The sequence below is a fragment of the Sphingosinicella sp. CPCC 101087 genome, from assembly GCF_004151485.1.
In the GTDB taxonomy this organism is placed as follows: Bacteria; Pseudomonadota; Alphaproteobacteria; order Sphingomonadales; family Sphingomonadaceae; genus Allosphingosinicella.
Map to the genome: position 1 here is coordinate 1 of NZ_SBFF01000007.1, position 112833 is coordinate 112833.

Here is a 112833-nt window from a genome sequence, read left to right on the forward strand (position 1 = left end):
GACGACGGGCCGTCGCCGCAGCCGGTCTCCACCCGCACCGCCCCACCAGACGCAAACAGCCCCGTGACAGAGCTCCAACGATCGGCGATAAGGCCCTCAGACTGAGGGACATTCGTCGTCCCCTCGGCAGCACAGACAGGTGAGGCCCTCCGCATGGGGGAAATTCAGCAAGACCCTTCGATGGAAGAGATACTCGCTTCCATCAAACGCGTGATCGCGGAGGACGGCCGCGCCGGAACGGCGGCAGGGTCGCCGCGCGCCCGCCGCGCGGCACCGAACGAATCGCCGCAAGCGTCCGAGGACGACGTGCTCGAGCTCGACGATCCGGTCACCGAGGAAGCGGGCCTGTTGTCGAGCGGCGCCGCCGCGGCCAGCCGCGAACGGCTCGCCGCATTGTCTGCCCTTCGCCAGCGCACGGAGATTCCGACCGATACCGGGGCGCTCGAGGCGGTGGTGCGCGACATGCTCCGGCCTATGCTGAAGGACTGGCTCGACGAGCATCTCCCGGCGATCGTCGAGCAGTTGGTCACGCGAGAGATTGCCCGCATCACCGGGCGCAACCTTTAGCGACGTTCGAGCCGGCGCGCGTCGCGTCCGTGCAGGACCTGCGCGTCTTCGTGGGCCAGGGAACGGCCCGCTCCACTGCAGGGCGTGACGGGCCGAACAAAGCCGGTTAAGCGCAGCCGCCATGACCGAGCTGCCCAAGACGTTCGACCCCGCCGAAATCGAAGCGCGCTGGTACAGGCGCTGGGAGGAGGAAGGCCTCTTTCGCCCCAGCCGCCGAGAGGCGGAGCCATGGACGATCGTCATGCCGCCGCCCAACGTGACCGGATCGCTCCACATCGGCCATGCACTCGACGTCACCCTGCAGGACGTGCTGACCCGTCACGCCCGCCTTCAGGGCAAAGACGCGCTCTGGGTCGTGGGCACCGATCATGCCGGCATCGCCACCCAGATGGTGGTCGAGCGCAATCTTGCCAGCCAAGGCGTGAAGCGTACCGACATGAGCCGCGAATCCTTCGTCGATCATGTCTGGGAGTGGAAAGCGCAGTCGGGCGGCGCGATTACCCGCCAGCTCCGCCGCCTCGGCGCGTCGTGCGACTGGACCAATGAGCGCTTCACCATGGATCCCGGCTTCTCGGCTGCCGTGATCAAGGTGTTCGTTCAGCTCTACCGCGAGGGGCTGCTCTATCGCGACAAGAGGCTCGTCAACTGGGATCCGAAGTTCGGCACCGCCATCTCCGACCTCGAGGTCGAGACTCGCGAAGTCCAGGGCAAGTTCTGGCACCTCAAATATCCGCTCGAGGACGGCTCAGGGTTCATCCAGGTTGCGACGACGCGGCCGGAAACCATGCTGGCCGACATGGCGGTGGCGGTTCATCCCGACGACGATCGCTATCGCGACCTGGTCGGCCGCAAAGTGCGTCTTCCGATCACCGGCCGACTCGTGCGTATCATCGCCGACGAGCATGCCGATCCCGAGCTGGGCTCCGGCGCGGTCAAGATCACGCCGGGACACGATTTCAACGACTTCGAAGTGGGACGCCGGGCCGGGATGAAGCCAGTCGACATGCTCAACATGCTCGACGCCGAGGCGCGGGTGGTCCAGACGCAAGATGGGCTCGTTCCGGCCGATCTGGTCGGGCTCGACCGGTTCGCCGCGCGCGAGCGCGTCGTCGAGCGCCTCGATGCGGGCGGCTTCCTGGAGCGGGTCGAGGACCGTTCGATCCAACTCCCTTATGGCGACCGCTCGGGCGTCGTCATCGAGCCCTGGCTGACCGATCAATGGTATGTCGACGCGGCCACGCTGGCGAAGCCGGCGATCGAGGCGGTGCGCAGCGGCGACATCAGGATCGTCCCGAAGAGCTGGGAAAAGACCTGGTTCAACTGGCTCGAGAATATCCAGCCCTGGTGCGTCTCGCGCCAGCTCTGGTGGGGGCACCAGATCCCGGCCTGGTACGACGACCAGGGCAATGTCTTCGTCGCCGAGACCGAGGCGGAAGCGCAGGCCAATGCCGGAGGCCGCCCGCTCAGGCGCGACCCCGACGTTCTCGATACCTGGTTCTCCTCCGCCTTGTGGCCCTTCGCCACGCTGGGCTGGCCCGAGCAGACCGAGACGCTACGGCGCCATTATCCGAACGACGTGCTGATCTCCGGCTTCGACATCATCTTCTTCTGGGATGCCCGCATGGCGATGCAGGGGTTCCACTTCCTTGGCGAAAGGCCATGGAAGACACTCTATCTTCACGGCCTGGTGCGCGACGCCAAGGGCCAGAAGATGTCCAAGTCGAAGGGCAATACGGTCGATCCACTCGGGCTGATCGACCGCTACGGCGCGGACGCGCTGCGCTTCACCCTCGCCGCGATGGAGAGCCAAGGGCGCGACATCAAGCTCGATGAGAAGAGGGTCGAAGGCTATCGCAACTTCGGCACCAAGCTTTGGAACGCAGCCCGCTTCTGCCAGGCGAACGGCATCGGCGCCTCGAACACCATCGAACCGCCGCGCGCGAGCCTGGCGATCAACCGCTGGATCGTCGGCGAGACGATGAGGACCATCCAGGCGCTCGACCTCGCCATGGCCGAACTGCGCTATGACGAGAGCGCCAACACCATCTACCATTTCGTCTGGGACCGGTTCTGCGACTGGTATCTCGAACTGATCAAGCCCCTCCTGAGCGGCGCCGAAGGGCTGGCGGCGGGCGGGCAAGGGGAGGACGCCGGAGCGGAGACCCGCCAGGTCGCCGGCTGGGTGCTCGACCAGATCCTGGTGATGCTTCATCCGTTCATGCCCTTCGTCACCGAGGAGCTGTGGAACGCCCTCGGCGATCGGACCAACCCCCTCATCCTGGCGAAATGGCCGGTGCCGGATGCGCGCGCGCTCGATGCCGAGGCCGGGCCGGAGATCGATTGGCTGATCCGCCTGATCGGCGCGATCCGCGGCGCGCGAGCCGAGCTCAACATTCCCCCCGGTGCGCGCATCGCGCTGCACGTCCGCGATGCGGCACTCGCGACGACCGATCGGCTCGCACGTCATGCCGGAGCCATCCAGCGACTGGCGCGGATCGGCGGGATCAGTGACGCGCCGGCGATCGGCGGTGCAGCGCAGGTGGTGGTGGACGAGGCGACCTTCGTCCTGCCTCTCGAAGGCGTCATCGACGTCGCGGCCGAGCGTGCCCGCCTAGCCAAGGTGGCGGAAGCCGCGGAAAGGGAGCGTGATTCGCTCGCTGCCCGGCTCGCCAATCCGAATTTCGTCGAGCGTGCGAAGCCCGAAGCGGTAGAGAAAGCGCGAGCGGATCATGAGGAGAAAGCCGCGGAGGCCGAGAAGTATCGCGCCGCCCTCGATCGGCTGGGATGACGCGCGCGGCCGCCCGTTCGATGATGATTGCCGCAGCGGGGCCGGATCCGCTATGATCATCGAAGCTTCCGACTTGCGCGAAGGATATGGGATGATGCGCCTCGTTCGCCTCGCGTCTCTGTTCCTCCTGGTTCCCGTACCGGCCGCGCTGGCGCAGCCCGCGCCCGAGGCACCTGGCCGGGCCGCCGATCTCGCCGATTTTGCCGCCGGCAACTATGTCGGAGACGTCATCTCGGATGCGCGCGGCTCGTCCCGGTCGGACGTCGCCATCACGGTACAACGCGTCGGGCCGAACCTGGTCGAGGTCAGCTCGAACTATTCGCGCATCCCGACGGTCCGCATCCAGCTGACCCAGGCGATGAGCGCGGTCGTTGCCGAAGGCAGCGATCATGTCTTTCTCATTCAACGCGACAGCGACCCGGACCAGCTCAGTCTGACGATAGACGATGCATCGCTGAGCGTCCGCCGCCGGCGGGATTAGGCCGGCACGACCACCTCGATCGCGCGCTCGGCGACCGCCGCCACGGCCGGCGTTCTCGCCAGCACCTCGCCGTCGATCGAGATGCGCTGCCGGGGACGGGCGTCGACGAGGAGCCGACGGCCGTGAAACTCCTCGACCATGGCGTGGCGAGCGGGCAGCTTCCAATATTTGGCAGACCAATCCCAAATCAGCCGCAGGGAGCTGCGGCCGGTCACCGCCTGGACGACGATCTCGCCACTGTCGACGTCGGCTTTCTCGACCAGCTCCACGCCGCCATGGTGACTGCCGTTGGCGATCCGCACCTCGGTCGCCCAGATCGTCTTCTTCTCGTGACCGTCGTCGACGGTCAGCCGGAACGGGCGGAAGCGGATCAGGCAGTAGAGCGCCCAGGCCAGATAGCCGACCCGCCCGAAATAGCGCTTGAGCTTCGGGGGAATGCCTTCGCCGATCATCGGCGACAGGCCCATCGCGGCGCAATTGGCGAAATAGTCGTCGTCGATCATCCCGAGGTCGATCCGGCGGCGGCGGCCGTTGCGAATCGCGTCGATCGCGCCATCGAGGTCGAGCGGGATGCCGAGCGTGCGCGCAAAGCTGTTGGCGGTGCCGAGCGGCAGCAACGCGAAGACGCAGTCGCGATCGACCACCTCGTCGACCGTACAGGACAAGGAGCCGTCGCCGCCGCCGACGATCACCATCGGCGCGCCGTTCCGCACCGCTTCCTTCATCGTCGGAATCAGAAGATCCGGATTGCGGATCGCATGAGCGGCGATCAACTCGATTCCCGCCGCCCTCAGTTTCTCGACGGCTTGTCGGAACAGCGCTCGCCCTCTGCGGGATTGGGCGTTGACGACCAGGACGGCCTGCCGGGGCACGGGCTTCTCGACGATCATGGTGCGCAAACTCGTGAGGCCTTCCGGGTGTCCCGGGCGTAGCAGCGAAATACAGCGAGCGCTTCCGATTTCCGGGCAAGCGCTCTAAGCGGTTCCGCGAAATGACGTCAGCCGCCTTTCCAGCCCTTCGCCTTCGCCGGACGCGGACCCATGCCTGGAGCCGCGCCCTCGTGGCCGAGACCAGCCTCGGCCCGGCCGACCTGATCTGGCCGCTCTTCGTCACCGAAGGCGAAGGAGTCGAGGAGCCGATCGCCACTCTGCCGGGCGTTTCGCGCTGGTCGGTGGACCGGATCGCGGAACGGGCGCGGGAGGCGCGCGATCTCGGCATACCCTGCATCGCCTTGTTCCCGAACACGCCGGCAGCCCTGCGCAGCGATGATGCCGCCGAAGCGTTCAATCCCGACAATCTCATTTGTCGGGCGGTGGCGGCCGCAAAGGCCGCGGCGCCGGAGGTGGGCGTGCTCACCGACGTCGCTCTCGATCCCTATACGGCGCACGGTCATGACGGTCTGGTCGACGCGTCGGGATATGTCCTCAACGACGCGACGGTGCAGAAGCTCGCCGCACAGGCTCTGGTTCAGGCTGCGGCGGGTGCCGACATCGTCGCTCCGTCGGACATGATGGACGGACGGGTCGGCGCAATCCGTTCAGCCCTTGAACAGGCAGGGCATGCGAACGTCCAGATCATGGCTTATGCCGCCAAATATGCGAGCGCCTTCTATGGCCCGTTCCGCGACGCGGTCGGATCACGCGGTCTGCTCAAGGGGGACAAGAAAGGCTATCAGATGGATCCTGCCAACGCGCTCGAAGCGTTGCGCGAAGTGGCGCTCGATCTCGCCGAGGGCGCCGACCATGTGATGGTAAAGCCGGGTCTGCCCTACCTGGACATCGTTCGCCGTGTGAAGGAACGCTTCGAAGTCCCTGTCTTCGCTTATCAAGTGTCGGGCGAGTATGCGATGATCGAGGCTGCGGCGGCGGCCGGCGCGGGGGATCGGGACGCGCTGATGATCGAGACGCTCATGGCGTTCAAGCGTGCCGGCTGCGCTGGAATCCTCACCTATCACGCGCCCGCGGCGGCGCGATTGCTCAGCTGACGGCGGCGGGGAACCGAGCGTGGCGATCGAGGTGACCGCGAGGCGGGTGAACGAACGCTACGTCCGTCCGCTCTTTCTCGCGACGATCATCACCGGCTCCTTCCTGCTGTTCCTGACGCAGCCGATGGTGGCCCGAATGGCGCTGCCCCAGGTCGGCGGTGCTCCGGCAGTGTGGAACAGCGCAATGCTGGTCTACCAGCTGCTGCTGCTCGGCGGCTATGCTTATGCCCATTGGGTGGCGCGGCTGCGGCCACGCAAGCAGGTCGGGATCCACGTCGTCCTGTTCGGACTGGCCTCGCTCTGGCTGCCGATCGGGCTGGCCGAAATGGCATTGTCCGCGGATGCCACCCCGGCCTTGTGGGTGCCCTGGTTCCTGCTGAGCTCGATCGGGCCACTCTTCTTCATCGTGTCGGCGCAGGCGCCGTTGATGCAGCGCTGGTACGCGCTCGAGACGAGCCGCGGCGATCCCTATCCGCTTTACGCCGCCTCCAATCTCGGCAGTTTTGCGGGGCTGATCTCCTATCCCCTGGTCGTCGAGCCGCTGATGACCCTGCAGCAGCAGAGTTGGCTGTGGAGCGGCCTTTATGCGCTCCTGGTCCTGCTGGTCGCCATATGCGCGCTTACCGTTCCGGCCGAGGCGGTGAGCGTCGCCCCCGAGGAGACGGCGCCTCCGCCTACGTCGCGCCAGGTGCTTCACTGGATCGTGCTCGCCGCCATTCCCTCGGGGCTGATGCTCTCGACGACCACGCATCTCACCACCGACATCGTCGCCATGCCCCTGCTCTGGGCGTTGCCGCTCGGCCTGTACCTGCTGAGCTTCGTCATCGCCTTCGCCCGCAAACGCAAGGCAGCGGACTTCGTCACCATACTCGCACCCTTGGTGATCCTGGTGGCCGGCGGGCTCGCCTTCAGCAGCGGGACCCAGAATCCCTTCTTCTCGGCGACACTCGGCCTGTTCCTTCTGTTCGTCGTCGCGACGGCATTGCACGCCGAGATGTTCAGGCTCCGGCCCGCCGTTGGACATCTCACCAGCTTCTATCTCGCCATGTCGTTCGGCGGCATGCTCGGTGGCCTGTTCTGCGCGATCGTCGCACCCTTGCTGTTCGACTGGACCTATGAGCATCCGCTGCTGGTGCTCGCCGCGGCTCTGCTCGTCCCGCAATATGCGCTGATGCCTTGGCCGCGACGTTTCACCTGGCTGCTGTCGATTGCCGTGCCGGTGCTCGCCCTTATCCTGTCCTTCGCTGCGGATCAGGGACTGCTCGGCCGGTCACAAGGCGTGGTGATGGCGGGAAGCGTCATCGTCTCGCTGCTCGCTTTGGCCTGCCTCGGCCGGCGATGGGCATTTGCGGTGGCATTGGCGGCGCTGATGCTGAGCTACGGCGGATGGTCGATTCTTGGCCGCTCCGCGGGCGACGACCGGACTCGCTCCTATTTCGGCGTTTACGAGGTGAGCGAGCGCCCCGACGAATCGGCAAGGGTGCTGACCCATGGGACCACCTTGCACGGCATCCAGAATCTCCAGCCGGGGCTCGAGACGATGCCGACCAGCTATTATGCTCGCAGATCCGGCGTCGGCCTTGCGCTGGCTAATGCCGGAGCGCTGTTCGGCGCCGACGCGCGCATCGGCATCGTTGGCCTCGGCAGCGGCACGCTCTCCTGCTACGCCCGGGACCGAGGCCGCAGATGGACGTTCTTCGAGATCGACCCGGCAATGGTCGAAGTCGCACGGACCCGCTTCACCTTCCTTGCCCAGTGCGCGCCGGAAGCGCGCATCGTGCTCGGCGACGCACGCATCAGGCTGAGGGGCGAGCCGGGCGATTCGATCGACATATTGGCGATCGACGCCTTCTCGTCCGATTCGGTGCCGATGCACCTGCTCACTCGGGAAGCACTGGCAGTCTATGGACGCGCCGTGCAGCGTGACGGCATCGTCCTGTTCCACGTCTCCAACCGCTATCTGGACCTGAAGCCGGTCATCGCCGACATCGCGCTGGAGGGAGGCTGGACCAGCGCGATGCTCGAATATGTGCCGACCGAGGCTGAAGAGGCGACCAATGCCACGATCTCCGTGTGGATCGCCCTTTCGCGCACTCCGGAGACGATCGACCGGCTCGTGCAGCTGAGCGGCGAGGACAGTATCAATTGGACCATGCTCGAGACCCAGCCCGGATTTTCGGGTTGGACCGACGACCATGCCTCGATCCTGCCGATCATCAGCTATCGGAGCCTCCTGCCTTCGGCGCTGCGATGATCGAGACGGTTCGTCTTCGGCTTCGCGACTGGGGTGACGAGGATATCGCCCCCTTCATCCGGCACACCAACACGCCGGCGGTGATGCGCTGGCTCGGCGGTGTTCAGACACAGGCCGAGCTGCGCAAGTCGATCGAAGAGCGGATGATCCGGTGGCAGCGCGAGCGCGGCTTCACCTTCTGGGTCGTCGAGCGCAAGGTCGACGGGGAACTGCTCGGCTTTTGCGGGCTCAAGATAGCCGACGCGGTGGGCAGCCCGGTCGAGGGCATGCACGAAATCGGCTGGCGGCTGCGCGAGGATGCCTGGGGGCAGGGCTATGCCCGGGAAGCGGCGATGGCCTCGCTCGATTTCGCGTTCGACCGCCTCGACGCCGAGCGGGTGGTTGCGATCACCTATCCGCAGAATGTGGCGAGCTGGGGCCTGATGGAGCGTCTCGGCATGCGCCGGCGGCTGGAATTCGGCTATGACGATCCCCGCTTTCCCGAGCTGAACCCGACCATCGTCTATTGCCTCGAATCCGCGGAATGGCGCGCATGACCCGTATTTCCTTCGCCGGCCGGTCGCCGCGAATCGATCCCTCCGCCTTCGTCGCACCCGGCGCGGTGCTGATCGGCGACGTCGAGATCGGCCCGGAGGCGAGCATCTGGTACAATGTCGTGCTTCGCGGCGACATGAACGTGATCCGCATCGGCGCCCGCTCCAACATCCAGGACGGTAGCGTGATCCATGTCGATCCGCCGCGTCCGGGCGGGCCGGACGCGGGCTTTCCCGCGTTGATCGGCGACGACGTGCTGATCGGCCACATGGCGATGGTCCACGGCTGCACCTTGCACGACCGGGCCTTTGTCGGGCTCGGCGCGATCGTCATGGACGGCTGCGAGATCGGCAGCGACGCGATGCTGGCCGCGGGCGCGATGCTCACGCCGGGCAAGAAGATTCCGTCGGGACAGCTCTGGGCGGGTCGTCCGGCGAAATTTGTTCGCGAGCTGCGCTCCGACGACCTCGCTCGGATGCGCGAAGGCGTTGCGCACTATGCCGCGCTCGCGAAACGCCACGCGGAAGCGGTCCGCGGGCAGGGGTGAGGTCGGTTTAGTCCCTGAGACGGGCCCGCAGCGCCTCGATCCGCGCCTGCTGACCCTCCGCCAGCTGCTGGGCTGCGGCGATCGCGGCTTGGATGGCGGCGAAGTCCGAATTGCTGGTCGGCATATCCGCCCGGTCGATGGCGAGCCGATCGAGTTCGATCAGCGCCCGCATCGTCTCCGTCCGCGCGGCCTCGAGCCTGGAGATCGCCTGCTGCGCCTCCACCCAGCTTTCGGATTCGGCAGACCCCGCCGATCGCACGGCCGCCTCGGCTCGCGCATATGCGCCGTCGAAATCGCTCTGCCCGCGCGCCGCCTGCCGCTCGAGCTCGGAGAGGCGAAGCCGCAACGCCGGATCGGAGGGCGCGACGGCAGCCTCCCGGACCGGTGGCTCCATCGAGCGGTCGCGTTCCGCGGGACGCGGCTCCAGCGACGGAAACTCGCCCTGGGGAACGCAGCCCGGGAGCGCCATTGCGGCGGCGACAAGGGCCGCGAAGGGGAGGGACGTGGGAGCGTTCACCCACTCTCCCTATTCGTCCCCCGGCACCGCGGCAACTCCGCCTCCGCGCGCGGCGCTATCGCTTCTCAGCGCGCGGATGCGCTCTTGCGTGGGATGAAGCCGGGGCTTGCGCGGGCTGGGGGCAGCCCCTATGTCGACGCCTCCCGCGCGCCCGTAGCTCAGCTGGATAGAGCACCAGACTACGAATCTGGGGGTCAGAGGTTCGAATCCTTTCGGGCGCGCCATTCTCCTTTCGCTCCGCAATCCGCCGCGCGCCGCTTCGACGGCCGAGCCGAGTCGGTGCTTCGTCTCGAGTAACGGTCCAGCCCGATGCCGGTCTCGGCCGAAGGACGGCCTGGATGGGATTCGGCGCGGATCGCGAGCCAATATTCCTCGCGCCACCGCAGTTTGGCTTCCTGCGGGCATCCCCTTTCTGGGGCGCTGGCATGGGGCGCTGGAAGGCTGCTAGGTGGTGGTGCAGACCCGGCCATCGGAAGGAGGACGAGGTGACGACGACCCTCAAGATCGACTTCGTCTCCGACGTGTCCTGCCCCTGGTGCATCATCGGTCTTCGCGGGCTCGAGGAAGGCCTCGACCGGGCGAGCGACGTCGTGCGCGGCGAGATCGTCTTTCAGCCGTTCGAGCTCAATCCAGGCATGCCGCCGGAAGGGCAGAATATCGTCGAGCATGTTGCGCAGAAATATGGGTCTTCGCAGGCGCAAGCGGCCGAAAGCCGAAAGATGATTGGCGAAAAGGCGGCCGGCGTCGGCTTCACCATCGCCCTGTCCGAGGACAGCCGCATCTACAACACGTTCGACGCGCACCGCCTGCTCCACTGGGCGCGCGAATCGGGTCATCAGAAGGCGCTGAAGGTCGCCCTGTTCGAGGCTTATTTCACCCACGGGCTCGATCCGTCCGATGCCGAGGTGCTCGCCGCGGCCGCGGAAAAAGCGGGGCTCGAGCCCGCTGCGGCGCGAGAGGTGCTCGCTTCCGGAAGATATGCGCAAGCGGTGCGAGATGCCGAGCGGCTCTGGCAGTCACGCGGAATCAGTGCCGTTCCGGCCGTGGTGATCGAGGACAAATATCTCATTTCGGGAGGACAGCCCCCTGAAGCCTTCGAGAAGGCGCTGCGCAGCATAGCGGCCGACCTGGCCGAGCCGTGACCCAGACCGCGGCGCAGTATCTTCACCCTGCGCCGTCACGCCGCAATGTCAGTCTCCGATGTGCTCGGGTTTGCCCTTGCGCTTGGTGGAAGCCATCTTCTCGAGCTCCTTTTCGGACATCGATTCGGCCATCGACTTGGACGCCCCCTTGAGCTTGCTCTTGGAGGTTTCGCCGCGCTTCGCCGAAAGGGCGGCGCCGGCAGCCTTCTGCTGGGCAGCGGATTTGGCAGGCATTTCGCTTCTCCTTCCCGGACAGGAACGGGTCCCGCTGCGATGCGGTTCCGGCGAGCCTAGATGAGTTCGGGAAGCTCGAGCGTGCGGCAGAGCGCCGCGCGGGCCTTCTCGACCGCCTGCGTCAGCGCCGGATCGGCAAGATCGGGCGGGGCGATCTGCTCCGGCCAGTGCGCCTCGATGCAGGCCGATATCCGGTCCAGCCGGATCTCGTCGACGAGGAAGCGCGGATCGATGGTGGCTGGATCGGCCGCGACACGCAGGCGCAGGCATGCGGGACCGCCGCCATTGGCCATCGACTGGCGAACGTCCACGACGATCAGCCGCCGGATCGGACCATTGCCTTCGACCATTTGCTCGAGCCAGTTCCAGACCGCCGGAGTCTCACGCGCTTCCTCGGGAACGACCAGGGCCATGACGCCCTCGGGCAGGGTCACGAGCTGCGCATTGAACAGATAGGATCGAATGGCGTCTTCGAGGCTGATGGCGCTGGCGGGCACCTCGACGATCTCGAGCTCGGGCAGGCGCCGCTTCAAGGCGGCGTAGAAGTCGGGACGGTCCTCGAAGGCCTGTTCGTGCGCGAAAAGCACATTCTCGTTCGCGACCGCGACGACGTCGTTGTGAAAGGCGCCGGCCGCGATTGCCGCCTCCGACTGCGCGACGAACAAGGTCCGATCGGGATCGAGACCGTGGAGCCGGGCGATCGCCCGGCACGCCTCGACATGCTGGCGCGCCGGAAACGGGCCGCCGCGAACGCCGTGCACGAACACCTCGACGCCGGGGGATTCGTGACGGGCGCCCAGCCGCATGTGATTGGCCGCGCCTTCGTCGCCGAAGGTGGGCGGGATCGGCGGATGGACAGCGAAATGCCGCTCGTCGGCGAACGCGATCTCGAGCTGGGCCAGCGTGCCTGGCCATTCATGGCTGCGATGCGCCATGGTTCGGAGGTTGGCGACGGTGAGGTGGCAGCGCCCGTCGGCCGTGTCGGGCGCGGGCGACACGGTCGCCGCATTGGCCGCCCACATCGCCGAGGCGGAGAAGGCCGTCTGGCGTAGCGAATCCGGGACTGTGTCGGGATCGGTGCCGAGCGCGGCAAGCCATTCGCGATTGGGGCGGGGGTGGGGGAGGAAGACGCCCTGGTTCAGGCCGAGCGCAAGGTTGCGGCGCATTTTCTCCACTCCCTGCAACGCGGCCGCGCGCGGAAACGCGATCGCGCCTTTGTTGGTGGTGGAGGCGATGTTGCCCAGGCTGAGGCCGGAATAATTGTGGCTCGGACCCACGATTCCGTCGAAATTGATCTCGACGATCGCCACGGCCTAGCGGCCCATGGCGAGGAAGCTGGCCCCCGGAGCGATGCCGAGCAAGGCAGCACTGTCGGGATCGAGCGCGGCGTTGCCGGACTTGCCAGGATGTAGCCTACCATAGCAGGCGACGAAATCCTGGAGCCGGCCGGATGCGAGCAGCGCTTTCTGCCCCTCTTTCTCGTTTTCGGTCCCGGCCAATGTGAAGGCGCGGGATTCGCGGATGGTGCGGATCCGATCCGTCGCCACCGACATGGTCGGTCCTCCGTCGAAAATGTCGACATAGCCGTCGGCGGTGAAACCCTCATGTTCCAGCATCTTCATCGCGGCGCGGCCGGACGGGTGGGGAACGCCGAGCACCATTCGTGCCGATTCCGGCAGCATCGCCGTGTAGATCGGCGTCTTCGGCATCAGGTCGGCGATGAACTGGGTGCCGTGGGCGGCGTTGAACTCGTCCGCTTCCTGGAAACTCATCCCGAAGAATCGGCCGGCTATGGCGTCCCAGAAAGGCGAGCCGCCGCCTTCGTCGATGACGCCGCGCAATTCGGCGATCACCTTCTTGGCGAAGCGCTCGCGGTGGAGCTTGATGAACAGATAGCGGCTGCGTGCCAGCAACAGGCCCAGGCCGCCGGCCCGCTCGCCCGGGTGGAGAAACAGGCCGCCGACCTCCGAGCAGCCCTCGAAATCGGTGCACAGGGTCAGCATCTCGGCCTTGAAGGTGCGGCCGAGCTCGGGCGAGGTCTGGGTGAGCGTGCTGATCCGATAGCTATAGAAGGGCTGCTCCGTTCCGACGCGGCTGAAGATCTGGCACGTCCCGCGAATCTGGCCCGTCTCGACATTCTCGAGCACGAACAGGAACAAGTTGCCCAGTTCCAGGTCCGGCTCGCGGCTGAAGGCGTCGGCCGATTGCGCCAGCTTGTCGACCAGGGCGCCCCGGTCCGGCGGCAGGTTGGTGAATCCGCCTCCGGTCAGCTTCGCCATCTCGTAGATCGCCTCGAAATCGTCGTTCCGGGCGGGCCGCACCCTGAAGCTCATGGCATGTCCCCCTCGGCCAGTCGCAGGATGGTCAGCGCCGAAAGGCGGGCGCGCTCGACCAGGCTTTCGACGATCAAAAATTCGTCCTCGCTATGGATGGCGCCGCCGCGCACGCCCATCGTGTCGACCACCGGCACGCCGCACGCCGCGATATTGTTGCCGTCGCACACGCCGCCGGTGTCGCGCCAGCCAATCTCCTGGCAGAGATCCGCGCCGCAGCGGCGGACCAAGCCGAACAATGCCTCGGCTCGGGGGTCGATCGGCTTGGGCGGGCGGCCAAAGCCGCCATGGATCCGGATCTTCACGTCGTGCTCCGCCGCGATCGCCGCGACCGCCTCGTCCAGGAGCGTCCGGGCGCGAATCTCGTCCTCGGGCTTCGACGGCCGGAAGTTGACCCTCAGCACCGCCTTGTCCGGCACGACATTGTTCGGCCCGCCGCCGTCGATGCGCGCGGGATTGACCTTGAGCCCCGGTCGACTCGCCTGGGCGAGGCGCAGCGCCAGGTCGGCGGCAGCGAGAAGGGCGTTGCGTCCCTCCTCCGGGTTGCGCCCGGCATGGGCGCTCCGGCCCTGCACGAAGAGGCTGAAATTGCCGCTTCCCGGCCGCGCTCCGGCCAGTGTGCCGTCAGGAAGCGCCGCGGGTTCGTAGGTGAGGGCGGCCCGCTTCCCTAGCGATGCCTCGGCGATCAGGGCCGCCGATCCGGCCGATCCGGTCTCCTCGTCGCTGTTGATCACCACTTCATATCCGATCCGGGCCGCGATGGGAGTCGCCTCGACCGCCCGCAGGGCGGCGAGCATGACTGCCAGCCCTCCTTTCATGTCGGCGACGCCTGGGCCGCCGAGCACTTCCTTCTCCGTGCGCCAGAACACGTCCTGGAACGCGTGCTCGGAGCCGAACACCGTGTCCATATGGCCGGTGAAGAGCAGCTGGAGCGGCGCTTCGGGCCGGACCCTCAGATGGAGGTTCGCGCCGTGGCCGACAGGGCTCAGCGATCCATCGGATGCCATCGCGTCGACCGGAGCGGGATCACGAAGGTCCAGCACGCCGGGGAGCAGCGAGAAGGCGTCGGCGAGAAGCCGCGCCATCCGGTCGAGCCCCGCCAGATTGCGCGTTCCGCTGTTGATCCCCGACCAGGCGATCACCTGATCGATCATCGGTGCGCCGCCGCAATGCTCCATCGCGGCGGCCTCGATACGGGTGAGGTTCTGCATGCGGGGCGTGTAGACCGGACCGCCGGCGAAAGGAAAGGTGGGTCGGCACCCAAAGCGGACGGGCCCGCGCTGGCCGTCGCGCCTTGTGGGTGCGAGCCGACCAGGGGGCGCTGCCGTCAGCGGCAGTCGGGCCTTCGATCAGTGACCCCGGTCAGCGCGACGTCGCCATAATCGTGGGTCAGGCAGCCCTTCGTCCAGTCGACGAGCAGCGGGAAATAGCCCGGCGCGTGCCGGGTTCCGGTGCGGGTCCCATCCGGATTCTCGATATATTCGAGGATGCCGTGGTCGGTCCGCGGAAACATGGCTATCTGGATCGGACGACCCTCGCGGCGGAGCGCGCCAAGCCGCTCCAGCGTCACTTCCGGAGGCGCGGCGCGGTCGTTTCCCGCCCCGATCCAGAGCACGGGCGCCAACACTGCCCGAAGGACCGGTATCGGGTCGTAATCCCAGTCGATGTCCAGCCGATCGAATCGCTCCCGCCCCTCGCGGCGCAAAGTCGCTTCGTCGAGGGCGAGGATGCCGCCGGTGAATTCGCCCTCGATCGCACCGAACCACGGTTCGTCGCCATAAGCGCGGCGGAGTCGGTCGAGTGCGTCGAACCCCTCGGTGAATCCCGACGCGATCAGCGCGCCCGTAACGCCGGTTACCTCGCGCGCCTTGGCGAGCACGTCCGGGCCGTAGCCGAGCGCCTTCAGTTCGGTCTCCACCTCCTCCGCATCTTCTTCCTGCGGCGACAGGACCAGCCCGTAATTGACGACGATGAAATCGGGCTGGACCCTCTCGGCGGCGAGCGGAGCGACCCAGCCGCCCTGGCTGAAGCCGTGAAGGCCGAGCGGTCCATGCCTGCCTCGAGCGCGGGTGCGCGCGTGCGCGGCGGCGGCAGAGAGATCCTGTGCCAGCCGGCGGAAGTTCATGTGGAACTCGCCTTGCGAGGAGCCGGTGCCCCTCTTGTCGAAAATGAAGGCGCTGATGCCGTTTGCGGCAAGGATGTAGGGCACGGCGACGCGGCCGCCGATCCAACCCGTATTCTCCGACCCATGCGCCATCACGACCAGCGGTGTCGTCGCGCCGGCATCGGCCGGCTCGATCAGTTCGCCGGCCAGCCGGACTCCCTCGCTTTCAAAATCGGTTCGGGTGATCTTCAGCGGCACCTTCGCCCATGCGGACGAATCGCCGCCGCCGGCGCCGACGATCCGCTCGCCGTCGCACCGGATCGGGGCATCCGCACTCCCCATGGGGCCGCGCCGTCCATCGAAGAAGGTGTAGCGCATGCCCCCGGCCGCCGGCGTGGTGAGCACGGCAAGGTCGCCGGAGGGCGATCGATAGGCGCCGGCCTCGCACGCCAAGCCGGGCGCGGCCAGGCAGAACGCCATGAGGATGAAGGCGGCGAATTTCATCTCGTTCTCCACGTTTCGAGCGGTGAGGCCGTGATAGCCCGCTCCCGCCGGCGCGGATTGAACGTTATTGCTCCCGATAGCGTCCAGGCGAGACGCCGACGATTCGCTGGAAATGGCGCGTGAGGTGACTCTGGTCGGCGAAGCCGACCTCCAGCGCGATCTCGGCGATCGGCCTGGTTCCCTTCAGCAGTCTACGCGCCTCCGCAACCCGGCGCTGGTTGCGATAGGCGAGGGGGGTCAGGCCGACCTCGCTTCGAAACGAGCGGAGCAGGTGGAATGGACTGAGCCTGGCGATTTCGGCCAGTTCGGAAAGGCGGAACGGCTCCGCATGTCGACTGTCGAGATAGTCCTTGGCCCGCGCGATCGCTTCGCGAAATCGGGGCCTTTTTAGTTCCGTGCCGGCTATCTCGGCGGATGCAAGGGCGGCGGCGATCTCCGCCAGCGTCTCCTCCTGCTCGAGCGCGTCGCCGCCCAGGCGGAGCCGCCGATGGGCGTTGGTCAGCAAACGATGAAGGCCGGGCGAATGGCTGGCGGGGCTGACGAAGCCGGGCAGTCCCGCTTCGTCCGGAAGCCATCGCGCCATCGACTCGGCCGGAATGTAGAAGCCCCGGTAACGGAGGGGCTCGGCGCCGATGGTGGAGTTGGAATGCGGCTCGTCCGGCTGCAAGAAGAGCGTGCTGCCGACGCCGAGGCTGTGGCTTCCGCCCCTGACGCAGAGCCGCTCGGCACCTCCGACAACGGCACCTATGACATATTCGGGATGGGCGTGGAACGGAAAGTCGCGCCGGAAATAGGAGAAGGAAATCAGCTCCACCCCGGGCAGGTGCGCCGGGCGACTGAAGGTCGCGACGTCCTGTGACTGATCGATCTTGCTCAATGCCCGCTCACGATCTTCTCGGCCTCCGCCGTCACTCCGAAAGATAGGTTTCGTACGGATCCTCGTTGATCAGCAGGATCACGCATTCGCTCTCGGACATACAAGCGTCGCCGTGCGGCTGATCGGCTTTTTGCGTCCAATAGGCGCCCGGCCGCAGCTCGAGTCCCATTCCTTCGCCGGTCTCCGGGACCCAATGGGTCCATGTTCCGGAAATCACGACCGCCCTGTAATCGGCAGTATGGGCGTGGATCGGCGCCCGAAAGCCGCCGGGCACCTTCAGCAAGGTTCCCGCCGGACCTTCAGCCCGGTTGCCCCACAAGGGTCCGAGCTGCTGAGGCTGTCCGGGAGCTTCATCGGCAAAGGGGATCTGCTCGGCCGGCACATACGCGTTCTCGATCTGCGCCGGAGCCGCCTGGCCGGCACCCGGCGCCGGCGAGGCGATCAGCGCGACGGAGAGGCAAAGGGCGAGGCGCAATCCTCTGACGCATAAAATCACGGCGCGGCTCCTTCATGCGGATGTGCATTACCAACGCGTATCTAGAGCCATTCGGAGAAAGCCTCGACGATGTCCTCGTAGAGCTTCTTCTTGAACGGCACGATCATCGCCGGAAGCTCGGCCGGTTCTGCCCATTTCCAGGCGCGGAACTCGGGATGCGGCGTGGCGATGTCTATGTCCTCGTCCTGACCGAGGAAGCGGGCGAGGAACCAGGTCTGGCGCTGCCCGCGCCAGGGCTTCTTCCATATCTTGCCCACCAGATCCTCGGGCAGATCGTAGGTGAGCTCCTCCCTGGCGCGGGTGATGATCTCGACCAAGTCCGGACGTATCCCGGTCTCTTCCTCCAGCTCGCGCAGCGCGCCGGCGAGCGGCTCCTCGCCGGGGTCGAGCCCGCCCTGGGGCATCTGCCAGGCCTCCAGCGTGCTGTCGAGCCGCTGGCCGACCCAGACCTTGCCGGCATGACTGATCAGCATGACGCCGACGGCGGGGCGGTAGAGATCGCCTTCGTCCATCATCGCGGCACCTCCGAAAGCATCAGCCTGAGGGCCGCGACGCAGCCCCTGATGTCGTCCGCGGACGAGGGAACCGCCTTTCTCAGGTTGATGAAGCCGTGGATATTGCCCCGAGCCTCGCGGAAGATGGTGGGCACGCCGGCCTGGATGCACGCGGCCGCATAAGCCCGGCCCTGGTCCCGTATCGGATCCAGGCTGGCGGTGACGACGAGGGTGGGCGGCATGCCGTGCTGGCTCTTCACCATCGGCGCGTAGCGCCAGTCGTCGATATCGGCGGCATAGCATTGGTCGTACCAGTCCATGCTCTTGCCGCTGAGCAGATAGCCTTCGCCGAAGTCGGTTCGACTCGGATAGCCCCTGCTGGGATCGGCGGCCGGATAGATCGGCCATTGTGCCAGCACCGGCACCGCTGCCGGATCGTCGCGCAGCGCGAGCGAGACGACGATGGCGAAATTTCCTCCCGCGCTGTCGCCGGCGACGACGAGGCCCGTCACCTGGCGGCCGAGCGCCTCGGGGCTCATGGCGGCCCAGCGCGCCGCGGCGATCGCGTCCTCCACGCCCGCAGGCCATGGATGCTCGGGCGCCAGGCGGTAATCGACGGCGAGCACCGGCATGTCCATCTCGCGCGCCATTTCGGCGCAGAAGGGCTCGTGCGTGTCGAGGTCGCCGAGGACGAATCCGCCGCCGTGGAAGAAGAGGAAGAGCGGTCCGGGCTCGCGCGCGTCGCGTGCATCGAAGAGCCGCAGCCTGATCTCTCCGCCCGGCCCCGGCATGGCGAGGTCGCGGATCACGGCCAGCTCTCCGGTCGGCGCGTCCGCGACATGGCGGGATCTCGCCATCATGATACGGGCCTCGGCCGGCCCCATCTCATAGCTCTTGGGCCCAGGCAGATTGTTCAGATAGTCGAGAAACAGCCGGACATCGGGGCGCACGAAAGGCTCGGCCATGGAAACTCCGGTTTAACTCGTGATTCGAAGCGCCTATTTAAGGACCGATCGCTGCAGGTCGAGCCATGTCGCCGGCCCGCGGGGTGAAACAGGCTGCCGGCCGCGAGGCGGCAAGCGAGTTTTCGCCCGTCGAACCGTGGCGGTTTGAAACGATCTTGTCTTGCGGGTCCGCCGCGCCGTGGTGAGTTGTGAGGGGCGCCCCGCGTCGCTACGTTCGCCCGCGCGGCGGCTGGAACCGCCTAGTTGAAGGAAGCGCCCTTGGCCACGGCCACTCATTACGTTCCCGCCGACGAACCCCGTTCCGCCGAAGCCCCCGAAGCGGTGGTCGTCCGCTTCGCCGGCGATTCCGGCGACGGCATGCAGCTGACCGGCGGCCAGTTCACCTTGTCGACCGCGCTGGCCGGCAACGATCTCGCCACCTTCCCGGACTTTCCGGCTGAAATACGCGCCCCCCAGGGGACGACCTTCGGCGTCTCCGCTTTCCAGATCAATTTCGGATCCGCGGCGATCGAGACCGCGGGCGACGCGCCCGACGTGCTGATCGCGATGAACCCGGCGGCGCTGAAGACCAATGTCGCGGACCTCAAGCCGGGCGGGCTGATCATCGCCGACGAGGGCGAGTTCGGCGCACGCAACCTCGCCAAGGCGGGCTACGAGGGCAATCCCCTCGAGGACGGATCGCTCGCCCGCTGGCAGCTGGTGCGGTTCAATATAAGCCAGCTCACGCTCGATGCCGTGAAGCCGTTCGGGCTGGGCAACAAGGAAGCCTTGCGCTGCAAGAACATGTGGACGCTGGGGCTGGCACTGTGGATGTTCGACCGGGACCGCAAGCCGATCGAGGCGTGGCTCAGGACCAAATTCGCGAAGGCGCCTGAGCTCGCCGAAGCGAATATCGCGGCGCTGAACGCCGGCCATGCCTTCGGCGAGACCGCGGAGATCGGCAGCCCGCTCAAGCAGCATCACGTCGATCCGGCGCCCGCCGAGCCGGGCCTCTACCGCACGGTGACCGGCGCCGAGGCGATCTCGCTGGGACTCGTGGCCGGGGCGAAGCTCGCCGGTCTGCCGATGTTCTTCGGCGGCTATCCGATCACGCCGGCGAGCGCGATTCTCCACCATCTTTCGCGGCTCAAGGAATATGGGGTCACCACCTTCCAGGCGGAAGACGAGATCGCCGCCGTCGCCGCCGCCATCGGCGCCAGCTTCGCCGGTCAGCTCGGCATCACGTCTTCCTCGGGCCCCGGCATTGCGCTGAAGACGGAGGCGATCGGCCTCGCGATCATGACCGAGCTCCCGCTCGTCATCATCAACTCGCAGCGCGGCGGACCGTCGACCGGCCTGCCGACCAAGACCGAGCAGTCCGACCTCTACCAGGCCGTCTACGGCCGCAACGCGGACTCGCCGCTGCCGGTGATCGCCGCCCGCTCTCCCGCCGACGCGTTCGACTGCGCGATCGAGGCGTGCCGGATCGCGGTCCAGTACATGACCCCGGTGATGCTGCTCACCGACGGCTATATCGCCAATGCGGCCGAGCCCTGGCGAGTGCCCGAAATGGCGGGCTACGAGCCCTTCGCCGTGGCGTTTCACGACCGAGCGCTCGGCGAAGGGGAGGCGGTCAATCCCTATGCCCGCGACGGCAAGCTCGCGCGCGTCTGGATCAAGCCCGGCACGCCTGGCCTGATGCACCGGATCGGCGGAATCGAGAAGAATGTCGGCACCGGGCACATCGACTATTCGCCCGAGAACCATCAGGCGATGACTGACATCCGCGCCGACAAGGTGCAGGGCGTCGCCGATTCGATTCCGGACCAGGACGTGTGCCTCGGCAGTCCGGGCGGAAAGCTCGCCGTCGTGGGCTGGGGTTCGACCTTCGGGCCGATTCACCAGGCGGTGCGCCGCGCACGGGGCCGCGGGCTCGACGTCAGCCATATCCACATCCGCCACGTCTGGCCGCTGCCGAAGAATATGGGTGAACTGCTGCGCGCCTACGACAAGGTGATCGTGCCCGAGATGAACCGCGGGCAGTTGAAGACGCTGCTGCGCGACCAGTATCTCGTCGACGCGCGACCGGTGAACAAGGTTTCCGGACAGCCGTTCAAGATCGCCGAGATAGAGGCGGCGATCGCGGAGGCGCTGGGATGAGGAACGGCTTTCGACGTCGCCTCGGCGCAGGCTGGGGCCCACGCCGTCCTGGAGACGAGTGCGGCCCTGGCGAATCAGCTCGGACCGCAACTCGCGCCGGGGTGACGAAAGTGGACGAGCCAAGGCCGTGAATCCCCCGCGCCTCATCCCGCTGGTGCTGATGCTGGCCGTGGTGATCGCGCTTATCTATTATCTCTACTGAGCCCTGCTCCGGCGAGGACCGAAATGAACGAGTTGACCAAGCTGACCGCCAAGGACTTCGCCACCGACCAGGAGGTGCGCTGGTGCCCCGGCTGTGGGGACTATGCGGTGCTGAAGGCGGTGCAGCGGACGATGCCGGAGCTCGGCGTGGATCCTTCGAAAACGGTGTTCGTGTCCGGAATCGGCTGCTCGTCGCGCTTTCCTTATTATATGGAGACGTACGGCTTCCACACGATCCACGGCCGAGCGCCGGCGATTGCAACCGGCGTGAAGCTCGCCAACCCCGAACTCGACGTGTGGATCGTCACCGGCGACGGCGACGCCCTGTCGATCGGCGGCAACCACACGATGCACATCCTGCGGCGCAATCTCGATTGTCAGATTCTGCTGTTCAACAACGAGATTTATGGCCTCACGAAGGGCCAATATTCGCCGACGTCGCGGATCGGCACGCGCAGTCCTTCCACTCCGTTCGGATCCGTCGATCGGCCGGTCAACCCTTGTGCGTTCGCGCTTGGCTCCGGGGCGCGCTTCATCGCCCGCGGCATCGACGTGCATAAGAAACTGCCGGAAGTGCTCAAGGCCGCCCACGCCCATAAAGGCGCGGCATTCGTCGAAATCTTCCAGAACTGCATCGTCTACAATGACGACGTGTTCGCGCCGTTCACCGCCAAGGACAATTCCGGCAAGCAGCTCTGGCTGAAGTCCGGAGAGCCGATGCTTTTCGACAACGGCACCAAGGGGCTGACGCTCGACCGCGAGGCGCTCAACCTCCGCGTGGTCGACGTCGTGGACGGAGATTGGCAGGGGGCCGATGTGATCGTTCATGACGCGACCAACCGGGCGGTGGCGCACATGCTTATCGACATGCCGTTCGGCGCCTTTCCGATGGCTCTGGGCGTGATCTACGACGATCCGCGTCCCACCTTCGAAAGCGCGATCATTCGCCAGAACGAGGAAGCTGCGGCGGGAAAGCAGCCCGATCTGCAGGCGCTCGTCTCGCGCGGTCCGAACTGGCAGGTGACCAAGGAGCCGCGGGAAATCTAACCCCCGCGGCCCGACCCGCAGAAGGTGGCTTCGGGACGACGAGAGACGGCGCTTGCCTCCGTGGCCGATCCGCACCATTTCCCGACCGTGACCGCTCAACGGGGGAAACATCTGGTCGCAGCCGATCGTGGCTTTGCCACCGGCGGCGATTTGGTCGCGCGGTTGTTCGCGCGCGGGTTCGCGCGCCTGCTCGATCGGATCGATGTCGGGCTTGCCGAAGGCCGCATCGAGGCGACCCTGCCGGACGGGACCTTCCGGATCCTAGGCGGTCATGCCGACGGGCCGGTAGCGATCGTCCATCTCGTGAGCTGGCGTGCGCTGGTCCGCCTGGCTTCTTCGGGATCGGTCGGGTGGTACAAGGCCTGGACCCTCGGCGAATGGTCGAGCCCCGATCCCGTACCCCTGTTCGACCTGTTCACCCGCAATGCGACAGGGCTTGGCGAGACCGGCCGCGCCAAGGGACCGTGGAAGTGGGTGAATCATCTCGCCCACGCCCTGCGAGCCAACGATCGGGCGCGCGCGCGCCGCAACATCGAGCATCATTACGATCTCGGCAACGACTTCTACGGCGCCTGGCTGGACCCGGGAATGACCTATTCGAGCGCGATCTTCGCCGACCCGAGCGATCCTGCCGAGCCGCTCTACGCGGCACAGGAGCGCAAGATCAGGCTTCTCCTCGATCGTCTCCATCTGCGGCCCGGCGCGCGGCTGCTCGAGATCGGCTGCGGTTGGGGCAGTCTCGCCGAGGTCGCCGCACGTGACTATGGCGCCCACGTCACCGGCCTGACGTTGTCGGCCGAACAGAAGGCGTTCGCCGAGGCGCGGCTCGCCCGCGCCGGCCTGTCGGAGCGGGCCGAGATCAGGCTGGCGGATTATCGAGAGATAGACGGCGGATTCGACGCTGTGGCGAGCGTCGAGATGGTCGAGGCGGTCGGCCAGGAATATTGGCCCGCCTATCTGGGCAGCGTTGCCCGGGTCCTGCCGCCCGGCGGCCGCGCCGGCATCCAGCTCATCTCGATGCATGAGGCGCTCTTCGACCGCTATGCCGCCAATGCGGACTTCATCCAGACCTACATCTTCCCGGGCGGGCTGCTCATCCACGAGCCGCGCTTCAGGCGCCTTGCCGAGGAAGCCGGTCTCGAGTGGCGCGATCGCGAGGGCTACGGCCTCCATTATGCCGAGACGTTGCGGCGCTGGCGTCAGCGCTACGACGAAGCGGTCGAGCAGGCTCGTCTCCCGCACGGCTTCGACGAGGCGTTCCACCGACTGTGGCGCTACTATCTGATGTATTGCGAAGGCGGCTTCCGCGGCGGCGCACTCGGCGTGGCTCAGGTGACGTTGGTGAAGAGGTGAGAGGGGCGGGCTCGCGCACGCCGATCCACCCACATCGGTGGGGCTGAGTTCGCCCTTCCGACTTGCGGCTCCTACAGGCTCGGCCGCTTCTCGGAATGGACGGTTCCGACGCTGGCGCGCCAGCGTCGGAAGGATCTATATCCCAGCTTCCAGCCGATAGCCTGTCTCGAAATCACGCCGCAGCAGTTCCACCAGCGCTTCGGCCACGGCGGCAGGCGGCTTGAGCGTTGCCGGATCCTCGCCCGGATAGGCGCGGGCGCGCATTTCGGTGGCGGTGGCGCCGGGATCGACGATCGCCGCGCGGATCGGCGTCACCTGACCGACCTCTTCGGCATAAGCGAGCACGAGGGTCTCGATCGCCGCCTTTGATGCGCCATAGGCGCCCCAATAAGCGCGCGGCCGCCGTCCGACGCTGGAGGTCAGCGCCAGGAGCCGGCCGGATTCGCTTCGCCGAAGCAGCGGATCGAAGGCGGCGATCAGCGCCTGCTGGGCCAGCAGGTTGAGCGTCAGCAGGCGATTGAACTCCTTGCCGTCGATCTGCGTGACGGGGGTGAGGGTGCCGAGCATGGCGGCGTTGAGGACGACGAGGTCGATCTTCTCCCAGCGTCCGGCGACTGCCGCGGCGAGCCGGGCAATGCTGTCGCTTTCGGTGAGATCGAGCGGCGCGATCGTCGACGAGCCGGCGGCGGCATGGATCCGTTCCTCGACGGCCTCGAGGTCGGCAGCCGTCCGGGCGGTGAGGATCACGTGCGCACCCTCGCGCGCCAGCGCCTCGGCGGTGGCCGCGCCGATCCCGCGGCTTGCCCCGGTCACCAGCGCAAGCCTCCCTTGCAGAAAACCGGTCATTACCCCTCCGTCATCCCAGCGAAGGCTGGGAATCCAGCGGGCCTTCGCGTCTCAAAGCTGATGGGGCGCCATTGGACCGCCGCGGTCCATCCCGCAAGCCGCCGTGTCTCGGCGTTGCGACCACCGGATCCCACGGCGCCGGCACGACGAGCGCTGGAAGCTCAGGCGTAAAGTTCCGCCGGCAGTAGCTGGTCGCGCTGCTCGATATCCTCGCGGTCGGTCAGCCGAGTCGGATAGGCGCCCGAGAAGCAGGCGTCGCAATATTGCGGCTCGGCTTCGTCGCGCATCTCCTCGCCCAGTGCGCGGTACAATCCGTCGATCGAGAGGAAGGCAAGGCTGTCGGCCTTGATGTAATTGTTCATCTCGGCGACGTTCATCTGGGCGGCGAGCAATTTCTTCCGCTCCGGCGTGTCGACACCGTAGAAACAGCTGTGCCGGGTCGGGGGGCTTGCAATCCGCATGTGCACCTCGCGCGCGCCTGCCTCGCGCAGCATCTGCACGATCTTCAGGCTGGTCGTGCCGCGGACGATCGAATCGTCGATCAGCACCAGTTTCTTGCCCTGGATGAGCGCGCTATTGGCATTGTGCTTCAGCTTGACGCCGAGATGGCGGACCTGGTCGCTCGGCTGGATGAAGGTTCGACCAACATAATGCGAGCGGATGATGCCCAGTTCGAACGGGATACCGCTCTCCTGGGCGTAGCCGATCGCCGCCGGCACGCCGCTGTCGGGTACCGGCACGACATAATCGGCATCCACCGTATTCTCGCGCGCCAGCTCGGCGCCGATCGCCTTGCGCACGGAATAGACCGAGGCGCCGTCGAGCACGCTGTCGGGGCGGGAGAAATAGACATGCTCGAAAATGCAGGGGCGGGAGCGCTGCGGTGCGAACGGCTTGTGGCTCTGAACGCCCTTCTCCGAGACGACGATCAACTCGCCCGGCTCGACGGTGCGGATGTAGGTCGCGCCGACGATGTCGAGCGCCACCGTCTCAGAGGCGAAGATATAGGCCTCGCCGAGCCGGCCCATGACGAGCGGCCGGATGCCGAGCGGATCGCGGCAGGCGATCAGCCCCTCGTCGGTGAGGCAGACCAGGCTGTACGCGCCTTCGACCTGCTTCAGCGCGTCGATGAACCGGTCGAGCAAAGTGGGGTAGGTCGAGGTGGCGACGAGGTGAATGATGACCTCGGTGTCGGACGTCGACTGGAAGATCGAGCCGCGACGGTTGAGATCGCGGCGCACCCGCGTGGCATTCGAGATGTTGCCGTTGTGCGCGACCGCAAAGCCGCCGCTCGACAGTTCGGCGAACAGGGGCTGCACGTTGCGAAGCGCGGTCTCGCCTGTGGTCGAATAGCGCACATGCCCGATCGCGGCGCGGCCGGCCAAAGCGCGGATGACGCCGTCCTTGTCGAAATTGCCCGCGACGTGGCCCATCGCGCGGTGGCTGTGGAACGCGCGGCCGTCATAGCTGGTGATTCCGGCCGCCTCCTGGCCGCGGTGCTGCAGCGCGTGCAGGCCCAGAGTCACCACCGCGGCTGCGGTGTCCGCGCCCCAGATGCCGAACACGCCGCACTCCTCGCGCAGCTTGTCGTCGTCGAATGGATTGGTCGTCAGCATCCCCATCGCCCGTCATACCCGTCGGCCCGCTTATATAGGTTCGATCGACGATTTGTCGCCCCCTTGACCGTAAAGAATCTGCAACCTGACCCCGTCCCGGACGGTTCAGGCCGTGTGATGCGCCGTCTCTGCTTTGCCCTGTTCCTACTTGTCGCCGGCTGCGGCCGTACCGGCGAGCGCGGCCCCGGCGAGGCGGTCGACGCCCCTGAAGAAGGCCGGGTTCCGGTCGAGCGGGTGCAGACCGAGACCCCCATCGGACTCTATGAAGCGGGATCCGGCGCGGCCGCGAGCCAACTCTGCATCGTCGAGGCCGATTCGGGCGAATTGCGCTTCGGGCTCGTCGTTCGGACCGCTTCCGGGACCTGCAGCGGCGCCGGCCAGGTATCTCGACGTTCCGAGACGCTCAGCCTGCTCATGGCCGGCAATTCGGCCTGCCCGATCCAGGCACGCGCCGAAGGCGTCCACGTCAGCTTCCCGCCGACACTGCCGGCCGGCTGCTCTTATTATTGCGCCCCCGGCGCGAGCCTTGCCGGCGCCCGGCTCGACAAGACCGGCGGAACCGAGGCGGATGCGATGCGCGCACGCGACCTGGTCGGGGATGCGCTGTGCGAAGGGCTCGGCGGCATGTGATGGAGCATGTGCGCTGACTGCCAGCGTTCGCTTGACGCTAACGTCAACGGAAAGTAGGCGTGGATCCATGCCCCCGACCGCGCTTCACTCGGACTATCGACAGTCGGACCGTAACGCGCGAGCCTATACGATCACGCAGCTGTGCGACGAGTTCGGCGTCACCGCTCGAGCGCTTCGCTTCTACGAGGATGAGGGGCTGATATCGCCCGAGCGTCAGGGGATGGCCCGCATCTACAGCTGGCGCGACCGCGCCCGGCTCGCCTGGATCCTGCGCGGCAAGAGGGTCGGGTTCAGCCTCGCCGACATTCGCGAGATGATCGACCTCTACGACGTCGGCGACGGCCGCCATGAGCAGCGCCGGGTCACGCTCGAAAAATGCCGTGGCCGGGTCGACCTGCTGAAGAAGCAGAAGCTCGACATCGACGCGACGATCGACGAACTCGAACGCTTCATCGCCATGGTCGAGGCGGCCGAGGCGACCGAATCCATCCCCATCGAATAGCAGACCAGAGGCGCTTCATGCCGAGCTACACTGCCCCCGTCCGCGACACGCTCTACGTGCTCGACCAGGTGCTCGGCATCGAGCGCTACTCGAACCTGCCCGGATTCGAGAATGCGACGCCGGACCTGGTCGAAGCAATCCTGACCGAGGGCGGCCGTTTCGCCTCCGAGGTGCTCGCACCCTTGAACCGGATAGGCGACACCGAGGGCTGCGTCCGACATGAGGACGGCTCAGTGACCACCCCGCCCGGCTTCAAAGACGCCTATCGGCAGTTCTGCGAGGGTGGCTGGACCACACTCTCGGCGCCTGAGGAATATGGCGGGCAAAACCTTCCGTCGGTGCTCTCCACCGCCGTGACCGAGTATCTGCTGGCCGCCAACCAGGCGTTCGAGATGTATAACGGGCTGACCCAGGGCGCGATCGCCTCGATTCTGGTCAAGGGCTCGGACGCGCAGAAGCGCACCTACTTGCCCAATATGGTGGCCGGCAAATGGACCGGCACGATGAACCTCACCGAGCCGCATTGCGGCACCGACCTCGGCCTGCTCAAGACCCGCGCCGACCCCCAGCCGGACGGCAGCTACAAGCTCACCGGCACGAAGATATTCATCTCGTCGGGCGAGCACGACCTTTCCGAGAACATCATCCATCTGGTGCTGGCGAAGATCGCCGGCGCTCCGGACAATGTGAAAGGCATCTCCCTCTTCATCGTCCCCAAATATCTGGTGAACCCGGATGGCACGCTCGGCGAGCGCAACGGCGTCGTCTGCGGCTCGATCGAGGAGAAGATGGGCATTCACGGCAATTCGACCTGCCTCCTGAACTATGACGACGCGACAGGCTATCTGGTCGGCGAGCCGGAGAAAGGTCTCGCCGCGATGTTCATCATGATGAACGCGGCCCGGCTGGGCGTCGGCCTGCAGGGCCTTGCCCAGGGCGATGTCGCCTATCAGAACGCGGTCGCTTATGCGCGCGAACGGCGGCAGGGAAGGGCGCTGGTTCCCGACCAGCGCGACACCGAGGCGAAGGCCGACCCGATCATCGTACACCCCGACGTCCGGCGGATGCTGATGGAGGCCAAGGCCTATAATGAAGGTGCTCGCGCGCTGGTTCTGTTCGGCGCGCTCCAGGTCGACATCAGCCGCAAGGCCCAGACCGAGGAGGAGCGCCAGACCGCAGAGGACCTGCTCGGCCTGCTCACCCCGGTGATCAAGGGCTTTCTCACCGACAAGGGGTTCGAGGCGGCCGTCGCCGCCCAGCAGGTCTATGGCGGCCACGGCTATATCCGCGAATGGGGGATGGAGCAGTTCGTCCGCGACGCCCGCATCGCCCAGATCTACGAAGGCACGAACGGAATCCAGGCGCTCGACCTGGTCGGACGCAAGCTGCCCAAGGATGGGGGGCGCGCCGTCCAGTCCTTCTTCCGGATTGTCGGCGAGGAGGCGGCGGCAGCGAAAGCCGACGAGAAAGCGGGTCCCGTCGCCGCCGCGCTCGAGCGCGCCAATGGCGACCTTCAGACCGCGACGATGTGGCTCATGCAGAATGCCATGTCCAATCCGAACAACGCCGGCGCCGCGGCCTACCCCTACATGACGATGATGGGCATCGTGTCTGTGGGGCTGATGTGGCTGCGCATGGCCAGGGCCAGCGCCGAGGCGCTCGCCGGGGGCCGCGGGGACGCGGCGTTCCACGAGGCCAAGCTGGTCACCGCCCGCTTCTTCGCCGACAAGGTCATGCCCGAAACCGATGCGCTCAGGCGCAAGATCGAAGCCGGTTCCGAGAGCCTGATGGCGCTGCCGCCGGAAGCCTTCTAGCGCGGCCTGGCCGGGTCACGCCCGGCGGCGACGGACACTCTTCACCTCGATCGGCGCGGCCGGTGCGAGCACAACGCCGTCGAAATGGCCGATCGGGTTCGGTCGGCTGATCAGATAGCCCTGCACCTGGTCGCAGCCTTCGGCTCGCAGCGCCTCCAGCTGCTCGACCGTTTCCACGCCTTCGGCGACCACGGGCATTCCGAGGCCGCGGCCGAGCCCGATGACCGACCGGATGATCGCCCGCGCCTGCGGATTGGCCGTGATCTCCTGGACGAAGCTGCGGTCGATCTTGACCTTGTCGAAAGGGAACATCCGGAAATAGCTGAGGGAGGAATAGCCGGTGCCGAAATCGTCCATCGAGATCTGAACGCCGAGCGCCTTGAGGCGCTTGAGGACAGCGAGCGCGCCTTCGGCGTCCTTGATGAGGAGACCCTCGGTAACTTCGAGGTCGAGCCGGCGCGGATCGAGGCCGGTGTCGGAAAGCACCTGCTCGATCGAGCCGACCAGATCGTCCTGGAGGAACTGGAGAGGGGAGAGGTTCACCGAGAGCTTCAGCGGCGGATTCCACTTCGCGGCCTCGGAACATGCCTCCCGAAGGACCCAGTCGCCGAGCCTCACGATGAGACCGGCCTCCTCGGCCAGCGGGACGAAGACTTCCGGGCTGATCGGCCCGATCTGGGGATGGTTCCAGCGCAGCAAGGCTTCGAACCCGACGATCCGACCGCTCTCCAGGTCTGCGAGCGGCTGGAAATGGATATTGAGCTCGTTGCGATCCATTGCGAGCCGAAGGTCCGCCTCCAGCTGGCGGCGCTGGCGCAGCGCCTCGTCCATAGCCGCCTCGTAGAAGCGTGTGAGCCCTCGGCCCTCGGCCTTGGCGCGGTATAGCGCCATGTCGGCATTCTTGATTAGATCGCTTGGCGTGGCGGCGTCTTCGGGGAAGACGGCGACGCCGATGCTGGCGCTGACTCTGGCGCTCTGACCGTCCAGGGTGAAGGGCGCGCCAAGCGCGGAAATGATCCGGTCCGACAGAAGGCCCGCAAAAGCCGGCTGGCTGCCGCCGATCTGCACGACCGCAAATTCGTCGCCGCCGAGCCGTGCGACCAGTTCGTCGTCGCGCGCGATCGAGCTCAGGCGCTGCGCCACGCCCACGAGCAGGGCGTCGCCGCCGGGATGGCCGTGAATGTCGTTGACCGCCTTGAACCCGTCCAAGTCGATGCACAGCACGGCGACCGGCTCGCCGGCTGCCGCGGCACGCTCCGTTGCGCGGGCGAGATGGTCCGTGAAGACCGTGCGATTGGGAAGCCCGGTGAGCGCGTCGTGATAGGCCAGATGAGCGATGCGTGCGGCCGCTTCCTTGCGTTCGGTCATGTCGCGTATGGCGAGTATCCGGCGCTCCTCACCGTCCCAGTCCAGGGTCCGAGGCAGCACCTCCACGTCGCACGGCTCGCCGTCCGCCCGCAGAAGCCGGCATTCGATGGCCTTGCCGTCAGGCGCGGACGCGCCGGCATGGATTTCGATGCCGGGAAGAATCTCCGGAAGCCGTTCGGGCAGCAGCGAGCGGCTGAAATAGCCGGAGAGCTTGAGGAAGCTGCGATTCGCATCGACGATCCGCTCACCGTCGATCACGACGAGTCCTTCGATCGCGGCATCGGCGAATGCCCTGATCCGTTGAGCCTCGCCGGCGGTCTGCCGCGCCAGCCGGCGATCGAACAAGACCATCGCGAAGCTGATCGACAGGATGATCGCTGCGACGGACACGACGAGCACGGTCAGCATTCCGCCGCCGATCGCTTCCGTCGGCACTTCAAATCGGGGATCGGGCAGTATCGCCGCCGCGGACATGGCGGTGAAGTGAAGGCCGCAAATCGCGGTGGTGAACAGAAGCGCAGGCCGCCACGGCATGAGGGTCTGGCTCCGCCGATGACCGGCCGTGGCGAGCGCGCTGAGCAGGACGCCGATCAGCACCGATGCCGCGACCAGACCTTCGTCCCAGATCAGACGTCCGGCAACCTTCATCGCCGACATGCCGATATAATGCATCGTCGCGATGCCCGCCCCGACGACGGCCCCGCCCAGAAGGGCGAAGCCGCGCTGGTCGCGCAACGTCAAGCCCCAGCCGCTGCCTGTGATGAGGACCGCTGCGGCGATCGACAGCGAGGTGAGCCCCAGATCGTAGCCGATCGGAATATCCGGCTGATAGGCCAGCATTGCGAGGAAGTGGGTGGCCCAAATTCCGATCCCGGATACGAAGGCGGTGAGGCCGAGCCAGGCAGCGCGCCGGTTCTCGCTGACCCGGGCGCGATCCAATGTCGTGAAGGCGGTCAGCGCCGCGAGCAGGCAGACGATCCCCGCGAGGATGACGAGCCGGATGTCGTGCTCGTACGCAATGCAGTTATAGACCCGCAGCACCCGATGGCCCTCCGCTTGTCGGGCGCCCTTACGGCCTGCTCGGTGAAGATGCGGTAAACCGTTGCGGCCCCGCCGCACTTGTCCGGGCGATCGGCCGCAGGCATGTCGCTTCGCTGCCGGGGTCGCCTGCCTGCTTCCTGGACATTGACGTCTCGGCGCCTACAGCCCGCATATCGAGAACGGGAATTCATGGCTCGCGCGCGCAGACATACCTCCTTGCCGCCGCCCTATTTGAAGCGGATCTGGCTGGATCCGGCGGTCGAGGCCGATTCCAGCCGCTATCCCTTCTGCCTGCCGCTCTTCAAGGATCCCGAGTTCGAGCTCCGGTTCGAACGGCCGGTCACGATCATCGTCGGCGAGAACGGCACCGGGAAATCCACCCTGCTCGAGGGCATCGCCGTCATGGCCGGCTTTCCGGAGGCGGGCGGCGGGCAAGGCTATCGCACCGATTCTTCCCAGCGAGCCGTAGCCAAGGATGGTGGCCAGCTCGTGCCGGCGCTGAGGGGCAGCTGGCTGCCCAAGATCGGCCATGGCTGGTTCTTTCGTGCCGAAAGCTTCTTCTCCGTCGCCCGGTATCTCGACGAGGCCGCTCTCGACGGCGGCTTCGCTCCACCCGATTATCTTTCCCACAGTCATGGTGAAGGATTTCTGCGCTTCTTCGGCGAACGATGCTCGGTGCCGGGCCTCTTCCTGTTCGACGAGCCCGAATCGGCGCTATCGCCCAACCGGCAGTTCGATTTCCTGAAGCTTCTTCACCGGCTCGACGCGGAGGGCATGACCCAGATCGTCGTCGCTACGCACTCGCCGATCATCATGGCGCTTCCGGGCGCGCAGCTGCTTCGCCTGCGCGGCGGTGCATTGGAGCCGGTGTCGCTGGAAGAAACGGATCATTTCCGGCTCCTGAGCGCCTTCACATCCGACTGGCGAGGCACGGTCGAAGCCATGCTGCAGGACTGATCCGTCGGTCCGGCTCGTCCGGGCGTGGCCGGGGCGTTCGCGCGCCCGATCCGTCGCTAGCGGGAAGGCCCGAAGGCGTCGGCGACGGCCGGGTCGATCTCGAGGCGCACAGCGTTGGCCGGCCCTGGCTGCTCGTGCACCGTCTGGTGCAGGCGGGGAAAGGCCCGCATCGCCAGTTGCTGCAGCCGCGCCCGTCTCTCCTGGCGCGACATGGCCAAAGCCCACTTCCAGGCCGCGTCATAGTCGCCCGGGCCGGGAATTCGCCGCTCGATGCGCACCATCGTGTCGGCGAAGTCCGGCCCATACAGGTCGGTCCACACGTCGTAGAGGAACAGATAGAGCAAGCGGTGATCGTCAAGCCCGGCGGTGTCGCGCACCTCCATGGCGAGCCGGTGGCCAATTTCGTGGACCAATGTCGCCTTCTTGTAGGCCGGCGAATAGGCCGCCCGCAGCCGGATCGTGCGGCCGTCATAGGCGGTCATCGGCGGCCCGTTGCCGACGATCGCCTCGATCGGCGCGGAAGGGAAGGGGAGGCCGGTCGCCGCCTCCATCGCGGCCACGATCCGAGGGCCCTCTTGCTCCCACAAGGCGCGATACTCGTCTGCAGCCGGTGCGAAGCGCAGCCCCACCGGAACGAATGTGAGCGGCGGTGCCGCCGCGGTGAGCAGGCCCCATAGCAGGGCCGCGGCGACGATCCTGCCGGTCATCGCCTCAGACGTTCCCGCAGAAACGTTCCTCGAGCCGGTCGAGCAACGGCCCCTGGCTCGCCAATATCTTCGCCCGAGCCGTTTCCAGGTCCATCCATTCCGCCCGATCCACCTCCGCATAGCTGCGATACTGCCCGCTTCGCGGCGGCCATTCCATGGTGAAGTGATTGCTGACGATCTGGTGCGGGTCGAAATCGCCCTGAAGGGCGAAAGCTTCGACGAGCTTGCCGCCTTTCTGGCGGATCCGGCCGAGCGACACCAGCTCTCCTTGCGCGCGCACGCCGAGCTCCTCCTCGAACTCGCGCCGGGCGCAGGCGGCGAGGTCCTCGCCGGGCTCGACCAGTCCCTTGGGAATACCCCAGGCGCCGGCATCACGCCCCTGCCACATGGGTCCGCCGAAATGGGCGAGCAGAACTTCCACGACCTCGCCGCGCCGCCTCCACATCAGAATGCCGGCGCTGGTCTGCGGCACGGGTCAGCCGATCTCCAGCTCGGTGAAGCGGACCGGCATGATCGCGCGCGTCCCGATCGCCCCCTTTTCCCCCTTCTGGACCACGCTGAGCTGCTGCACCTCGCGGCCGCCCAACGGGATCACCATCCGGCCCCCAGGCGCGAGCTGCTCGACCAAGGCAGGGGGCGGCTCAGCGGCGGCGGCGGTGACGAGGATACGGTCGAACGGGGCATGCTCGGCCCAGCCGCGCGAGCCGTCGCCGACTCTGATCTCGACGTCATGGTCGAGCGCGGCAAGCCTCAGCCGCGCCGCCTGCGCGAACTCCTCGACGATCTCGACGCTGAACAGGCGCGCGCCGAGGGCGGACAGCACCGCGGCCTGCCAACCGAGGCCGGTACCGACCTCGAGCACCTTCTGACCGCTGTCGATGCCAAGCAGGTCGAGCATGAGCGCTCCGATGAAGGGCTGGGACAAGGTCTTGTCGAACCCGATCGGCAATGGCGTATCCTGATAGGATACCACCATCAGCTGCGCCGGCACGAACAGGTGCCGCGGCACCTCCAGCAGCGCCCGGCGCAGCGTCGGACTAAGCTCGGACCGGCCGATCTCCTCCTCCGCCAGGTCGAAATGCATGTCGATAACTTCGACCATATGCCGACGCAGAATTGCTAGATGCGCTTCGGTCATCGGCTTCATCGGCCGCTCCTTCCATTCGCCAGTCGCATAGACGGTGAACGGTCGGGAACGAAGCCGGTTCGATCCGGATGCGCGGAAGATCTGCAGCTACCTTCCCGCTGTCGTCGACTGGCCGGCGCAGGCGCTGCGCCGCCCGAGCCCGCATGAACGCAATTGATCGTGCCCGCCAGCGGGTAGTGCATGCCGCGGTTGCCGCTGGCGTCGCACCGCACTAGATAGCGTCCCCCAGAGCCCCTGTGGCGGAATTGGTAGACGCGCTCGACTCAAAATCGAGTTCCGCAAGGAGTGCCCGTTCGACTCGGGCCAGGGGCACCATCTTTTCTCGCGACGCCCGCCGGGATGCGGCGAGCAAGCGCGGCTGCACGGCGACCTCGGTCGGCCGATCGGCAGGCGCGGGGCCGGAAATGACCCAGAATATCTATGACGATCCCGAATTCTTCGCCGGCTACAGCCGGCTTCCGCGTTCGCTGCACGGACTCGCGGGCGCGCCGGAATGGCCCGCCCTGCGAGCGCTTCTGCCTCGGCCGAGCGGGCTCAGGATCGTCGATCTCGGCTGCGGCTTCGGTTGGTTCTGCCGATGGGCTCGTGCCGAGGGCGCTGCCCAGGTGCTCGGGATCGACATTTCCGAGCGAATGCTGGAGCGTGCCGGGGCCGAGCCCAAGGATGAAGCGATCGTCTATGAACGCGCGGACCTGAACAGGCTCGAATTGCCGGAGGGCGGCTTCGATCTCGCCTACAGTTCGCTGGCACTGCACTATGTCGAGGATCTCGAGCGCCTGTTCGCAACCGTTCGCCGTTCCCTCGTACCGGGAGCCCGGTTCGTCTTCTCGATCGAGCATCCGATCTACATGGCGCCGCGCCGGCCGGGCTGGATCGCCGACCGGCGAGGTGGCAAGTCATGGCCCGTCGACAGCTATCAGATGGAGGGCGCTCGGCGTTCCGACTGGATCGGCGCAGGCGTCGTCAAATATCACCGTACGTTGGGAACGACGCTCAACCGCCTCATCCGGCAAGGCTTCGTCATCCGCCATGTCGAGGAATTCGGTCCCAGCGACGAGCAGGTCGCGCAGCAGGCGGAACTCGCCGAGGAGCGCGAGAGGCCGATGTTCCTGCTCGTCGCCGCGGATCGCGCCGGACCCTAGCGGCGGCTTTCATGTCGCCTGGGCGGAAGCCATCCAGCAGGCGGCTGTGAATCGGACTTCCTGACCGTCCACATAAGGATCGAATGCGGCGCGCGCGGTCTCGACGACACTCGTTCGCGTCGCCTGGTCCATCTCCTGCAGCACCAGCCCTAGGGGCCCCAACCGGGTGATGTAGGGGACGAGGGCGCTTTCCGGCAGAATGCAGGGGATGTCGATCGGACGTATCTCGATCCCGGCCCAGCCGCCTTCTTCCAGTATCGCGTGGACGCGGCGATCGTCGGCAAAGGCGAACTGGCCCGGCCCGTCGGGTCGCCGGGCCGGAAGGTTCGACAGGAGCGGCGCGACCGCGCCCTCGGCCGTGGTCATGAACGGATTTTCGTCGGCGCCGCGCCAGGCGATGAAGGCGAGCCTGGCACCGTCGCGCGCGCCGCGCCGAAGGTTGAGGAAAGCGGCGACGGGATCGGAAAAGAACATCACGCCGAAGCGGGAGACGATCAAGTCGAAGCTCGCCGGATCGAAGGCATGGGTCTGGGCGTCGGCGCCGATGAAGATGGCCGATGCGCCCTCCGCTTCGGCGCGAGCGCGGGCCAGGTCGAGCATCGGTTCGGAGATGTCGATGCCGACGCAATGGCCGCTGCGACCGACCCGTCGGGCCAGAGCGAGCGTGGTGCTTCCGGTGCCGCAGCCGACATCGAGCACGCTTGTCGCGCGAGCATCGACCGCCGCCTGCGCGAGCATGGCCTCCATTGGCCGGAAGAGCGCGTCGAGCAGCGCCTGCTGATCGACCCAGGCGCGGCCGGCGAGACCATTCCAGAGCGCCGACTGGTCGTCGAATATTCCGCTCGATGGCTGCATGTTCATCTCCTTTCGATTGATTTGGCGAATCGGATGAAGCATTGTGCCTCTTCAAGTCGACTTGAGGTCAAGAGGTGAGGGTCCTGGACATAGCGGAGGTGGCGCAGCGCACCGGCCTGCCCGCTTCGACGCTGCGCTATTATGAGGAAAAGGGACTGATCGCCTCCATCGGGCGGCGCGGGCTCAAGCGTCTCTTCGACCCTGGAGTCTTCGAGCGGCTGGCACTGGTCGCGATCGGACGTGCGGCCGGATTCTCGCTCGACGAAATCAAGCTCATGTTCGCGCCGGACGGACGGCCGAACATCGATCGGCGAATGCTGTCGGACAAGGCCGACGCGCTGGACAGGCGCATAAGCGAGCTGAGCGCCATGCGCGACGGCCTGCGCCATGCCGCCGCTTGTCCGGCGCCGAGCCATATGGAATGTCCGACATTCCGGCGGTTGCTGCGTGCGGCGACTTCGGGCTCCATCGCGCCGCCGGAACGGACCACGCCAAAACGGATGCCCTAGAGCCTCTGCACGTCGGGCGGTTTCGCCTACGATCGGATCGGGCACCGGGCCGCCAAGGCTGGCCCTCCACATGTTCGGCCCCCGCCGTCGGACTCACATTCCTCCTCTTCTCAGCAGGTTCGGTTGCAGGCATGGTCTTCCGGATGAGGATGGTCAGCGAATGAAGTCGGTCGAGGAAAACGAGATCCCGCCGCACGTGCCGCCGCCGCACGGGATCGAGGAGGATGTCGAGGACTCCGCCTATCGGCGCGACCGGCTGCTCGCCTCGCTTGCCTTGATGTTCGGAATAGGCCTCGCCCTCGCTTTTCCGTTCGCGCTACGCGCCGGGGCGGAGTTCTTCCTGCCGGTCACGGCCGCCCTGGTGATCGCGGTCGCCCTGGTGCCGCTGCTCGAATGGCTGGAGCGGCGGCGCGTCCCCTCGGCCCTCGCCGCCTTGCTGTGCGTCGTCCTGTTCCTTGCGGTCGCCAACATCGCCGTCGCGGCGATCGTCCTGCCGGCGACCGAATGGATACGCCTTCTGCCGGAGCGGATCGGCCAGCTGCGCGAGTCGCTCGCGCCCCTGTTCGAAATCTACGCCAACCTCGAGCAGTTCATCGAGAGCATCATCAGCGAGTTCGGCCGCACGCCGGATTCGTCGCCACAGCGGGTTCAGGTCGAGACTCCGAGCTCCCTCCTGCAGATCATCGCCGCCTCGGCGCCGTTCGCGGCGATCCAGATGTTCTTCGCGGTGCTGGTGATCTTCTTCTTCCTCGCCGGATGGACCCGGATGCGCAAGCGCGCCATCACCGCCCGAGTCAGCTTCGGCGGCGCGATGACCACGGCTCGCGTGATCCAGCAGGTGGTGGACGCGACCTCCGCCTATCTCGGCACGATCACCGTCGTGAATATCGGCATGGGGCTGGTCGTCGCCCTGGTCGTCCATCTGATCGGCATGGACACGCCGCTCATGTGGGGCGGAATCGCCACCGTGCTCAATTACATCCCCTATCTTGGCCCGATCGCCTCGACCCTGCTGCTCGGACTTGGCGGGCTGATGAGCTTCGAGGATCCCTGGTACGCGCTGCTTCCGGCGATCAGCTTCGTCGTCATCCACCTGATCGAAGCCAATCTGGTGACGCCGACGGTCGTCGGACGAAGGCTCACGATCAATCCGTTGCTGATCCTTCTGTCGCTGAGCTTCTGGGCCTGGGTGTGGGGAACCACAGGCGCGCTGCTCGCCGTGCCGCTGCTCATCATCATCCGGACGATCCTCGATGCGGCGGGCAAGCCCGACATCGCCGGATTCCTCTTCGAGGAAGGCACGCTGATTCACGAGCATCACGAGGAGCCCCGCACCGGCGGAGGCTAGTGGCCAGAGCGTCGTCGGATGAATCCGCGAGGCGCGAAAATGTCCCTGCCGGCTCGCTTGACAGCCCGGGGAGCCTCCCCTAACTCGCCCGCCTGCCTCACGCGGGTGTAGCTCAGTTGGTTAGAGCGCCGGCCTGTCACGCCGGAGGTCGCGGGTTCGAGCCCCGTCACTCGCGCCATTCTCCTGGCGCCGATCCGATCCGTGCGACCCGCTTCTCGCGCCCTCCTCGGCGCGCCAATATGCGGGTCCCTATCGGCGTCGCGAAAGGCAGCGAGCGGTGGACGCCTATCGGGTTCCTCCGCTATTGCCCCGCTGCATCCAGCGGACGAGGGGCTTGAGCGGGAAGATCCAGGCGATTCCGGCGACGACATAGAAGAGCAGTTCCACCGGCCATGGCCATCCCGCGATGCGGCCGGCAAGGGTAGCGACCATCACGCTCCAGCCGGCGATCAGCAGCAGGATCAGGAACATGCCCGCAAGGCTTCGCCAGCTGGGCTTCATCGGCAGCTCACGAATTCGCGGGGCGTGGCGACCGCGTCCAGCGGCACGTCCCAGGGATCGGGGTTCAGCCGTTCGTCGACGAGCTGGCTTTCCCAGCCGATTCCGACCGTGAAGACGCGGCCATGTTCGCGCAGATGCGAGAGCGCCCGGTCATAATGGCCCTTGCCGTGGCCGATCCGGGTGCCGTGACGGTCGGCCAGGACGAAGGGAACCACCACCACGTCGGGCGCAAAAGCGGGGGAATCGGCCGCCGGCTGGAGGACGCCCCAGGGACTCGGCTCGACCGCCGGGGCGGCACGCCACAGCATGCGCTCGTCGCGGCCGCCGAACCAGGGAAGGACGGCCTGCTGGCCCGGGCCGAGCTGATCGAGCAGCGGGTACGGGCTGATCTCGTCCTTGAGCGGATGATAGGCCGCGATCACGCGTGCCTCGATCAGGTGCGGAAGCAGGAGGCGCGCCAGCTTGTTTTCGAGGTCGCTGCGAAGTTCCGGCGTGAGGCTGCGTGCAAAATTGCGCCGGCGCTCGAGGCCGGCGGCGCGCAGCTCGGATTTCTCCGAGATTGGGGGTGACGGGACCGCCATGGCCGTTTGCTGGAATATCCTCTGACGCCAGAACGTCAGGTGGGGACCATGTGCTTCGGGCCAGGACCCGGGCAGGGACAGCCCCCTAGGATGTCTTATCGCCTCAGGGATGTTCTCAAAAGCTCGTACCGGGCAGTACCCGTCCTCCCCTATTTAGGGCGGGGGAGGCTCGCGCTCAAGCCTGTCGGCGAGATTCTCGATGCGAGTCGCGAGCTGCTCGAGCGCCTCGGCCACCGCGGGGTCGGGGGGAGGCGGAGCTTCTGGAGGGGCAGGCTCGGAAGAGCCTGTGCCGGCACGCATTTCCTTGAGGTCGTCGGCGATGAGCAACGCGGCGAACAGGAGCTGGCGCGCCTCGGTCAACGATCCGAGGGCCGCGGCGGCGTCGTTGGCGCGCCGGTCGACGACGGCCGCCAGCGAGCGCAGATGCTCTTCCTCCCCGTCGCGGCAGGCGACATTGTAGCGGCGGCCCGCAATCTCCACGTCGACGCTCGCCATCAGGCCCCGTTCCCGGCGGCGAGCAGCTCGTCGATCTGTTCCACCGCGCCCGACACCCGCTGGCGAAGCCTCTCATGCGCCTCGCGCAGCCGCTCGAGCTCGGCCAATGGGGCGGACGCCGGCCTGGGCCGGGCGGTCGCGGCCTCGATCCGCGCGCAGGCTCGCTCGATCCGGCGAAGGGCTTGCAGGGCACGCGGGTCGGCCATGGCGGTGGGTTCGGCCATCCGCGGGGAATAGCATGTCATATGTTCGCAGCAAACCGCCACGGTTGACGCAAGCGCCGCCGCCGATAAAGGAACCCGAGCTTCCCGACGCTTCCGCGCCGGATTCCTCAAAGGGAAACGCATGCCCGTCGAAACGCGACTGCTCGCCAACGCCATCCGCGCCCTGGCGATGGACGCCGTCCAGGCCGCAAATAGCGGCCATCCGGGCATGCCGATGGGCATGGCCGATGCGGCGACCGTCCTGTGGACCGAATATCTGAAGCACGATCCCGCCGATCCGGCCTGGCCGGACCGCGACCGCTTCGTCCTGTCCGCCGGTCACGGCTCGATGCTGCTCTACGCCTTGCTCCATCTGACCGGCTATGCGCGTCCGACGATGGAGGACATCAAGGGCTTCCGCCAGCTCGGCAGCCCCTGCGCCGGCCACCCGGAGAATTTCCTCCTCGACGGCGTCGAGGCGACCACCGGTCCGCTCGGCCAGGGGGTCGCCATGGCGGTCGGCATGGCGATCGCCGAGCGCCATCTGAATGCCGAATATGGCGACGAGCTGGTCGACCATCGGACTTGGGTGATCGCCGGCGACGGCGACCTGATGGAAGGGGTGAACCACGAGGCCGCGGGCCTTGCCGGTCACCTCCATCTCGGCCGGCTGAACGTGCTGTGGGACGACAACCGAATCACCATCGACGGTTCGACCGCCTTGTCGACGTCGGAGGACGTCGTCGCCCGATACCAGGCTTATGGCTGGCATACCGTTTCCTGCGACGGCCATGACGTGGATGAAGTCCGGCGGGCGCTCGATGCCGCGATCGCCGATCCTCGCCCTTCGCTGATCGCCTGCCGGACTATCATCGGCTACGGCGCGCCCAACAAGCAGGGCACGTCCGCCACCCATGGCGCCGCCCTTGGCCCGGACGAGGTCGCCGCGGCGCGCGAGCATCTCGTCTGGACGCATGAACCGTTCGAGCTGCCTGACGAGGTGGTCGATTCCTGGCGCCGGGCCGGCGCTCGCGGCGGGCCGCTGCACGAGGCTTGGCAGCGCCGGCTCGAAGGAAGCGGGCGCGCCGACGATTTCACCCGCCGAATGTCCGGCGCGCTGCCGCAGGATTTCTCGCTTTCCGATCATGTCGCGGGGCTGATCGCCAAGCCGCAGAAGGTCGCGACGCGAAAGGCCTCCGAGCTCGCGCTCGAGGCGATCAACGCCGCCTTGCCGGAGACGGTTGGCGGCTCGGCCGACCTCACCGGTTCGAACAACACCAGGACGAAGGCACACAAGCCTTTGACGCGGGAGGATTATTCGGGCCGGTATCTCTATTACGGCATTCGTGAGTTCGGCATGGCCGCGTCGATGAACGGCATGGCGCTGCACGGCGGGATCATTCCCTATGGCGGGACCTTCCTGGTCTTCACCGATTATTGCCGGCCCGCGATCCGCCTGTCCGCGCTGCAGCAGGTCCGCGTCGTCTATGTGATGACCCACGACTCGATCGGGCTCGGCGAAGATGGGCCGACCCACCAGCCGATCGAACATTTGATGGGCCTTCGCACGATTCCCAATCTCGATATCTACCGTCCCGCCGATGCGGTCGAGACGGCGGAATGCTGGGAGCTGGCGCTTGCCAAGGCGGACGGACCGTCGGTCCTCGCGCTCACCCGGCAGAATCTGCCGCAGCTTCGCACCGAAGCCGTGCAGGGCAACCGCTGCGCGCGAGGCGCCTATCGCCTTCGCGCCGCTGCCGCGACACGCCGCGTCGTCCTGATCGCGACCGGCTCGGAGGTAGCGGTCGCGCTCGATGTCGCGGCGTCCCTGGAGGAGCAGGGCATCGGCGCCGACGTTGTTTCCATGCCCTGCTGGAGCCTGTTCGACGCTCAGGACGAAGCCTATCGCCGCGACCTCTTGCCGGACGAGGCGCTGCTGGTCTCGATCGAGGCCGGTACGACGATGGGTTGGGAACGTTATACCGGGCGCGGCGGCGTCAATATCGGCATCGACCAGTTCGGCGCATCGGCGCCGGCCGACGATCTGTTCGAACGCTTCGGCTTCACCGCCGAGGCGATCGTGCCGCGCATAAGCGAGAGACTGGAAGCAAGCCGTTCGGGCTGAAGCCGAACGGATCGTGGTAACGGGAGATTTCGATGACCAGAGTTGCGATCAACGGATTCGGGCGGATCGGCCGCCTGGTGGCGCGGGCGGTGCTCGAGAAGAGCGATAGCGGGCTCGAGCTGGTTTCGGTCAACGACCTCGCCGATGCCGAATCCAACGCGCTCCTGTTCAAGCGCGATTCGGTACACGGCGCCTATGCCGGCGAGGTCCGCGCCGACGGCAACGACCTCATCATCGACGGCCGCCGCGTGAAGGTCACCGCCGAGAAGGATCCGGCGAAGCTGCCGCATGGCGAGAACGATGTCGACATCGTCCTCGAATGCACCGGCTTCTTCACCGATCGTGACAAGGCCGGCGCGCATCTTGCTGCGGGCGCGAAGAAAGTTCTCGTTTCCGCCCCCGGCAAGGGCGTCGACCTCACCGTCGTCTACGGCGTCAATCATGACCGGCTTGCCGCCGACCACAATATCGTCTCCAATGCATCCTGCACGACCAACTGCCTGGCGCCCGTGGCCAAGGTGCTGAACGACGCGATCGGCATCGAGCGCGGACTGATGACGACGATCCACGCTTATACCAACGACCAGAAGATCCTCGACCAGATCCACAAGGACAAGCGCCGCGCCCGCGCGGCGGGAATGTCGATCATCCCAACCACCACCGGCGCCGCCCGTGCCGTCGGCGAAGTGCTTCCGGAGCTGAAGGGGAAGCTGGACGGCTCCGCCGTGCGCGTGCCCACTCCGAACGTCAGCCTGGTCGACCTCACCTTCACCCCGAAGCGCGACACCCATGTCGACGAGGTGAACGCTGCGCTCAAGGCCGCATCGGAGAGCGGACCGCTCGCCGGCATCCTCGCTTACACGGACGAGCCGCTGGTCTCGATCGACTTCAACCATAATCCGGCGAGCTCGACCGTCGACAGCCTCGAGACGGCCGTGCTGGAAGGCAAGCTGGTCCGCGTCGTTTCCTGGTACGACAATGAATGGGGCTTCTCCAATCGTATGGTGGATACCGCCGCGGCGATGGCGGCCCTGCTCTGACGTTGGCGGCATCTCCCCGTCGCCCAGCGAAGGCTGGGACCCGAGCGGGCTCATCAAGGATGTGCTGAACCCGCTTGGGTGCCGGCCTCCGCTGGCATGACGGGCAAGGATTGCGAGAGAGAGTGATGACCAGATTCCGCACCCTCGACGATCTCGGCGACGTCCGGGGCAAGCGCGCGCTGGTGCGCGTCGACCTCAACGTGCCGATGCAGGACGGGGCGGTGAGCGACGACACCCGCCTTCGCTCGACCCTGCCGACGGTCACTGAGCTGGCGGACAAGGGCGCGACTGTCCTGCTTCTGGCCCATTTCGGCCGGCCCAAGGGCGAGCGGCGGCCCGACATGTCGCTCGCCCAGGTGACGAAAGCCTATTCGCACGTGCTCGGCCGCGACGTGCGCTTTATCGACGATTGCTGTGGCGACGGCGCCAGGGCAGCGGTCGCCACGCTCGCTCCGGGCGATATCGCCATCCTCGATAATACGCGTTTCCATGCGGGCGAGGAGAAAAACGATCCGGCCCTGGCCGACGCGATGGCGCAGCTGGGCGACCTTTACGTCAACGACGCCTTTTCGGCGGCCCATCGCGCCCATGCGTCGACCGAAGGGCTGGCCCATCGGCTCCCGGCTTATGCCGGCCGCGCGATGCAGGCCGAGCTGGAGGCGCTCGAAAGGGCACTGGGCAGGCCGGAGCGGCCGGTCGCGGCCGTGGTCGGTGGCGCGAAGGTCTCGACCAAGCTCGACGTGCTTCGGCATCTCGTGGCCAAGGTGGACCATCTCATCATCGGCGGCGGCATGGCCAACACCTTCCTGGCCGCACGGGGCGTCGACGTCGGCAAGAGCCTGGCCGAGCACGATCTGGAAACGACGGCGCTTGAGATTCTCGACGCCGCGGAACGGGCGGACTGCACCGTCCACCTGCCTTACGATGTCGTCGTGGCCAAGGCATTCGCCGCCAACCCGCCGTCGATGCGCACCTGCAACGTCCATGAGGTCGCCGCCGACGAGATGATTCTCGACGTCGGCCCGGCCGCGGTCGAGGCGCTCGCCGACGCGCTCAAGACCTGCCGCACGCTGGTCTGGAACGGGCCCCTCGGCGCGTTCGAGACTCCGCCGTTCGACGCCGCGACCGTCGCGCTCGCCCGCACCGCGGCGGCGCTGACCCAGGAAGGCTCGCTCGTCTCGGTCGCCGGCGGCGGCGACACCGTCGCGGCGCTCAACCAGGCCGGAGTCGCGGACGATTTCACGTTCGTCTCCACCGCCGGCGGCGCCTTCCTGGAATGGATGGAAGGCAAGACGCTGCCGGGCGTGAAGGCGCTCGAGCGCGAATGATCAACATCCGCGACATCGACCATGTCGTTCTCCGAGTGGTCGACCTGGAGCGAGTGGCGCATTTCTACACCGAGGTGCTCGGCGCACGCTTCGAAAAGCATCAGGAGGCGATCGGCCTTTACCAGCTTCGCCTCGGCAACTCCCTGATCGACCTCGTGCCGGTCGACGGGATGCTCGGCCGGATGGGCGGCGCGGCGCCCGGGCGGGAAGGCCGCAACGTCGATCACATCTGCTTTCGCGTCCTTCCCTGGGATGGCGAGGCGATCCTGGCGCATCTCAAGCGGCATGGGATCGAAAGCGAGATCGTGTCGCGCTACGGCGCGGAAGGCGATGGCCCATCGATCTACCTGGCCGATCCCGAGGGCAATCAGCTCGAGCTCAAGGGGCCGCCCTGGGCGCCGGTGCCCGACAAAGGCTGAGGATCCCGTTCCCGAGCGGAAGGGAGGAGAGGCGGTTCGGCCGCCGGCGCTCCGCGTCTTCATGATTGCCTGCTCGACCGCGATGTCCAACGCTGAGCGACCTTTCGCCCGTCGGACACGGGCCAGCCGCGGCGCCGCGCGCTTTACCGCACGGACCTATTTGTGCCCCGCGCGTTGCTGCGATAGGGCACGCCGCAAAGACGACTCAGGGGAGACGAAATGACCGCGACTCAAGACCCGAAGATGATGGCCCAGATGGAAAGCGGAGACGGCTTCATCGCCGCACTCGACCAGAGCGGGGGCTCGACCCCGAAGGCGCTCAAGGGCTACGGCATCGAGGAGGGCGCCTGGTCGACCGACGAGGAGATGTTCAATCTCATCCACGAGATGCGTTCCCGGATCATCACCTCGCCGTCCTTCTCCGGCGACAAGGTGATCGGGGCGATCCTGTTCGAGCGGACGATGGACGGGCAGATCGACGGCAAGCCGGTGCCGCAGGTGCTGAAGGAGCGCGGCGTCGTGCCCTTCATCAAGATCGACAAGGGGCTCGAAGCCGAATCCAATGGCGTTCAGCTCATGAAGCCCATGCCCGAGCTGGATGCGCTCCTGAGCCGCGCCAAGGGGCTTGGCATGTTCGGGACCAAGGAGCGGTCTGTCATCAATCTCGCCAATCGGGAGGGGATCGCGGCCGTCGTCGCCCAGCAGTTCGAGGTCGCACGCCAGGTGCTTGCCGCCGGCCTCGTTCCGATCATCGAGCCGGAGGTCAACATCAAGAGCCCGGAACGGGCCGAGGCCGACCGAATCCTGCTGGAGGCGTTGTTGGAGGCGCTCGACGCCCTCCCCGGCGACGACCGCGTCATGCTCAAGCTCAGCATTCCCGCCACGCCGGGACTGTTCGAGCCGCTCGTCGACCACCCTCGCGTGCTGCGGGTGGTCGCGCTTTCCGGCGGCTTCTCGCGGCCCGAGGCCTGCCGCGAACTCGCGAAGAATCGCGGCATGATCGCCAGCTTCTCGCGCGCCTTGCTCGAGGATCTGCGGCATCAGATGAGCGATGATGAGTTCGACCAGGCGCTCGGCGCGGCGATCGACGAGATATATGAGGCGTCGGTCGACAAGGTGCCGGCCTGAACCGGCGGCGATGACCTTCGGGATCGCGGCATAGGCTTTTCCGAGATCAGGCTCCGCTGGCTGGCGCGGCAGTTTGCCTGCCCCAGCGCCGCCGCCGGACGCCTGGTCATCGGACCCTGGCTCGACCGGATCGGCGCGGCGACGAACCGGTTGACGCTGGAGCGGCTCGACGTTGGCGGCGATGACGACGTGCTGGAAGTCGGCTTCGGCGGCGGTGGCCTGCTCGCCATGCTGCTGCGCGCGACGAGCGGGACGGTAGCGGGAGTCGATCCTGCCGGAGCGATGGTGAAACGAGCGCAACGACGCTTCCGACGCGAGCCTCGGCTTCGGCTCCACCGCGGATCGGTCGAAGCGCTGCCGTTCGAGGACAAGCGGTTCGACAGAGCGTGCAGCGTCAACAACATCTATTTCTGGCCCGATCCGCCGGCAGCGCTGCGTGAGCTGGCACGGGTGCTGCGCGAGGGCGGGCGGCTGGCCGTCTGCTTCGAGCCGCCCGAGGAGCTTCGAAAGTGGCCCGGCCACCGCTTCGGCTTCCGGCTCGTCGACGAGGCAGAGGTTCGGCAGTTGATGGAAGAGGCGGGGTTCGCGCGCATAAGCCACGCGGAGGGACGCGGCCGCATGCCCGATCGCTTTCTCTGTTTGACAGGCGAGCGCGCCAGGGCTGAAGCAAGGCCATGACCGAGCAAGAAGACGAAGCTGCGCTGGACCCGTCGAACCTGGCCGAATTTGCCGGGCGTTTCGGGCGCGGCGACCGCGGACCGTGCCAGCTTTATCTCATCTCTCCGCTCGACGTGGGCGGTGCCTTTCCCGATCGGCTCGCCGCGGCGATCGGAAGCGGGCCGGTCGCAGCCTTCCAGTTCCGGGTGAAGGATGTCGACCAGCATGAGGCGGCGCGGCTCGCCGAGCCGCTGCAGCGCCTGTGTGCCGACCATGATGTCGCCTTCATCGTGAATGACAGCGCGAGCCTGGCCAGGAGAATCGGCGCCGACGGAGTCCATCTCGGCCAGGAAGACGGCGATCCGCGCGAGGCGCGTTCGCAGCTCGGGACCTCGGCGCAGATCGGCGTGACCTGCCACGACAGCCGACATCTGGCGATGGAGGCCGGCGAGGCGGGCGCCGATTATGTCGCCTTCGGAGCCTTTTTTCCCACGTCGACCAAGGAGACCCGGCACCGGCCCGACCCTTCCATCCTCACCTGGTGGTCTACGGTCTTCGAGATACCCTGCGTCGCGATCGGTGGAATCACGCCGGACAATGGGCGCGTGCTGGTCGATGCGGGCGCGGATTTCCTGGCCGTCAGCAGCGGCGTGTGGAAACATCCGGAGGGCCCGGGCGCGGCGGTGAAGGCGTTTCAGGAAATGATGGCGCGCTAAGCCGCAGGGTCCTGCTCGATATCGTCATGCCGGCGGGGTGTGGGGCCAAGCTGACTGTCACAGGGACCCGGCCTCCGCCGGGTGACGAATGTGGCCTCCAACCGTGGTCACCTCGCCATCTGCGCGACCATCGCCTTGAGCGTCTGCGCATCGTGGATGGCGTGGGCCTCCAGGTCGTTGTTGAAATAGCACCAGGCGGGACGCCCGGCGCGGGCCTGTCCGACGATCCAGTCGGACCAGGAGAGCAGGCCTTCGTCCGAATAGCGTCCCCAATATTTGCCCTCGCCGCCGTGAAACCGGACATAGGCGATCGGCCCCGTCGCAAGCCTTTCGGTAGCCGATCCGGGCATGTCGTGGACGCAGAAGGCGGCGCCGTGGCGATCGAGCAGCGCGTAGGTTTCCGGCACCAGCCAGCTCCTGTCGCGGAACTCGAAGACATTGACGACGTCCGCGGGCAGCAGCTTGAGGAAGGTCTCCAGCCGCTCGAGATTGATCCGGAAACGCGGCGGAAGCTGGTAAAGGATGGGACCGAGCCGGTCACCCAGCGCGCGGAAGGGAGTCATCATCCGCTCCAGCGGCTCCTCACAATCCTTCAGCTTCTTGGCCTGGGTGAGGAAGCGGTTCGCCTTCACCGCATAGCAGAAGCCGGGCGGCGCCTGGTCGCGCCACTTTGTGAAGATCTCCGCCTTCGGCAGCCTGTAGAAGCTGTTGTTGATCTCGACCGTGTCGAAATGCTCGGCATAGAAATCGAACCACCGTCGCGCCGGAAGGCCCTTCGGATAGAAGCGCTCGCGCCAGTGGCGGTAGTTCCAGCCCGAGCAGCCGATGCGGATCCTCTTCATGCGGGGGCGGAACGATGCGCGACCGAAATAGGTTTCGGACCCGATGCGCAGATTTGGCATGGGTTTGGTCGTTGCGATCACCGCCATCGTCACGGCGGTGGTCACCAGCCTGTTCTGGATCGTCGCCTACAGCATCGCCCTGCCGGGTGGAAGAATGGCGTCGGGGGACGAGGCGGACAGCCCCACGTCGGGCGCCGACCTGGTGGTTGGGCCGGCGGGGCTCGCGGTGCCTGTGGCGGGGGTCCGGACCCAGGATCTGGTCGACACCTACAGCCAAGCGCGCGCGGGCGGCGCGAGGTCGCATGACGCGATCGACATAATGGCCCCAGCCGGACGGCCGGTGATCGCCGCAGCCGACGGCATGGTCGAGAAACTTTTCTTCAGCGAGGGCGGCGGCGGGATTTCCGCTTATGTCCGCTCGCCCGATCGCCGATGGATCTATTATTATGCCCATCTCCAGGGCTATGCGCCCGGCCTCCGCGAAGGCGTGCGCGTCGAGCGCGGCGACCCGATCGGCACCGTCGGCTCCACCGGAAACGCCGCCGCGGCCGGGCCGCATCTCCATTTCGCCGTCTATCGCATGGCGCCGGGTCAGGATTGGCACGAAGGGACGCCGATCAACCCTTATCCGCTGCTGGCGGGGGAGGGGGCGGCGGCGCGATAGCGGAAGAGCTGCTGCGAGGAGGCCGGCTCAGGCGTCGACCAGCCCCAGTCTTTCGCGCCGCGACCAGCGAACGAGCATGAGGACGGAGACGACGGCCAGTCCGGCGGCGAGTCCCGTCCAGATGCCGACGCCTTCCCATTCCAGGCCGAAGCCGAGACCGACCGCCAGACCCATGCCGACGGCCCAATAGCCGAACAAGGCGAAGGCCATGGGTACTTTGGTGTCGTGCAGCCCGCGAAGCATCCCTGCGCCGACCGCCTGGGCGCCGTCGACGATCTGGAAGATGGCGGCAATCCCGAGAAAGGCCATGGCGAGCGGAATGACGGGGGCGTTCACCGGATCCGACGTGTCGATGAAAAGGCCGATGAGCGGATGAGGGAAGCTCCACATCAGCACGGACATGAACGCCATGAAGCCGGTCCCGAGGGTGAAGCTCGTCCAGCCTGCACGGGTGATGCCGGCTCGATCCCTGCGCCCCGCCGCATGGCCGATGCGTACCGTGGCGGCCTGGGCGAGGCCCATCGGGACCATGAACGACAAGGCGGCGATCTGTATGGCGATCTGGTGAGCGGCCAGGCTCGCCGTTCCGATCAGGCCCATGAGCAGGACGGCGGCGTTGAACACGCCGACTTCGAGCATCAGGGTGATCCCGATGGGGACGCCCAGCCGCCAGACTTCCCGAAAACGCGGCCAGTCGGGCCGCCAGAACCTTCCGAAGAGGTGATAGCGACGAAAGCGGGGATGGCGCGTCACGATGAGCGCGATTGCGGTGAACTCGAGAATGATCGTGACCGAGCTGCCGATGCCGGCGCCCATAAGTCCGAGCGCGGGAATTCCGATCGCGGGCACGCCGAAGATGAGGCAGCTGTTCACCAGTGCATTCATGACCACGGCTCCGGCGGCGACCACGAAGGACCAGAGCGGCCGCTCCATGGCCGCGAGGAAGTTGCGCAGGACCAGATAGAGGAAATGCGGGAGCAGCGCCCACATCAGGTAGCGCACGAAGCTCTGCGCGTCGGCCGCGAGCGTCGGATCCTGGCCCAGCAGGACGAGCAGGTCGCGTGCATTCCACAGCAGGGCCCACATCGGAATCACCATGATGACCGCCGACCACATGGCCTGGCGGATGGTCCGACGGACGTCGCGCACACTGTTGAAACGGCGGCCGCGCTCGCGCGCGACCATCGGCGCGGAGGCGGTGAGGAGGCCCATCCCGAAGATGGCGCAGAACATGTACAGATTCACCCCGAGCGCCGCCGCCGCGAGCGTGCGCGCTCCGAGCTGCCCCAGCAGGACGACGTCGGTCACATGGACCAGCGACTGGGCCACATTGGTCAGGACCAGCGGATAAGCGAGAATCAGCGTCGCCCGCGCCTCGGCGCGCCAGGGACCCAGAGAAGACCGACGCGGCGAAGACATGAGGGTTGCGAGCAGGAGCCGGAACGTGAACGAGGCGCAGGCTTATAGTGCCGGCGGAAGGGTGATCAACGGCCGCTTCGCTGTCGCTTTCTTTCCCGAGTGCAGGCTCTTCCCCGGAAGCAGGTCGAGACGCATCGCGCAGCGCCGATGGCCGGGCAAGCCGTGCGCCTCCTCCCGCTCGAGTATGTGGAACAGCCGTGGACCCAGCGCGTCGGGGGCCAGCGTCCTGAATCCGAAATGGGCGTATAAAGGCTCGTTCCAGGGCACTGCGCGGAACGTCGTCAGTGTAACCGCGGTCAGCTTACGATCGCGCGCATGGGCGATCGACGCATCGAGGAGCGCTCGCCCTGCGCCTTGCCCCTGCCGGGCTCGCTCCACCGCCAGCGCCCAGATATGAAGCTCTGCGTCGAAACGTTCGGCGGTCAGGAAACCGAACGGGCGGTCGGCTTCGTCCACGACGACCCAGGACCATCCCACCTTCGACGCCAGCCGGTGAGCCTCTGCAGATTGAACGTCGTCATCCGCAACCCAGGCTAGATCGGGAATGGCGCGAAAGGCCTCTCCGGCCGAGCGCTCGATCCGGGGCAGCATCTCCACATCCCGCTCGCTCTTCTTGCGTATCCGTGCCAACTCGATCCTCGCCCGCCCCTCGTGCGTGCCGCCATAGCAGACGGCACGCAGCTGCGCAGGACCGGCGGCGCCGAAGCTGGTCCCGACCGCGTACGTCCGCTATATATCGAAGGCCATGTCGCTTCGGTCGGACGGAAAATTCGGCTCTCCATCGCGGCCCGATGGCGATCCGTCGCCGCTCGACGCCGAAATCGTCGCGGAGCGACCCGCCGCCCTCGCGGTCTGCGTCGGCGCTTCGAAACGGCCCTCGCGAGTCGAGGAGGCGGCCGACGCCTCCGACACTTTCCTCATGGCGCGTAAGCTTTGCGGCCTGCCCGGCCATCGTTTCGTGATGGAAGACTGCGCCCTGTCCCTGGACGTGCTCGCGCGCGTCGGTGCCCGGCCGAAGACCTAGGTTCGGGGCGGGTGCACGAAGGCGGCTGCGAGTGCGGACGGGTCCGCTACAGGCTCACCAGCGGGCCGATTTTCGTCAATGGCTGCCATTGTCGCCAATGCCAGAAGCTCAGCGGATCGGCTTTCGCGATCAACGCCATGATCGAGGCGGACCGGGTCGAGCTGATCGCCGGCGGCGATGTGATCGGCCCGGACGGAACGGCGGCCTGCCCCGACTGCGCGACCATGCTCTGGGCGCTTCATCCCCAGTTCGGCGACCGGATCCGCTTCGTGCGCGTGGGCACGCTCGACGAAGGCGAGCGGCTGCCGCCGGACGCCCATTTCTTCGTCCGCAGCCGCCATCCCTGGATCGTGCTGCCGACCGGCGTGCCGAGCTTCGAAACCTTGCCCGGGCCGGACGATCCGCCGCTTCACGGGCCTGACGCGCAGGCTCGGCTCGACGCCGCGCTTCGCTGACGGGCGGTGATCCGGCACCTTGCCGGATTTTCCCGTCGCCGCTACAGGCATCGCACCTTTTCCGGAATTTGAAAGACGATCATGAAGATCAGCGGCGTGGACATTCGTCCCGGCAACATCATCGAATATGAAGGCGGCATCTGGCGCGCGGTGAAGATCCAGCACACGCAGCCCGGCAAGGGCGGCGCCTATATGCAGGTGGAGCTGAAGAACCTCATCGACGGCCGCAAGAACAATGTCCGCTTCCGCTCGGCCGAGACGGTGGAGCGCGTCCGGCTCGACACGAAGGATTTCCAATATCTCTATGCCGAGGGCAGCGACCTCGTCTTCATGGACAAGGAGACCTATGAGCAGGTCACCCTTCCGAAGGACCTGATCGGCGACGCGGCCGCTTTCCTGCAGGACGGGATGGACGTGGTGATGGAGCTCTACAACGAGCGACCGATCTCCGTGCAGCTCCCCGACACGATCGAGGCTACGATCGTCGAGGCCGATGCGGTGGTGAAGGGCCAGACAGCCTCGTCGAGCTACAAGCCCGCCGTTCTCGACAACGGCGTGCGCGTCATGGTGCCGCCGCACATCACCGCGGGAACCCGGATCGTCGTCGACGTTTACGAACAGACTTACGTGAAGCGCGCGGACTAGAGCCTGCTTCCCATTCGGGAGAGGGTGGAGAGATAGGGAGTCTGACGATTCCCCGGCTTTCCCTCTCCCTTCGCCGCTTCGCGGCTCTTCCCTCTCCGATCGGGAGAGAGGCACAGGAGATTCATATTGGTATCCCATTCCGGCCTCATCACCGTCATGACGCGCGCAGCCCGCAAGGCGGCGCCGCGGCTGCGGCGCGATTTCGGCGAGGTCGAGCAGCTCCAGGTAAGCCGCAAGGGCCCGGCCGACTTCGTCAGCATGGCCGACGAACGGGCCGAGCAGACGGTGGTCGAGGAGTTGCGCCATGCTCGCCCGGACTGGGGCCTCCTGCTCGAGGAAGGCGGCACGGTGGAAGGCAATCCGGCCAAGCCGCGCTGGATCGTCGATCCGGTCGACGGCACTTCCAACTTCATCCACGGCATTCCCCATTTCGCCATCTCGATCGCGGTCCAGGAGCCGAAGCCCGGCGGCGGCTGGGGCGAGATCAGCCACGGCCTCATCTACCAGCCGCTGAGCGACGAGAGCTTCTGGGCCGAGAAGGGCAGGGGCGCCTGGCTCCAGGACCGGCGACTGCGGGTCTCGTCTCGCCGGGACCTTTCAGAGGCACTGATCGCCACCGGCGTCCCCTATAAGGGTCATGGTCACCTCTACCGGTTCCAGAAGATACTTGACGCCGTATCCCCGGAAGTAGCCGGGATCCGCCGCTTCGGCTCGGCGGCGCTCGACCTCGCATGGGTGGCAGCCGGCCGTTATGACGGCTTCTGGGAAGAGGATCTCCAGTTTTGGGATATCGCCGCCGGACTGCTGCTCGTCCGCGAAGCGGGCGGGTTCGTGACCGACTTTCGCGGGTCCGATCGCGGCATTGTCGATGGCCAGGTGCTGGCCGCTAACGACCAGATACATTCCCGACTGCACAAGCTGGTAGCGGGCGCGCTCCGCTGAAGCTGGCGGCCCCGCGCGCCGGGCGAGGAGGCGACAGCCGCCGGCATGCGGCGCGTGCTCCTGTCCGCCCGAGAGTCGCCGGAGCAGACGATTTGCGGGGGCGCACGACGCCCGCGCCTCGGCTATCCCCTTAATTGCCGCCGATACACTTGATTTCGCACGAAAAATCCCAACTTTCCGGTTGTGCTCCTCAAGCGGTTGCGATGCAGGTCCCGCTGGCCTAGAAGCCCCGCAACCTTTGACCTTCGGAGAGTCTTCCGATGGCGTCCGTCGCCGCCGACTACCTGCCGATCCTGCTCTTCCTGGGCGTCGCCCTGGGACTGTCCATGGCCTTCGTCGTCCTGCCGATGATCGTGTCCGTCTTCACGGGCGCGGCGCGGCCCTATCCGGACAAGCTGGCCGAATATGAGTGCGGCTTTCCGGCCTTCGAGGACAGCCGAGCCCAATTCGACGTCCGCTTCTACCTGGTGGCGATCTTGTTCATCATTTTCGACATCGAGGCGGCCTTTCTCTTTCCCTGGGCGGTGTCGGTGTTCGACATCGGCTGGGCGGCCTGGTTCGCGATGATGATTTTCCTCGTCGAGCTTGCGCTCGGCTTCGCTTACGCCTGGAAGAAAGGGGCGCTCGAATGGGAGTGATCCTCGATCCGCGGCACGAGAATGAGCGGCCGGCCGACCTCCAGCAGCCGGACCCCTACGTCTTCAACCAGATCAGCTCGGAAGTGACGGAGAAGGGCTTTCTCGTCACCTCGACCGAGGACCTGTTCCATTGGGCGCGCACCGGATCCCTCTGGTGGATGACCTTCGGCCTCGCTTGCTGCGCGGTCGAGATGATTCACGTGAACATGCCGCGCTACGATCTTGAGAGATTCGGCGCGGCGCCCCGCGCATCCCCGCGCCAGTCCGACGTGATGATCGTCGCCGGGACCCTGTGCAACAAGATGGCGCCGGCCTTGAGACGGGTCTACGACCAGATGTCGGAGCCGCGCTACGTCATCTCGATGGGCAGCTGCGCCAATGGCGGCGGCTATTATCATTACAGCTACAGCGTCGTTCGCGGCTGCGATCGGATCGTGCCGGTGGACATCTACGTCCCAGGCTGTCCGCCGACCGCCGAGGCTCTGCTCTACGGCATCATGCAGCTCCAGCGGAAAATCCGCCGCGAAGGCACGATTGAGCGCTGATCCAATGCACGATCACATCCCCCGCATTTCCGCCCGCGAAGGGCTGGTCGACGAGGTAAAGGCGGCGATCGGTGACGCCTTCCTGTCGGCCAAGGACGAGGTCGGCGAAGTGTCGATCGACGTCGCCCGCGAGAAGATCGCCGACGTGCTCACCGTGCTTCGCGACCGGTTTGAATATCAGCAGCTGATGGAAATTGCCGGCGTCGATTATCCGTCCCGGCCCGAGCGGTTCGATGTCGTCTATCATCTGCTCTCGATCACGAAGAACCACCGCCTTCGCATCCGCGTCACCACCGACGAGGAGAAGCCCGTGCCGACCGTGACGACGGTCTTTCCGGCCGCCGGCTGGCTCGAGCGGGAGGTCTTCGATCTTTTCGGCGTCCTGTTCGATGGAAATCCGGACCTCAGGCGGATCCTCACCGATTACGGCTTTCGGGGGCATCCGTTCCGCAAGGACTTCCCGCTCACCGGCTATACCGAGCTGCGCTATTCCGAGGAGCAGAAAAGGGTGGTCTACGAGCCGGTCAGCCTTGCGCAGGATTTTCGAAACTTCGATTTCCTGAGCCCGTGGGAGGGCGCCGAATATATCCTCCCGGGTGACGAGAAGGCGCAGCCGGAGGCTCCCGGCGCGCCGACCCCGCTCAAGGCCGACGAGATCAAGAAATGAGGATGCTTCATATCCGCTTCCCGGCGAAGGCCGGGGTTCAGTTTCAGACCTGGCTCCGGGCCCCGGCCTTCGCCGGCGCACGAGGCGCGCGTGACTGAGATCACCAGCGATCAGGCCGCCGCCGAAATCGAGGTCGCGCGCACCGGCGCGACCGAGTCCGATATCGCGAACTACACGATCAACTTCGGCCCGCAGCACCCGGCGGCGCACGGCGTGCTCCGGCTGGTGCTGGAACTCGACGGCGAGATCGTCGAGCGGGTCGACCCGCATGTCGGCCTGCTCCACCGCGGCACCGAGAAACTGTGCGAGTACAAGACCTATCTGCAGGCGCTGCCTTATTTCGACCGGCTCGATTACGTCTCGCCGATGTGCCAGGAGCACAGCTTCGTGCTCGCCATCGAGAAATTGATGGCGCTCGAGATTCCCCTGCGCGCGCAATATCTTCGCGTGCTTTTTGCAGAACTGACGCGGATCAAGAACCACCTGCTGAACCTCGGCAGTCACATCATGGATGTCGGCGCGATGACGCCGAACCTGTGGCTGTTCGAGCTTCGCGAAGATCTCATGAACTTCTACGAGCGCGCTTCCGGAGCGCGCATGCACGCCAATTACTTTCGCCCTGGCGGTGTTCGCCAGGATGTGCCGCTGAAGCTCCTGACGGACATAGCCGACTGGCTCGACCACCGGTTGCCGCGCCTGTTCGAGGATTCGATCAGCCTCGTGGCCGACAACCGCATCTTCAAGCAGCGCAACGTCGACATTGCCACCGTCTCCAGGGAAGATGCGTTGGCCTGGGGCTTCTCAGGCCCGATGATCCGTGCCGCCGGCATTCCCTGGGATATCCGCAAGAGCCAGCCCTACGAGGTCTATGACCGGCTGGACTTCGACATTCCTGTGGGCACGAAGGGTGATTGCTACGACCGGTTCATGGTCCGGGTCGAGGAGGTCCGCCAGTCGGCGCGGATCATGAAGCAGTGCCTCAACGATATGCCCGAAGGCCCGGTCGCGACGCTCGACCGCAAGGTGTTCCCGCCGAGGCGCGCCGAGATGAAGCAGTCGATGGAGGCCCTGATCCATCACTTCAAGCTGTTCACCGAGGGCTTCCACGTGCCCGAGGGCGAGGTCTATGTCGCCACCGAGAGTCCCAAGGGCGAGCTTGGCGTCTATCTCGTCAGCGACGGCACCAACAAACCCTATCGTGTCAAGATTCGCCCGACCGGCTTCTCGCACCTCCAGGCCATGGACTTCATGACCAGGGGCCACATGCTCGCCGACGTCACCGCCATCCTTGGCGCGATCGACATCGTGTTCGGTGAGGTGGACCGGTGAGCCCGCCCGCGGTGATCAACCTTTCAGAGAGGTTCGACAGCTTCTCCGACCATTGGAATCCGCGCATCGTCGGCCGCTACAACGGCAACGAGATCCGGATCGCAAAGGTGGAGGGAGAGTTCACCTGGCACAGCCATGCCGAGACGGATGAGCTGTTCCTGGTCATCTCCGGCGACTTCGCAATCGAGTTTCGCGACGGGGTGAAGCGCATCGCGGCGGGCGAGATGGTCGTCGTTCCCAAGGGCGTGGAGCACCGGCCGATAGCCAATGGCGAGTGCCGGATCCTGATGCTGGACGCCGAAGGCGAGCCGAATACTGGCGCCAACCCGTCCGCTTACACCCGCCAGACGCTCGAGACCCTCTGATGGCCGAAGCCGCCCGAATGCCTGCAAGCCCCGAGATCCGTGCCCGCTGGGACGGCTTCACGTTCACGCCCGACAATGACGCGAAGGCGACGTTGCTCGTCGGCCGCTATCCGCCCGGGCGGCAGCAGAGCGCGATCATTCCCTTGCTGGACCTCGCGCAGCGCCAGGTCGGGGCCGAGACTGAAACCCAGGGATGGCTGCCGATCCCGGTGATCGAATATGTCGCCCGCTATCTCGGCATGCCGTTCATCCGCGCCTACGAGGTCGCGACTTTCTACACCATGTTCAACCTGGCGCCGGTCGGCCGTTACCACGTCCAGGTTTGCGGCACGACGCCCTGCATGCTGCGGGGTGCCGAGGATATTATCGGCGCCTGCAAGGCCAGGGGATTGAAGAAGGGTCACACGACCGAGGACGGCCTGTTCACACTGAACGAGGTCGAGTGCCTCGGGGCCTGCGCCAATGCGCCGATGGTCCAGATCAACGACGACAATTACGAGGATCTCACGCCCAAAAGCATGACGGCGATCCTCGACGCGCTCGCCCGCGGCGAGACTCCGAAGCCGGGACCTCAGGTCGATCGACAGACGAGCTGCCCCGAGGGCGGCCCGACAACCCTTCCGGAGATGGTCTCCGAGAATCACGATTACAGGAGCCGCTGGTGAAGCTCACCGCCTCCAATCTCGCGACCGTCCTGGTCGTGATCGTCCTTGCCTGGCTGGGTCTCAAGCTGCTCGGAGTCGCGCTCAAGGCGCTCGGCCTGCTGATCCTCGTCGGCGCGGCGATCGCCCTTTATGTCGGCGCCCAGCGCCTGATCGGAAAGAGCCGCTGATGCTCGAGGACAAGGACCGCATCTTCACGAACGTCTACGGGTTCCAGCCCTGGAACTTGAAGGCGGCGCAGACGCGTGGCGATTGGGACGACACCAAGTCGCTGATGGCGCGGGGGCAGGATGCGATCATCGACGAGATCAAGGCTTCCGGCCTGCGCGGGCGCGGCGGCGCCGGCTTCCCGACCGGCATGAAATGGTCGTTCATGCCCAAGGAGCCTGCACCGGGCCGGCCCAACTTCCTCGTCATAAACGCCGATGAATCCGAGCCGGGCTCGTGCAAGGACCGCGAAATCATCCGCCACGATCCTCACAAGCTGATCGAGGGCGCCCTGCTCGCCGGTTTCGCGATGCGCGCGCGCGCCGGCTACATCTACATTCGCGGCGAGTTCATCCGAGAGGCGCAGACGCTCGAGGCGGCCGTGCAGGAAGCTTATGATGCCGGCCTGCTGGGCAAGAATGCCGCCAAGTCGGGATACGATTTCGACCTGTTCGTCCACCGCGGCGCCGGCGCCTATATCTGCGGCGAAGAGACGGCCATGCTGGAGAGCCTGGAGGGCAAGAAGGGCATGCCGCGCCTCAAGCCGCCATTTCCAGCGGGTGCCGGCCTCTACGGCTGCCCGACCACGGTGAACAATGTCGAATCGATTGCCGTGGTGCCGACCATATTGCGCCGCGGCGCTTCCTGGTTCGCGGCCTTCGGCCGGGAGAAGAACGAAGGCACCAAGCTTTTTCAAATCTCAGGCCATGTGAACCGGCCCTGCGTCGTCGAGGACGCCATGTCGGTGCCGTTTCGCGAGCTGATCGAGCGCCACGCGGGCGGTATCAGGGGAGGGTGGGACAATCTCCTCGCCGTCATCCCGGGCGGCTCGTCCGTGCCCCTGGTGCCCGCCGAGCAGATCATCGACGCGCCGATGGATTTCGATGGCCTCAGGGACCTCGGCTCCGGCCTCGGCACCGCCGCTGTGATCGTCATGGACAAGTCGACGGACGTCGTGAAGGCGATCAGCCGCATCTCCTATTTTTACAAGCATGAGAGCTGCGGCCAATGCACGCCCTGCCGCGAGGGCACGGGCTGGATGTGGCGGGTGATGGAGCGGCTCGTCGAGGGCAATGCCGAGATCCACGAGATAGACACGCTCTGGGACGTCACCAAGCAGGTCGAGGGCCATACCATCTGCGCGCTCGGCGACGCCGCTGCCTGGCCGATCCAGGGCCTGATCCGCCATTACCGGCCTGAGCTCGAGCGCCGCATCAACGAGCGCCGTGGACAGACGCTGGAGGCCGCGGAATGAGCGTCGGCCCGATCTTGCTCGGCGCGCTCGTCAGCGGCTTGGGGCCGGCCGAGCCGACCGAAGCGTCGACCTCGACACCCGAGGCGCGGGCGGCCGCCCAGACTTTCGGCGAATGTCTTGCCGATCGCAGTCCGGAGCTTTCGGCTGAAACCCTGCGGCGGGACTTCCGCACGACCGCGTACAAAAACAGCCTGCTTCAACTGGCACGGGTCAACGAAGGCTGCTTCCGGACGAGCGGGACAATGCGATCCGGCGGCCTCCTGATCGCCGGGGCCATGGCGGAGCGGCTGCTCGAGCGTGGTTCCGTTCCGGTGAACGTTCAGCTCGCTCGCGCCGCAATGGAACCCGCGCCTCAACCGAGAACGCCTGCCGAGGCGGTGGCGATCTGTCTGGTGCGGTCCGTTCCGGACGATGTCGGGAGGCTGCTGGCCACAGAGGTGGCGAGCGAAGCCGAGACAGCCGCGCTTCGCGGGATCGACTCGGTCGCACGGCTCTGCAACCGGTCGGGACACGAATTGCAGATCAGCGATGCAGGGATGCGCTCGATCCTGGCCGCTGCGGCGTTCCGTAGCGTGCAGGGCGGCAATCAGGCCAGCGAGGCCGGGAACTAGCTATGCCCAAAGTCAAAGTCGACGGCGTTGAAATTGAAGTGCCGCAGGGCGCGACGGTGCTCCAGGCTTGCGAACAGGCAGGCAAGGAGATTCCGCGCTTCTGCTATCACGAGCGGCTCGCCATTGCCGGCAATTGCCGGATGTGCCTGGTCGAGGTGAAGCCGGGGCCTCCCAAGCCTCAGGCTTCTTGTGCGCTGCCCGCCGCCGAGGGACAGGAAATCTTCACCATGACTCCCGGCGTCAAGAAGGCGCGCGAGGGCGTGATGGAGTTCCTGCTGATCAACCATCCGCTCGATTGCCCGATCTGCGACCAGGGCGGCGAATGCGACCTGCAGGATCAGGCCATGGCTTATGGCCGCGGCCACAACCGCTTCGGCGAGAACAAGCGCGCGGTCCCCGAGAAATATATGGGGCCGGTGGTCAAGACCTTCATGACCCGCTGCATTCACTGCACGCGCTGCGTCCGCTTCATGGAGCAGGTCGCGGGGGTCGAGGAGATCGGCGCGGTCAATCGCGGCGAGAATATGGAAATCACTTCCTATCTCGAGAAGGCGCTTACCAGCGAGCTTTCCGGCAACGTCGTCGATCTCTGCCCGGTCGGTGCGCTCGTCTCGAAGCCCTACAGCTTCGAGGCGCGGCCCTGGGAGCTGCGCAAGGTTCCGGCGATCGACGTCATGGACGCCGTCGGCACCAACATCCGCCTCGACTCGCGCCAGCGCGAGGTGATGCGGGCGCTGCCGCGCCTCAACGAGGACGTGAACGAGGAGTGGGCCCACGACAAGACCCGCCATGCGGTGGATGGCCTGTTGCGCAACCGGCTCGACCGGCCGTGGCTGCGCGAAGGCGGCAAGCTTCGCGCGGCAGGCTGGGACGAGGCCTTTGCTCGGATCGCCGAGGCGGCGAAGAAGGCGAAGGGAAAAGTCGCCGCCATTGCCGGCGACCTCGTCGACGCCGAAACCCTCTATGCGGCCAAGGCGTTGCTGGCTTCGCTCGGTTCCGACCTGCTCGAGGGGCGCCAAACCGGCCTTGCCTACGATGTTTCGAACCTGGCGGCCGTCAATTTCAATTCGACCATCGCCGGCATCGAGACGGCCGACGCCGTCCTGCTTGTCGGGACCAATCCGCGCTGGGAAGCCTCGCTGGTCAACACACGGATCCGCAAGGCGGCGAAGGCCGGCGCGAAGGTCTTCGCCATCGGACCCGAGGTCGATCTCACCTATCCTGTGGAATGGATCGGGGACGATCTGTCCTTGCTCTCGGCGCTGCCGAAGGCGGTGACGGACGCGTTCGGAGCGGCGCAGCGTCCGGCCGTGATCGTCGGCGCCGGCGCGCTCAAGGTGCCGGGTGCGCAGGCGGCCAGCCTCGCTTTGGTCGATGCCTTCAACCTCGTCCGCCCTTCGGCGGGTTCAGGACAGGCGGGCTGGAACGGCTACAACGTCCTGCATACCGCCGCCGCACGAATGGGCGGGCTGATGCTCGGTTACGCCCAGCAGGGCGGCATCGCCTCGCTAGTCGAGAAAGCCCCGAAGCTGGTCTTCCTGCTCGGCGCCGACGAGGTCGACCTCACCTCATTCGGCGGGAGCCTGAAGGTCTATATCGGCCATCATGGCGATCGCGGCGCCCACGGAGCGGACGTGATCCTGCCGGGCGCGGCTTACAGCGAGAAACATGGAATCTACGTCAATCTGGAAGGGCGCGTGCAGTTTTCGGAGAAGGCAGTCGATCCGCCCGGCGACGCGCGTGAGGACTGGTCGATCCTGCGGGCCTTGTCCGACTTGGTCGGCAAGCCGCTCCCGTTCGACAACTTTCATGACCTGCGCGGGGCGTTGTTCCGCGACCATGCCGAATTCGGGCATCCCGGCCTTGTGACATATGAATGGGGGCCGCCCAAGCTCGAGGCGGAGAAGATCGCGAAGGGGACCAGCGTCTCCTACCCGATCACCGATTTCTATCTCACCAACCCGATCGCCCGCTCGTCGCCGACCCTGCAACGCTGCTCGGCCGAGATTCTCCACGGGCAGGAATTTGCGGAGGCGGCGGAATGACCGCCTGGTTCCAGGAGCAGCTCGGCATCGGCTTCGGCTGGTTCCTTTCCAATCTCATCCTCATCCTTTTGATCGCGCTGCCGCTGATGCTGGCGGTCGCGATGATCATCTATGCCGATCGCAAGATCTGGGCGGCAATGGCGCTCCGGCGTGGCCCCAACGTGGTCGGCCCGTTCGGGCTGCTGCAGAGCTTCGCCGACGGGCTCAAGGTCTTCCTCAAGGAGACGATCATCCCGTCGGGGGCCAATCGCGGCCTGTTCATCATCGCCCCGATCATCACCTTCACCGTGGCCCTGATCGCCTGGGCGGTGATCCCGTTCGGTCCCGGTCCGGGCGGCGCGATGATGGTGCTCGCCGATATCAATGTCGGCCTGCTCTACCTCCTCGCCGTGTCCTCGCTCGGCGTCTACGGGATCATCATCGCCGGCTGGGCATCAAACTCGAAATACCCGTTCTACAGCGCCTTGCGGGCTGCAGCTCAGATGGTGTCTTACGAAGTCTCGATCGGATTCCTGCTCATCCCGGTGGTGCTGTGGGCCGGCTCGTTCAACCTGTCGGCGATCATCGCCGCGCAGCAGGGCCATGTTTTCGGCTTCCTGAATGGCTTCGGCTTCAACCCCTTGCTGTTCCCGCTGGCGGTGATCTTCCTCATCTCCGCCATGGCCGAAACTGCCCGGGCGCCGTTCGACCTTACCGAAGCCGAAAGCGAACTCGTCGCCGGCTACCAGACCGAATATAGCTCGATGAGCTTCGCGCTCTTCTGGCTCGGCGAATATGGCAACGTCCTGCTGATGTGCGGCATGACGGCGCTGCTCTTCTGGGGCGGATGGCTGCCCCCGGTCGACTGGGCTCCGCTCTATTATGTGCCCGGGATCATCTGGTTCTTCGCCAAGATCTTCTTCTTCTTCTTCGTCTTCAGCTGGGTGAAGGCGACCGTGCCCCGCTTCCGCTACGACCAGCTGATGCGCCTAGGCTGGAAGATCTTCCTGCCCATCTCGCTCATCTGGGTGTTCCTGGTGTCGGGATATCTGATGCTCCAACGCGACGGGATGCTGCCGTGGTAGCTCACTACATCAAGTCCTTCACCCTCTGGGAGTTCGTCAAGGCGCACTGGCTGACGTTGAAATACTTCTTCAAGCCCAAGGCGACGATCAACTATCCCTACGAGAAGAACCCGATCTCGCCGCGGTTCCGGGGCGAGCATGCGCTGCGCCGCTACCCGAACGGCGAGGAGCGCTGCATCGCGTGCAAGCTTTGCGAGGCGATCTGCCCGGCGCTCGCCATCACGATCGAGGCCGAGCCGCGGGAGGACGGCAGCCGCCGGACGACCCGCTACGACATCGACATGACCAAATGCATCTATTGCGGTCTGTGCCAGGAGGCCTGCCCGGTCGATGCGATCGTCGAGGGGCCAAACATGGATTTCTCGACCGAAACTCGCGAAGAGCTGATCTACGACAAGGCGAAGCTGCTTGAGAATGGCGACCGGTGGGAGCGCGCGCTTGCCGCGAACCTTGCCGCCGATGCGCCATACCGTTAATCGCGCCGACAGAATCGAAGAGCCCCGAAGGTCCATGGCCCAGTTCACCGTCATTCCCGCGCAAGCGGGAAGCCAGACAGACTCAAGTCCGAGCGCCGAGTTCGCTTGGCCCCCTGCCGTCGCGGTGACGCGAGAGGTTTGCGCGTGATCCAGGTCTTCGTCTTCTACCTGTTCGCGGCCCTTGTCGTGGCTTCCGGCGTGATGACGATCGGATCGCGCAACCCGGTGCACAGCGTGCTCTGGCTGATCCTCGCATTCTTCAACGCCGCGGGTCTGTTCCTGCTGATCGGCGCCGAGTTTCTCGCCTTCCTGCTGGTCATCGTCTATGTCGGTGCCGTCGCCGTCCTCTTCCTGTTCGTCGTGATGATGCTGGACGTCGACTTCGCCGCGCTGCGCGCCGGAATCGCACGTTACTGGCCACTGGGCTTCGGCCTCGCCGGCGTCCTGCTCGTAGAGATCGTGCTGGCGGTGCTCGCCTGGAACGCGGGCGGCATCGAGACACCGGCGCGGGAAGCGGTGCAGGCGGCCGACGGACCTTCGAACATCGAAGCGCTCGGCCAGCTCCTCTACACCCGCTATCTGTTCATCTTCGAAGCGGCGGGCATCGTCCTCCTCGTTGCCATGATCGGCGCGATCGTCCTCACCCGCCGCCGCCGCTCGGACGTTCGTCCGCAAAACGTTTCCGAACAGGTCCGCCGTCGCCCCAAGGATGCGGTTCGCCTGACCCAGCCGACAGTGGGGCAGGGGGTCGACCTATGATTGGCCTGGGGCACTATCTCGTCGTCGGGGGAATCCTGTTCGTGCTCGGCGTGCTCGGTATCTTCCTCAACCGGAAGAACGTCATCGTGATTCTGATGGCGATCGAGCTCATCCTGCTCAGCGTGAACATCAATCTCGTCGCCTTCTCCGCCTTTCAAGGCGACATGGTCGGCCAGGTGTTCGCGATGTTCGTGCTGACCGTCGCGGCGGCCGAGGCGGCAATCGGGCTTGCCATCCTCGTCATCTACTTCCGCAACCGCGGCACGATCGCCGTCGACGACATCCATCAGATGCGGGGGTGAGCAGGATGACAGACCTCCTCGTCATGCCGGCCCAGGCCGGCATCCAGGCCGATCATGCGAAGACTGGCAGCGGTGAAGGATCCGCCCGGTCCCGCGTCGTTGCCGGAGTGACGGTGAAGCCATGATCCAGGCTATCGTCTTCCTTCCGCTCGCCGCGGCGCTCGTCGCCGGTCTCGGCAACCGGATGATCGGCAATTTCGCCGCCAAGCTGGTCACCACCGCCGCATTGTTCGTGTCGATGTTCCTGTCCTGGCCGATCTTCATCGGCTTCATGGCCGGGACCGAGCAGAGCGCGCTCCATCCGGTTCTGAACTGGATAAGCTCGGGCGACCTCCAGGTCGATTGGGCGCTGAGGGTGGACGCGCTCACGTCGGTGATGCTGGTGGTGGTTACCACCGTCTCGGCGCTCGTTCACCTCTACAGCTGGGGCTATATGGCGGAGGACGACAGCCAGCCCCGCTTCTTCGCCTATCTGTCGCTCTTCACCTTCGCGATGCTGATGCTGGTGACCGCCGACAATCTGGTCCAGATGTTCTTCGGGTGGGAAGGCGTCGGCCTGGCATCCTACCTGCTGATCGGCTTCTGGTACCACAAGCCCTCGGCCAACGCGGCGGCGATGAAGGCGTTCGTCGTCAACCGGGTCGGCGATTTCGGCTTCTCGCTCGGCATCTTCGCGACGTTCCTCGTGTTCGGCACCGTCTCCATTCCGGAGATACTCGAGGCCGCGCCCGGCATGACCGGATCGACGATCGGCTTCCTGGGCATGCGCCTCGACACCATGACCCTTATCTGCATCCTCTTGTTCATCGGTGCCTGCGGCAAGTCGGCCCAGCTCGGCCTGCACACCTGGCTGCCCGATGCGATGGAGGGTCCGACTCCGGTCTCCGCCTTGATCCATGCCGCGACGATGGTCACCGCCGGCGTGTTCATGGTCTGCCGGCTGTCGCCGATGTTCGAGACCAGCGACATCGCCTTGACCGTGGTCACGGTGGTCGGCGCCGCCACCGCCCTGTTCGCAGCCACGGTCGGCACCGTTCAGAACGACATCAAGCGCGTGATCGCTTATTCGACCTGCTCGCAGCTGGGCTACATGTTCTTCGCCGCCGGGGTCGGCGCCTATGGCGCGGCGATGTTCCACCTCTTCACCCACGCCTTCTTCAAGGCACTCCTGTTCCTCGGCGCCGGCAGCGTCATCCACGCCATGCACCACGAGCAGGACATGCGTTTCTACGGGGCGCTTCGGAGGGAGATCCCGATCACCTTCTGGGCGATGACGATTGGTACGCTGGCGATCACCGGTGTCGGTATCATCCAGGTCGCTGGCCTGCCGAGCATCGGCTTTGCGGGCTTCTTTTCGAAGGACGCGATCATCGAGAGCGCCTTCGCGAGCGGCACGACCGTCGGCGGCCTGGCCTTCGCCGTTGGAGTCTTCGCCGCCTTGCTCACCAGTTTCTACAGCTGGCGGCTGGTCTTTCTCACCTTCTTCGGCAAGGCGCGCTGGGCACAGTCCGAGCATATCCAGCATGCGCTGCACGGCGACCATCACGATCATCCCGATGACGAGGATGCGGGTCATGACTCGCGCCCGCACGAGGCCTCGCCCCACCAGGTGGCGACCGGGACCGGCGGCTACCACCCGCACGAAAGCCCCTGGACGATGCTCGTGCCGCTCGCTGTGCTGTCGCTCGGCGCGATCGCGGCGGGCATGGTCTTCCACCACGCCTTCATCGACGTGGAGGAGGGCGCGCATTTCTGGGCAGGCAGCATCGCCTTCGACGCGCACCTTATGCACGAGATCCATGAAGTTCCGCTCTGGGTGAAGCTATCGCCCGCGGGGGCCATGCTGATCGGCCTGTTCGTCGCCTGGCAGGCCTATATCCGCAACCCGTCGCTGCCGGGACGCTTCGTCGCCCATGCAGGGCTCCTGCACAGCTTCCTCTACAACAAGTGGTATTTCGACGAGCTCTATCAGATCGTCTTCATCCGGCCCTCGGTCTGGCTCGGCCGCGTGCTCTGGAAGCGAGGCGATGAAGGCATGATCGACCGCTTCGGTCCCGACGGCGCCGCAGCCGCGGTCATGGCCGGCACGCGGATCACCGCGCGGATCCAGACCGGCTATCTTTACACCTACGCGCTGGTGATGCTGATCGGCGTCGCCGCCGCGACCACCTGGGCGATGGCGCAGTGACGATGGCCGACTTCCCGATCCTCTCGGCAATTCTCGCTCTGCCTTTGCTTGGTGCCGTGGCCTGCCTCGTCGCCGGCGCGGGCACGGCGCGCTGGATCGCGCTTGCCACCACGCTCGCTACGTTCGCGCTCAGCATCGGCCTGTGGGCGACCTTCGAAATTGGCGGAGCCCAGTGGCAGTTCGCGGAGAACGCCAATTTGTTCGGCGACTTCTCCTGGGCGCTCGGTATCGACGGCATCGCCCTGATGCTGATCGTGCTGACGGCCTTCCTCATGCCGATCTGCATCGGCGCTTCCTGGACCGCGATCACCGAGCGCGTTCAGGAATATATGGCCGCCTTCCTGTTCATGGAGACGCTGATGCTCGGCGTCTTCATGGCGCAGGACATCTTCCTCTTCTACATCTTCTTCGAGGCTGGCCTGATCCCGATGTATCTCATCATCGGCATCTGGGGCGGCAAGGACCGCATCTACGCCGCCTACAAGTTCTTCCTGTACACCTTGCTCGGCTCGGTGCTGATGCTGATCGCCATGCTCTGGATGGTGAACCATGCCGGCACGACCTTCATTCCCGAGCTTCTGGTCACCGATTTCCCGCCGGAGGCCCAGACGTGGCTCTGGCTTGCCTTCTTCGCCAGCTTCGCGGTCAAGATGCCGATGTGGCCGGTTCACACCTGGTTGCCCGACGCGCACGTCCAGGCGCCGACCGCGGGCTCCGTCATCCTCGCCGGCGTCCTGCTGAAGATGGGCGGCTACGGCTTCGTCCGCTTCTCGCTGCCGATGTTCCCCGAAGCCTCGGCCCAGCTCATCTGGGTCATCTTCGGCCTGTCCATGGTCGCCGTGGTCTACACATCGCTGGTCGCTTTGGTGCAGCAGGACATGAAGAAGCTGATCGCTTATTCGTCCGTCGCTCACATGGCCTTCGTCACCATCGGCCTGTTCGCCTTCAACCGGCAGGGCATCGAAGGCGGGCTGATCGTGATGCTGTCGCACGGCCTGGTCTCCGGCGCGCTCTTCCTGTGCGTCGGCGTGGTCTACGATCGGCTGCACACCCGCGACATCGATCGCTACGGCGGCCTGTCCAACAACATGCCGGCTTACTCCCTGCTGTTCCTGGTATTCACCATGGCGGCGGTCGGCCTTCCTGGCACCAGCGGCTTCGTCGGCGAGTTCCTGAGCCTCGTCGGCGCCTACGAGATCAACAGCTGGGTCGGCGCCGTGGCTACCACCGGCATCATCCTCGGCGCGGCCTACATGCTCTGGCTCTACTGGCGCATATCGTTCGGCACCGCGCGGACGGCAGAGGCCGCAGCGCTTCCGGACCTGTCGAAGCGCGAGCTGGCCCTGCTTGCCCCTATCGCCGCGGCGGTCTTCTGGATGGGCATCTATCCGGAGAGCTTCATGGCGCCGATGCGCCAGGACGTGTCGGTCCTGCTCGCCCGGATCGAGCGCGCCGCGCCCGAGAGCGATGCGCGGGTCACCAGGGGCGAGCCGACCCAGGCGGCCGAGCCGCATGCAGCGGCGGGGGAGGGGCACTGATGCACCCGATTCCCGAGCGTCCCGAGGGTAGGCACTGATGGCGAACGATTTCCTTCTCATCCTCCCCGAGGAGATCATCTGCGTCGCCGCCCTGGCGCTGATGCTTGCCGCCGCCTGGGCGGGCGATCGCGCCGCGCCGGTACTGACCTGGCTCGCCGTGGTCGCGCTCGCCGTGGCGGCTTTCTTCCTGCCGGGAATCCAGGGTACGGGCGGCGAAGCCTTCGGCGGCCTGTTCGTCGCGGATGGCTTTGCCGCTTTCGCGAAGGTGGTCATGTTTGCGGGGGCCGCAGTCTCCCTGCTGATGGCGATGAGCTGGTTCGGCCGCGACCGTGACTATCGCGCCGAATATCCGGTCCTGATCCTCTTTTCGGTGCTCGGCATGTCGATCATGGTCTCGGCCACCGACCTGCTCACGCTCTATGTCGGCCTCGAGCTGCAGAGCCTCGCCGCCTACGTGCTCGCTTCATTCCAGCGGACCGACACCCGTTCCGCCGAAGCGGGCCTCAAATATTTCGTCTTGGGCTCTTTGGCCTCGGGCATCCTGCTGTACGGCATTTCCCTGCTCTACGGCTTCACCGGTACCACGATGTTCGACGGGGTGGCGGCTGCGCTGGGTACGGACGGGGTATCGCAGGGCGAACTTTTCGGGCTGGTCTTCGTCTTCGCCGGGTTGGCGTTCAAGATTTCGGCGGTCCCGTTCCATATGTGGACGCCGGACGTCTACGAAGGCGCGCCGACCCCGGTCACGGCCTTCTTCGCCTCGGCGCCGAAAGTGGCCGCGGTGGCCCTGCTCGTGCGGGTCGCGGTCGAAGCGATGGGGCCGGCAACCGACAGCTGGCGGCAGATCATCATCTTCATGGCGCTCGCTTCGACGGTGCTCGGCGGCGTCGCTGCGATCGGGCAGCGCAACATCAAGCGGCTGCTCGCCTACAGCTCGATCAACAATGTCGGCTTTGCCCTGGTCGGCCTCGCCGCCGGTACGGCGGAAGGCGTCGCAGCGGTCCTGTTCTACATGACGGTCTATGTCGCGATGACGCTCGGCGCCTTCCTTGTCGTCCAGCGGATGCGCGGTGCCGATGATCAGCCGGTCGAGCTGATCGCCTCGCTCGGCGGACTGTCGCGGACGCGGCCGATGCTGGCGCTGGCGATGGCCATCTTCATGTTCAGCCTCGCCGGGATCCCCCCTCTGTTCGGCTTCTGGCCGAAATTCGTCGTGTTCAATGCGGCGGTCGCGGCGGACCTCACCTGGCTGGCGGCGGTGGCGATCGCCACGTCGGTGATCAGCGCCTTCTACTACATCATGATCGTCAAGCTGATCTATTTCGACGAGCCCGCGCCCGCGTTCGCGGCGACGCGCGAGCCAGTCGGAGCCGGCCTTATCCTCGCTTCGGCGCTCTTCGTGTCGCCGATCGGCTATCTCTTCATTCCCGCGCTCGATCGGGCGACGCTGCTGGCGGCGTCGACGCTCTTCTGATCCGCACGGTTGCCGAGACCGGCTCGACCAACGACGACCTCGCCGCCCTGGCGCGCGAAGGCGTGGCGGAAGGGACCTGGCTCCGGGCGGATCGGCAAACCGGGGGCAAGGGCCGGCAGGGCAGGGCCTGGATGTCCCCGCCCGGCAACCTCTACGCCAGCACGCTTGTGCGGCTACAGCCCGGGGACCCACCGGCCGCGACGCTTGCCTTGGCCGCCGCGATCGCGCTGCACGAAGTCGCGTCCTTCCATGCCGGCGGGCTGAGCCTCAAGTGGCCGAACGATCTGCTTGCGAGCGGCGCGAAGGTGGCCGGCATCCTGCTCGAGCGGGAAGGCGAGGCAGTGGTCATCGGGTTCGGCGTGAACCTCGCCGCCCATCCCGATCTTCCCGACCGCCCGTCCACCAGCCTCGCGGCGCTTGCCGGCACGGTACCCGATCCGGCCGGCTTCCTGGAAATGCTGGCTGAGTCCTTCGCCCGCTGGCTGATGCGGTGGCGGCAGGACGGTGTGGCGGCGATCCGCCGGCGCTGGCTCGAAGCGGCGCATCCGATCGGAACCGCGCTCGCCACGTCCGAAGGGGCCGGCTTGTTCGAAGGCCTTGACGAAGCGGGCGCCCTCAGGCTGCGTCTCGCCGACGGGAGCATCCGCACCATCCACGCGGGCGACGTCTTCCTGATCTGAGCCTTCGCCTTGTCCGCCCGGGGGGTGCAATCGGCAGGTTCGCTTGATAACCAGCAATGTTTGAAGGGAGAGCGAGGATGCGCCTGCCGATGGTGGCTGTCTTGGCCTCCGGCCTTCTGGCCGGATGCGCCGGCAACCTGGCCGACTATGTCGGGCCGCGCACCGACATCGTCTCGCCGCAGCTTGCGCGCTACGGTTTCGCTCCCGAGGAGATGCAGTGCGTCTCGCAACGCCTCGCGGCCGGGCTGACGCCGCTTCAGCTGCGCCAGCTCGTCCGCTTTGCCGGTGCCGTCAACCAGGGCTATTACGACCCGGCGCGGCTCACGCCTCGCGATCTCGCTCATGTCGCCTCCACGATGGAGGATCCTCAGATACGCCTCGAACTCGACCGGGCCACCCAGAGCTGCGGGGCCGGCATCGTGACCGTCGAGGCCCCGCCGCCGACCTCGGCGCCTGCCGGGCCGAGCGCAGCGCCCCGGCCGCCCACCTGGCTCAATCTCGGCGCCGCGCCGACCGGCCAGTCGATCGCCGTCGACGCCGCCACCCTGGTTCAGGAGGGGAATGTGCGCCGTGCCTGGGTGCGGCTCACCAATCCCGACGAGACCGCGCCGACCGATGTGTCCTACCTCCTGGTGATGGACTGTGCCGGCCGCACGTTGGAGGCGCTGGCTCACCGCCGTCAGGACGCCGCCGGTGCCGTCACCGAATATCACGAATATGCGCGCGACGCCGAAGGACCGGTCCCGATCGAAGGCGGAACGGTGATGGAGATCGCCTATCTGGCGTTATGCACCTGATCCGAGCGAAGGCTGGAGCCCAAGCCGACTCGTCGCCTGCCGAGACCGAACCGATGCGCCAAGCCTGATCTACGCACCTCACGAAATGCCGCCACGTCCGCTTGGATGCCGGCCTTCGTCGGCATGACGAAGATTGGAAGGCGGCGGGGCCTAGCGCCGCAGCCGATCGATCGCCTGGGCAAGGGCAACGTAGAGCTTGCCCATGTCGGAGGAGAGGAGCGTGACACCGAGCGTCGCGCCGTCGCGTTCGGCGAGGACGCGCCGAAGCATCGCCTCGAAATCGTGGACGTAGCGATTCACCTGCTCGCGGAAGTCCGTCTCTTCCTCGTAGTGGCGCTGGATCTCACGCGCTTCGCCCGAATCGAGCAGGCGAACCGCGCGACGGGTGAAGACGCCGCGATCACCCTTCAGGTAAGCGGCCCAGGCGCTGTCCGCGACTTCGTTGGAGAGGATCTTGCTGACGTCGATCGCGGTCGAGTTGAGCGCCTCGATCAGCAGCGAAACGCGGCGCGTCAGATTCTCGGCGGCATTCTCCTCACGCAACGCCTGGTCCTCGGCAATTCGATCCTCGATCGCGACGGCGGTCTCGCTCATCACCAATAGCTGCCGGGTCAGCCGCTCGCTCGCCTGCCGGGCGACGGCCATCGCTCGCTGCGACGCAGCCGCGAGCTCGGCGAGCTGATCCTCGACCGGCTCGGTCACGGCGCCGACGACGGCCTTGCGACTCGCCTCGGCGAGCTTCGCGGCGCTTTCGGGAATGGCCGCGGCAATGGCCTCGCGAGCGTGGACGGCGGCCTGCTGCGCCGCCTCGCGCACGCGCACCAGCGACTCGATGAGCTGCGGTCCGGTCTCCTGGGCGAGCCGCGCCGCGGATCCATCCGTCGCCTCGACGGTTGCGCCGAGCGCCCGCAGCCGATCTTCCGCCTGTGCCGTGCCTTCACGTACCTGCTCGAGCAGCGCATCCAGCGACGCTCGCTGGCGGACCACGCTCTTCTCGCTTTCCGACAGCGACTCGGCCGCCATGGCCGCCGCCGCCTGTATGGCTTCGACCGATGGGACCGCCGCGAGGGCCGCGGCACCAGTCTGTCCCGCCCGAGCCTCGACATCGGCCAGCGCGCTCGGCAGCTGTTCGCGCAGCTGCGCGGTGATCTCGGTCAGGGTCGCCGCCATCTGATGGGCGCGATCGATCAGATCGCCCGAAGCGGATTCGCCTTTGGCGACCTCGGCGTGGAGCGCCTGGGCCACCCCTTTCAGCGCCTCCATCGACTGCGACAGGCGGGCATTGTGCGTGTCGCCATGCTCGCCCAGCATCGCAATCTGTCCGTCGATCTCGGCCAGGCGCGACGAAAGGCCGGTGACGAGAGCCTGTGTGGCCGCTTCCTGGGCGGCGAGCTGGCCGGCCAACGTCTCCAGATGGGCGCCGACCTGTTCGAGTCGCTCGGACAGGCGGCGAGTCGCCTCGGCGCCGGCATGCTCGAAGGCCGCGCGGCTCTGTTCGACCATGGCCAGCATCGTTCGGCCCTGTTCCTCGATACCGGCCCGGGCATGATCGACCGAATCGGAAGCGCGGGTCATCGCGCCGTCCACCGCGGCGTTCATCTGTACCGCGGCCTGATCGATCCGCTCGGCGGCGGCGCCGGTGCTGCTTTCGATCCTGGCGATCTGCGCGCCGAGGCGCTGCGCGGCGCCCCCGAGCGTCTCGTCGGCGTCGCGACCGCGCGCCGAAAGCGCCGCCAGATGGGCCTCCAGGGCAGCGGCCTGCTCGTGCGCGCTGAGGCCGGCCGTCCGCAGCGCGTCGGCGGCGGCGCGGGCCTGGGCCTCGGCCTGCGGCAAGTCGCTCATCAGCGCGCCGATATCGACGCGCGCCGTGGCCGCGGCATTGTCCAACGCCTGCGCCTTGCGATCGAGTTCGGCCGTCTCTCGCGCCAGGTAATGGGTCACTCGGCCGAGCCGGTCTGACGCTTCGTCGCCGAGCGACATCAGGCGCGCCGCTTCCTCGCTCAAGGCGGCGCGATTCTCCTGAAGCCGGCCCGCGACGATGCCGAGGACGCTCTCCAGCGCCTGGCTCTCGCGCCGCATCTCCTGCACGGCAAGGGTGAAGCGCTCCGTCTCTCGGCGGGAGCTGCGACCGAAGAGGAGCCAGGCCGAAGCGAGCAGGATCAGCGGGACGCTGATCGTCGTTACCCACCCGGTCCAGGCGGCGAGGCTCGGCACCGGCCAGCTCTGGCCGACGGCGAGGCCGGCGACGACGAGCCAGCCGATCGCGAGCAAGGCCAGGGATACGGCAAGGGCGCGCCGCCCCCCAGGGACCGACTCGTCCCTCTCGGAAGGTTCGACAACCGGCGACTCGGCTTCAGGAAGGGCGAACGCCTGCTCGCCTTCATATTCGGTGTCGCCCTGCGGCAGCGCTTCGGCCCGCTCGGCCCCCATGCTCATGACCGGACTCTATCACTTTGGGCCGGGGATGAAACGGTCCCTTAACACGGTTCGCCGTAGTTAAATGTCATGGCATATGATCCGGGAGCTTTGAACGCGTCGCTTGCCGCCGCCGTCGGCAGCGACAGCGACCTCGTGGCCGAGCTTCGCACCGCCTTCATCGAAAGCGCCGGCCGCCAGCTCGACCTGATGGGCCGGGCCCGTTGCGACGCGAACTGGGTGATCGCCGCCTCCCGCCTCAAGAGCCTCGCCGCCAGCTTTGGCGCGGCCGGTCTCGGCAGCCTGTCCGACGAAGCGCTCGAAGGGGCGCCGGGCGATCCGGTCGTGCTGCGCAAGATCGCTGCCGCCATCGACGATTTCGCCAAGGCGTAGGCGCCGCTCGAAACTTAGTCCCGGCTGCACGTCCACGCTGTCTTTGCATCCGCCCCAGGTCCGCTTAGTCTCCCGCGCCTGCGGAGGGATGATTTGGCACTGACGGCCCTGATTGCCGCCTATCACGATTCGGCCGAGCCGGGTGCTTTGCGCTCGACCTTGCCGCTGGCGGGCCGAACCGCGCTCGAGCGCCAGGTGCGGCTTGCCCTCGGCGCGGGCGCGGCAAGCATAGTCGTTCTGGTCGAGCGGATGCCGCCGGCGCTGACCGCCGCGATCGATCGGCTTCGGCGTGAGCGCGTGTCTGTGCATGTCGCCCGCAGCGCCGAGGAAGCTGCCGAGGCCGTTCCTCCGGATGATCGTTTGCTGTTGATCGCCGACGGCGCGATCGTCGAGCCTTCGCAACTCGAGCGTCTTGCCCGAGCCGACGGGCCGCTGGTTCTCACCGTTCCCGACGCTCCGTTCGGCGAGCTTTACGAGCGAATCGACGCGGCCTCCCGCTGGGCCGGGGTCGCAGCCGTCGACGGGGCGGTACTGCGTGAAACCGCGGCGATGCTTCAGGACTGGGACCTGCAATCCACCTTGCTCAGGCGGACTTTGCAAGCCGGTGCTCGCGCTCTGCCGGCAGAGGGAGCGGTGGCAATCCTCGACAGCGCGGTGGACCTCGCCTCCCTCGAGCGGCAGATATTGACCAGCGCGGCCGAAACCCGCGGCGGTTGGGCTGCGCGCTTGTTGTCGCCGCTGGAGCGCGCAGCCACCCACGCCCTGATGACCAGCGCGATCGGTCCGCGCGCGGCGGGCACGGCGGCGGTCGTGCTCACGGCGCTCGCAGCTGCCGCCTTCTTCTACGGCTGGCTGTGGGCCGGCCTGATCGCTCTGCTGCTTGCGACGCCGCTCGACGGAATCGCGGCGCGGCTGGCACGGCTCAGGATGCAGGACGATATCGGCCGAAGCTGGTGGTGCTACCTTCTCCCGGCCATGGCCGGAACGGCGCTCGTGGCGCTCGCTTATGCGCTCATGCCGGCGCACGGCTGGGGCATGCTGCTCCTCGCGCTGACGACTATCGCCTTCCTTTTCGCTTTCGGCGTCGAGGCGGAGGGGCGGACGATCAGGGGAGCCCTGTTCCTCGCGGAACGCAAGGGCATGGCTTGGCTGATGCTGCCCTTCGCCTTGTTCGATGCCTGGTCTGCGGGCCTAGGGCTCTTGTTCACCTATGCCGCCGGCTCGTTCTTCTGGGCGCAGCACCAGGCGCATGCCGAAATGCCGGCGGCGCAGGATTAAAGCCGGCTTAACCCTGCATCGAATAGGGCTCGCCGCTAGAGGGATTTGATGGCCGAAGCGGAATCCAGCCGGCGGAACGGGAAAAGCGACGCTGCGCGGCTGCTGCTGGCAGCGGCGCGAGAGCGATTCGCCGTGGCTGCGACAGACCTTCTGCTGCCCGATCAGGCGCGGCTGACGGAATGGCAGCGAGTCACGGCGGGCGCCTTGCTCTCCCGCCTGGTTCATTCGATCGAAGACGACCTGCGTGCCCGCCTGGCAACGCGTTTCGAAGCCCATGAAGCTGTTCACGCCGCTTTATCGTCGGCGCGGGTGCCGATCGCCGTGCCGATTCTCGAGCGCGCTCAGGCGCTGCGCGATCCCGAGCTGACGACGATGCTGGTCAGACGCGCCGAGGAGCATCGCTTCTGGAAGGCGCGGCCGCCGGAACAGGCCGAGGAGCTTCTCTTCCAGCTGGTTCGCGACGGCGACGAGGCGGTCGCCGCCGATGCCATGGAGCTGGTGATCGCCCGCAGCCGTCGTTTCGACCGGTTCCAGGAGCCGACCATGGCGCGCGTCGAGCTGCCGGCCGAGTTGCAGCACCGCCTCGTCTGGATGGTGGCCGCCGCCCTTCGCCAATATATCGTCCAGCAGCATGGGATCGGTGCCGTCGACGGCCCGATAGAGGAGGCTGCGGGACCGATCATCGCTTCCTACGACGAAAGCGAGACTCTGGAATCCCTCGCCATGCGCCTCGCGCGACGTCTGCACCGCACTGGCCGCCTTGACGGCCCCATGCTGGCGCGGACCATGGAAGAGGGCATGCTCCCCTTGTTCATCGCCGGCGTGGCGGTGCTGTGCGCCCTCGACCAGGCGGCCGCGTGGGAAGTTCTTTCCGATCCGGGCGGACGCGGCCCCGCCATGCTGCTCCGGGCCGCCGGCGTCGATCGCGACGAAGCCGCCGCCATATTGCTCGCGTTGAACATGCGCGGCCCGCTCCTCTCCGGTATTGAGGGCGACGCTGCCGCCGCCCAGCTCGAATTGTTCGACACCGTCGATCAGGCGTCGGCACGGGAGGTCCTTCGGTTGTGGCAGGCACACCCTGCCTATCGCGCCAGCGTCGCCCGCCTTTCGACTCGCGCCCGCTCCGCCGCGGCGGAGGCGGCATGAGCGCGTTGGCCGAACGCGAGCGGCCGGTCACCGGGCGCGTCGATGCCGCCGGTCGCCTGGTCGAGGCCGATCCGCCGCTCGCCGAGCTGAACGCCCGCGCCGGCGGAGGGGAGGGGGGGATGCTCTCGGTGCCCCAGATCGCCGCGCTTGCCCGACTAGCGCGTCGTCTCGGAATCACCATCTCCCGCGCCGCCATCGCCGCCGACGGCGACCGCGACATCGACTTGTGGGTCCGCGCCGATCCGGCCGGCGAGGAAGTGGCGCTTTCCATCACCGGCTGGGCGGAGCGGCCGACCCGGAGCGTCGCGCCTTCGGCCCCTGCCGAGCGCGAATCCGATTTCCTGCGCGCTTCGGCCGACTGGACCTGGGAGTGCGACGATGCGCTTCGTCTCACCGCCCTTTCCGCTGCTGCCGCCGCCAGCCTGGGCCGCTCCCCATCAGAGCTGATAGGAAAGCCGCTCACCGGCTTTTTTCGCTTCCGGGAAGGGGAGAATGGTGCGCTTCCCATCCTTGCCGCCCTCGCCGAGCATCGCCGGTTCGGAGACCAGCTCGCGGAGCTGCGGGCGGGGCGCAAGGGCCGCTACATCCTCTCGGGCGTGCCGCTGATCGACGGCATGGGCCGCTTCGCCGGCTTTCGCGGCGCCGCGGTCAGCGCGCGGACCGGCGAAGCCGCGCCACCGGGTGCCGGCCCACCCGAGGGCCGCTCCGCATTCGGCGAGCGGCTCGATCAGGCATTGCGCGCGCCGCTTGCTTACATCGTCGACCATGCCGAGCGACTGCGCATGCAAGGTGAGGGGCCGCTGCGCCGGGACTATACGGGCTATGCCGGCGACATCGCCGCGGCCGGACGGCATCTGCTCTCGCTCGTCGACGATTTGGTGGACCTTCAGGCGATCGAGCGTCCGGATTTCGCGCCCGAGGCGGAAGCGGTCGATCTTGCCGATCTCGCGCGAAGGGCCGCCGGGCTGCTCGCCGTCCGGGCGTCGGATCGGGGTGTTCGGATCGACGGGCCGACCGACGAGGAATCGCTGCCCGCGACCGGTGATTTCACCCGCGCCCTCCAGGTGCTCATGAACCTCATCACCAACGCCATCCGCTACTCGCCACCCGGCGGGCAGGTCTGGATACGGCTAGACCGCGAAGGCGATCTCGCCGCGGTGATCGTCGCCGACCAGGGCAAGGGCATCGCAGCCGAGGATCAGGGTCGCATCTTCGGCAAGTTCGAGCGGGTCGATCCGAGCGAACCTGGCGGAAGCGGCCTCGGCCTCTATATTGCGCGGCGCCTGGCCCGTGCGATGGGGGGTGACGTCTCGGTCGACAGCGCACCGGGCCGCGGCGCCCGCTTCACCTTCACCTTGCCTCTGAGGGAAACACCCTAAGCCGTTGTCGATACGGCCGCGCGGCTGCCTCGCTGGACAAGGCAAAGCGCCCGGTCCACTGTTCCGTCGTGGGAAGGAGCGCTCCGGATTGATCGAGCTCGATGCGCGCGCTTTCGAGCATCTTTGCCGTACCGGTGTGGTGCGGACCCAGCTCGACACGCTCGATGAGCGGCGCCGGCGAAGCATCCGGCATTTCTGGTTTCATCTCGTCGGCAGCCTGGTTCTCGCCGCCGTCGTTCTGATCTCGCTCGCCGGCTATGGCTGGCTGATCTCCGGAATCATCCTCGCCGGTCTCGTCGTCATCGTCGGCCTCTTTTTCGCTTTTCGACCGCTCGGCGCGGTCAAGGCCGAGCTCAAGCATCCGGTCCTCGAGACGCTCGCCGGCCAGAACGGAATGGAATATCTGCCCGACGGCTTCGATCCGCCGGTCTTTCCGGAGGCAAGCCAATCCCTGTTCGGCGGCATCACGAGCTACGGCTTCACCGACCTGTTCCACGGTACCGACAAGGACCGGAAGCGCTTCGCTTTTTATGAAGGGAAGCTGGTTCGCGGCTCGGGCAAGAATGCGAAGACCTTGTTCTCCGGCCAGTTCTACGCCTTCCAGCGCCGGTCGCCCGGAAATGGTGAGACCGCGATCGTTCCCGACAAAGGCCTCTTCAACTTCAGCAAGCCGAGCGGCTTCCAGCGGATCGGATTCGACGGCGATCCTGCTTTCGAGAGCTGCTTCGAAGTCTACACGAACGAGCCCGCGGCGAGCCTGGTTCTGCTGGAGGCCGACGCCCGGCGCACGCTGCTCGACCTGCGCGCGGGAGGCAAGACATTCGTTTATGTCGGCCCGGAAGATGTCCTGGTCGGCATCTGGGGCAAGAACCGGTTCGAGCCTGGCAGCATGTTCAGTGCGCGTCCGGGCGAGCAGCGGGTCAAAGAGATGTTCGAGGAGGTTCGCGCGGCGCTGTCGGTGATTCGAACCCTCAAGGCGGCGCTGGACTGAGCCAACATGGAGCCCTCCCATCCGATTGTCGCTTCGGTCGAGCTCGGCGGCACCAAGTGCGTCTGCCTGCTTGGACACAGCCCCGGTTCAATCCTCGACCGCCGCCGGATTCCGACAGATGCCCCCGACGAGACGCTGGCGGCGATCGAGGCGGTCCTCGACGAATGGCGCGGCGGGCCACGGCCGTTCACTGCCCTTGGGATCGCCGCCTTCGGGCCGCTCGATCTCGATCCTGCCTCCCCCAGCTGGGGCCATGTCGCGGCAACGCCCAAGCCGGGATGGCGCGGCATCGACATCGCCGGGCGCCTCCAACGGCGCTTCGGCGTCCCGATCGGGTTCGATACGGACGTCGACGGAGCCGCGCTGGCCGAAGGCCGCTGGGGCGCCGCACGGGGCCTGACCGATTATGCTTATGTCACCGTCGGCACCGGGATCGGTGTCGGGCTCGTCGCGCGCAACCGGCCGGTCGGCGGCTTTTCCCACGCCGAGGCTGGTCATATCCGCATCGCTCGCGCGCCGGGAGACGACTGGCCGGGAATTTGCCCGTTCCACGGTGATTGCGTCGAAGGACTCGCTTCCGGCCCGGCAATCGCCTCGCGCCTCGGCCGCCCGGCCGCCGAGGCGCAACCGGACGATCCGGTCTGGCCGCTCGTCGCTCATGCGCTGGCGCAATTGTTTCACGGTCTGGTCCTGGTCGCTGCGCCTAGGCTCATCCTCGCCGGCGGGGGCGTCATGGAGGCGCAGCCCCAGCTTTTCCCGATGGTGCGCGCCGCCTTGCGCGCCAGCCTCGCCGGCTATGTCCGGTTGCCGGAGGGGGGCTATGTCGTTGCCCCCGGCCTCGGCTCGCTGGCCGGGCCGTGCGGCGGGCTCGCCCTTGCCCTCGATGCGCTCGACGCGCTCGAGGGGGAACCAAATGAAGGAGCAGGCCGTGCCCGCATTTCGGCTTGAGCGCAGATCGGTCCAGAAGCCCTGGGGCCGCCGCGACGTGCCGGCGTTCTTTGGTCCCGTGCCCGCCGAGGGCGATCCACTTGGCGAAGTCTGGTTCCCCGACCCGCGGGGCGACGACGCGGACTTGCTCGTCAAATATCTTTTCACGTCGCAGAAGCTCTCGGTCCAGGTTCACCCCGGCGACGTCGCGGCGCGCGCGGCAGGCTACAAGCGCGGCAAGGACGAGGCCTGGATCGTGCTCGCCGCCGATCCCGGCGCCACGATCGGACTCGGCCTCACGCGCGAGGTTTCCCGCGAAGCGCTGTGTGCGGCAGCGCTGGACGGCAGCATCGAGGACCTGCTCGACTGGCGTCCGGTCAAGCCGGGCGATGTCCTATACTCCGCGGCCGGAACCGTTCATGCGCTCGGTGCCGGCCTCGTCGTCGTGGAGATCCAGCAAAATCTCGACCTTACCTATCGCCTCTACGACTACGGACGCCCGCGCGAGCTGCACCTCGACGAAGGGATAGCCGTTGCCGAACCGGGCCCCTGGCGTGGCGTCTCGGCGACCGTCCCGAACGTGCGGGGGCGTTCGCGGCTGACGGCCGGGCCCGCTTTCGTGGTCGAGAGGTGGCAAGGCGCCACGGCGGAAATCGGCACCGACGGTGAAGCGCCGATCTGGCTCGTGCCGTTGGTCGGAGCCTCCCGGGCCGACGGCACGGCCATGGAGCCGGGTTCCGTGTGGGTCGCGCGCGGTCCCACGCACCTGGAGGTGCCCGGGGACACCACTCTCCTGTCAGCTTATGCCGGGAGCGCGATCAGGGCCGTTGTGACCGCGGCGGCGTAGCTGCGGATCCCGTTCCTGATCAGCGCTGGTCCACCGGCACGTAGTCGCGCTGCGTCGGGCCGGTATAGAGCTGGCGAGGGCGTCCGATCTTCTGGTCGGGGTCGGAGATCATTTCGTTCCACTGCGCCACCCAGCCGACGGTGCGGGCAAGGGCGAACAAGGCGGTGAACATGTCGGTCGGGAAGCCGATCGCCGACAGGATCACGCCTGAATAGAAATCCACGTTCGGATAGAGCTTCTTCTCGATGAAATAGTCGTCCTTCAGGGCGATCTGCTCGAGCTCCCGGGCAGTGTCGAGCACCGGATCGGAGATTCCGAGACGGTCGAGCACCTCCTCCGCGGTCTTCTGCATCACCTTCGCGCGCGGGTCGTAATTCTTGTAGACGCGGTGGCCGAAGCCCATCAGACGGAACGGATCCTCCTTGTCCTTCGCACGTGCGATATATTCGGGAATCCGCTCCGGGCGGCCGATCTCGCGAAGCATGTTCAACGCCGCCTCGTTGGCGCCGCCATGGGCGGGTCCCCACAGGCAGGCTATGCCGGCGGCGATGCAGGCGAACGGGTTCGCGCCCGACGAGCTGGCCAGCCGAACCGTCGAGGTCGAGGCATTCTGCTCATGATCGGCGTGGAGGATGAAGATGCGCCGCATTGCATTCTCGATGACCGGGTCGACCTCATAAGGCTCGGCGGGAACGCCGAAGGTCATGCGAAGGAAGTTGCCGGTGTAGGACAAGTCGTTCTGCGGATAGACGAAAGGCTGGCCGATCGAATATTTATACGCCATCGCGGCAATGGTCGGCATCTTGGCAATCAGCCGGTGTGAAGCGATCATCCTCTGCTTCGGATCGGTGATGTCGGTGCTGTCGTGATAGAAAGCGGAGAGCGCGCCGACGACGCCGCACATGATCGCCATCGGGTGGGCGTCGCGCCGGAACCCGCGATAGAAGGTCGAAAGCTGCTCGTGCAGCATCGTGTGTCGGGTGATCGTGTAGGTGAACTTCTCCAGCTCGTCCTGCTTCGGCAGGTCGCCGTTGAGCAGGAGGTAGGCGACCTCCATGAAGGTCGATTGTTCCGCGAGCTGGTCGATCGGGTAACCGCGATGGAGCAGCACGCCCTCGTCGCCGTCGATATAGGTGATCGCCGACTGGCAGGCGGCGGTGGAGGTGAAGCCCGGGTCGTAGGTGAAGACGCCCGCTTGTCCATAAAGTTTGCGGATGTCGATGACGTCGGGCCCGGCCGAGCCCGACAGAATGTCGCATTCGAAATTCCTGTCCCCGATCGTCAGGCTGGCTTTGTCCGCCATCTATCTGTCCTTCCCGTTCATCTGGTCCGCTATCCGGGCGAGGCTCTCGTCCCGACCAAGCAAGATAAGCACATCGAAAATTCCGGGCGACGTTGCCCGGCCGGTGAGCGCCGCACGAAGCGGCTGCGCCACCTGGCCGAGTTTCGCGCCTTCGGCCTCAGCCACCTCTCGCACCGCCTGCTCCGTCGCCTCGACGCTCCACCGGTCGAGCCCCGAAAGGGCGCGGTGAACGAGGGCGAGCAGGTCCCGCGCTTCGTCCCCTAGCAAAGCCTTGGCCTTTTCGTCCATGTCCAGCGGCCGCGCCTTGAACAGGAACAGGGCGCCTTCCGCCAACTCGTTGAGATCCTTCGCCCGCGGCTTCAGGTGCGGCATCGCTGCGGCAAGCCGGTCGATATCCTCGGCGTCCAGGCCGCGTTCTAGCGCACCTTCGATCCGATGATCGATCAGGCTTGCGAGGCGGCGGTCGTCGGCCTCGCGCAGATAATGGCCGTTGAGATTCTCGAGCTTCTTCATGTCGAAGCGCGAAGGCGAGCGGCCGACATGATCTAGGTCGAACCAGCGAACCGCATCGTCGCGCTCGATGATCTCCGCGTCGCCATGGCCCCAGCCGAGCCTGAGCAGGTAGTTGAACAAGGCTTCAGGGAGGATCCCGAGATCGTCGCGATAGGTTTCGACGCCGAGTGCGCCGTGCCGCTTGGAGAGCTTGGCGCCATCCTGGCCGTGGATCAGCGGAACATGGCCGTAGACGGGCTCCGGCCAGCCCATCGCCCGGATGATGGCCAGCTGGCGGAAGGCGTTGTTGAGATGGTCGTCGCCGCGGATGACATGGGTGACGCCCATGTCGTGATCGTCGACGACCACCGCGAGCATATAGGTCGGGGTGCCGTCCGAGCGCAGAAGGACGAAGTCGTCCAGCTCCTCATGCTGCACGGTGACCGCGCCCTGCACCTTGTCCTCGATCCGGGATTCGCCCTCGCGCGGGGCTTTCAACCGAATCACGAACGGCTGGTCGGCCGGACCGTCGTCGCGCTCGCGCCAGGGGCTGCGCACCAGGAACCGGCTTCGATTGCGCTGCGCTTCCTCGCGCGCCGCAGTCAGCTCATCGGCGGTCATCCAGCATCGATAGGCGTGGCCACGTTCCATAAGCTGCCGGGCCACTTCGGCGTGCCGGTCGGCGAGCTTCGACTGAAACCAGGTCTCGCCGTCCCAGTCGAGCCCGAGCCAGCGCAATCCGTCGAGGATCGCGTCGATCGCCGCCTGCGTGGAGCGCGCCTTGTCGGTATCCTCGATCCTCAGCAGGAAGCGGCCTGCGTGGTGGCGAGCGAACAGCCAGTTGAACAAAGCGGTCCGCGCGCCGCCGATATGAAGGAAACCGGTCGGCGACGGCGCGAAGCGGGTGACGACGGGGCTTGCGCTCAAGAGGGCTTTCTCCAAGGATGCGGGGTCATGGGGACCGGGGACGCGAGGGGCCCTAGCATAGGGGATCGGCCCCGCGAAAGCGGGCAGCCTTCGACCCTCCATCGTCGGCCGGGCGAAAGCGACGACCCATGAGCATCGACGCCGGCGGCCTTGCCGAAGAAGCCGGCCGTCTCGAAGGCCGCGGGCCCGGATTGGGCGCCGCCGCATACCGGCATCTCGCGGGGCTCGAACGCCGATTCGAGGCTGAACGCGACCAGCTTCCGCTTTGGCTCCCGGTCGGGCTCATCCTCGGGATCGCTCTGTGGTTCTGGCTTCCCGATCGCTGGGCCTGGATCGCTTTCCTCGCATTCTCGCTGGCGACGGCCCTCGCGCTTGCCGCCTTCGCCGGGGCAACGCGCGTGGGCCGGGCGCTGGCGATCTTCGCCTTCGCCGCGGCTTCCGGGTGCGGCTTGATCTGGTGGAAGGCGGAGCAATCCGCTGCACCCCGGCTCGAACGGCCAAGGATGCTCGAGTTCGAGGGGAAGGTCGAGACGGTCCAGGCGCTCGCCGCCGAACGAACGCTCCGGCTGGTGGTCGCGCCGCAGGGAGAATGGGAAGGGGAGGGCAGGCCGGCGCGATTGCGGATCAATGTGAGCGAGGAGAACGAGACCGCCGCCTCGGGCAGGCTGGAGCCGGGTGCCGTCGTTCGGGTCCGTGCCTGGATGATGCCGCCGCCGCCAATGGCTGCGCCGGGCGGGTACGATTTCGCGCGGACCGCCTGGTTTCAACGCATCGGCGGCACGGGTCGGGCGAACTCGATCGTCGTCGTCACGCCCGCCGCGGAGCAGGGCTGGCAGGCGCGCATCGCCGACTGGCGAAGGCGCCTTGCCGCTCATATCCGGGAAAGACTTGGCGGCGGCCCAGAGGGCGGCATTGCTGCGGCCCTGGCGACCGGCGACCAGCACGGAATCCCCGAGGCGGATGCCGAGGCAATGCGGCGATCAGGCCTCGCGCATCTGCTGTCGGTGAGCGGTCTCCACCTTACGGCCGTGGTCGGTGCGGTGATGCTTATGACCCTGAAGCTGCTGGCGCTGAGCCCGGCTCTAGCGTTGCGCTGCCGGCTGGTCCTGGTCGCCGCGGCCGCCGGTGCCCTCGCCGGGATCGGCTATACGCTGCTCACCGGCGCGGAAGTGCCGACGATGCGCGCCTGCATCGCCGCCCTGCTCGTTCTCGCCGGCATAGCGCTGGGCCGGGACGCGCTCACCTTGCGCCTCCTCGCGGTCGGCGCCCTGTTCGTGCTTCTGCTCTGGCCCGAATCGCTGGTGGGGCCGAGCTTCCAGCTGAGCTTTGCCGCGATCGCCGCGATCGTGGCCTTGCACGAGCATCCCCGCATCCAGGCACTGCTGTCCCGCCGCGACGAAGGGTCGCTTGCCGCAATGGGGCGTTTCCTGCTCGCGCTGGCCCTGACCGGCCTCGCCGTGGAGCTGGCACTGACGCCCATCGCCTTGTTCCATTTCCACCGCTCCGGCCTGTACGGCGCAGCCGCCAACATTGTCGCCATTCCGCTCACGACCTTCGTCATCATGCCGCTCGAGGCGCTCGCCTTGCTCCTTGACCCGATTGGCCTGAGCGCGCCTTTCTGGTGGCTCGCCGGCCGGACCCTGTCCTTTCTGGTCTGGCTGGCCCATGCTGCTGCCGGGGCGCCAGGTGCGGTCGCCCTGCTGCCCGCAATGCCGCGCGGCGCCTTCGCGCTGCTCGTCGCCGGCGGGCTCTGGATCTGCCTGTGGCGAACACGGTGGCGGCGGCTCGGTCTCGTGCCGGTGGGTGTCGGCGCCGCATGGGCGCTGGCGACGCCTGCGCCCGACCTGATCGTCACCGGCGACGGCCGGCATCTCGTGCTCCGCACCGATGGCGGTGGGCTGGCCCTCCTGCGGCCGCGGGCGGGCGATTATGTCCGGGACACGCTCGCCGAGCTGGCCGGCGCCGAGCCCGATTATCTCGATCTCGAAAGCCTGCCGACCGCCGCCTGCAGCCGGGATCTGTGTGTCGCGGACCTCGACCGCGGTGGACGGCGCTGGCGAATCCTCGCGACCCGCTCGGCCCATTTCGTGCGCTGGGATCAGATGGTCCGCGCCTGCGCCGAGGCCGACATCGTCGTGGCCGACCGGATGCTCCCGCGCGGTTGCGTCCCACGCTGGCTGAAGGCCGACCGGATGCTGCTGCGGCGGACCGGCGGAATCGCCGTGAAACTGGACAGCGGCCCCGGCATCGACACCGTCGCCGGACAGGTCGGTCGCCATCCCTGGGCACCGTGACGCTCGGCGGCGTTTCCGCCATCAGCGCCAGGGATCAATCCGCCAGGCCGCATCCCGCTCAACGAGGCATTGGAGCACCGTGCATGGCCCGGCTGGGAACCGGTTCCGATCCAGGCAGGACAAGCGGGTCGGTTCCACTCCGGTGGCAGGATGCCCTAGTCGAACAATTCCTCGAGGAACGACTTGCGCCGCTTGGGATGGCCGTGGCGATAGCCGTGGTCGCGCCCATATTCCTGGCGTCCGGACAATGGCTGTTGCACCTGCGCGGGTGACGCTACGGGCGGCGGCGCGAGATCGCGCGCACTGCGCTCGATGATCTTGTCGAGCTCGCCCCGATCCAGCCAGACGCCCCGGCATTTCGGACAATAGTCGATCTCGACCCCCTGGCGCTCGCTCATCGTCAGCGGCACGTGGCAGACGGGGCAGGACATCGCGTTGATATCGGTCATAAGGCCTCCTGGTTCGTGACGTTAACGTCGGCCCAGGGTCGGCCGGCACAATGGAATGACGCCCCGGGGCATGACGCTGCGGTCCGACATCGCAGCGATTGAACGCTGCCAGAGGGGCCCGGTCCGCACCGACTAGCTAGGGAGCGGAAGGCCGCCGTGCAAGCCGGCGCCCGGCTCAATCGTGATCGGATTTCACGCAGGCAATCTCGTTGCCCGCCGGATCGAGGAACTGGAAGCGTCGTCCGCCGGGAAAGCCGAAGATCGGCCGGACGATCTCGGCACCGGCCTTTGTCACCGCTTCGAGCGCGGCCTCGAGATCATCGACCTCGATCACCGGCAGCGGCGCCTTGGTCGCTTCCGAAGCATCTGCCTGAAGCCCGACATCCGTATCCCCCGTGAGGGTGGCGGCGTAGGTGGGCGCGAACTCGGTCAGGGTCCAGCCGAACACATTCTCGTAGAAAAGCTTCGCTGCCCGGATGTCGGAAACCGGCAGCTCCACATAATTGAGACGGGCCATCGACAATCTCCAGCCTGAAGCCTTTCACGCTTAGTGGAGGGGGCCTCTAAAGCCCGGCGTCCCTTCAATAGCGCCGTAGCAGCCCGGCAAGGCGTCCCTGGATCTGGACCTGATCGGGTCGGTAGCGCTGGGGATCGTACTGGCGATTGGCCGGATCGAGCCGCACCATCTGGCCCTCGCGCCGGAAGGTCTTCAGGGTCGCTTCCTCATTATTGACGAGCGCCACGACGATCTCGCCGTCGCGGGCCGTGTCCTGACGGCGGATCAGAGCGAAGTCGCCGTCGAGGATTCCTTCCTCGACCATCGAGTCGCCCGCCACTTCCAGCGCATAATGCTCGCCGGGTCCGAGCAGGGCAGCCGGGACCGGCAAGGTGTCGGTGCCCTGCAGCGCCTCGATCGGCGTGCCGGCCGCGATCCGCCCGTGCAGCGGGATGTCCAGGATGTCGTTGGCGGGGCGCGGCGGGGGCGCCGAGCCGCCCGCTGGGGCAACGGCCGTGGCCAAGCCCCTGGCGTCCGGCATGCGCAGGACCTCGAGCGCGCGGGCCCGGTTCGGCAGGCGGCGGATGAACCCGCGCTCCTCGAGGGCCGAGATCAGGCGGTGCACGCCGCTCTTCGACTTGAGATCCAGGGCGTCCTTCATCTCCTCGAAAGAAGGCGACACCCCGGTGTCTGAAAGATGCTCGTTGATGTAGAGAAGCAATTCATGTTGCTTGCGGGTCAGCATCTCGGGTCCCCCTCTGGAACGTACGCGGAACATGTACGGAACAGGCGGAACGCTGTCAAGCGGCGGCGGCAGAGGGGCCAGAAACCGCCTTGATGAAGTTGGCCAGCAGCGCATGCCCGTGGGTGCTGGCGATACTCTCTGGGTGGAACTGGACCCCGTGCATGGGCAGCTCGCGATGGCGAAGGCCCTGGATCGTCCCGTCCGCCGCGGTGGCATTCACCGCGAGACAGTCGGGAACGCTGTCCGCCGCGACGACGAGCGAATGGTAGCGCGTCGCCGTGAAGGGGGAGGGGAGGCCCGCGAACAGGCCGCTACGGTCGTGGACGATGTCTCCGGTCTTGCCGTGGACCGGCGCCGGGGCCCGAACGACCCGGCCGCCGAAATGCACGCCGATCGCCTGGTGGCCAAGGCATACTCCAAGCAGCGGCCGCCGTTCCGCCGCACAGGCGGCGACCAGCTCGAGCGAGACGCCGGCTTGATCGGGCGTGCCCGGACCGGGCGAGATCAATATAGCCTCGGCCCCACTCGCCAGCGCTTCGCCGCAGGTGATGGCGTCATTGCGCGCCACCCGAACCTCGGCGCCGATTTCCTTCAGATACTGGACGAGGTTCCAGGTGAAGCTGTCATGATTGTCGACGACCAGAATCATCGCGAGTTCCTGCAACGCTTCCGCGCCCGACGGCCAGGTGAACCGCCCCGCCGACAGCGGTAGTCGTTATGGCGCCACGCTTCCGATCAGCCGCTGACGCACCCGCTGGATCGCCTCGGCGTTGCGCTCCACCTCGACCGCCCGCTCCAGGGCGCGGGCGAATTGCTCAGCCACCTCGGCCGCCGACGAGCTGGTGAACTCGGTGCGGGTGGAGGCGATCAATTCGGGCTGCTCGGCGGCATCGCCAGGCGTCCGTTCGGCATGATGGACGACGAACCAACCTTGGCCGTTCGGGGCCGCCATCAAGTGCGCGCGGCCCTGCGGAAGGCTGAACAAGGCGATCAGGGGCGGCGGAGCCTGTTCGCCCCCCTGGCTGATTTCGAGGCGCCGCATGTCGACCGATTGGGGACTCGGCATGCTAGGCTGAGCCTGGGCAAAGGCTTCGGCCGGCGCCATGCCTCCGTTGATCCTCGTGACGATCTGCTGCGCGATCGCTCGCGCCCGCTCGATCGCCCTTTGCTGGATGAGAATAGCGCGAACCTGATCGCGGATCTGGGCCAGCGGCGGCGGCGCGGCGGCGACGACGTTCTCGACGCCGACCAGCGCAAACAGCTGATTGGGCTCGATCTGTTCGATCATCGGTTCCGGATCCTCGGGATCCATCTCGAACGCGCTGCGGAGCACCGGCTGGAAACCGACCGGCGGCTGCCACTGCTGCCCGGGCGCCTGACCTGTCTCGGTCACCGGCGGCGTCGTGACGAGTTGAAGCCGCTCCGCCGCTGCTGCCTGCTCGATACTGGCTCCCTGGGCGAGTTGCTCCTCGACCCGAGCGATCAGGCCGCCAAGCGCGTCGACGAGCTTGCGCTGGCGTACTGCAGCGGCGATCTCGTCGCGTACGGTCTCGATCGGGCGCCCGGCCGTGCGTTCGATTGCTTCTACCTGGACGAGGTGGAACCCCAGCGGGCTGCGTACCGGGCCGACGAGAGCACCCTGCTCCGCGGAGAAGGCGGCCTGCGCGACGGCGGGCGAGGTGACACCCGCGAAGGCGTCGCGGGTCTGATCGGAAAGGGCGACATCGGTTGCGCTGAAGCCGGCCTGGGCAGCCGCTTCGGCGAAGCTGGCGCCGCCGCGCACGCGCTGGGCGAAAGCCTGCGCAGCCGCCTGGTCGGGAAGGACGATGGACTGGAGGTCGCGAGTCTCGCGCGGACCATAAGTGGCGGCATTCTGCCGGTAATGCTCGGCGATTTCCGCGTCAGTCGGCTCGACCGCCTGGGCGACCTGCTCGGGCCCGATCATCGCATAGCGGATCACGCGGCGCTCCGGAATCGTGAAGCGGGCGAGGTTCGACTGGTAGAATGCGGCCACCTCCGCATCGGTCGGCGCTATGCCTTCGCGGAGCAACTCGGCCGGTACCACGCCGATCGAGCCGCGCCGCCGCTCGAGCAGCAAGTTGGCATATTCGCGCGCCACGCTTTCGGGTACGGTCGTGCCGCGCGCAACCGGCCCGAGAAGCTGGCGCTGCATCAGCGAGCGGCGGATATCCTCCCTGATCTGCGCCTCGGTGAGGTTCTGGGCGGAGAGCTGCTGGCGGAAGATGTTCTGATCGAAGCGTCCGGCGGCGTCGCGGAAGGCGGGAATGTTCACGATCTCGCGATCTATCATGGTCTCCGAAACGACCAGCCCCTGATCGACGCCGAACGCCTGCACCGCCAATGCGAGCACGAGCTGGTCGACGATCGGCATGAACGAGGAGGTGACGAACTGCACCATGCCGAGCTCCGGCTGCTCGAGACGGGCGCGGCTAAATTCACGAGTGACAACGTCCGTGACTTCCGTTTCGGTGAGCTCGCGCCCGCCGGCCGTTGCGAGCGTTTCGCCGGAAGCGCCGCCGGCGATTCCGCCCAGGCCGCCGAGACCGCCGGTGCCGAATCCGGTGACGACCAGCGCCAGCAAGGCAATGAAGAGGATGGCGGCCGCGGCCCAGCTACGGACGGAACGGCGAACGGCAGCGAGCATGTCGGAGATCCTGTCGATCGGGTTTCGCGGGTCATAGAAGCGCGCCGACGCCGCGGCAAGGCTGAGTCCAATCCCTCCCGGTACGGCCGAACTTGGGAACGGCCTCTGCAAAACTGGCTCCCCATTCGGCGGAAACCGATCTATGCGCCACGCCTCGACTCATGGAGGAACAATGCACGTCCGCCGCAAGCTCGTCGCCGGCAATTGGAAAATGAACGGGAGCCTTGGCCAGCTCTCGGAGCTGCAGCCGATCGCGGAAGCGGCCAAGGCGGCGGGAGGGGTCGACGTCGCCATCTGCCCGCCTTTCACGCTGATAGCCCCCGCCGTCACCCGGTCCGGCGGACTCATGATCGGCGCCCAGGACTGCCATGCCGAGGAGAGCGGCGCCCATACCGGAGCGACCTCGGCTGCGATGATCAAGGAAGCGGGCGGCCGGATGGCGATCGTCGGCCACAGCGAGCGGCGTGCCGAGCAGCAGGAAAGCGACGCGGCCGTGCGCGCAAAGGCGCAGAGGGCCCTGCGCCATGGCCTGGTCACGATCGTCTGCGTCGGTGAGAGCGCGATCGACCGCGCCGCCGGCGACCATTTGCCCGTCGTCGGTCGCCAGGTCGCCGAATCGCTGCCGGACGGATGGGAAGATGGCGAGCTCGTCATCGCTTACGAGCCGATCTGGGCCATCGGCACCGGCAAGGTCGCCACGGCTGCGGACATTGCGGAGATGCACACCGCCATCCGCGCCGACCTGGTCCGTCGCTACGGCGATACGGGTATGCGCCTGCGCATCCTCTACGGCGGCTCGGTCAAGGCCGACAATGCGGCCGAGATCTTCGCCGTCGCCGACGTGGATGGGGCCCTGGTCGGCGGCGCGAGCCTCACCGCTGCCCAGTTCGTTCCGATCATAGAGGCCGCGTCGAAAAGCTAGGCCAGTGCGCAGCGGCCCGCCGCGTACCGGCGAAGGCCGGGATCCGGCAATTAGAAACCGCTCGGCGGCCGGTGCCCTTGAGAACCGTTTCCCGATCCCCTAAGTCGCCCCCGACCTTTTCCCGAAAGCGCCGTTATGTTCACCTTCATTCTGATCCTCCAGACGCTCGTCGCCATCGTGATGATCACCGTCATCCTGATGCAGCGCTCGGAAGGCGGCGGCTTTGCCGGAGGCGGCAGCCCGTCCGGACTGATGACGGCGCGCGGCGCCTCCGATTTCCTCACCCGGACGACGGCGGTGTCGGCGACCATATTCGTCATCCTCTCCATCGTCCTTGCCGCGCTCGCCGCTAGCCAGGGCGGCCCCCGCGAGATCGACCCGAACCTGGTCAAGCAGACGCCGCCTCCGGCGGGATCGCCGCTGGAGACCCAGACCAGCCCGTTCACGCCGAACCCGCAGCAGGTTCCCGGTGCCGCCCAGCCGCAGGCGCCGGCGCAGCCGGCGCCCGATGGCAACCAGAGCGGCGTTCCGCTCGCGCAATAGGGGTTGCGCCGCTCGTGCGGCAGGCGGATCCGGCGATCGTGGAAGATTTCGCGCTATGCCGACCGTGCCCCAAGGACCGCCGAACGTGCCGGAGACAAAATAAATTCCGATTCGGCGGCTTGCCCGAATCCGCCACCTCCGCTTAAGCCTGTCCTCCCATGGCGCGGTTCATTTTCATCACCGGCGGCGTGGTCTCATCTCTTGGCAAGGGCCTGATGGCCGCCAGCCTGGCGGCGCTTCTCCAGGCGCGCGGCTACAAGGTGCGGCTGCGCAAGCTCGATCCCTATCTCAACGTCGATCCGGGCACGATGTCGCCCTACCAGCATGGCGAGGTCTACGTCACCGACGACGGCGCGGAGACCGACCTCGATCTGGGTCATTACGAGCGCTTCACCGGCGTTCCGGCCCGGCAGAGCGACAACGTCACGTCGGGGCGGATCTATCAGGGCATCATCCAGCGCGAGCGTCGCGGCGACTATCTCGGCGCGACTGTCCAGGTGATCCCGCACGTCACCAACGCGATCAAGGAATTCATCGACGCGGACGTGGACCCTGAATGCGACTTCATCATCTGTGAAATCGGCGGCACGGTCGGCGACATCGAGTCGCTGCCGTTCATCGAAGCGATCCGGCAGTTCCGCAACGAGCTGGCCAATGAGAATCCGGGCGTTCGCAGCACCGTCTCGATCCACACGACCCTGGTGCCCTACATCGCCGCGGCCGGCGAGCTGAAGACGAAGCCGACCCAGCACAGCGTGCGGGAACTGACCAGCCTCGGCATCCAGCCGGAGATCATCGTGACCCGCTGCGACCGGCCGCTGCCCGACAGCGACCGCGCCAAGATCGCCTTGTTCTGCAACGTCCGCAAGGAAGCCGTCGTCCCGGCGCTCGACGCGTCGAGCATCTACGCCGTCCCCGCCCAATATCACGAGGCGGGTCTCGATTCGGAGGTGTTGCGCGCCTTCGGCATCGTCGACGCTCCCGCGCCGGACCTGGCCCGCTGGGACGACGTGCTCGACCGGCTGCTCAATCCGGAAGGCGAGGTGACGGTCGGCGTCGTCGGCAAATATGTCGGGTTGCAGGACGCCTATAAGAGCCTGACGGAGGCCCTGATCCACGGCGGCCTCGCCAATCGCGTCAAGGTCAACATACGCTGGCTCGACGCCGAGCTGTTCGAGCACCCCGAATCGGAAATTGCCGCGGCGCTGGAGCCGATGCACGCCATCCTCGTTCCCGGAGGCTTCGGCGAGCGCGGCAGCGAAGGGAAGATCGCCAGCGTCCATTTCGCCCGCGAGCGCCGCGTGCCCTTCTTCGGCATTTGCTTGGGCATGCAGATGGCCTGCATCGAGGCGGCGCGGAACACCGCAGGGATACAGGGCGCCGGCTCTAGCGAGTTCGGCGCGTGCGGCGAGCCGGTTGTCGGCCTGATCACCGAATGGATGAGCGAGGAGGGTCTCCAGCGGCGCGAGGCGACCGGCGATCTCGGGGGCACGATGCGGCTCGGCGCCTATGAGGCTCGGCTCGACGGCAATAGCGTCGTTCGGTCGATCTACGGCACCGACACTATCAGCGAACGCCACCGCCACCGCTACGAGGTCAACGTTCATTACAGGTCGGCGCTCGAACGTGGGGGACTGGTGTTCAGCGGCATGAGCCCCGATGGCGAGCTTCCCGAGATCGTCGAACGCCCGGACCATCCCTGGTTCATCGGAGTCCAATTTCACCCGGAGCTGAAATCCAAGCCGTTCGACCCCCATCCGCTTTTTGCGAGCTTCATCCAGGCAGCCGTCAAGCAGAGCCGGCTGGTCTGAGGGCATCGTCCGGCGAGGGCAGGGGGCTTCGGGTTCGCCTTCGCTCTATCGTCCGCCGGCCACCGCCGTCGCGAGCGTGGGTCCTCCGGCAGCCTGGTTCACGTCGACCTGGCGCGCAGCGGTCGGCATCGCGCCTTCGGACTCGCCGCTCTTGCGAACGTGGATATAGGGGACCCAGATGTCCCCGATCGGCGAACGCTGATACCAGACGTCGATGACGTCATAGGAAGCCCATAAGCCATCAAAGTCGAGCAGGCGCACGCCCTCGCCGATGCGCGGCACGCAGACGAAGCGCACCGTCTGCTGGGTCTGACTGCTTTCGTTCTGGACCTCGATCTCGAACACCTCAGCCCCTTTCGCCAGTGACCTCCGGCGGGCGCCCCTGCCCAAGCGCCGCGCGGCGGACGACGGCGCCTATCATCGGGCCTTTTCGGTAAATGAACGGATAATGCCGCCAAGCAGGTCTTTTCGGCTGAGCTGATCCAGCGCTGGCCGCGCCGGAGAGAGAGGTCTAAGCTCCTGATAGGAAGGCCCGGCAATCGTCGGCGCCGCTATCCGGAGACTTGCCCTTGCCCCTCTCCTGGCTGCTGACAGGGCTGCTCTTCGTTCAGGCGACCGGCTTGTCGCCCGAGCGCTTCTTCGTCGGCCGCACCGAAGGAGTCGGGACGGTGCGGATGATCCTAGCCGGCCGCCATGGCGTGCGCGTCCAAAGCCGCGGCCGGATGAGCGCCGACGGCGCCTTGCTGATCGACCAGGTCGTCGAGGAGGAAGGCAAGCCTCCGCGCCGGCGCAACTGGCGCTTGGTTCGTACCGGTCCGGACCGGTTCACCGGCACGATCACCGACGCCCGCGGACCGGTGAGCGGAGAGGTTCGTGGGAACGTCCTGCATCTTAACTATCGCGGAGCGCAAGGAGTCTCGGTCGAGCAGCGTATCACCATCCACCCGAGCGGGCGCAGCGCCGAGAACCGCATGACCTTTCGGCGGTTCGGCCTCACCGTCGCTACGTTCGAGGAAACGATTCGGCGGGTCGATTAGAGGGTACGACCGGAAAGCCGACGGGGAGCCGCACGCACGAGGCTGCAAGGAACCGGTCGGACCTTTTCAAGGAACATGCCGGCGGTCGGCTTGTTGGCCGGTAAGGGATGGCTTCGAGGGTGGCCGTCGTCACGATCTTCCCCTGGAAAGGAGACCGAAATGAAGCTGACCGAAACCCAGGTGACCGCGATCGAAAAGCAGACCGGTCTGAAGCCGTTGCCCGATTCCGCGGCAAGCGACGCCGGTCTTGCCGACGCCTTCGGGGACCAGACTTTCTATGTCGATCCGCAGGGTGTGTACGTCTTCGAATCCATCGAGAATCCGTCGGGCCGCGGAGATCCGGCTATGGCGATCCAGATCGCTTCGGTGGAGGCGACGGAAGAAGAAGGCGATGAGGTGACCGTTCGCGCCGTTCAGCCGCGGCCCGTCGATCTCACCGTGGACCTTTCAGGAGACCTTTCGAGCTGAGCGCGGGCGAAGGGTCGAACGGAGCCCCGTCATTGCCGATGGAGAGTTGCCGCCCGATCAGACCCTGAACGGCTGTGCCTTCGCGAACAGCTGCTCTCGCGAATTCACCTCGAGCTTGGCGTAGAAGCTTCGGATGTGGCTCCTGATCGTTTCGATCGAAACGCCCATCTCCTGGGTCAGTCGATCGGCTTCCTTCCCGTCGAGGAGGCTCAGCAGGACGCGGTGTTCGGCAGGAGTCAGGCCGAACGCGGTTTCAAGGTCGCGATAGCCGACATCGGCCCGCCGGTCGGTCCGAACGAGCACCAGTCCGCACAAGTGCGACTCATGGCCGCCGAGCGGCCTGCATCGGATGAGCAGGTGACCGGCGCTTCCGGACAAGGGAATGCAACAGGTCCGAAGCGGATCGGTCCCGGAGCGTACGACACGGACCAGTCTTTCGTGGTGCAGGGGATCCAGCGCGTTCAGGTAGCCGGCCCTTTCCTCCACTTCGCATTTTTCGGCGAGCAGCTGCCGGGCGGCGCCGTTGGCCCAGAGGATCGCCAACTCCTCGTCCACGATCAGGCGCGGCTGCATTTCCGCTTCCAGCCAGGCAATGGCGCTCCCGGCGATCATCGATGCACGCGAAATCGATGGGACTGGAGTTCGGCCTTCTGCCACCAATCAACCCCCCCTGGCATGATTACGAATATGGTCGACCCAACCTAAGTCCGTGGGAAGTAGCTGCCTGGCCGCCACGGTGCCAGTAGAAATACGGTATTCATGCTCGCGCCCCGACGATTGACGCGACGGCGATGCGCCTGGCATTTCATCGGGCAATTGGCCCGGCCCATCGCTTCATTCCTCTCCCGACTTGTTGGGCTCCGGACCTTGCGGCATGCTGGCGAAGCGAAAGGGCTTCTTCCCCATTCGCGGCCGGGCGGGACGAACAGGTCGGGGCGAGCCGTCTCCAACCAGCTTGCCGCAACCTTCCCGTCCGGCCCCAAAAAACCTGCTGAACTCCATACTGGCGGAGGCTATCGCCTGCGCGGCCGGCGTCTCCGCGTCAATCCGGTCCTGCCGCTCTCCGCTTTGCCTGCAGTCTCTGCCGCCGAAGGCGGTTGCGTCCGCGCCTCCGGGTCACGAGGCGCGAGTCCCCCAATTGTTCCAGTGATTTAGCTGGATCTCCACATCGGCAACGGCATCACTCCGTCCGGCTCCCGGCGGTCACGAATGGCGAAATTCCCGTCTCCTTTCGGGACTGACTGCATCATGATGGGACCTTTGGGGCACTTCTCCCCAAGTCTGGGGATGCGGGACCTGCGGGAACTACCGTAATCACTTGTTTACTTTTGGTGGGGGGAGCGAGTCGGTTGCTCGCCTTCCCGACAGGCCGGCAAGGTTCATGGAGACGGACCGCGCCGGCATGTGAGCGAGTGGGGAAGAAGCTATGCGCCTCGTGGTGGCGACGTTTGTCGCGGCGATTTTTGCCGCGCCTGCCGGTGCAGCAGACATAGAGAATGTCAGGTCGCTCGATCTGGCGGTTCGCGGGAGCATTCCCGAGCGTTGCGCGATGGGTTCCATCGGCAACATGGATTTCGGCGATCTCAACCGCACCGGCCTCGGCGCCCAGGCACGCGTCCGCCTGGATTGCAACATCCCCTTCAACATGAGCATCCGGGCCCGGAACGGCAGCCTCGCGCACAGCGATCTGCCGGCGGGCCAGGGACCTTATTCCGGCACGCTCCCCTACACGATCGGGGTGATGATGCCGGTTCGGCGCCCCCAGAGCGCGGTGATCGAACGATCGTTCGAGAGCCGCGAGCTCAGGGGGAATGGCCGCACCATCTCCAGCGAAGGCGGGATTGCCGTCGACGGACTCGCGCTCAGCGTTTCGTTGGGCAGGCCTTCGGGAGAAGCCGGACTTCTGGCCGGCGAATACGGGGAGACGATCGAGATAACGATCACGCCCAGCTGATCGGCGGGCGGAGCTCTCCGTACGCCTTCGAATGACGTTGAACTGGCCATCAACCGGCAATTCCGCCGGGGGGCCGTAATAAAGAGGGAAGAAGCCATGAAGAATATCCTGCGCGGCACCGTTGCCGCTATCGCGCTCGTCTCGATGGCCAGCGCTGCTCACGCCCAGACCGATGAGCGTCACTATGCGGCTACCGTGCCGATCTTCGGTAACGTTACGCTGACCAACCCCAGCGGGTTTGGTGGAGCTCTCGCCGCTGGCGCATTCGAAGCCGCCATCGCCTTCGGCGTCGGCACCCGCTACACCGCCGAAGCCGACGCCCCGAGCGACAGCGTGCCTGCCACGCCGGTCGTGAACGTCGCCTTCAACCTGAGCGGCAGCGTCAACAAGGATTGCTCCTTCTACTCGGGCAACAATGCCGCCGCCCGCAACATCGACTTCGGCGTGATCGGTGTCCGCACCGGCAACAACGAGAATGTCAGCGACGCGTTCGAGATGGTCGGCCCGGCCGAAGCCGAGATCGAGAGCCTCACGGCCGGCTGCAACTTCAACAACACCGTCACGCTCGCGAAGGCCAACGGCAATGCCGGCATGGTGAACGCTGCGCCCGGCGGCTATGACAGCGACGAGTTCCAGGCGAACATCCCCTACCGGGTGGAAGCCAGCTGGACCGGCATTGCGGCCAACACCGTCGGCAGCGGCACGTCGCAGAGCCTCAACGTTGCCACCAACGCAGCGAATGCGGCGATCACGCAGGGCGCATGGCGTTCCGATTTCGAGCTCGAGATCGAAGCCCCGGTTGCTCAGCGGGCGCTGGTCGCCGGCGACTATTCGGACACTCTGACCCTGACGCTCGCCGCGTCCTGATCAGACCCGATTAGATGAATGAGGGGAGGGGAAAGCTCTGTCTTTCCCCTTTCTTCATTCAAGGCGTGCAAGGGGCAATTCCTCAAAGTTTCGGGGATGGGGGTAAAATGACAGCGTGGGTTAGGTTGGCGCGCGGTTGGCGCGCGCTCGCGGCCATCGTCTTGCTGGCCATTGTCGGTTCCGCAGCCGCCTATGCGATGCGCGTCTCGCCCATGGTGCTCGAGATGGAGACCCGCGGGACGAACGCCGTCGCCCGGCTCGAGGTGCAGAACCTCAACCAGGGCAACCTCGCTTTCGAGACCCGTATCACGCGCATGGAATTCGACGAGAACGGCAACGTCGTCGAGACGCCTGCCGACGAGGATTTCCTCGTCTTTCCGCCGCAGGGCGTGCTGCCGCCCGGCGGTCGCCAGGTGGTTCGTCTCCAGTGGGTCGGAGATCCCGAGCTTCCCGCTGCCCAGGCTTATTACGTCTCGGTGAACCAGCTTCCCGTCGCCCTGGAACCAGGGACCGTCGACAATGTCGGCGCGCAGGTCCAGATCGTCTACCACATGAAGGCCCTCGTGGTCGTCGCGCCGCCGGGCGCCTCGCCCAACGTCGAGCCTGTTTCGGTTCGTCCCATCCAGTTTCAGCCGCAGCCGCCGAGCGAGGGCGCGCCCCTGCCGCCCACCGTACCGGGTGTCGAGGTCGTGCTGCGCAACACCGGCCGGAGGCATGCGATGATGGCGGGGCTGGGCTGGCGCTTCGAGGGCGTCGGTGCCGACGGTCAGCGTATCCGCATCGAAGTCACGCCCGAGGAGCTCAATCGAGTGATCGGAACCGGCTACGTTCCCGCGCTCGGCGAGCGCACGTTCCGGCTCCCACTGGTCGATGCCTTCGGTCCCCAACCGATCAGGCTCAGCTTCGTCCAGTGAGACGATGCCGGCTCCTTTGCGCGGTCGCCATGTCCGCCCTCTGGGCGGGCAGCGTTGCCGCGCAGGTTTCGGTGCCTCTCCCGGCGCAGCCGTCCGGCGGCGGTCGGGAGACCGCGCCCGAGGCGCAGGAGCCGTCGGGCGAGCCGCAATCCGTGCCTCCGTTGGAGCCGGTGACGAAGGACGAGGAGGGGTCGTCGGTTCCCCTTCCACCCTTGGGCCAGACCCGCGTGCCGCTCAGTCGCCATGGCCGGCCCGACATCAATCCCTACGAGCGCGACATCGACATGACGGTGCCGCTCACCTACCGGAATCGCAACCTGGGCGATATTCCGGTTCGGCTGACGTTCGACGACCAGCTCCTCGTCGATACCGAGACTTTCATTCGGTTGATCACGCCGCTGCTGAAGGACGAGGCCCGGGACGGGATCAGCGCCCGGCTGCAGCCGCGCCAGATGTTCACGAGCGAGGACCTCGCCGCGAGCGGGGTCTCGCTGGAATATGATCCGGCCAGCCTTTCCGTCGTCGTGCTGCAGATCGAACCCGACCAACGCGCGATCGAGCTCCTGTTTGCGCCGCCGCGGGACGACAGGGAAGACATCACGCTCGAGCCGGCCGGATTTGCCGGCTACCTCAACCTGAACGTCATTCAGAGCTATTTCTGGGAGACGAGCGATCTGGACCGGCCGACGGTCAGCCTGAACGGCGCCGTTCGGCTCGGCCGAGTCGTGTTCGAGGGCGACGGCCAATTCAGTGAGGAGCTGGGCTTCACCAGCGAGAGCTATCGCTTCGAGCGCAATTATGCGCGACTGGTCTATGACCAGCCCGAGCAATTCCGGCGCTGGTTTCTGGGCGATCTCTCGCCGGAGATCCGCGGCCAGCAGACGTTCGTCCAGATCGGCGGCATCGGCGTCCTTCGGCAGCGGCGCAGGTTCAACGATTATCGCTCGGCGGTGTTGCAAGGAAACCGGCAGCTCGTCCTGCAGCGCGAATCCACCGTGCGGGTGCTGCGCAACGGTGTCCTGTACCGGGAGTTGCGCCTCGACGCCGGATCCTACGATTTCAGCTCCCTGCCGCTGCTGACGGGGAGCAACGACGTCCAGATCGAGATCCGCGACAATACCGGCCAGGTGCAGTCGCTGAACTTCCAGTCCTATCTCGACCCGATCGACCTCGATCCGGGCGATTTCGAATATGGCGCCTATCTCGGGCCGACCAGCCGGGCCTTCGGACGATCGCCCGATTATGACGGCCCGGTCGCCTTTTCCGGCTTCTTCCGGAAGGCCTTCTTCAATCGCCCCGCGATCGGCGTCGGGCTGCAGGCGAGCCGGCGCGTCCAGACCGTGACGGGCCAGACTCAATTCGTCCTTCGCAATGGCGGACGAATCCTGCTCGATGGCGGAGCGAGCAATGCGAGCGAGATCGGCCAGGGCTTTTCGGGCGGTGTCGCTTATGATCACGTCATCGACCGGGCAGGCCTGATCGACACCTTCACCATTCGCGCCGATTATCTGTCCGAGAAGTTCGCGACGCTCGGCAATCCGGAAGCGCTGCATTCGACCTCCTGGAGCCTCAGCGGTCAGTATACGCGCGCGATTACCTATGATCTCACCCTGTTGCTGAATGCCTCTTACCTGCGCGGCCGCAGGGATGTGGGCGACAGCTATCGCCTCGGCGCTTTGGCATCCTACCGGTTCGATCCGGAGTGGAGCATAAGAGCGGGCGTCGACTATACGCGCTACCCCAGCGATTTCGCCCGGGGGAACGGCTTCGGCTTCAACATCGCCATCGTGTTCCAGCCGAGCTACCGTCGCCGGGCGGAGGCCCGCTATCAGAGCAACACGGATACGGCGCAGCTATCCTACGTTCAGAGCGGCCTCAACCGCCTCGGCAGCGTCGGCTTCGGCGGCACGGTGACCCGCGAGGACGAGTTCCTGACTGCGCAGGCATTCGCCGATTACACCGCCAATCGGTTCGACGCCTCCGTCAGCCATGCGGCTTTCGGCCAGGGCTTCTCCTCGTTCGGTCAGCAGAATGTGACGACCGCGCGCGTCGGCACGTCGATCGCTTTCGCCGACGGCGTGTTCGGTGTCGGCCGGCGGATCAACGACAGCTTCATGCTGCTTCGCCCGCACCCGAACCTGGGCGATCGCAGCGTCGTGGCGGGCCAGTCTCTGGCGCGGAACGATTATATCGCCAAAAGCGGGCCGCTCGGCGCTGCGGTCAACAACTTCCTGGGATCCTATGTCAGCCAATCGGTCCAGTATGACGTCGAGGATCCGCCGACCGGCTATGACGTCGGTACCGGCGTGGTTCGGGTGCGGCCGCCTTACCGGAGCGGTTACGTCTATCAGGTAGGAACCGACGCCTTCGTCAGCGCGATCGGTACCTTGCGACTGCCGAACGGCACGCCGGTGTCGCTGGCCGGAGGGCGAGTGATGGCGACCGGGGAACCGGTTACCGATCCCGTGCCTTTCTTCACCAACTCCATCGGACGGTTCGCCATCGCGAACCTGCTTCCGGGACGGCGCTATCGGGTCGAGATATATGGTAACCCGCAAGGGTTCGAATTCGAGGTTCCGCAGGACACGGATGGCCTGGTCAACCTGGAAATAGTGACGCTTGGTGCGCCAACCCGAGGGGAATGATGATGCGCAGCCGACTTTATCTCGCCGCAGCCCTGCTCGCCGCCGCCGCGGCCTCGGCGACTCCCGCCGTCGCCCAGCGCGCCGAGTGCAGGCTGCGGATCAACACGAATCCATCCAGCTGGATCATCCGCGGCTATGACCCGTTCGGCAACAGCGCGCCCTCCGGGACCTTCGATCTGGTCTTCACGAATTCGGGCGACGCCGAATGCACCTTCTATCCCGTTTTCGCGCTGGACGGCGAGCCGTTCGGACTGAGCGCAGGGAACGGGCGGCGCACGCCTTACGGGATCGTCGACCTGTTCGGGGGCTATGACGCCACGCCTCTGGCTGGCCGGACCCAGCGGCGGACGGGGCGGCGGGCCGTCGTGGTCGCGCCCCGGGGCCAGCAGGTCGTGCAATACCGCCTAGTCGTCGATGACCGATCGATCTCGGGCGGCGGCCTCCACGATCAGCGGGTCGAGATCGAGGCCGAAGCGACGGACGGCACGCCGATCGTCGCGGAGCAGCTCGTCCTCGGCCTCGACGTGCTGCCGTCGGCGACCCTCGGACTTTCGGGTGCCTATCGGGTGAATAACGGCCGCGCCCTGGTCGACCTCGGCGAGCTGCAGGAAGGCATCGCCGAAGTGCCCCTGCAGCTTCGCGTCCAAAGCACCGGGCGCTACAAGCTGACGCTCGCCTCCCGCAACAATGGGCGGCTGCAGCTCCCCGGCACCGACTGGTTCGTGCCCTACGGGTTGGCGATCGACGGCCAGTCGGTCGAGCTGGCCGGCGGCAGCGGCGAATATTCGTCTCCAACGGGGCAGGGGCTCCGTCGCGACTCCCTTCCGATCCGTTTCAGGATCGGCGACGTTTCCGATCGCCGTGCCGGCACCTATTCGGACGTCATCTCCATTTCGGTGGCGCCCCTCTAAAGGTTAACGACGAGGGCCGCCATTCCGAGGACTTGCGGGCTCGCGGATGCGCGCGCCTCTGGCGGGGAATTCGCGACACCCGTCGAGTTTACGAGGGTCCTTCTTAACCATTTAACAAGGTGCGCCCGTTACCTGATCCCGTTGACCGAACAGTCTCGGCCACGGGAAGGTGACCATGCTTCGCAAGATCGGACTCGCGACCGCCGCCGCGGCCTTCACGCTCTCATCCGCGCCCCTTGGTGCGGAATCACGCAGCTTCCTGATCCGGGCACGGGTGCCGGTCGTCTGCCAGGTGCAGTTCCGCCCCATCGGCGCGACGCCGATCGACGGAACGACCATACCGCTCGGCGAGATCAGCGAATTCTGCAACGCACCCGGCGGTTATGAGCTGGTGGTCAATTATGCGCCAGGCACCATGCAGGGTGCGGTCATCGTCGCTGGCGAGGACCAGGTTGTCCTGAACGGCTCCGGGCAGGCCATCCTCACCCGGTCGCCCCGTCCCCGAAATCGCGCGCGCCTTCTCAGCGCCATGCCGGGTCAGCAGGGCTTCGACACCGATCGCCTCGATCTGCGGGTGCAGCCGATGGGCTCCCTGAGCTGAAATCGCCTTCGCCGGCCCGCCGGCAGAAGACAGAGATGGCCACCCGCACGCCTGCGGCGCTCGAGCTGCGCCCCGCCCGCAGGGCCCCTGGCCGTTCACGACCTGGACGTCTCCCAATCATACTGTCCGAATAGGTCGCAAGCAGAACCTGCGGTACCTGGTCGCGACCCGATCCGCTCCGGCTCCAACGCACAAGTGCCCGGCTCTTTCGAGCCGGGCACCCGTAAGACGGCTCGCGCCGTCTACCCCCTTGTGATGCTTCGGCCCGCGCGCTCTGCCTACCTCGCAAAGGAAGAGCGGGACCGAAGCTTCCCCGAACCAGGCCGTAAGTCCTTGGTTGCGTGGAAATCACGGTATGCGGCCTGGCCTCCTTTGTCACCGCGCTTGTTCATCTCGCAGCCAGATTCCGGGAAGCTGTGGCGGCAGGGCAACAGGGGGACCCAGCAGCATCCGGCTTTCCGCTTCACGCGGTGTGACCGATTTCGCGCTCGCCCGCTCGGTCGCCTCCTCCCGCGGTTGCCTTGCCCCGGCGCTCCCCCTAGAGCATCGCCGACATTCCACATTCGGGAAATTCCTCCGTCCATGCGCCTTTCTCGCTACTTCCTGCCTGTGATGAAGGAGACGCCGGCCGACGCCCAGATCGTCAGCCACAAGCTGATGCTGCGCGCCGGGCTGATCCGCCAGACCGCCGCCGGCATCTACGCCTGGCTGCCGCTGGGCCTGCGGGTCCTCAAGAAGATCGAGCGGATCGTGCGCGAGGAGCAGGATCGCGCCGGCGCCGTCGAGCTGCTGATGCCGACGGTCCAATCGGCCGATCTGTGGCGCCAGTCCGGGCGCTTCGACGCCTACGGGCCCGAGATGCTGCGCTTCCCCGACCGGCATGGCCGCGAGATGCTCTACGGGCCGACCAACGAGGAGATGATCACCACCATCTTCCTCGAGGCGGTGCGCTCCTATCGGGACCTGCCGCGGACGCTCTACCACATCCAGTGGAAGTTCCGCGACGAGGTCCGCCCGCGCTTCGGCGTTATGCGTGGCCGCGAGTTCCTGATGAAGGATGCCTACAGCTTCGATCTCGACGACGAGGGAATGAGAGCGAGCTACGAGGCGATGTTCGTCGCTTATCTGCGTACCTTCGCGCGGATGGGGCTCCAGGCGGTGCCGGTACGCGCCCCGACCGGCCCGATTGGCGGCGACCTCTCGCACGAATTCCACATACTCGCCGATACCGGTGAGAGCGCCTTGTTCTATGATGCGGCGATCGAGGAGGTCTCGCGAGACGAGCTGCTTTCCGCCGACACCTCGACCATCGCCCGCCTGACCGGCCTCTATGCGATGGAGGAGGAGGAGCATGCCAAGGTCTCCGACTGCCCGGTGCCGCCCGAGCGGCTGCGCAGCCGGCGCGGCATCGAGGTCGGACACATCTTCGCCTTCGGCAGCAAGTACAGCAAGTCGATGGGCTTGTCGGTCCAGAATGCCGAGGGCGCCCAGGTTCACCCGCAGATGGGCAGCTACGGCGTCGGCGTATCGCGCCTGATGGGGGCGATCATCGAGGCGAGTCATGACGAAGCAGGGATTGTCTGGCCGGACAGCGTCGCGCCGTTCCGGGTCGGCCTCATCAACATGCGCGCCGACGACGGAAATTGCGCCAGCGCTGCCGACGAGCTTTACGGCCGCCTTCGAGATGCGGGAATCGACACGCTTTACGACGACCGCGACGAGCGCGGCGGTGCCAAGTTCGCGACGATGGACCTGATCGGCTTGCCGCTGCAGCTGGTCATCGGGCCGAAGGGCGTCGAGAAGGGGATCGTCGAGCTGAAGCGCCGCGCCACCGGCGAGCGCGAGGAGCTGAGCCTCGAAAGCGCAATGGCGAGGCTGAGCGAGTGAACGACGATCTCGTTCCCTGCTCCGCGGGGGAGCCGTCATGATCCTCTCGAGCTACGAGCGAATGATCGCCCGTCGTTACCTGCTGCCGGGCAAGGGCGAAGGATTCATCTTCCTCGTCGCCGGAATCAGCCTGGTAGCGGTGATGCTCGGCGTCGCCGCCCTCATCATCGTGATGAGCGTGATGAACGGTTTCCGCGCGGAGCTGTTCGACAAGGTGGTCGGCCTCAACGGCCATGCCGTCATCCAGGGGTATGGCGGCCGCCTCGACGACTGGCGGCCGATTCTCGACCAGGCCCGTCGGACCCCCGGCGTCGTCGACGCTTCGGCGCTGATCGAGCAACCGCTGATGGCGACCAACGAAGGCCGGGTCGAGGCGATCCTGCTTCGCGGAATGCCGCGCGAGGATATCCTTTCCAGCCCGACGCTCAACAGCAACGTTCTGGCCGGCTCCCTCTCGGCGCTCCAGCCCGGCAGCGACAATGTGGCGATCGGCTCGCGCCTCGCGGAGTTGCTGGGGCTCCACGTCGGCAGCACGATCACCATCATATCGCCGCAGGGGCGGACGACTCCGTTCGGAACCGTGCCGCGAATCGTCGACTATCGGGTGGCAGCCATCTTCGAGATCGGTCTGTACGATTTCGACCAGGCTTTCGTGCTGATGCCGATCGAGGAGGCGCAGAGCTTCCTTATGCTCGGCGACGCCGTCGGAATGATCGAGGTCACCACCACCAATGCGGACCGTGTCGACGAGATACTCGCTCCGCTTACCGCCTCGGTCGGCAGCCGCGCGATGGTCAACGACTGGCGATCGATGAATTCGGCCTTGTTCGAGGCGCTCCAGGTCGAGCGCGTAGCGATGTTCGTCGTCCTGTCGATCATCGTGCTGGTGGCGGTGTTCAATATCCTTTCTTCGCTGATCATGCTGGTTCGAGCCAAGACCCGAGACATCGCGATCCTGCGGACCATGGGCGCCACCCGCTCGGGGCTGATGAAGGTGTTCATGACCGTCGGGATCACGATCGGCGTGCTCGGCATTCTCGCCGGAGTGGGGCTAGGCGCGATCTTCCTGTTCTACCGGCAGGCGGTGGTGCGCTTCGTCCAGTGGGTGACCGGCCAGAACCTGTGGGATCCCTCGGTCCGGTTCCTCACCGAGCTGCCGTCCAAGACCGACCCCGTGGAGGTCGCCGCCATCGTCATCATGGCCCTGGTGCTGAGCTTCCTCGCGACCCTCTATCCGGCCTGGAAGGCGGCCAGCACCGATCCGGTCCAGGTCCTGAGATATGAGTGAAGCGGGGGAGACGATGACCGACATTGCTCAGCGCGAGGGGGCGGGTCCGCACCACGCCGCCGCCCACGCTCCCGCGGTCCTCTCCGTACGCGACCTGCGCCGCAGCTTCGAGCAGGCCGGGGTCAGGATCGACGTCTTGCGCGGAGTCGACCTCGAAGTGCGGCGGGGCGAGATCGTCGCCCTGCTCGGCCCATCGGGATCGGGCAAGTCGACTCTCCTTCAAGCGGTCGGCCTGCTCGAAGGCGGCTTTCAGGGATCGATCCGGATCGCCGGCGAGGAGGTGGCGGACCTGAGCGATTCCGACCGCACCCGGGTCCGCCGCGACACGCTGGGCTTCGTCTACCAATTCCACCATCTGCTTCCCGACTTCACGGCGCTCGAGAATGTCGTCATCCCGCAGCTCGTCCGCGGCGCGACCCGCGGCGAGGCGGATGAGCGGGCGACGAGCTTGCTCGCTACCCTCGGCCTCGCCGAGCGCCTCACGCATCGGCCAAGCAAGCTGTCGGGAGGCGAGCAGCAGCGCGTTGCCGTCGCCCGCGCTCTGGCCAATCGGCCGGCGCTCGTCCTTGCCGACGAGCCGACCGGCAATCTCGACGAGGGTACCGCCGATATCGTCTTCGCCGAATTCCTTCGCCTGGTCCGCGACGAAGGCAGCGCCGCTCTGGTCGCCACCCACAATGTGCGCATCGCTGACAAGATGGATCGGGTGCTGAGGCTTCACGAGGGGCATATCAGCTAGAAAGGCGTTGGCCGGGCCGCATGCCGGCGACGATCGGTCGCCGGCTCCAGCGCGAATCCTCGACACCGTCCGGGACTCGAATAGGTGTGGAAAAGTCGCCACTGCGTCTTTCCCCGTCGGTCCGCATCTCCCATAGTTCGACCATGTCCTCCGAGCCCTACGTCCCGCTTCGAATCTTCTCCTGCTACACGATGCTCGAAGGCGCGATCGATCCGAAGGCGATCGCGAAGCAGGCCAAGCGGCTCGACTTCCCGGCCGCGGCCGTCGCCGATCGCAACGGTCTCTACGGCGTCATGCCATTCACCGACGCCTGCATGGCCGAGGGGGTGCAGCCGATCGTCGCCACGCTGCTCGGCGTCGCCCGGCCGGGGACGCCCGAGGGCCGAGCCGCGCCTATCGACTGGCTGGCCCTCTATGCCCAGGACGAGGAAGGTTATCGCAACCTGTGTGCGCTCGTCTCCTCCGCCCACCTCGATCGGCCGCTCGAGGACCAGGCCCACGTCCCCTTCGAGGCGCTCGCGGGGCGGAATGGTGGCCTGATCGCGCTCACCGGGGGCGGGGAGGGGGCACTAGCGCGCTTGTTCGCGGAGGGCCAGGGCGAAGCGGCACGATCGTTCGCCGACCGGCTCCGATCGCTATTCCCGGGCCGGCTCTACGTCGAGCTCAGCCGGCGCGGTGATCCGGTCGAGCAGGCCGCCGAGGCGGACCTGGTCGAACTGGCCTACCAACTCGACCTGCCGCTGGTCGCGACCAACCCGGCCGCTTATGCCGAAGCGGCCTTTCATCGGGCCCATGACGCGATGCTGTGCATCGCGCAGTCGAGCCAGATCGACCGCGACGACCGCATACGCTCCTCGCCCGAAGCCTGGCTGAAGCCGGCGGCCGACATGCGCGAGCTGTTCCGCGACCTGCCCGAGGCGATCGTCAACAGCGCCGTCATCGCGCGCCGATGCGCGTTCGGCGCGCCCAAGCGCAAACCGATTCTCCCGCGCAGCGCCGGCAATATCGACGAAGAAGCGGAGCAACTCCGCAAGGACGCGAAAGCGGGGCTCGAGCGTCGATTGGCTTTGCGTGACGATCTGGGGGAAGCCGATCGCCGGGCCTATTTCGAGCGGCTGGATTTCGAGCTCGATGTCATCGTCGGCATGGGCTTTCCCGGCTATTTCCTCATCGTCGCCGATTTCATCAAATGGGCGAAGGAGCAGGGCATTCCGGTGGGGCCGGGCCGCGGCTCCGGTGCCGGCTCCGTGGTGGCCTGGTCGCTCACCATCACCGACCTCGATCCGATGCGCCTCGGCCTCCTCTTCGAGCGCTTCCTCAACCCGGAACGCGTGTCGATGCCGGATTTCGACATCGACTTTTGCGAAACCCGGCGCGGAGAGGTGATCCGCTACGTCCAGGAGCGCTGGGGGACCGACAAGGTCGCGCAGATCATCACCTTCGGAAAGCTGAAGGCGCGCGCCGTGCTCAAGGATACCGGGCGCGTCCTGCAGATGCCCTACGGCCAGGTCGACCGCCTGGCCAAGCTGGTGCCCAACCACCCGACCGACCCCTGGACGCTCGAACGCGCGCTCAACGGGGTCTCCGAGCTGGCGGAGGAATATCGCAACGACGCCGGCGTGCGCCGCCTGTTCGACCTGGCGATGAAGCTCGAAGGCCTGCCGCGCCACAGCTCGACGCATGCGGCCGGCGTGGTCATCGGAGACCGGCCGCTCGACCAGCTCGTGCCGCTCTATCGGGATCCCCGTTCGGACATGCCGGTTACGCAGTTCGACATGAAATATGTCGAGGCGGCGGGCCTGGTGAAGTTCGACTTTCTCGGACTCAAGACGCTGTCGGTGCTGCGCAAGGCCGTCGAGATGCTCCGCCACCGCGGCATCGAGGTCGACCTCGACCGGCTTGCGTGGGACGACCCCGCCGTCTTCGAGCTTCTCCAGCGTGGCGACACGGTCGGCGTCTTCCAGGTGGAATCCGAAGGGATGCGCCGCACCCTCTCCGCGGTGAAGCCGACCATGTTCGAGGACATCATCGCGCTCAACGCGCTTTACCGTCCGGGGCCGATGGACAACATTCCGATGTTCGGCCGGCGGAAGAACGGACAGGAGCCGATCGAATATCCCCATCCCCTGCTCGAGAAGATTCTCGCCGAAACCTACGGGATCTTCGTCTATCAGGAACAGGTCATGCAGGCCGCGCAGATCCTGGCCGGCTATTCGCTCGGAGGCGCCGACCTGCTGCGGCGGGCCATGGGCAAGAAGATCAAGGCCGAGATGGATGCCCAGCGGGCGATCTTCGTCGAAGGCTGCCAGCGGGTGAACGGCATTTCCGAAGCCAAGGCCAACGAGCTGTTCGACTTGATCGACAAGTTTGCCGGCTACGGCTTCAACAAGAGCCACGCCGCGGCTTATGCGCTGCTGACCTATCAGACGGCCTGGCTCAAGGCCCACCACCCGGTCGAATTCTTCGCGGCCTCCATGAGCTTCGATATTCATCTGACGGACAAGCTGGTCGTCCTCGTGGACGACATGCGCCGCATGGACGTCCAGTGCCTTCCGCCGTCGATCAATGCCAGCGAGGCGGACTTCAGCGTAGAAGCCGTGGAGGAGGGCTATGCCGTGCGCTATGCGCTGGGCGCCCTCAAGGGCGTGGGCGAAAAGGCGATGGAGCAACTGGTAGAGGAGCGCCGCGCCAACGGGCCGTTCCGCGACCTCGACGACCTGGCCGGCCGAATCGACCCGCGGCTGCTCAACCGCCGGCAGATCGAAAGCCTCGCGGGCGGTGGAGCCTTCGACGCGATCGCCGACCGGGCGGCGGTCTTCGCCGCCGCCGAGACGATTCTTTCCGCTGCCTCGAGCGCCGCGGAGATGCGCGAGAGCGGCCAGGGCGGCCTGTTCGGCGAAGGCACCACCAACGTGGTCCCGATCCGGATGCCGAGCGGCGAAAGCTGGAGTCTCGCCCAGCGCATGGCGCAGGAGAAGGAGAGCTTCGGCTTCTACTTCTCCGCCCACCCGGTCGACAATTATCGCCATCTGGTCGAGGCGCATGGCGCGAGAAGCTTCGGCCAGATCGCGGCGCTTCCGGCGCCGGCCGACGGCGGCCGGACCGGCTCGGTGATGGCGGCGCTCGTCGAGGATACGCGCTGGCGTACCTCCGCCCGCGGCCGGCGCTACATGATGGCGACGCTCTCCGACCCATCCGGGCAGTTCGAGGCGACGGTGTTCGACGATATGGTGGCCGAGCAGGTCGCCGCCGCGGCCAAGGCCGGCGACTGCGCCCTACTCAATGTCGAGCTGGATCGCCGGCCCGGCGATGAAACGCCGCGGGTGACGATCCGTTCGGTCCAGACGCTGGAGAGCCTCTCCCGGCGCAGCCGATTGCAGCTCGAGGTCGAACTCCGGGACGAGGCGGCGGTCTACCGTCTCAAGGAAGCCGTGGGCGAGTTTCGCGGCGGCAACGGTCAGCTGCGGCTGAAGGCGCGGGCCGAATGCGGCGAGGCCGAGATCGTGCTCGGCCGCGACTTCATCGTCGACGCCGAGCTCGCCGCGCGCCTCGAAAGGATCGACGGCATCGCCGCCGTCCGGCTTTCGGTCGTGGAAGCGCCTCGTCTCGCGCTTGTCGCCGGCGGCTCGGCCTAAATCCTGCAGTCGGGCTGAAAAACCGCGCTTCCCGCGGGCGCGAATGAAGATATGCTCCCTGCCAGAACAGAGAGGCGGAGGGGACATGTTCGGAGGAATGCAGGACTGGCCGCTCAGGATCATGCGGCTGCTCGACTATGCGGAACGCGAGCATGGCGGCCGCGAGATCGTGTCCCGCTGGGCCGACGGAAGCACCACGCGCACCGACTGGCGCGGGGTCGCCCGTGACAGCCGGCGCCTGGCTGCGGCCCTCGAGCGCCTCGGCATCCGCCGGGGAGACCGGGTCGCCACCCTGGCGATGAATCACAGCCGCCATCTCGTCGCCTGGTACGGGACCATCGGCATGGGCGGCATCGTCCACACCGTCAATCCTCGTCTCTTCGAAGAGCAACTCGTCTACATCTTCAATCACGCCGAGGACCGGATCCTGTTCTACGACCACGTCTTCGCGCCTCTGGTCGCGAAGATCCGGCCGCAGCTGAAGAGCGTCGAACACTTCATCTGTTTCGATCCTGGCCCGAGCGGTACCGACGCTCCCGCGGAAGGGGAGAGCCGTCCGGGGAACCTCGGGATCGGCTTCGAGGCGCTGCTGGCCGCGGAGAATGGCGACTATCGCTGGATCGAGGGCGACGAGCGGGAGCCGGCGATGCTCTGCTATACCAGCGGCACGACCGGCAATCCCAAGGGCGTGCTCTACGAGCATCGATCGACGGTGCTACACGCCATGGCCGAGGTGCAGCCGGACATATTCGACCTTTCCCGCCGGGCCTGCGTGCTGCCGATCGTGCCGATGTTCCACGCCGCTTCGTGGGGACTGCCCTTCGCGGCGCCGATTGCCGGCTGCAAGATCGTCTTCACCGCCGATTACACGCCGAGCGTCGTGTGCGACCTGCTGCACGACGAGGAGGTCACCCACACGGCCGCCGTGCCGACGGTGTGGCTGGCGATGATGCAATATGCCGACGCGTCGGGCCGCGATTTCGGCCAGCTCCGGCTGATCACGATCGGCGGATCGGCGGCGCCGCCGGCGATGATCGAATATTTCATGAAGCGCGGCATAAGGGTCGGCCACGCCTGGGGAATGACCGAGATGTCGCCGATCGGGACGGTCGGAGCCCCACCCTTCGACTGGGAGGATTTGAGCTTCGACGAGCAGGTCTCGCTGACCTGCAGGCAGGGCAGGGTGCCGTTCGGGGTCGAGATGCGGATTGTCGACGATGAAGGCCATGCCTTGCCGCGCGACGGTCGGAGCTCGGGCCGGCTGCAGGTGCGCGGTCCCTGGGTGGTGGAGCAGTATTACAAGGAGGAGCACAAGGCGATCGACGCCGAGGGCTGGTTCGACACCGGCGACGTCGCCATCCTCCATCCGGACGGCACGATGCAGATCACCGACCGCTCGAAAGACGTGATCAAATCGGGCGGCGAGTGGATCAGTTCGATCGAGCTGGAAAATGCCGCAATGGGCTGTCCCGGCGTCGCCGAAGCGGCGGCGGTCGCCGTGCCTCATCCGAAATGGGACGAGCGTCCGCTCCTGCTGGTCGTGCGCAAGGAGGGCAGCACCGTCTCCGCTCGCGAAATACGCGATCATCTCACCGGCCATGTCGCGAAATGGTGGCTCCCGGACGAGATAATCTTCGTCGAGACTCTGCCGCATACCGCCACAGGAAAGCTGCTGAAGACGGCGCTTCGGGAGCAATATCGGGATTATCGGCTGCAGACGGCCTGACCGGCTGCCGCGGGCTTTCCTGCGGCTGAGACGGGGAGGGCGATATGGGCGCGAACTGCGCCCGTCGACCACCATTCCTTTACCTCTCGACTCTATCCGCGATCCCATGTGTCCGGCAGCCCAGATAGCCCAGCCGCTCGACCGTGCGGGCGAGCCGCCCGTGCGTTCCGAACGGGTCCCCGACTCGCCACCCCGGCGCGTGCCGTCGCCGCAGGAGGTCCGGGTCCTCGTCCGCCCGGCCGCAGCGCTGGACGGACTTGCCGCCGACTGGGCCGAACTGGCCGCCGCTGCGGCCGAGCCCAATTGTTATGCCGAGTCCTGGTTCATCGCCGCCTCGCTGGCGACGCTGGAGAAGGGGCGACAGGTGCGGCTCGTGGAGGTGCGGCGTGGCGACCAGCTGATCGGCATCGTCCCGCTCGCTCTCGAAGACCATTACGGGCGCTCCCCCATGCGCATCGTCCAGAATTGGTGGCACCATCACATGTTCCTGGGCACGCCGCTGGTCCGCGCGGGCGAGGAAGAGGTGTTCTGGGCCAACTTGCTCGGGATGCTCGACGAGGCGGCGTGGGCGCCGAACTTCCTCCACGTGCGAGGGTTGGTCGAGGACGGGCCGGTCCATCGCGGCCTGCGCGATGCCGCGGCAGCGCGCGGCCATGCCAGTCCGATCGTTCATCGCGAGATCCGCGCGCTTCTGGCCAGCGACCTCGATTCCCGAACCTATTACGAGCAGACGGTCCGAGCGAAGAAGCGCAAGGAGATCAGGCGCCTTCGCAGCCGCCTCGACGAACTCGGCGCCGTGCGGTTCAGCCGGCTGACCAGCGCCGACGCGCTCGGCGGCTGGTGCGATTCCTTTCTCGCCCTCGAACGGTCCGGATGGAAGGGAAGGGCAGGCACCGCCCTGGCCTGCGACGCGGCCACCGACGCCTTCTTCCGCCGCGCCGTCGCCGGCGCCTGGAGCGCCGGGCGGCTCGACTTTCTTCGGATGGATCTCGACGATCGTCCGATCGCGATGCTGGTCAACTTCCTCGCCCCGCCGGGCAGCTTCTCGTTCAAGACGTGCTTCGACGAGGAATATGCCCGATTCTCTCCGGGCGTGCTGATCCAGCTCGAAAATCTCGCCGTCCTGGATCGGCACGACACCGTCTGGATGGATAGCTGCGCCGTGGAGAATCACCCGATGATAGACAGCCTCTGGTCCGGCCGCCGCCGGGTCGTCCGAACCACCGTTCGGCTGAAAGGGTTCAGGCGAACCCTGGCCTATTCCGTCGCCCGTGCGCTCGAAGCGGGCTCGCAGGCAGTGCGCCGCTTC

At 66.6% G+C, this 112833-nt stretch carries 109 protein-coding genes, 3 tRNA genes and 1 pseudogene (1 of these 113 only partly in view); 78 read left to right on the forward strand and 35 right to left on the reverse strand.

The genetic code is table 11. The features are described from left to right. Nucleotides 1-180: 180 nt before the first annotated feature. The 3 genes from EKM57_RS11775 (at nt 181) to EKM57_RS11785 (ending at nt 3836) form a co-directional block, all read left to right on the forward strand. Complete coding sequence (locus tag EKM57_RS11775) at nt 181-567, forward strand: DUF2497 domain-containing protein (RefSeq protein ID WP_243451009.1); 387 nt, start codon at nt 181-183, stop codon at nt 565-567. Between the two features lie 121 nt (nt 568-688). Next, complete coding sequence (locus EKM57_RS11780; protein WP_129792710.1) at nt 689-3355, forward strand: valine--tRNA ligase; 2667 nt, start codon at nt 689-691, stop codon at nt 3353-3355. Between the two features lie 52 nt (nt 3356-3407). Further along, on the forward strand, nt 3408-3836 hold the full coding sequence (locus tag EKM57_RS11785; RefSeq protein ID WP_129792711.1) for a hypothetical protein: 429 nt from the start codon (nt 3408-3410) through the stop codon (nt 3834-3836). On the opposite strand, the gene EKM57_RS11790 is transcribed toward EKM57_RS11785, so the two are convergent. Continuing rightward, nucleotides 3833-4726: a diacylglycerol kinase family protein gene (locus tag EKM57_RS11790; RefSeq protein WP_206185408.1), complete on the reverse strand. Its 894-nt coding sequence runs from the start codon at nt 4724-4726 to the stop codon at nt 3833-3835. The genes EKM57_RS11785 and EKM57_RS11790 overlap by 4 nt on opposite strands. Before the next feature lie 101 nt (nt 4727-4827). Here EKM57_RS11790 and hemB point away from each other — a divergent pair, with 101 nt between their 5' ends. Genes hemB through EKM57_RS11810 form a run of 4 tightly spaced genes read left to right on the forward strand, consistent with a single transcriptional unit; the run spans nt 4828 to nt 9155 of the window. Next, nucleotides 4828-5820: a porphobilinogen synthase gene (gene hemB / locus EKM57_RS11795; protein ID WP_129792712.1), complete on the forward strand. Its 993-nt coding sequence runs from the start codon at nt 4828-4830 to the stop codon at nt 5818-5820. Between the two features lie 19 nt (nt 5821-5839). Further along, nucleotides 5840-8074 (forward strand): fused MFS/spermidine synthase, encoded by a 2235-nt coding sequence (locus EKM57_RS11800; RefSeq protein ID WP_243451010.1) that lies wholly within the window; start codon nt 5840-5842, stop codon nt 8072-8074. Next, on the forward strand, nt 8071-8610 hold the full coding sequence (locus tag EKM57_RS11805; protein ID WP_129792713.1) for a GNAT family N-acetyltransferase: 540 nt from the start codon (nt 8071-8073) through the stop codon (nt 8608-8610). The genes EKM57_RS11800 and EKM57_RS11805 overlap by 4 nt, the downstream gene beginning before the upstream one ends. Then, a complete protein-coding gene (locus tag EKM57_RS11810; RefSeq protein WP_371414139.1) occupies nt 8607-9155 on the forward strand; it encodes a gamma carbonic anhydrase family protein in 549 nt (182 codons plus the stop codon). The genes EKM57_RS11805 and EKM57_RS11810 overlap by 4 nt, the downstream gene beginning before the upstream one ends. 7 nt (nt 9156-9162) lie before the next feature. Here the strand turns inward: EKM57_RS11810 and EKM57_RS11815 are convergent, their stop codons facing one another. Further along, nucleotides 9163-9672, reverse strand: a complete 510-nt coding sequence (locus tag EKM57_RS11815) for a hypothetical protein (RefSeq protein ID WP_129792715.1) — start codon at nt 9670-9672, stop codon at nt 9163-9165. A gap of 147 nt (nt 9673-9819) precedes the next feature. Here EKM57_RS11815 and EKM57_RS11820 point away from each other — a divergent pair. Both EKM57_RS11820 and EKM57_RS11825 read left to right on the forward strand, forming a co-directional pair. Continuing rightward, a tRNA-Arg gene (locus EKM57_RS11820) sits at nt 9820-9896 on the forward strand. Between the two features lie 261 nt (nt 9897-10157). Beyond that, nucleotides 10158-10814: a DsbA family oxidoreductase gene (locus tag EKM57_RS11825; protein ID WP_129792716.1), complete on the forward strand. Its 657-nt coding sequence runs from the start codon at nt 10158-10160 to the stop codon at nt 10812-10814. A gap of 48 nt (nt 10815-10862) precedes the next feature. Here the strand turns inward: EKM57_RS11825 and EKM57_RS11830 are convergent, their stop codons facing one another. The 9 genes from EKM57_RS11830 to EKM57_RS11870 form a co-directional block, all read right to left on the reverse strand. After that, nucleotides 10863-11048, reverse strand: coding sequence for a DUF3008 family protein (locus EKM57_RS11830; protein ID WP_129792717.1), 186 nt, complete (start codon nt 11046-11048; stop codon nt 10863-10865). A 56-nt stretch (nt 11049-11104) separates the two neighbouring features. Beyond that, entirely contained in the window at nt 11105-12358 is a 1254-nt protein-coding gene (locus EKM57_RS11835; RefSeq protein WP_129792718.1) for an N-succinylarginine dihydrolase, read from the reverse strand. Nucleotides 12359-12361: 3 nt separating this feature from the next. After that, nucleotides 12362-13381, reverse strand: a complete 1020-nt coding sequence (locus EKM57_RS11840; RefSeq protein ID WP_129792719.1) for an arginine N-succinyltransferase — start codon at nt 13379-13381, stop codon at nt 12362-12364. Then, nucleotides 13378-14592: a hydrolase gene (locus EKM57_RS11845; protein WP_129792720.1), complete on the reverse strand. Its 1215-nt coding sequence runs from the start codon at nt 14590-14592 to the stop codon at nt 13378-13380. Before EKM57_RS11845 ends, EKM57_RS11840 begins: the two co-directional genes overlap by 4 nt. A 116-nt stretch (nt 14593-14708) precedes the next feature. Continuing rightward, nucleotides 14709-15989 carry a S9 family peptidase gene (locus tag EKM57_RS11850; RefSeq protein WP_129792721.1) on the reverse strand — a complete coding sequence of 427 codons (1281 nt, stop codon included), beginning with the start codon at nt 15987-15989 and terminating at the stop codon, nt 14709-14711. A 64-nt stretch (nt 15990-16053) separates the two neighbouring features. Further along, a complete protein-coding gene (locus tag EKM57_RS11855; RefSeq protein ID WP_129792722.1) occupies nt 16054-16866 on the reverse strand; it encodes an AraC family transcriptional regulator in 813 nt (270 codons plus the stop codon). A 31-nt stretch (nt 16867-16897) separates the two neighbouring features. Continuing rightward, nucleotides 16898-17362 (reverse strand): DUF4437 domain-containing protein, encoded by a 465-nt coding sequence (locus EKM57_RS11860; RefSeq protein WP_206185409.1) that lies wholly within the window; start codon nt 17360-17362, stop codon nt 16898-16900. 41 nt (nt 17363-17403) lie between these two features. Beyond that, on the reverse strand, nt 17404-17877 hold the full coding sequence (locus EKM57_RS11865) for an RNA pyrophosphohydrolase (RefSeq protein WP_371414140.1): 474 nt from the start codon (nt 17875-17877) through the stop codon (nt 17404-17406). Then, complete coding sequence (locus tag EKM57_RS11870; RefSeq protein WP_129792723.1) at nt 17874-18821, reverse strand: alpha/beta hydrolase; 948 nt, start codon at nt 18819-18821, stop codon at nt 17874-17876. The genes EKM57_RS11865 and EKM57_RS11870 overlap by 4 nt, the downstream gene beginning before the upstream one ends. A 258-nt stretch (nt 18822-19079) precedes the next feature. On the opposite strand from EKM57_RS11870, the gene EKM57_RS11875 reads away from it, so the two are divergent. The 4 genes from EKM57_RS11875 (at nt 19080) to EKM57_RS11885 (ending at nt 23561) form a co-directional block, all read left to right on the forward strand. Then, entirely contained in the window at nt 19080-20960 is a 1881-nt protein-coding gene (locus EKM57_RS11875) for a 2-oxoacid:acceptor oxidoreductase subunit alpha (protein ID WP_243451011.1), read from the forward strand. 58 nt (nt 20961-21018) lie between these two features. Next, entirely contained in the window at nt 21019-21162 is a 144-nt protein-coding gene (locus EKM57_RS21895) for a hypothetical protein (protein ID WP_165357384.1), read from the forward strand. Nucleotides 21163-21185: 23 nt separating this feature from the next. Next, nucleotides 21186-22208 (forward strand): 2-oxoacid:ferredoxin oxidoreductase subunit beta, encoded by a 1023-nt coding sequence (locus EKM57_RS11880; protein WP_129792724.1) that lies wholly within the window; start codon nt 21186-21188, stop codon nt 22206-22208. An 87-nt stretch (nt 22209-22295) separates the two neighbouring features. Then, a complete protein-coding gene (locus tag EKM57_RS11885; RefSeq protein ID WP_129792725.1) occupies nt 22296-23561 on the forward strand; it encodes a cyclopropane-fatty-acyl-phospholipid synthase family protein in 1266 nt (421 codons plus the stop codon). Between the two features lie 135 nt (nt 23562-23696). Here the strand turns inward: EKM57_RS11885 and EKM57_RS11890 are convergent, their stop codons facing one another. Beyond that, on the reverse strand, nt 23697-24407 hold the full coding sequence (locus tag EKM57_RS11890; protein WP_129792726.1) for an SDR family NAD(P)-dependent oxidoreductase: 711 nt from the start codon (nt 24405-24407) through the stop codon (nt 23697-23699). Nucleotides 24408-24568: 161 nt separating this feature from the next. Further along, nucleotides 24569-26023 (reverse strand): amidophosphoribosyltransferase, encoded by a 1455-nt coding sequence (purF, locus tag EKM57_RS11895; RefSeq protein ID WP_129792727.1) that lies wholly within the window; start codon nt 26021-26023, stop codon nt 24569-24571. Between the two features lie 117 nt (nt 26024-26140). On the opposite strand from purF, the gene EKM57_RS11900 reads away from it, so the two are divergent. From EKM57_RS11900 to EKM57_RS11910, 3 genes are all read left to right on the forward strand, one after another. After that, nucleotides 26141-26653 carry a hypothetical protein gene (locus EKM57_RS11900; protein WP_129792728.1) on the forward strand — a complete coding sequence of 171 codons (513 nt, stop codon included), beginning with the start codon at nt 26141-26143 and terminating at the stop codon, nt 26651-26653. Nucleotides 26654-26720: 67 nt separating this feature from the next. Next, the gene (locus EKM57_RS11905; protein WP_129792729.1) at nt 26721-27155 is read left to right on the forward strand and encodes a MerR family DNA-binding transcriptional regulator; all 435 of its coding nucleotides are present in this window, start codon (nt 26721-26723) and stop codon (nt 27153-27155) included. Nucleotides 27156-27172: 17 nt separating this feature from the next. Then, entirely contained in the window at nt 27173-28969 is a 1797-nt protein-coding gene (locus EKM57_RS11910; protein ID WP_129792730.1) for an acyl-CoA dehydrogenase C-terminal domain-containing protein, read from the forward strand. A gap of 15 nt (nt 28970-28984) precedes the next feature. Here the strand turns inward: EKM57_RS11910 and EKM57_RS11915 are convergent, their stop codons facing one another. Next, on the reverse strand, nt 28985-31378 hold the full coding sequence (locus EKM57_RS11915) for an EAL domain-containing protein (RefSeq protein ID WP_129792731.1): 2394 nt from the start codon (nt 31376-31378) through the stop codon (nt 28985-28987). A gap of 189 nt (nt 31379-31567) precedes the next feature. Here EKM57_RS11915 and EKM57_RS11920 point away from each other — a divergent pair, with 189 nt between their 5' ends. Continuing rightward, the gene (locus EKM57_RS11920; RefSeq protein ID WP_129792732.1) at nt 31568-32335 is read left to right on the forward strand and encodes an AAA family ATPase; all 768 of its coding nucleotides are present in this window, start codon (nt 31568-31570) and stop codon (nt 32333-32335) included. A gap of 56 nt (nt 32336-32391) precedes the next feature. Here the strand turns inward: EKM57_RS11920 and EKM57_RS11925 are convergent, their stop codons facing one another. From EKM57_RS11925 to EKM57_RS11935, 3 genes are read right to left on the reverse strand one after another with little or no spacing between them, the layout of a single operon-like run. Beyond that, nucleotides 32392-33042 carry a hypothetical protein gene (locus EKM57_RS11925; protein WP_129792733.1) on the reverse strand — a complete coding sequence of 217 codons (651 nt, stop codon included), beginning with the start codon at nt 33040-33042 and terminating at the stop codon, nt 32392-32394. A 4-nt stretch (nt 33043-33046) separates the two neighbouring features. Next, the gene (locus EKM57_RS11930) at nt 33047-33514 is read right to left on the reverse strand and encodes an NUDIX domain-containing protein (RefSeq protein ID WP_129792734.1); all 468 of its coding nucleotides are present in this window, start codon (nt 33512-33514) and stop codon (nt 33047-33049) included. A 3-nt stretch (nt 33515-33517) separates the two neighbouring features. Beyond that, nucleotides 33518-34189 carry a protein-L-isoaspartate(D-aspartate) O-methyltransferase gene (locus EKM57_RS11935; RefSeq protein ID WP_129792735.1) on the reverse strand — a complete coding sequence of 224 codons (672 nt, stop codon included), beginning with the start codon at nt 34187-34189 and terminating at the stop codon, nt 33518-33520. A gap of 230 nt (nt 34190-34419) precedes the next feature. Between EKM57_RS11935 and EKM57_RS11940 the strand changes: the two genes are divergently transcribed. Together EKM57_RS11940 and EKM57_RS11945 are read left to right on the forward strand one after the other, a co-directional pair. Further along, nucleotides 34420-34504, forward strand: a tRNA-Leu gene (locus EKM57_RS11940). 89 nt (nt 34505-34593) lie between these two features. Next, nucleotides 34594-35331, forward strand: a complete 738-nt coding sequence (locus EKM57_RS11945; RefSeq protein WP_129792736.1) for a bifunctional 2-polyprenyl-6-hydroxyphenol methylase/3-demethylubiquinol 3-O-methyltransferase UbiG — start codon at nt 34594-34596, stop codon at nt 35329-35331. A gap of 9 nt (nt 35332-35340) precedes the next feature. Here EKM57_RS11945 and EKM57_RS11950 read toward each other — a convergent pair whose 3' ends face one another. Continuing rightward, nucleotides 35341-36186: a class I SAM-dependent methyltransferase gene (locus EKM57_RS11950; protein WP_129792945.1), complete on the reverse strand. Its 846-nt coding sequence runs from the start codon at nt 36184-36186 to the stop codon at nt 35341-35343. Nucleotides 36187-36260: 74 nt separating this feature from the next. Between EKM57_RS11950 and EKM57_RS11955 the strand changes: the two genes are divergently transcribed. The 3 genes from EKM57_RS11955 to EKM57_RS11965 all read left to right on the forward strand — a co-directional run bounded on the left by EKM57_RS11955 (nt 36261) and on the right by EKM57_RS11965 (nt 38221). Next, nucleotides 36261-36695: a helix-turn-helix domain-containing protein gene (locus EKM57_RS11955; protein ID WP_129792737.1), complete on the forward strand. Its 435-nt coding sequence runs from the start codon at nt 36261-36263 to the stop codon at nt 36693-36695. 160 nt (nt 36696-36855) lie between these two features. Next, nucleotides 36856-38043, forward strand: coding sequence for an AI-2E family transporter (locus tag EKM57_RS11960; RefSeq protein WP_129792738.1), 1188 nt, complete (start codon nt 36856-36858; stop codon nt 38041-38043). Nucleotides 38044-38144: 101 nt separating this feature from the next. Further along, nucleotides 38145-38221: transfer RNA gene (locus tag EKM57_RS11965), tRNA-Asp, on the forward strand. Nucleotides 38222-38328: 107 nt separating this feature from the next. Here the strand turns inward: EKM57_RS11965 and EKM57_RS11970 are convergent. The 4 genes from EKM57_RS11970 to EKM57_RS11985 all read right to left on the reverse strand — a co-directional run bounded on the left by EKM57_RS11970 (nt 38329) and on the right by EKM57_RS11985 (nt 39844). Continuing rightward, on the reverse strand, nt 38329-38544 hold the full coding sequence (locus EKM57_RS11970) for a DUF2842 domain-containing protein (protein ID WP_129792739.1): 216 nt from the start codon (nt 38542-38544) through the stop codon (nt 38329-38331). Then, nucleotides 38541-39125, reverse strand: coding sequence for a 5-formyltetrahydrofolate cyclo-ligase (locus EKM57_RS11975; protein ID WP_129792740.1), 585 nt, complete (start codon nt 39123-39125; stop codon nt 38541-38543). The genes EKM57_RS11970 and EKM57_RS11975 overlap by 4 nt, the downstream gene beginning before the upstream one ends. Nucleotides 39126-39278: 153 nt before the next feature. Next, nucleotides 39279-39620 carry a cell division protein ZapA gene (locus EKM57_RS11980; RefSeq protein ID WP_129792741.1) on the reverse strand — a complete coding sequence of 114 codons (342 nt, stop codon included), beginning with the start codon at nt 39618-39620 and terminating at the stop codon, nt 39279-39281. Continuing rightward, complete coding sequence (locus tag EKM57_RS11985) at nt 39620-39844, reverse strand: hypothetical protein (RefSeq protein WP_129792742.1); 225 nt, start codon at nt 39842-39844, stop codon at nt 39620-39622. The genes EKM57_RS11980 and EKM57_RS11985 overlap by 1 nt, the downstream gene beginning before the upstream one ends. A 121-nt stretch (nt 39845-39965) precedes the next feature. Between EKM57_RS11985 and tkt the strand changes: the two genes are divergently transcribed. The 7 genes from tkt to thiE all read left to right on the forward strand — a co-directional run bounded on the left by tkt (nt 39966) and on the right by thiE (nt 47236). After that, nucleotides 39966-41948: a transketolase gene (gene tkt, locus EKM57_RS11990; RefSeq protein WP_129792743.1), complete on the forward strand. Its 1983-nt coding sequence runs from the start codon at nt 39966-39968 to the stop codon at nt 41946-41948. A 32-nt stretch (nt 41949-41980) separates the two neighbouring features. Then, nucleotides 41981-42988, forward strand: coding sequence for a type I glyceraldehyde-3-phosphate dehydrogenase (gene gap, locus EKM57_RS11995; protein WP_129792744.1), 1008 nt, complete (start codon nt 41981-41983; stop codon nt 42986-42988). A gap of 125 nt (nt 42989-43113) precedes the next feature. Beyond that, nucleotides 43114-44316: a phosphoglycerate kinase gene (gene pgk / locus EKM57_RS12000; protein ID WP_129792946.1), complete on the forward strand. Its 1203-nt coding sequence runs from the start codon at nt 43114-43116 to the stop codon at nt 44314-44316. Continuing rightward, nucleotides 44313-44735, forward strand: coding sequence for a VOC family protein (locus EKM57_RS12005; RefSeq protein ID WP_129792745.1), 423 nt, complete (start codon nt 44313-44315; stop codon nt 44733-44735). Before pgk ends, EKM57_RS12005 begins: the two co-directional genes overlap by 4 nt. A 219-nt stretch (nt 44736-44954) precedes the next feature. Then, on the forward strand, nt 44955-45863 hold the full coding sequence (locus EKM57_RS12010; protein WP_206185410.1) for a fructose bisphosphate aldolase: 909 nt from the start codon (nt 44955-44957) through the stop codon (nt 45861-45863). A gap of 150 nt (nt 45864-46013) precedes the next feature. Beyond that, the gene (locus tag EKM57_RS12015) at nt 46014-46541 is read left to right on the forward strand and encodes a class I SAM-dependent methyltransferase (RefSeq protein ID WP_165357385.1); all 528 of its coding nucleotides are present in this window, start codon (nt 46014-46016) and stop codon (nt 46539-46541) included. Next, nucleotides 46538-47236, forward strand: coding sequence for a thiamine phosphate synthase (thiE, locus tag EKM57_RS12020; protein WP_129792747.1), 699 nt, complete (start codon nt 46538-46540; stop codon nt 47234-47236). Before EKM57_RS12015 ends, thiE begins: the two co-directional genes overlap by 4 nt. A gap of 107 nt (nt 47237-47343) precedes the next feature. Here thiE and EKM57_RS12025 read toward each other — a convergent pair whose 3' ends face one another. Continuing rightward, complete coding sequence (locus EKM57_RS12025) at nt 47344-48078, reverse strand: DUF72 domain-containing protein (RefSeq protein ID WP_129792748.1); 735 nt, start codon at nt 48076-48078, stop codon at nt 47344-47346. 58 nt (nt 48079-48136) lie between these two features. On the opposite strand from EKM57_RS12025, the gene EKM57_RS12030 reads away from it, so the two are divergent. Beyond that, the gene (locus EKM57_RS12030) at nt 48137-48742 is read left to right on the forward strand and encodes a M23 family metallopeptidase (RefSeq protein ID WP_243451012.1); all 606 of its coding nucleotides are present in this window, start codon (nt 48137-48139) and stop codon (nt 48740-48742) included. 27 nt (nt 48743-48769) lie between these two features. Here the strand turns inward: EKM57_RS12030 and EKM57_RS12035 are convergent, their stop codons facing one another. Beyond that, on the reverse strand, nt 48770-50161 hold the full coding sequence (locus EKM57_RS12035; RefSeq protein ID WP_129792749.1) for an MATE family efflux transporter: 1392 nt from the start codon (nt 50159-50161) through the stop codon (nt 48770-48772). Between the two features lie 42 nt (nt 50162-50203). Beyond that, complete coding sequence (locus EKM57_RS12040) at nt 50204-50791, reverse strand: GNAT family N-acetyltransferase (RefSeq protein WP_206185411.1); 588 nt, start codon at nt 50789-50791, stop codon at nt 50204-50206. Nucleotides 50792-50906: 115 nt separating this feature from the next. Between EKM57_RS12040 and EKM57_RS12045 the strand changes: the two genes are divergently transcribed. The 23 genes and pseudogenes from EKM57_RS12045 to EKM57_RS12150 all read left to right on the forward strand — a co-directional run bounded on the left by EKM57_RS12045 (nt 50907) and on the right by EKM57_RS12150 (nt 70829). Then, on the forward strand, nt 50907-51185 hold the full coding sequence (locus EKM57_RS12045; protein ID WP_129792750.1) for a hypothetical protein: 279 nt from the start codon (nt 50907-50909) through the stop codon (nt 51183-51185). 11 nt (nt 51186-51196) lie between these two features. Further along, the gene (locus EKM57_RS12050) at nt 51197-51640 is read left to right on the forward strand and encodes a GFA family protein (RefSeq protein ID WP_129792751.1); all 444 of its coding nucleotides are present in this window, start codon (nt 51197-51199) and stop codon (nt 51638-51640) included. Nucleotides 51641-51721: 81 nt separating this feature from the next. Further along, nucleotides 51722-52285: an elongation factor P gene (gene efp / locus EKM57_RS12055; RefSeq protein ID WP_129792752.1), complete on the forward strand. Its 564-nt coding sequence runs from the start codon at nt 51722-51724 to the stop codon at nt 52283-52285. A 126-nt stretch (nt 52286-52411) separates the two neighbouring features. Continuing rightward, nucleotides 52412-53227 (forward strand): inositol monophosphatase family protein, encoded by an 816-nt coding sequence (locus tag EKM57_RS12060; RefSeq protein ID WP_129792753.1) that lies wholly within the window; start codon nt 52412-52414, stop codon nt 53225-53227. A 260-nt stretch (nt 53228-53487) separates the two neighbouring features. Continuing rightward, nucleotides 53488-53865 carry an NADH-quinone oxidoreductase subunit A gene (gene ndhC / locus EKM57_RS12065; RefSeq protein WP_129792754.1) on the forward strand — a complete coding sequence of 126 codons (378 nt, stop codon included), beginning with the start codon at nt 53488-53490 and terminating at the stop codon, nt 53863-53865. Then, nucleotides 53856-54410: an NADH-quinone oxidoreductase subunit B family protein gene (locus EKM57_RS12070; RefSeq protein WP_129792755.1), complete on the forward strand. Its 555-nt coding sequence runs from the start codon at nt 53856-53858 to the stop codon at nt 54408-54410. The genes ndhC and EKM57_RS12070 overlap by 10 nt, the downstream gene beginning before the upstream one ends. A 4-nt stretch (nt 54411-54414) precedes the next feature. Continuing rightward, nucleotides 54415-55059: pseudogene (locus EKM57_RS12075) on the forward strand (NADH-quinone oxidoreductase subunit C); the annotation flags it as partial. Nucleotides 55060-55203: 144 nt separating this feature from the next. Next, nucleotides 55204-56406, forward strand: coding sequence for an NADH-quinone oxidoreductase subunit D (locus EKM57_RS12080; protein ID WP_206185421.1), 1203 nt, complete (start codon nt 55204-55206; stop codon nt 56404-56406). Further along, a complete protein-coding gene (locus EKM57_RS12085; protein ID WP_129792757.1) occupies nt 56403-56771 on the forward strand; it encodes a cupin domain-containing protein in 369 nt (122 codons plus the stop codon). The genes EKM57_RS12080 and EKM57_RS12085 overlap by 4 nt, the downstream gene beginning before the upstream one ends. Continuing rightward, nucleotides 56771-57436, forward strand: coding sequence for an NADH-quinone oxidoreductase subunit NuoE (gene nuoE / locus EKM57_RS12090; protein WP_129792758.1), 666 nt, complete (start codon nt 56771-56773; stop codon nt 57434-57436). Before EKM57_RS12085 ends, nuoE begins: the two co-directional genes overlap by 1 nt. Then, nucleotides 57433-57603 (forward strand): hypothetical protein, encoded by a 171-nt coding sequence (locus tag EKM57_RS21900; protein ID WP_165357387.1) that lies wholly within the window; start codon nt 57433-57435, stop codon nt 57601-57603. The genes nuoE and EKM57_RS21900 overlap by 4 nt, the downstream gene beginning before the upstream one ends. After that, nucleotides 57603-58895 carry an NADH-quinone oxidoreductase subunit NuoF gene (gene nuoF / locus EKM57_RS12095; RefSeq protein ID WP_129792759.1) on the forward strand — a complete coding sequence of 431 codons (1293 nt, stop codon included), beginning with the start codon at nt 57603-57605 and terminating at the stop codon, nt 58893-58895. The genes EKM57_RS21900 and nuoF overlap by 1 nt, the downstream gene beginning before the upstream one ends. After that, the gene (locus EKM57_RS12100; protein ID WP_129792760.1) at nt 58892-59506 is read left to right on the forward strand and encodes a hypothetical protein; all 615 of its coding nucleotides are present in this window, start codon (nt 58892-58894) and stop codon (nt 59504-59506) included. The genes nuoF and EKM57_RS12100 overlap by 4 nt, the downstream gene beginning before the upstream one ends. A 2-nt stretch (nt 59507-59508) precedes the next feature. Then, nucleotides 59509-61551 carry an NADH-quinone oxidoreductase subunit NuoG gene (gene nuoG / locus EKM57_RS12105; RefSeq protein ID WP_129792761.1) on the forward strand — a complete coding sequence of 681 codons (2043 nt, stop codon included), beginning with the start codon at nt 59509-59511 and terminating at the stop codon, nt 61549-61551. Further along, entirely contained in the window at nt 61548-62615 is a 1068-nt protein-coding gene (gene nuoH, locus EKM57_RS12110; RefSeq protein ID WP_129792762.1) for an NADH-quinone oxidoreductase subunit NuoH, read from the forward strand. Before nuoG ends, nuoH begins: the two co-directional genes overlap by 4 nt. Further along, the gene (gene nuoI / locus EKM57_RS12115) at nt 62609-63091 is read left to right on the forward strand and encodes an NADH-quinone oxidoreductase subunit NuoI (protein WP_129792763.1); all 483 of its coding nucleotides are present in this window, start codon (nt 62609-62611) and stop codon (nt 63089-63091) included. The genes nuoH and nuoI overlap by 7 nt, the downstream gene beginning before the upstream one ends. Nucleotides 63092-63235: 144 nt before the next feature. Further along, nucleotides 63236-63850, forward strand: a complete 615-nt coding sequence (locus EKM57_RS12120; RefSeq protein WP_129792764.1) for an NADH-quinone oxidoreductase subunit J — start codon at nt 63236-63238, stop codon at nt 63848-63850. Continuing rightward, entirely contained in the window at nt 63847-64152 is a 306-nt protein-coding gene (gene nuoK / locus EKM57_RS12125) for an NADH-quinone oxidoreductase subunit NuoK (protein WP_129792765.1), read from the forward strand. Before EKM57_RS12120 ends, nuoK begins: the two co-directional genes overlap by 4 nt. A gap of 121 nt (nt 64153-64273) precedes the next feature. Further along, on the forward strand, nt 64274-66340 hold the full coding sequence (nuoL, locus tag EKM57_RS12130) for an NADH-quinone oxidoreductase subunit L (protein ID WP_129792766.1): 2067 nt from the start codon (nt 64274-64276) through the stop codon (nt 66338-66340). A 2-nt stretch (nt 66341-66342) separates the two neighbouring features. Next, a complete protein-coding gene (locus EKM57_RS12135) occupies nt 66343-67878 on the forward strand; it encodes an NADH-quinone oxidoreductase subunit M (protein ID WP_129792767.1) in 1536 nt (511 codons plus the stop codon). Between the two features lie 37 nt (nt 67879-67915). Continuing rightward, nucleotides 67916-69352 (forward strand): NADH-quinone oxidoreductase subunit NuoN, encoded by a 1437-nt coding sequence (nuoN, locus tag EKM57_RS12140; RefSeq protein WP_129792768.1) that lies wholly within the window; start codon nt 67916-67918, stop codon nt 69350-69352. Continuing rightward, nucleotides 69349-70032 carry a biotin--[acetyl-CoA-carboxylase] ligase gene (locus EKM57_RS12145; protein WP_129792769.1) on the forward strand — a complete coding sequence of 228 codons (684 nt, stop codon included), beginning with the start codon at nt 69349-69351 and terminating at the stop codon, nt 70030-70032. Before nuoN ends, EKM57_RS12145 begins: the two co-directional genes overlap by 4 nt. 77 nt (nt 70033-70109) lie before the next feature. Beyond that, nucleotides 70110-70829, forward strand: coding sequence for a hypothetical protein (locus tag EKM57_RS12150; protein WP_129792770.1), 720 nt, complete (start codon nt 70110-70112; stop codon nt 70827-70829). Between the two features lie 150 nt (nt 70830-70979). On the opposite strand, the gene EKM57_RS12155 is transcribed toward EKM57_RS12150, so the two are convergent. Beyond that, entirely contained in the window at nt 70980-73265 is a 2286-nt protein-coding gene (locus EKM57_RS12155) for a hypothetical protein (RefSeq protein WP_129792771.1), read from the reverse strand. 69 nt (nt 73266-73334) lie between these two features. Here EKM57_RS12155 and EKM57_RS12160 point away from each other — a divergent pair, with 69 nt between their 5' ends. The 7 genes from EKM57_RS12160 to EKM57_RS12190 all read left to right on the forward strand — a co-directional run bounded on the left by EKM57_RS12160 (nt 73335) and on the right by EKM57_RS12190 (nt 80205). Further along, nucleotides 73335-73637: an Hpt domain-containing protein gene (locus tag EKM57_RS12160; RefSeq protein ID WP_129792772.1), complete on the forward strand. Its 303-nt coding sequence runs from the start codon at nt 73335-73337 to the stop codon at nt 73635-73637. 93 nt (nt 73638-73730) lie between these two features. Then, nucleotides 73731-74915 carry a hypothetical protein gene (locus tag EKM57_RS12165; RefSeq protein ID WP_129792773.1) on the forward strand — a complete coding sequence of 395 codons (1185 nt, stop codon included), beginning with the start codon at nt 73731-73733 and terminating at the stop codon, nt 74913-74915. A gap of 48 nt (nt 74916-74963) precedes the next feature. Further along, on the forward strand, nt 74964-76061 hold the full coding sequence (locus EKM57_RS12170) for a DUF2336 domain-containing protein (RefSeq protein ID WP_129792774.1): 1098 nt from the start codon (nt 74964-74966) through the stop codon (nt 76059-76061). Next, on the forward strand, nt 76058-77440 hold the full coding sequence (locus EKM57_RS12175) for a sensor histidine kinase KdpD (protein ID WP_129792775.1): 1383 nt from the start codon (nt 76058-76060) through the stop codon (nt 77438-77440). The genes EKM57_RS12170 and EKM57_RS12175 overlap by 4 nt, the downstream gene beginning before the upstream one ends. Nucleotides 77441-77528: 88 nt before the next feature. Beyond that, nucleotides 77529-78431, forward strand: a complete 903-nt coding sequence (locus EKM57_RS12180; protein WP_129792776.1) for a DUF3137 domain-containing protein — start codon at nt 77529-77531, stop codon at nt 78429-78431. 6 nt (nt 78432-78437) lie between these two features. Then, nucleotides 78438-79379, forward strand: coding sequence for an ROK family protein (locus tag EKM57_RS12185; protein ID WP_129792777.1), 942 nt, complete (start codon nt 78438-78440; stop codon nt 79377-79379). Then, a complete protein-coding gene (locus EKM57_RS12190) occupies nt 79360-80205 on the forward strand; it encodes a class I mannose-6-phosphate isomerase (RefSeq protein WP_129792778.1) in 846 nt (281 codons plus the stop codon). The genes EKM57_RS12185 and EKM57_RS12190 overlap by 20 nt, the downstream gene beginning before the upstream one ends. 19 nt (nt 80206-80224) lie before the next feature. Here the strand turns inward: EKM57_RS12190 and EKM57_RS12195 are convergent, their stop codons facing one another. Both EKM57_RS12195 and gltX read right to left on the reverse strand, forming a co-directional pair. Next, nucleotides 80225-81508, reverse strand: coding sequence for a citrate synthase (locus EKM57_RS12195; protein WP_129792779.1), 1284 nt, complete (start codon nt 81506-81508; stop codon nt 80225-80227). Continuing rightward, nucleotides 81509-82927 carry a glutamate--tRNA ligase gene (gltX, locus tag EKM57_RS12200; protein ID WP_243451014.1) on the reverse strand — a complete coding sequence of 473 codons (1419 nt, stop codon included), beginning with the start codon at nt 82925-82927 and terminating at the stop codon, nt 81509-81511. A 128-nt stretch (nt 82928-83055) separates the two neighbouring features. On the opposite strand from gltX, the gene EKM57_RS12205 reads away from it, so the two are divergent. Next, on the forward strand, nt 83056-85221 hold the full coding sequence (locus EKM57_RS12205) for a ComEC/Rec2 family competence protein (protein WP_129792781.1): 2166 nt from the start codon (nt 83056-83058) through the stop codon (nt 85219-85221). A gap of 155 nt (nt 85222-85376) precedes the next feature. Here the strand turns inward: EKM57_RS12205 and EKM57_RS12210 are convergent, their stop codons facing one another. The 5 genes from EKM57_RS12210 to EKM57_RS12230 all read right to left on the reverse strand — a co-directional run bounded on the left by EKM57_RS12210 (nt 85377) and on the right by EKM57_RS12230 (nt 89576). Further along, nucleotides 85377-85670, reverse strand: coding sequence for a zf-TFIIB domain-containing protein (locus tag EKM57_RS12210; protein WP_129792782.1), 294 nt, complete (start codon nt 85668-85670; stop codon nt 85377-85379). Between the two features lie 175 nt (nt 85671-85845). Then, nucleotides 85846-86187 (reverse strand): VOC family protein, encoded by a 342-nt coding sequence (locus EKM57_RS12215; RefSeq protein WP_129792783.1) that lies wholly within the window; start codon nt 86185-86187, stop codon nt 85846-85848. Between the two features lie 64 nt (nt 86188-86251). Then, the gene (lexA, locus tag EKM57_RS12220) at nt 86252-86911 is read right to left on the reverse strand and encodes a transcriptional repressor LexA (protein ID WP_129792784.1); all 660 of its coding nucleotides are present in this window, start codon (nt 86909-86911) and stop codon (nt 86252-86254) included. Between the two features lie 55 nt (nt 86912-86966). After that, complete coding sequence (locus tag EKM57_RS12225) at nt 86967-87560, reverse strand: aminodeoxychorismate/anthranilate synthase component II (RefSeq protein ID WP_129792785.1); 594 nt, start codon at nt 87558-87560, stop codon at nt 86967-86969. 66 nt (nt 87561-87626) lie between these two features. Beyond that, nucleotides 87627-89576, reverse strand: coding sequence for a peptidyl-prolyl cis-trans isomerase (locus tag EKM57_RS12230; protein WP_129792786.1), 1950 nt, complete (start codon nt 89574-89576; stop codon nt 87627-87629). A 172-nt stretch (nt 89577-89748) separates the two neighbouring features. Between EKM57_RS12230 and tpiA the strand changes: the two genes are divergently transcribed. The 3 genes from tpiA to EKM57_RS12245 all read left to right on the forward strand — a co-directional run bounded on the left by tpiA (nt 89749) and on the right by EKM57_RS12245 (nt 92852). Continuing rightward, entirely contained in the window at nt 89749-90498 is a 750-nt protein-coding gene (tpiA, locus tag EKM57_RS12235) for a triose-phosphate isomerase (RefSeq protein WP_129792787.1), read from the forward strand. A gap of 135 nt (nt 90499-90633) precedes the next feature. Further along, nucleotides 90634-91041 (forward strand): preprotein translocase subunit SecG, encoded by a 408-nt coding sequence (gene secG, locus EKM57_RS12240; protein WP_129792788.1) that lies wholly within the window; start codon nt 90634-90636, stop codon nt 91039-91041. Nucleotides 91042-91199: 158 nt separating this feature from the next. Next, nucleotides 91200-92852 carry a CTP synthase gene (locus EKM57_RS12245; RefSeq protein ID WP_129792789.1) on the forward strand — a complete coding sequence of 551 codons (1653 nt, stop codon included), beginning with the start codon at nt 91200-91202 and terminating at the stop codon, nt 92850-92852. A 45-nt stretch (nt 92853-92897) separates the two neighbouring features. Here EKM57_RS12245 and EKM57_RS12250 read toward each other — a convergent pair whose 3' ends face one another. Further along, complete coding sequence (locus EKM57_RS12250; RefSeq protein ID WP_129792790.1) at nt 92898-93197, reverse strand: hypothetical protein; 300 nt, start codon at nt 93195-93197, stop codon at nt 92898-92900. Between the two features lie 224 nt (nt 93198-93421). Between EKM57_RS12250 and EKM57_RS12255 the strand changes: the two genes are divergently transcribed. After that, entirely contained in the window at nt 93422-93889 is a 468-nt protein-coding gene (locus EKM57_RS12255) for a DUF3833 family protein (protein ID WP_165357391.1), read from the forward strand. Between the two features lie 159 nt (nt 93890-94048). Further along, entirely contained in the window at nt 94049-94357 is a 309-nt protein-coding gene (locus tag EKM57_RS12260; protein ID WP_129792792.1) for a hypothetical protein, read from the forward strand. A gap of 57 nt (nt 94358-94414) precedes the next feature. On the opposite strand, the gene EKM57_RS12265 is transcribed toward EKM57_RS12260, so the two are convergent. Further along, nucleotides 94415-94969 (reverse strand): helix-turn-helix transcriptional regulator, encoded by a 555-nt coding sequence (locus tag EKM57_RS12265; RefSeq protein WP_129792793.1) that lies wholly within the window; start codon nt 94967-94969, stop codon nt 94415-94417. An 814-nt stretch (nt 94970-95783) separates the two neighbouring features. Between EKM57_RS12265 and EKM57_RS12270 the strand changes: the two genes are divergently transcribed. The 12 genes from EKM57_RS12270 to EKM57_RS12325 form a co-directional block, all read left to right on the forward strand. Beyond that, nucleotides 95784-96311 (forward strand): hypothetical protein, encoded by a 528-nt coding sequence (locus EKM57_RS12270; RefSeq protein ID WP_129792794.1) that lies wholly within the window; start codon nt 95784-95786, stop codon nt 96309-96311. A 96-nt stretch (nt 96312-96407) separates the two neighbouring features. Beyond that, the gene (locus EKM57_RS12275) at nt 96408-97178 is read left to right on the forward strand and encodes a hypothetical protein (RefSeq protein ID WP_129792795.1); all 771 of its coding nucleotides are present in this window, start codon (nt 96408-96410) and stop codon (nt 97176-97178) included. A gap of 107 nt (nt 97179-97285) precedes the next feature. Continuing rightward, on the forward strand, nt 97286-98092 hold the full coding sequence (locus EKM57_RS12280; protein ID WP_129792796.1) for a molecular chaperone: 807 nt from the start codon (nt 97286-97288) through the stop codon (nt 98090-98092). A 29-nt stretch (nt 98093-98121) separates the two neighbouring features. Further along, a complete protein-coding gene (locus EKM57_RS12285; RefSeq protein WP_243451015.1) occupies nt 98122-100737 on the forward strand; it encodes a hypothetical protein in 2616 nt (871 codons plus the stop codon). 2 nt (nt 100738-100739) lie between these two features. Next, nucleotides 100740-101648, forward strand: coding sequence for a hypothetical protein (locus EKM57_RS22480; RefSeq protein WP_243451016.1), 909 nt, complete (start codon nt 100740-100742; stop codon nt 101646-101648). A gap of 175 nt (nt 101649-101823) precedes the next feature. Continuing rightward, a complete protein-coding gene (locus tag EKM57_RS12295; protein WP_243451035.1) occupies nt 101824-102249 on the forward strand; it encodes a hypothetical protein in 426 nt (141 codons plus the stop codon). A gap of 582 nt (nt 102250-102831) precedes the next feature. Continuing rightward, a complete protein-coding gene (gene proS, locus EKM57_RS12300; RefSeq protein ID WP_129792797.1) occupies nt 102832-104136 on the forward strand; it encodes a proline--tRNA ligase in 1305 nt (434 codons plus the stop codon). 37 nt (nt 104137-104173) lie between these two features. Beyond that, the gene (locus EKM57_RS12305; RefSeq protein ID WP_129792798.1) at nt 104174-105424 is read left to right on the forward strand and encodes a lipoprotein-releasing ABC transporter permease subunit; all 1251 of its coding nucleotides are present in this window, start codon (nt 104174-104176) and stop codon (nt 105422-105424) included. Nucleotides 105425-105437: 13 nt separating this feature from the next. After that, entirely contained in the window at nt 105438-106163 is a 726-nt protein-coding gene (locus EKM57_RS12310) for an ABC transporter ATP-binding protein (RefSeq protein ID WP_129792799.1), read from the forward strand. 143 nt (nt 106164-106306) lie between these two features. Further along, nucleotides 106307-109798 (forward strand): DNA polymerase III subunit alpha, encoded by a 3492-nt coding sequence (dnaE, locus tag EKM57_RS12315; protein WP_129792800.1) that lies wholly within the window; start codon nt 106307-106309, stop codon nt 109796-109798. An 85-nt stretch (nt 109799-109883) separates the two neighbouring features. After that, nucleotides 109884-111524, forward strand: a complete 1641-nt coding sequence (locus tag EKM57_RS12320; RefSeq protein ID WP_129792801.1) for a long-chain fatty acid--CoA ligase — start codon at nt 109884-109886, stop codon at nt 111522-111524. A gap of 106 nt (nt 111525-111630) precedes the next feature. Further along, nucleotides 111631-112833, forward strand: the 5' portion of a protein-coding gene (locus EKM57_RS12325) for a GNAT family N-acetyltransferase (protein ID WP_129792802.1). It continues 21 nt past the right edge of the window; 1203 of the gene's 1224 nt are visible here — the first part of the coding sequence; it begins with the start codon at nt 111631-111633; its stop codon lies beyond the right edge, outside the window.

Excerpts from the sequence above, each read along its gene's own strand:
- EKM57_RS11775 (WP_243451009.1), top strand. The coding sequence starts at position 181 with ATGGAAGAGATACTCGCTTCCATCAAACGCGTGATCGCGGAGGACGGC.
- EKM57_RS11780 (WP_129792710.1), top strand. The coding sequence starts at position 689 with ATGACCGAGCTGCCCAAGACGTTCGACCCCGCCGAAATCGAAGCGCGC.
- EKM57_RS11785 (WP_129792711.1), top strand. The coding sequence starts at position 3,408 with ATGATCATCGAAGCTTCCGACTTGCGCGAAGGATATGGGATGATGCGC.
- EKM57_RS11790 (WP_206185408.1), bottom strand. The coding sequence starts at position 4,726 with ATGATCGTCGAGAAGCCCGTGCCCCGGCAGGCCGTCCTGGTCGTCAAC.
- hemB (WP_129792712.1), top strand. The coding sequence starts at position 4,828 with ATGACGTCAGCCGCCTTTCCAGCCCTTCGCCTTCGCCGGACGCGGACC.
- EKM57_RS11805 (WP_129792713.1), top strand. The coding sequence starts at position 8,071 with ATGATCGAGACGGTTCGTCTTCGGCTTCGCGACTGGGGTGACGAGGAT.
- EKM57_RS11810 (WP_371414139.1), top strand. The coding sequence starts at position 8,607 with ATGACCCGTATTTCCTTCGCCGGCCGGTCGCCGCGAATCGATCCCTCC.
- EKM57_RS11830 (WP_129792717.1), bottom strand. The coding sequence starts at position 11,048 with ATGCCTGCCAAATCCGCTGCCCAGCAGAAGGCTGCCGGCGCCGCCCTT.
- EKM57_RS11840 (WP_129792719.1), bottom strand. The coding sequence starts at position 13,381 with ATGAGCTTCAGGGTGCGGCCCGCCCGGAACGACGATTTCGAGGCGATC.
- EKM57_RS11845 (WP_129792720.1), bottom strand. The coding sequence starts at position 14,592 with ATGCAGAACCTCACCCGTATCGAGGCCGCCGCGATGGAGCATTGCGGC.
- EKM57_RS11850 (WP_129792721.1), bottom strand. The coding sequence starts at position 15,989 with ATGAAATTCGCCGCCTTCATCCTCATGGCGTTCTGCCTGGCCGCGCCC.
- EKM57_RS11865 (WP_371414140.1), bottom strand. The coding sequence starts at position 17,877 with ATGATGGACGAAGGCGATCTCTACCGCCCCGCCGTCGGCGTCATGCTG.
- EKM57_RS11870 (WP_129792723.1), bottom strand. The coding sequence starts at position 18,821 with ATGGCCGAGCCTTTCGTGCGCCCCGATGTCCGGCTGTTTCTCGACTAT.
- EKM57_RS11880 (WP_129792724.1), top strand. The coding sequence starts at position 21,186 with ATGAACGAGTTGACCAAGCTGACCGCCAAGGACTTCGCCACCGACCAG.
- EKM57_RS11890 (WP_129792726.1), bottom strand. The coding sequence starts at position 24,407 with ATGACCGGTTTTCTGCAAGGGAGGCTTGCGCTGGTGACCGGGGCAAGC.
- purF (WP_129792727.1), bottom strand. The coding sequence starts at position 26,023 with ATGCTGACGACCAATCCATTCGACGACGACAAGCTGCGCGAGGAGTGC.
- EKM57_RS11900 (WP_129792728.1), top strand. The coding sequence starts at position 26,141 with ATGCGCCGTCTCTGCTTTGCCCTGTTCCTACTTGTCGCCGGCTGCGGC.
- EKM57_RS11905 (WP_129792729.1), top strand. The coding sequence starts at position 26,721 with ATGCCCCCGACCGCGCTTCACTCGGACTATCGACAGTCGGACCGTAAC.
- EKM57_RS11910 (WP_129792730.1), top strand. The coding sequence starts at position 27,173 with ATGCCGAGCTACACTGCCCCCGTCCGCGACACGCTCTACGTGCTCGAC.
- EKM57_RS11920 (WP_129792732.1), top strand. The coding sequence starts at position 31,568 with ATGGCTCGCGCGCGCAGACATACCTCCTTGCCGCCGCCCTATTTGAAG.
- EKM57_RS11925 (WP_129792733.1), bottom strand. The coding sequence starts at position 33,042 with ATGACCGGCAGGATCGTCGCCGCGGCCCTGCTATGGGGCCTGCTCACC.
- EKM57_RS11935 (WP_129792735.1), bottom strand. The coding sequence starts at position 34,189 with ATGAAGCCGATGACCGAAGCGCATCTAGCAATTCTGCGTCGGCATATG.
- EKM57_RS11945 (WP_129792736.1), top strand. The coding sequence starts at position 34,594 with ATGACCCAGAATATCTATGACGATCCCGAATTCTTCGCCGGCTACAGC.
- EKM57_RS11950 (WP_129792945.1), bottom strand. The coding sequence starts at position 36,186 with ATGCAGCCATCGAGCGGAATATTCGACGACCAGTCGGCGCTCTGGAAT.
- EKM57_RS11960 (WP_129792738.1), top strand. The coding sequence starts at position 36,856 with ATGAAGTCGGTCGAGGAAAACGAGATCCCGCCGCACGTGCCGCCGCCG.
- EKM57_RS11970 (WP_129792739.1), bottom strand. The coding sequence starts at position 38,544 with ATGAAGCCCAGCTGGCGAAGCCTTGCGGGCATGTTCCTGATCCTGCTG.
- EKM57_RS11975 (WP_129792740.1), bottom strand. The coding sequence starts at position 39,125 with ATGGCGGTCCCGTCACCCCCAATCTCGGAGAAATCCGAGCTGCGCGCC.
- EKM57_RS11980 (WP_129792741.1), bottom strand. The coding sequence starts at position 39,620 with ATGGCGAGCGTCGACGTGGAGATTGCGGGCCGCCGCTACAATGTCGCC.
- EKM57_RS11985 (WP_129792742.1), bottom strand. The coding sequence starts at position 39,844 with ATGGCCGAACCCACCGCCATGGCCGACCCGCGTGCCCTGCAAGCCCTT.
- tkt (WP_129792743.1), top strand. The coding sequence starts at position 39,966 with ATGCCCGTCGAAACGCGACTGCTCGCCAACGCCATCCGCGCCCTGGCG.
- gap (WP_129792744.1), top strand. The coding sequence starts at position 41,981 with ATGACCAGAGTTGCGATCAACGGATTCGGGCGGATCGGCCGCCTGGTG.
- pgk (WP_129792946.1), top strand. The coding sequence starts at position 43,114 with ATGACCAGATTCCGCACCCTCGACGATCTCGGCGACGTCCGGGGCAAG.
- EKM57_RS12005 (WP_129792745.1), top strand. The coding sequence starts at position 44,313 with ATGATCAACATCCGCGACATCGACCATGTCGTTCTCCGAGTGGTCGAC.
- EKM57_RS12010 (WP_206185410.1), top strand. The coding sequence starts at position 44,955 with ATGACCGCGACTCAAGACCCGAAGATGATGGCCCAGATGGAAAGCGGA.
- thiE (WP_129792747.1), top strand. The coding sequence starts at position 46,538 with ATGACCGAGCAAGAAGACGAAGCTGCGCTGGACCCGTCGAACCTGGCC.
- EKM57_RS12025 (WP_129792748.1), bottom strand. The coding sequence starts at position 48,078 with ATGAAGAGGATCCGCATCGGCTGCTCGGGCTGGAACTACCGCCACTGG.
- EKM57_RS12030 (WP_243451012.1), top strand. The coding sequence starts at position 48,137 with ATGGGTTTGGTCGTTGCGATCACCGCCATCGTCACGGCGGTGGTCACC.
- EKM57_RS12035 (WP_129792749.1), bottom strand. The coding sequence starts at position 50,161 with ATGTCTTCGCCGCGTCGGTCTTCTCTGGGTCCCTGGCGCGCCGAGGCG.
- EKM57_RS12045 (WP_129792750.1), top strand. The coding sequence starts at position 50,907 with ATGTCGCTTCGGTCGGACGGAAAATTCGGCTCTCCATCGCGGCCCGAT.
- efp (WP_129792752.1), top strand. The coding sequence starts at position 51,722 with ATGAAGATCAGCGGCGTGGACATTCGTCCCGGCAACATCATCGAATAT.
- ndhC (WP_129792754.1), top strand. The coding sequence starts at position 53,488 with ATGGCGTCCGTCGCCGCCGACTACCTGCCGATCCTGCTCTTCCTGGGC.
- EKM57_RS12070 (WP_129792755.1), top strand. The coding sequence starts at position 53,856 with ATGGGAGTGATCCTCGATCCGCGGCACGAGAATGAGCGGCCGGCCGAC.
- nuoE (WP_129792758.1), top strand. The coding sequence starts at position 56,771 with ATGGCCGAAGCCGCCCGAATGCCTGCAAGCCCCGAGATCCGTGCCCGC.
- nuoF (WP_129792759.1), top strand. The coding sequence starts at position 57,603 with ATGCTCGAGGACAAGGACCGCATCTTCACGAACGTCTACGGGTTCCAG.
- EKM57_RS12100 (WP_129792760.1), top strand. The coding sequence starts at position 58,892 with ATGAGCGTCGGCCCGATCTTGCTCGGCGCGCTCGTCAGCGGCTTGGGG.
- nuoG (WP_129792761.1), top strand. The coding sequence starts at position 59,509 with ATGCCCAAAGTCAAAGTCGACGGCGTTGAAATTGAAGTGCCGCAGGGC.
- nuoH (WP_129792762.1), top strand. The coding sequence starts at position 61,548 with ATGACCGCCTGGTTCCAGGAGCAGCTCGGCATCGGCTTCGGCTGGTTC.
- nuoK (WP_129792765.1), top strand. The coding sequence starts at position 63,847 with ATGATTGGCCTGGGGCACTATCTCGTCGTCGGGGGAATCCTGTTCGTG.
- nuoL (WP_129792766.1), top strand. The coding sequence starts at position 64,274 with ATGATCCAGGCTATCGTCTTCCTTCCGCTCGCCGCGGCGCTCGTCGCC.
- EKM57_RS12135 (WP_129792767.1), top strand. The coding sequence starts at position 66,343 with ATGGCCGACTTCCCGATCCTCTCGGCAATTCTCGCTCTGCCTTTGCTT.
- nuoN (WP_129792768.1), top strand. The coding sequence starts at position 67,916 with ATGGCGAACGATTTCCTTCTCATCCTCCCCGAGGAGATCATCTGCGTC.
- EKM57_RS12150 (WP_129792770.1), top strand. The coding sequence starts at position 70,110 with ATGCGCCTGCCGATGGTGGCTGTCTTGGCCTCCGGCCTTCTGGCCGGA.
- EKM57_RS12155 (WP_129792771.1), bottom strand. The coding sequence starts at position 73,265 with ATGAGCATGGGGGCCGAGCGGGCCGAAGCGCTGCCGCAGGGCGACACC.
- EKM57_RS12160 (WP_129792772.1), top strand. The coding sequence starts at position 73,335 with ATGGCATATGATCCGGGAGCTTTGAACGCGTCGCTTGCCGCCGCCGTC.
- EKM57_RS12170 (WP_129792774.1), top strand. The coding sequence starts at position 74,964 with ATGGCCGAAGCGGAATCCAGCCGGCGGAACGGGAAAAGCGACGCTGCG.
- EKM57_RS12175 (WP_129792775.1), top strand. The coding sequence starts at position 76,058 with ATGAGCGCGTTGGCCGAACGCGAGCGGCCGGTCACCGGGCGCGTCGAT.
- EKM57_RS12185 (WP_129792777.1), top strand. The coding sequence starts at position 78,438 with ATGGAGCCCTCCCATCCGATTGTCGCTTCGGTCGAGCTCGGCGGCACC.
- EKM57_RS12195 (WP_129792779.1), bottom strand. The coding sequence starts at position 81,508 with ATGGCGGACAAAGCCAGCCTGACGATCGGGGACAGGAATTTCGAATGC.
- EKM57_RS12205 (WP_129792781.1), top strand. The coding sequence starts at position 83,056 with ATGAGCATCGACGCCGGCGGCCTTGCCGAAGAAGCCGGCCGTCTCGAA.
- EKM57_RS12210 (WP_129792782.1), bottom strand. The coding sequence starts at position 85,670 with ATGACCGATATCAACGCGATGTCCTGCCCCGTCTGCCACGTGCCGCTG.
- EKM57_RS12215 (WP_129792783.1), bottom strand. The coding sequence starts at position 86,187 with ATGGCCCGTCTCAATTATGTGGAGCTGCCGGTTTCCGACATCCGGGCA.
- lexA (WP_129792784.1), bottom strand. The coding sequence starts at position 86,911 with ATGCTGACCCGCAAGCAACATGAATTGCTTCTCTACATCAACGAGCAT.
- EKM57_RS12225 (WP_129792785.1), bottom strand. The coding sequence starts at position 87,560 with ATGATTCTGGTCGTCGACAATCATGACAGCTTCACCTGGAACCTCGTC.
- EKM57_RS12230 (WP_129792786.1), bottom strand. The coding sequence starts at position 89,576 with ATGCTCGCTGCCGTTCGCCGTTCCGTCCGTAGCTGGGCCGCGGCCGCC.
- tpiA (WP_129792787.1), top strand. The coding sequence starts at position 89,749 with ATGCACGTCCGCCGCAAGCTCGTCGCCGGCAATTGGAAAATGAACGGG.
- secG (WP_129792788.1), top strand. The coding sequence starts at position 90,634 with ATGTTCACCTTCATTCTGATCCTCCAGACGCTCGTCGCCATCGTGATG.
- EKM57_RS12245 (WP_129792789.1), top strand. The coding sequence starts at position 91,200 with ATGGCGCGGTTCATTTTCATCACCGGCGGCGTGGTCTCATCTCTTGGC.
- EKM57_RS12260 (WP_129792792.1), top strand. The coding sequence starts at position 94,049 with ATGAAGCTGACCGAAACCCAGGTGACCGCGATCGAAAAGCAGACCGGT.
- EKM57_RS12265 (WP_129792793.1), bottom strand. The coding sequence starts at position 94,969 with ATGATCGCCGGGAGCGCCATTGCCTGGCTGGAAGCGGAAATGCAGCCG.
- EKM57_RS12270 (WP_129792794.1), top strand. The coding sequence starts at position 95,784 with ATGCGCCTCGTGGTGGCGACGTTTGTCGCGGCGATTTTTGCCGCGCCT.
- EKM57_RS12275 (WP_129792795.1), top strand. The coding sequence starts at position 96,408 with ATGAAGAATATCCTGCGCGGCACCGTTGCCGCTATCGCGCTCGTCTCG.
- EKM57_RS12280 (WP_129792796.1), top strand. The coding sequence starts at position 97,286 with ATGACAGCGTGGGTTAGGTTGGCGCGCGGTTGGCGCGCGCTCGCGGCC.
- EKM57_RS12285 (WP_243451015.1), top strand. The coding sequence starts at position 98,122 with ATGTCCGCCCTCTGGGCGGGCAGCGTTGCCGCGCAGGTTTCGGTGCCT.
- EKM57_RS22480 (WP_243451016.1), top strand. The coding sequence starts at position 100,740 with ATGCGCAGCCGACTTTATCTCGCCGCAGCCCTGCTCGCCGCCGCCGCG.
- EKM57_RS12295 (WP_243451035.1), top strand. The coding sequence starts at position 101,824 with ATGCTTCGCAAGATCGGACTCGCGACCGCCGCCGCGGCCTTCACGCTC.
- proS (WP_129792797.1), top strand. The coding sequence starts at position 102,832 with ATGCGCCTTTCTCGCTACTTCCTGCCTGTGATGAAGGAGACGCCGGCC.
- EKM57_RS12305 (WP_129792798.1), top strand. The coding sequence starts at position 104,174 with ATGATCCTCTCGAGCTACGAGCGAATGATCGCCCGTCGTTACCTGCTG.
- EKM57_RS12310 (WP_129792799.1), top strand. The coding sequence starts at position 105,438 with ATGACCGACATTGCTCAGCGCGAGGGGGCGGGTCCGCACCACGCCGCC.
- dnaE (WP_129792800.1), top strand. The coding sequence starts at position 106,307 with ATGTCCTCCGAGCCCTACGTCCCGCTTCGAATCTTCTCCTGCTACACG.
- EKM57_RS12320 (WP_129792801.1), top strand. The coding sequence starts at position 109,884 with ATGTTCGGAGGAATGCAGGACTGGCCGCTCAGGATCATGCGGCTGCTC.